Source organism: Vibrio sp. CB1-14 (assembly GCF_040412085.2).
Classification (GTDB): domain Bacteria; phylum Pseudomonadota; class Gammaproteobacteria; order Enterobacterales; family Vibrionaceae; genus Vibrio; species Vibrio chaetopteri.
On the sequence record NZ_CP115920.1, the window covers coordinates 2,364,529 to 2,479,871 of the forward strand.

Annotated in this window: 94 protein-coding genes, 1 tRNA gene, 1 pseudogene, 1 riboswitch and 1 other annotated feature (2 of these 98 only partly in view); of the genes and pseudogenes, 33 read left to right on the forward strand and 63 right to left on the reverse strand. The window is 45.5% G+C overall.

Features of this window, described 5'->3' with window-relative positions:
• A protein-coding gene (locus PG915_RS10700; protein ID WP_353496518.1) for a sulfite exporter TauE/SafE family protein crosses the window boundary here: on the reverse strand, positions 1-50 show its start. 766 nt of this gene lie to the left of the window's left edge; the window shows 50 of its 816 coding nt (coding positions 1-50); its start codon is at positions 48-50; the stop codon falls past the left edge of the window.
• A 152-nt stretch (positions 51-202) separates the two neighbouring features.
• On the opposite strand from PG915_RS10700, the gene PG915_RS10705 reads away from it, so the two are divergent.
• Both PG915_RS10705 and PG915_RS10710 read left to right on the forward strand, forming a co-directional pair.
• Entirely contained in the window at positions 203-820 is a 618-nt protein-coding gene (locus PG915_RS10705; protein ID WP_353496519.1) for a Crp/Fnr family transcriptional regulator, read from the forward strand.
• An 18-nt stretch (positions 821-838) separates the two neighbouring features.
• Entirely contained in the window at positions 839-2,149 is a 1,311-nt protein-coding gene (locus tag PG915_RS10710) for an anaerobic sulfatase maturase (RefSeq protein WP_353496520.1), read from the forward strand.
• 85 nt (positions 2,150-2,234) lie between these two features.
• Here the strand turns inward: PG915_RS10710 and PG915_RS10715 are convergent, their stop codons facing one another.
• The 9 genes from PG915_RS10715 to PG915_RS10755 are packed head-to-tail and all read right to left on the reverse strand — an operon-like array spanning position 2,235 to position 14,881.
• Complete coding sequence (locus PG915_RS10715) at positions 2,235-3,698, reverse strand: sulfatase-like hydrolase/transferase (protein WP_353496521.1); 1,464 nt, start codon at positions 3,696-3,698, stop codon at positions 2,235-2,237.
• 3 nt (positions 3,699-3,701) lie between these two features.
• Positions 3,702-5,879, reverse strand: a complete 2,178-nt coding sequence (locus tag PG915_RS10720) for a glycoside hydrolase family 3 N-terminal domain-containing protein (RefSeq protein WP_353496522.1) — start codon at positions 5,877-5,879, stop codon at positions 3,702-3,704.
• Positions 5,880-5,890: 11 nt separating this feature from the next.
• A complete protein-coding gene (locus PG915_RS10725; protein WP_353496523.1) occupies positions 5,891-6,352 on the reverse strand; it encodes a hypothetical protein in 462 nt (153 codons plus the stop codon).
• Between the two features lie 7 nt (positions 6,353-6,359).
• Positions 6,360-7,178, reverse strand: coding sequence for a carbohydrate ABC transporter permease (locus PG915_RS10730; protein ID WP_353496524.1), 819 nt, complete (start codon positions 7,176-7,178; stop codon positions 6,360-6,362).
• On the reverse strand, positions 7,175-8,062 hold the full coding sequence (locus tag PG915_RS10735) for a carbohydrate ABC transporter permease (protein WP_353496525.1): 888 nt from the start codon (positions 8,060-8,062) through the stop codon (positions 7,175-7,177). The genes PG915_RS10730 and PG915_RS10735 overlap by 4 nt, the downstream gene beginning before the upstream one ends.
• Positions 8,062-9,342 (reverse strand): extracellular solute-binding protein, encoded by a 1,281-nt coding sequence (locus PG915_RS10740; RefSeq protein WP_353496526.1) that lies wholly within the window; start codon positions 9,340-9,342, stop codon positions 8,062-8,064. Before PG915_RS10740 ends, PG915_RS10735 begins: the two co-directional genes overlap by 1 nt.
• A gap of 10 nt (positions 9,343-9,352) precedes the next feature.
• Positions 9,353-10,336, reverse strand: a complete 984-nt coding sequence (locus tag PG915_RS10745; RefSeq protein WP_353496527.1) for a LacI family DNA-binding transcriptional regulator — start codon at positions 10,334-10,336, stop codon at positions 9,353-9,355.
• Positions 10,337-10,376: 40 nt separating this feature from the next.
• Entirely contained in the window at positions 10,377-13,724 is a 3,348-nt protein-coding gene (locus tag PG915_RS10750) for a GH36-type glycosyl hydrolase domain-containing protein (protein WP_353496528.1), read from the reverse strand.
• Positions 13,725-13,726: 2 nt separating this feature from the next.
• Positions 13,727-14,881, reverse strand: coding sequence for an ABC transporter ATP-binding protein (locus tag PG915_RS10755; RefSeq protein WP_353496529.1), 1,155 nt, complete (start codon positions 14,879-14,881; stop codon positions 13,727-13,729).
• Positions 14,882-15,341: 460 nt separating this feature from the next.
• On the opposite strand from PG915_RS10755, the gene PG915_RS10760 reads away from it, so the two are divergent.
• The 3 genes from PG915_RS10760 (at position 15,342) to PG915_RS10770 (ending at position 19,380) form a co-directional block, all read left to right on the forward strand.
• The gene (locus tag PG915_RS10760; protein WP_353496530.1) at positions 15,342-16,436 is read left to right on the forward strand and encodes a porin; all 1,095 of its coding nucleotides are present in this window, start codon (positions 15,342-15,344) and stop codon (positions 16,434-16,436) included.
• Between the two features lie 239 nt (positions 16,437-16,675).
• Entirely contained in the window at positions 16,676-18,082 is a 1,407-nt protein-coding gene (locus PG915_RS10765; protein ID WP_353496531.1) for a sulfatase family protein, read from the forward strand.
• 92 nt (positions 18,083-18,174) lie between these two features.
• Positions 18,175-19,380 (forward strand): anaerobic sulfatase maturase, encoded by a 1,206-nt coding sequence (locus PG915_RS10770; RefSeq protein WP_353496532.1) that lies wholly within the window; start codon positions 18,175-18,177, stop codon positions 19,378-19,380.
• Between the two features lie 198 nt (positions 19,381-19,578).
• On the opposite strand, the pseudogene PG915_RS10775 reads toward PG915_RS10770, so the two are convergent.
• The 6 genes and pseudogenes from PG915_RS10775 to PG915_RS10800 all read right to left on the reverse strand — a co-directional run bounded on the left by PG915_RS10775 (position 19,579) and on the right by PG915_RS10800 (position 26,364).
• Positions 19,579-20,675: pseudogene (locus tag PG915_RS10775) on the reverse strand (ISAs1 family transposase).
• 362 nt (positions 20,676-21,037) lie between these two features.
• Complete coding sequence (locus PG915_RS10780; RefSeq protein ID WP_353496533.1) at positions 21,038-22,165, reverse strand: HNH endonuclease; 1,128 nt, start codon at positions 22,163-22,165, stop codon at positions 21,038-21,040.
• Positions 22,155-22,781, reverse strand: a complete 627-nt coding sequence (locus tag PG915_RS10785; RefSeq protein WP_353496534.1) for a class I SAM-dependent methyltransferase — start codon at positions 22,779-22,781, stop codon at positions 22,155-22,157. Before PG915_RS10785 ends, PG915_RS10780 begins: the two co-directional genes overlap by 11 nt.
• 281 nt (positions 22,782-23,062) lie before the next feature.
• Positions 23,063-23,150 (reverse strand) — tRNA-Ser (locus PG915_RS10790).
• A gap of 145 nt (positions 23,151-23,295) precedes the next feature.
• Positions 23,296-23,745, reverse strand: a complete 450-nt coding sequence (locus PG915_RS10795; RefSeq protein WP_042501949.1) for an L-alanine exporter AlaE — start codon at positions 23,743-23,745, stop codon at positions 23,296-23,298.
• A 396-nt stretch (positions 23,746-24,141) separates the two neighbouring features.
• Positions 24,142-26,364, reverse strand: coding sequence for a hybrid sensor histidine kinase/response regulator (locus PG915_RS10800; protein WP_353496535.1), 2,223 nt, complete (start codon positions 26,362-26,364; stop codon positions 24,142-24,144).
• Between the two features lie 165 nt (positions 26,365-26,529).
• On the opposite strand from PG915_RS10800, the gene PG915_RS10805 reads away from it, so the two are divergent.
• Positions 26,530-27,099: a UPF0149 family protein gene (locus PG915_RS10805; RefSeq protein WP_353496536.1), complete on the forward strand. Its 570-nt coding sequence runs from the start codon at positions 26,530-26,532 to the stop codon at positions 27,097-27,099.
• A gap of 91 nt (positions 27,100-27,190) precedes the next feature.
• On the opposite strand, the gene PG915_RS10810 is transcribed toward PG915_RS10805, so the two are convergent.
• From PG915_RS10810 to aspS, 20 genes are all read right to left on the reverse strand, one after another.
• Positions 27,191-28,591, reverse strand: a complete 1,401-nt coding sequence (locus PG915_RS10810; RefSeq protein WP_353496537.1) for a BamA/TamA family outer membrane protein — start codon at positions 28,589-28,591, stop codon at positions 27,191-27,193.
• Positions 28,592-28,706: 115 nt separating this feature from the next.
• Positions 28,707-29,696, reverse strand: a complete 990-nt coding sequence (locus PG915_RS10815; protein WP_420884621.1) for a potassium channel family protein — start codon at positions 29,694-29,696, stop codon at positions 28,707-28,709.
• A 133-nt stretch (positions 29,697-29,829) separates the two neighbouring features.
• Positions 29,830-30,891 (reverse strand): quinolinate synthase NadA, encoded by a 1,062-nt coding sequence (gene nadA / locus PG915_RS10820; RefSeq protein ID WP_353496539.1) that lies wholly within the window; start codon positions 30,889-30,891, stop codon positions 29,830-29,832.
• 364 nt (positions 30,892-31,255) lie between these two features.
• Positions 31,256-32,041, reverse strand: coding sequence for a tol-pal system protein YbgF (gene ybgF / locus PG915_RS10825; protein ID WP_353496540.1), 786 nt, complete (start codon positions 32,039-32,041; stop codon positions 31,256-31,258).
• 86 nt (positions 32,042-32,127) lie between these two features.
• The gene (pal, locus tag PG915_RS10830) at positions 32,128-32,655 is read right to left on the reverse strand and encodes a peptidoglycan-associated lipoprotein Pal (RefSeq protein WP_112460501.1); all 528 of its coding nucleotides are present in this window, start codon (positions 32,653-32,655) and stop codon (positions 32,128-32,130) included.
• Between the two features lie 31 nt (positions 32,656-32,686).
• Complete coding sequence (gene tolB / locus PG915_RS10835; protein WP_420884622.1) at positions 32,687-34,015, reverse strand: Tol-Pal system beta propeller repeat protein TolB; 1,329 nt, start codon at positions 34,013-34,015, stop codon at positions 32,687-32,689.
• Between the two features lie 34 nt (positions 34,016-34,049).
• The gene (gene tolA, locus PG915_RS10840; RefSeq protein WP_353496542.1) at positions 34,050-35,075 is read right to left on the reverse strand and encodes a cell envelope integrity protein TolA; all 1,026 of its coding nucleotides are present in this window, start codon (positions 35,073-35,075) and stop codon (positions 34,050-34,052) included.
• A gap of 13 nt (positions 35,076-35,088) precedes the next feature.
• A complete protein-coding gene (tolR, locus tag PG915_RS10845) occupies positions 35,089-35,532 on the reverse strand; it encodes a protein TolR (RefSeq protein WP_112460498.1) in 444 nt (147 codons plus the stop codon).
• The gene (gene tolQ, locus PG915_RS10850) at positions 35,532-36,218 is read right to left on the reverse strand and encodes a protein TolQ (RefSeq protein ID WP_353496543.1); all 687 of its coding nucleotides are present in this window, start codon (positions 36,216-36,218) and stop codon (positions 35,532-35,534) included. Before tolQ ends, tolR begins: the two co-directional genes overlap by 1 nt.
• Positions 36,208-36,627, reverse strand: coding sequence for a tol-pal system-associated acyl-CoA thioesterase (gene ybgC, locus PG915_RS10855; protein WP_042501935.1), 420 nt, complete (start codon positions 36,625-36,627; stop codon positions 36,208-36,210). Before ybgC ends, tolQ begins: the two co-directional genes overlap by 11 nt.
• 184 nt (positions 36,628-36,811) lie before the next feature.
• Positions 36,812-37,114 (reverse strand): cyd operon protein YbgE, encoded by a 303-nt coding sequence (gene ybgE / locus PG915_RS10860; RefSeq protein WP_353496544.1) that lies wholly within the window; start codon positions 37,112-37,114, stop codon positions 36,812-36,814.
• A complete protein-coding gene (gene cydX / locus PG915_RS10865; protein ID WP_006075291.1) occupies positions 37,107-37,214 on the reverse strand; it encodes a cytochrome bd-I oxidase subunit CydX in 108 nt (35 codons plus the stop codon). The genes ybgE and cydX overlap by 8 nt, the downstream gene beginning before the upstream one ends.
• A gap of 12 nt (positions 37,215-37,226) precedes the next feature.
• Positions 37,227-38,363, reverse strand: coding sequence for a cytochrome d ubiquinol oxidase subunit II (cydB, locus tag PG915_RS10870; RefSeq protein WP_353496545.1), 1,137 nt, complete (start codon positions 38,361-38,363; stop codon positions 37,227-37,229).
• Between the two features lie 15 nt (positions 38,364-38,378).
• A complete protein-coding gene (gene cydA / locus PG915_RS10875; RefSeq protein ID WP_353496546.1) occupies positions 38,379-39,965 on the reverse strand; it encodes a cytochrome ubiquinol oxidase subunit I in 1,587 nt (528 codons plus the stop codon).
• 551 nt (positions 39,966-40,516) lie between these two features.
• Positions 40,517-41,524, reverse strand: a complete 1,008-nt coding sequence (ruvB, locus tag PG915_RS10880) for a Holliday junction branch migration DNA helicase RuvB (protein WP_353496547.1) — start codon at positions 41,522-41,524, stop codon at positions 40,517-40,519.
• A gap of 32 nt (positions 41,525-41,556) precedes the next feature.
• Positions 41,557-42,174 carry a Holliday junction branch migration protein RuvA gene (gene ruvA, locus PG915_RS10885; protein WP_353496548.1) on the reverse strand — a complete coding sequence of 206 codons (618 nt, stop codon included), beginning with the start codon at positions 42,172-42,174 and terminating at the stop codon, positions 41,557-41,559.
• Positions 42,175-42,254: 80 nt separating this feature from the next.
• Entirely contained in the window at positions 42,255-43,682 is a 1,428-nt protein-coding gene (locus PG915_RS10890) for a methyl-accepting chemotaxis protein (RefSeq protein WP_353496549.1), read from the reverse strand.
• Between the two features lie 172 nt (positions 43,683-43,854).
• Positions 43,855-44,376 (reverse strand): crossover junction endodeoxyribonuclease RuvC, encoded by a 522-nt coding sequence (gene ruvC, locus PG915_RS10895; RefSeq protein ID WP_353496550.1) that lies wholly within the window; start codon positions 44,374-44,376, stop codon positions 43,855-43,857.
• 13 nt (positions 44,377-44,389) lie between these two features.
• On the reverse strand, positions 44,390-45,136 hold the full coding sequence (locus PG915_RS10900; protein WP_353496551.1) for a YebC/PmpR family DNA-binding transcriptional regulator: 747 nt from the start codon (positions 45,134-45,136) through the stop codon (positions 44,390-44,392).
• Positions 45,137-45,939: 803 nt separating this feature from the next.
• Positions 45,940-47,718: an aspartate--tRNA ligase gene (aspS, locus tag PG915_RS10905; protein ID WP_353496552.1), complete on the reverse strand. Its 1,779-nt coding sequence runs from the start codon at positions 47,716-47,718 to the stop codon at positions 45,940-45,942.
• A 268-nt stretch (positions 47,719-47,986) separates the two neighbouring features.
• Here aspS and PG915_RS10910 point away from each other — a divergent pair, with 268 nt between their 5' ends.
• The 8 genes from PG915_RS10910 to PG915_RS10945 all read left to right on the forward strand — a co-directional run bounded on the left by PG915_RS10910 (position 47,987) and on the right by PG915_RS10945 (position 59,041).
• Complete coding sequence (locus PG915_RS10910; RefSeq protein ID WP_353496553.1) at positions 47,987-48,865, forward strand: DUF72 domain-containing protein; 879 nt, start codon at positions 47,987-47,989, stop codon at positions 48,863-48,865.
• 118 nt (positions 48,866-48,983) lie between these two features.
• A complete protein-coding gene (gene cmoA, locus PG915_RS10915) occupies positions 48,984-49,712 on the forward strand; it encodes a carboxy-S-adenosyl-L-methionine synthase CmoA (RefSeq protein ID WP_353496554.1) in 729 nt (242 codons plus the stop codon).
• Between the two features lie 71 nt (positions 49,713-49,783).
• Positions 49,784-50,761 carry a tRNA 5-methoxyuridine(34)/uridine 5-oxyacetic acid(34) synthase CmoB gene (gene cmoB / locus PG915_RS10920; RefSeq protein WP_353496555.1) on the forward strand — a complete coding sequence of 326 codons (978 nt, stop codon included), beginning with the start codon at positions 49,784-49,786 and terminating at the stop codon, positions 50,759-50,761.
• A 156-nt stretch (positions 50,762-50,917) separates the two neighbouring features.
• Positions 50,918-51,652: an ATP-dependent zinc protease gene (locus PG915_RS10925; RefSeq protein WP_353496556.1), complete on the forward strand. Its 735-nt coding sequence runs from the start codon at positions 50,918-50,920 to the stop codon at positions 51,650-51,652.
• Between the two features lie 55 nt (positions 51,653-51,707).
• Positions 51,708-53,213, forward strand: a complete 1,506-nt coding sequence (locus PG915_RS10930) for an inactive transglutaminase family protein (protein ID WP_353496557.1) — start codon at positions 51,708-51,710, stop codon at positions 53,211-53,213.
• A gap of 3 nt (positions 53,214-53,216) precedes the next feature.
• The gene (locus tag PG915_RS10935; protein WP_353496558.1) at positions 53,217-54,191 is read left to right on the forward strand and encodes an alpha-L-glutamate ligase-like protein; all 975 of its coding nucleotides are present in this window, start codon (positions 53,217-53,219) and stop codon (positions 54,189-54,191) included.
• Positions 54,192-54,757: 566 nt separating this feature from the next.
• Positions 54,758-55,903, forward strand: a complete 1,146-nt coding sequence (locus PG915_RS10940) for an efflux RND transporter periplasmic adaptor subunit (RefSeq protein WP_353496559.1) — start codon at positions 54,758-54,760, stop codon at positions 55,901-55,903.
• Positions 55,904-55,906: 3 nt separating this feature from the next.
• On the forward strand, positions 55,907-59,041 hold the full coding sequence (locus PG915_RS10945) for an efflux RND transporter permease subunit (RefSeq protein WP_353496560.1): 3,135 nt from the start codon (positions 55,907-55,909) through the stop codon (positions 59,039-59,041).
• 101 nt (positions 59,042-59,142) lie between these two features.
• Here PG915_RS10945 and PG915_RS10950 read toward each other — a convergent pair whose 3' ends face one another.
• On the reverse strand, positions 59,143-61,260 hold the full coding sequence (locus PG915_RS10950) for a methyl-accepting chemotaxis protein (protein WP_353496561.1): 2,118 nt from the start codon (positions 61,258-61,260) through the stop codon (positions 59,143-59,145).
• A gap of 200 nt (positions 61,261-61,460) precedes the next feature.
• Here PG915_RS10950 and xthA point away from each other — a divergent pair, with 200 nt between their 5' ends.
• A complete protein-coding gene (gene xthA / locus PG915_RS10955) occupies positions 61,461-62,267 on the forward strand; it encodes an exodeoxyribonuclease III (RefSeq protein ID WP_353496562.1) in 807 nt (268 codons plus the stop codon).
• A gap of 99 nt (positions 62,268-62,366) precedes the next feature.
• Here xthA and PG915_RS10960 read toward each other — a convergent pair whose 3' ends face one another.
• The 5 genes from PG915_RS10960 to PG915_RS10980 all read right to left on the reverse strand — a co-directional run bounded on the left by PG915_RS10960 (position 62,367) and on the right by PG915_RS10980 (position 67,449).
• Positions 62,367-63,050, reverse strand: a complete 684-nt coding sequence (locus tag PG915_RS10960; protein WP_353496563.1) for an ABC transporter permease — start codon at positions 63,048-63,050, stop codon at positions 62,367-62,369.
• 3 nt (positions 63,051-63,053) lie between these two features.
• On the reverse strand, positions 63,054-63,794 hold the full coding sequence (locus tag PG915_RS10965) for an ABC transporter permease (RefSeq protein ID WP_353496564.1): 741 nt from the start codon (positions 63,792-63,794) through the stop codon (positions 63,054-63,056).
• A gap of 120 nt (positions 63,795-63,914) precedes the next feature.
• Positions 63,915-64,685 (reverse strand): ABC transporter substrate-binding protein, encoded by a 771-nt coding sequence (locus tag PG915_RS10970; protein WP_353496565.1) that lies wholly within the window; start codon positions 64,683-64,685, stop codon positions 63,915-63,917.
• 88 nt (positions 64,686-64,773) lie between these two features.
• Positions 64,774-65,544 (reverse strand): ABC transporter ATP-binding protein, encoded by a 771-nt coding sequence (locus PG915_RS10975; protein WP_353496566.1) that lies wholly within the window; start codon positions 65,542-65,544, stop codon positions 64,774-64,776.
• Positions 65,545-65,985: 441 nt separating this feature from the next.
• Positions 65,986-67,449, reverse strand: coding sequence for a flagellar sheath protein A (locus PG915_RS10980; RefSeq protein ID WP_353496567.1), 1,464 nt, complete (start codon positions 67,447-67,449; stop codon positions 65,986-65,988).
• Positions 67,450-67,877: 428 nt separating this feature from the next.
• Between PG915_RS10980 and PG915_RS10985 the strand changes: the two genes are divergently transcribed.
• The 3 genes from PG915_RS10985 to PG915_RS10995 all read left to right on the forward strand — a co-directional run bounded on the left by PG915_RS10985 (position 67,878) and on the right by PG915_RS10995 (position 73,170).
• On the forward strand, positions 67,878-69,425 hold the full coding sequence (locus PG915_RS10985) for a DUF3360 family protein (RefSeq protein WP_353496568.1): 1,548 nt from the start codon (positions 67,878-67,880) through the stop codon (positions 69,423-69,425).
• Between the two features lie 261 nt (positions 69,426-69,686).
• Positions 69,687-71,963, forward strand: coding sequence for a formate C-acetyltransferase (pflB, locus tag PG915_RS10990; protein WP_353496569.1), 2,277 nt, complete (start codon positions 69,687-69,689; stop codon positions 71,961-71,963).
• 226 nt (positions 71,964-72,189) lie between these two features.
• Positions 72,190-73,170, forward strand: a complete 981-nt coding sequence (locus PG915_RS10995) for a lipid A deacylase LpxR family protein (RefSeq protein WP_353496570.1) — start codon at positions 72,190-72,192, stop codon at positions 73,168-73,170.
• A 71-nt stretch (positions 73,171-73,241) separates the two neighbouring features.
• Here PG915_RS10995 and PG915_RS11000 read toward each other — a convergent pair whose 3' ends face one another.
• A complete protein-coding gene (locus tag PG915_RS11000) occupies positions 73,242-75,122 on the reverse strand; it encodes a methyl-accepting chemotaxis protein (RefSeq protein ID WP_353496571.1) in 1,881 nt (626 codons plus the stop codon).
• A 273-nt stretch (positions 75,123-75,395) separates the two neighbouring features.
• On the opposite strand from PG915_RS11000, the gene pflA reads away from it, so the two are divergent.
• The 6 genes from pflA to PG915_RS11030 all read left to right on the forward strand — a co-directional run bounded on the left by pflA (position 75,396) and on the right by PG915_RS11030 (position 82,490).
• Positions 75,396-76,136: a pyruvate formate lyase 1-activating protein gene (gene pflA, locus PG915_RS11005; protein WP_353496572.1), complete on the forward strand. Its 741-nt coding sequence runs from the start codon at positions 75,396-75,398 to the stop codon at positions 76,134-76,136.
• Between the two features lie 186 nt (positions 76,137-76,322).
• Positions 76,323-76,823 carry a YfbU family protein gene (locus PG915_RS11010; protein WP_353496573.1) on the forward strand — a complete coding sequence of 167 codons (501 nt, stop codon included), beginning with the start codon at positions 76,323-76,325 and terminating at the stop codon, positions 76,821-76,823.
• A gap of 285 nt (positions 76,824-77,108) precedes the next feature.
• Positions 77,109-79,043 (forward strand): PrkA family serine protein kinase, encoded by a 1,935-nt coding sequence (locus tag PG915_RS11015; protein WP_353496574.1) that lies wholly within the window; start codon positions 77,109-77,111, stop codon positions 79,041-79,043.
• A 77-nt stretch (positions 79,044-79,120) separates the two neighbouring features.
• Positions 79,121-80,392, forward strand: coding sequence for a YeaH/YhbH family protein (locus PG915_RS11020; protein WP_353496575.1), 1,272 nt, complete (start codon positions 79,121-79,123; stop codon positions 80,390-80,392).
• Between the two features lie 11 nt (positions 80,393-80,403).
• A complete protein-coding gene (locus tag PG915_RS11025; RefSeq protein ID WP_353496576.1) occupies positions 80,404-81,936 on the forward strand; it encodes a SpoVR family protein in 1,533 nt (510 codons plus the stop codon).
• Between the two features lie 152 nt (positions 81,937-82,088).
• Positions 82,089-82,490, forward strand: a complete 402-nt coding sequence (locus PG915_RS11030) for a hypothetical protein (RefSeq protein WP_353496577.1) — start codon at positions 82,089-82,091, stop codon at positions 82,488-82,490.
• A 125-nt stretch (positions 82,491-82,615) separates the two neighbouring features.
• Here the strand turns inward: PG915_RS11030 and sohB are convergent, their stop codons facing one another.
• Entirely contained in the window at positions 82,616-83,677 is a 1,062-nt protein-coding gene (gene sohB, locus PG915_RS11035; RefSeq protein ID WP_112477871.1) for a protease SohB, read from the reverse strand.
• A gap of 85 nt (positions 83,678-83,762) precedes the next feature.
• Here sohB and PG915_RS11040 point away from each other — a divergent pair, with 85 nt between their 5' ends.
• Positions 83,763-84,506 (forward strand): YciK family oxidoreductase, encoded by a 744-nt coding sequence (locus tag PG915_RS11040; RefSeq protein WP_353496578.1) that lies wholly within the window; start codon positions 83,763-83,765, stop codon positions 84,504-84,506.
• A gap of 119 nt (positions 84,507-84,625) precedes the next feature.
• On the opposite strand, the gene glpQ is transcribed toward PG915_RS11040, so the two are convergent.
• From glpQ to PG915_RS11055, 3 genes are all read right to left on the reverse strand, one after another.
• Entirely contained in the window at positions 84,626-85,684 is a 1,059-nt protein-coding gene (glpQ, locus tag PG915_RS11045) for a glycerophosphodiester phosphodiesterase (protein WP_353496579.1), read from the reverse strand.
• Between the two features lie 18 nt (positions 85,685-85,702).
• The gene (gene glpT, locus PG915_RS11050) at positions 85,703-87,097 is read right to left on the reverse strand and encodes a glycerol-3-phosphate transporter (RefSeq protein WP_353496580.1); all 1,395 of its coding nucleotides are present in this window, start codon (positions 87,095-87,097) and stop codon (positions 85,703-85,705) included.
• Between the two features lie 225 nt (positions 87,098-87,322).
• Positions 87,323-88,468, reverse strand: a complete 1,146-nt coding sequence (locus PG915_RS11055; protein ID WP_353496581.1) for a patatin-like phospholipase family protein — start codon at positions 88,466-88,468, stop codon at positions 87,323-87,325.
• Positions 88,469-88,706: 238 nt separating this feature from the next.
• Here PG915_RS11055 and imuA point away from each other — a divergent pair, with 238 nt between their 5' ends.
• The 3 genes from imuA to PG915_RS11070 are packed head-to-tail and all read left to right on the forward strand — an operon-like array spanning position 88,707 to position 93,967.
• Positions 88,707-89,402, forward strand: a complete 696-nt coding sequence (gene imuA, locus PG915_RS11060) for a translesion DNA synthesis-associated protein ImuA (RefSeq protein WP_353496582.1) — start codon at positions 88,707-88,709, stop codon at positions 89,400-89,402.
• Between the two features lie 6 nt (positions 89,403-89,408).
• Positions 89,409-90,851 (forward strand): Y-family DNA polymerase, encoded by a 1,443-nt coding sequence (locus PG915_RS11065; RefSeq protein WP_353498710.1) that lies wholly within the window; start codon positions 89,409-89,411, stop codon positions 90,849-90,851.
• 32 nt (positions 90,852-90,883) lie between these two features.
• Positions 90,884-93,967, forward strand: coding sequence for an error-prone DNA polymerase (locus PG915_RS11070; RefSeq protein ID WP_353496583.1), 3,084 nt, complete (start codon positions 90,884-90,886; stop codon positions 93,965-93,967).
• A 300-nt stretch (positions 93,968-94,267) separates the two neighbouring features.
• Here the strand turns inward: PG915_RS11070 and PG915_RS11075 are convergent, their stop codons facing one another.
• The 4 genes from PG915_RS11075 to PG915_RS11090 all read right to left on the reverse strand — a co-directional run bounded on the left by PG915_RS11075 (position 94,268) and on the right by PG915_RS11090 (position 98,092).
• Positions 94,268-95,206, reverse strand: coding sequence for a chemotaxis protein CheV (locus PG915_RS11075; protein ID WP_353496584.1), 939 nt, complete (start codon positions 95,204-95,206; stop codon positions 94,268-94,270).
• Positions 95,207-95,325: 119 nt separating this feature from the next.
• Entirely contained in the window at positions 95,326-96,543 is a 1,218-nt protein-coding gene (gene mlc, locus PG915_RS11080) for a sugar metabolism global transcriptional regulator Mlc (protein WP_353496585.1), read from the reverse strand.
• 260 nt (positions 96,544-96,803) lie between these two features.
• The gene (locus PG915_RS11085) at positions 96,804-97,991 is read right to left on the reverse strand and encodes a patatin-like phospholipase family protein (RefSeq protein WP_353496586.1); all 1,188 of its coding nucleotides are present in this window, start codon (positions 97,989-97,991) and stop codon (positions 96,804-96,806) included.
• Positions 97,992-97,999: 8 nt separating this feature from the next.
• Positions 98,000-98,092, reverse strand: a complete 93-nt coding sequence (locus PG915_RS11090) for a YnhF family membrane protein (RefSeq protein WP_353496587.1) — start codon at positions 98,090-98,092, stop codon at positions 98,000-98,002.
• A 155-nt stretch (positions 98,093-98,247) separates the two neighbouring features.
• On the opposite strand from PG915_RS11090, the gene PG915_RS11095 reads away from it, so the two are divergent.
• A complete protein-coding gene (locus PG915_RS11095; RefSeq protein WP_353496588.1) occupies positions 98,248-98,865 on the forward strand; it encodes an outer membrane protein in 618 nt (205 codons plus the stop codon).
• An 85-nt stretch (positions 98,866-98,950) separates the two neighbouring features.
• Here the strand turns inward: PG915_RS11095 and hisIE are convergent, their stop codons facing one another.
• The 9 genes from hisIE to PG915_RS11140 all read right to left on the reverse strand — a co-directional run bounded on the left by hisIE (position 98,951) and on the right by PG915_RS11140 (position 108,152).
• Complete coding sequence (gene hisIE, locus PG915_RS11100) at positions 98,951-99,577, reverse strand: bifunctional phosphoribosyl-AMP cyclohydrolase/phosphoribosyl-ATP diphosphatase HisIE (protein WP_353496589.1); 627 nt, start codon at positions 99,575-99,577, stop codon at positions 98,951-98,953.
• Positions 99,574-100,347 (reverse strand): imidazole glycerol phosphate synthase subunit HisF, encoded by a 774-nt coding sequence (hisF, locus tag PG915_RS11105; protein ID WP_042501863.1) that lies wholly within the window; start codon positions 100,345-100,347, stop codon positions 99,574-99,576. The genes hisIE and hisF overlap by 4 nt, the downstream gene beginning before the upstream one ends.
• Positions 100,329-101,066, reverse strand: a complete 738-nt coding sequence (gene hisA, locus PG915_RS11110) for a 1-(5-phosphoribosyl)-5-[(5-phosphoribosylamino)methylideneamino]imidazole-4-carboxamide isomerase (RefSeq protein WP_353496590.1) — start codon at positions 101,064-101,066, stop codon at positions 100,329-100,331. The genes hisF and hisA overlap by 19 nt, the downstream gene beginning before the upstream one ends.
• Before the next feature lie 86 nt (positions 101,067-101,152).
• Positions 101,153-101,770 carry an imidazole glycerol phosphate synthase subunit HisH gene (gene hisH, locus PG915_RS11115; protein ID WP_353496591.1) on the reverse strand — a complete coding sequence of 206 codons (618 nt, stop codon included), beginning with the start codon at positions 101,768-101,770 and terminating at the stop codon, positions 101,153-101,155.
• Positions 101,770-102,843, reverse strand: a complete 1,074-nt coding sequence (hisB, locus tag PG915_RS11120; RefSeq protein ID WP_353496592.1) for a bifunctional histidinol-phosphatase/imidazoleglycerol-phosphate dehydratase HisB — start codon at positions 102,841-102,843, stop codon at positions 101,770-101,772. Before hisB ends, hisH begins: the two co-directional genes overlap by 1 nt.
• A gap of 31 nt (positions 102,844-102,874) precedes the next feature.
• Positions 102,875-103,927, reverse strand: coding sequence for a histidinol-phosphate transaminase (hisC, locus tag PG915_RS11125; RefSeq protein ID WP_353498711.1), 1,053 nt, complete (start codon positions 103,925-103,927; stop codon positions 102,875-102,877).
• Between the two features lie 15 nt (positions 103,928-103,942).
• On the reverse strand, positions 103,943-105,241 hold the full coding sequence (hisD, locus tag PG915_RS11130; RefSeq protein WP_353496593.1) for a histidinol dehydrogenase: 1,299 nt from the start codon (positions 105,239-105,241) through the stop codon (positions 103,943-103,945).
• Between the two features lie 3 nt (positions 105,242-105,244).
• On the reverse strand, positions 105,245-106,141 hold the full coding sequence (hisG, locus tag PG915_RS11135) for an ATP phosphoribosyltransferase (protein ID WP_112477863.1): 897 nt from the start codon (positions 106,139-106,141) through the stop codon (positions 105,245-105,247).
• A gap of 41 nt (positions 106,142-106,182) precedes the next feature.
• Positions 106,183-106,319 (reverse strand) — a sequence feature (His leader region).
• Between the two features lie 231 nt (positions 106,320-106,550).
• Positions 106,551-108,152, reverse strand: coding sequence for a Na+/H+ antiporter NhaC family protein (locus PG915_RS11140; protein WP_353496594.1), 1,602 nt, complete (start codon positions 108,150-108,152; stop codon positions 106,551-106,553).
• Between the two features lie 118 nt (positions 108,153-108,270).
• Positions 108,271-108,454: riboswitch (Lysine riboswitch) on the reverse strand.
• A gap of 561 nt (positions 108,455-109,015) precedes the next feature.
• Here PG915_RS11140 and PG915_RS11145 point away from each other — a divergent pair.
• Complete coding sequence (locus PG915_RS11145) at positions 109,016-109,423, forward strand: H-NS family nucleoid-associated regulatory protein (RefSeq protein ID WP_353496595.1); 408 nt, start codon at positions 109,016-109,018, stop codon at positions 109,421-109,423.
• Between the two features lie 54 nt (positions 109,424-109,477).
• On the opposite strand, the gene PG915_RS11150 is transcribed toward PG915_RS11145, so the two are convergent.
• Complete coding sequence (locus PG915_RS11150; protein ID WP_112460465.1) at positions 109,478-110,782, reverse strand: inosine/guanosine kinase; 1,305 nt, start codon at positions 110,780-110,782, stop codon at positions 109,478-109,480.
• A 250-nt stretch (positions 110,783-111,032) separates the two neighbouring features.
• On the opposite strand from PG915_RS11150, the gene mnmA reads away from it, so the two are divergent.
• The 3 genes from mnmA to purB all read left to right on the forward strand — a co-directional run bounded on the left by mnmA (position 111,033) and on the right by purB (position 114,520).
• Positions 111,033-112,142: a tRNA 2-thiouridine(34) synthase MnmA gene (gene mnmA, locus PG915_RS11155; protein ID WP_353496596.1), complete on the forward strand. Its 1,110-nt coding sequence runs from the start codon at positions 111,033-111,035 to the stop codon at positions 112,140-112,142.
• Between the two features lie 35 nt (positions 112,143-112,177).
• Positions 112,178-112,795: a high frequency lysogenization protein HflD gene (gene hflD / locus PG915_RS11160; protein WP_353496597.1), complete on the forward strand. Its 618-nt coding sequence runs from the start codon at positions 112,178-112,180 to the stop codon at positions 112,793-112,795.
• A gap of 354 nt (positions 112,796-113,149) precedes the next feature.
• Entirely contained in the window at positions 113,150-114,520 is a 1,371-nt protein-coding gene (purB, locus tag PG915_RS11165; protein ID WP_353496598.1) for an adenylosuccinate lyase, read from the forward strand.
• Positions 114,521-114,651: 131 nt separating this feature from the next.
• Here the strand turns inward: purB and PG915_RS11170 are convergent, their stop codons facing one another.
• Together PG915_RS11170 and PG915_RS11175 are read right to left on the reverse strand one after the other, a co-directional pair.
• Positions 114,652-115,179, reverse strand: coding sequence for a DUF3833 domain-containing protein (locus PG915_RS11170; RefSeq protein ID WP_353498712.1), 528 nt, complete (start codon positions 115,177-115,179; stop codon positions 114,652-114,654).
• Positions 115,180-115,197: 18 nt separating this feature from the next.
• Positions 115,198-115,343: the end of a chalcone isomerase family protein gene (locus tag PG915_RS11175; protein ID WP_353496599.1), read on the reverse strand. The gene runs 409 nt beyond the window's last position; only the last 146 of its 555 coding nucleotides appear in the window; its start codon lies off the right edge, out of view — the gene reads right to left on this strand; it ends in the stop codon at positions 115,198-115,200.

Genomic DNA, 115,343 nt, shown 5'->3' on the forward strand with positions numbered 1-115,343 from the left:
ATCGAGGCTTCAGAGAACAACAATTCAAACAAAAAACCACTCAGTTCCACTACAACAACTCCAAAGTTAGCCATCCGTTTTACACGGTTTCATTTGGTATCACTTTATCCCCATTGTTTCTGAAAATTTTATGGCGATGGTCATATTTCAGCATTGAAATATCGAGTATCTTGAAGCCAGATTTTCATAATGGTTTACTCTCATGCTCATTGACCCAACGCTCACGGTGGAATCACAGGCCGCACTCACTAGTTACACTCGAAAACAAGTGGTTTACAGAAGCGGTAACTCTGCTAGAGGGCTTTATTGCGTTAAGAGTGGTCAGGTTGGCTTATATCAAGTCACTGAAAGCGGTAAGGAATCGCTACTCCGAATTTACGGACCAGGCAGTTACTTTGGGTATCGCTCACTGTTTACCAACCAAAACTATCCATCGACTGCACGAGCCATGTTGGATAGCGACATTATAAGAATTGACGTTAATGATTTTCAGTCTCTTGATGAATTGGCTCCAGACTTAGCACAGTACCTGATGAAAGAAGTCTGCACTGAGCTAGGTGAAGCAGAAAAAAGGCTGATGCAGTACAACGCTTTTAGCGCCAAAAAGCGCATCCTTGATACCCTCACTCACTTCTTTGAAATGTACCCAGATTACCCCTGGACATATCGGGAAATCGGCGAGTATAGCGGCACAGATATCACGACTGTTATCCGATACTGCAAAGCTCTAAAGGCATCTGGAGTGTTACTCAAAGAAAGCAGAAAACCTAGCCCAGTCGATTTGGACATTTTAGCGGACTTTAGAAAGTCTATTGTTTAGCACACACGATGAAACACTATGCAAAAGATAACCTCCTGCCATGTAATGGCCAAACCCTCGGGATCCGTTTGCAATATCGATTGCAAGTACTGCTTTTATCTTGAAAAAGACAAACTTTATCCAGAAAGGCAGCAAAACTGGCGGATGACTGATGAAACGTTAGAGCTGTTTATCCAACAACACATCGAGGCCCAACAAGGTGAGTTTGTTGACTTCGCATGGCAAGGAGGTGAACCGACTCTTCTAGGGCTAGAGTTCTACCAAAAAGTAGTAGCACTGTGTGACAAGTATGGTGAGGGCAAGTCGATTCGGCACGCGTTTCAAACTAATGGTTTGCAAATTAATGATGATTGGTGCCGTTTTTTTAAACAGCACAACTTTCTCATTGGCGTATCTATCGATGGCCCAGAAGATCTGCACGATCATTACCGCGTAACTCGTTCAAAACGCGGCACACATAGTAAAGTGATGGCAGCGATAACGTTACTCAATAAACACGCTGTAGAGTTCAACACACTCACTGTTATCAATGCTAAAAATGTACATGAGCCGCTTCGCGTCTATCAGTTTCTCAAAGACATTGGCTCAACATACATTCAATTCATTCCATTGGTTGAACGAGAAGTTAGTCGAAGCGAAGAAAGTCTAACACTCGCCAAACCGGGTGATACCTTTTCCCCTGTTACACCGTGGTCAGTGAATCCGAAAGCTTACGCTAAGTTTCTTAACACCATATTTGATTACTGGGTGCGACACGATGTCGGACAAACCTTTGTTCAAAGCTTTGATTCTATGCTGGCATCCTGGCTTGGAGAGCCGGCAGGCATATGCGTTTTTTCACCTCGCTGCGGGCACGCTTTTGCCCTAGAGGCCAACGGTGATCTCTACCAATGTGACCACTACGTTTATCCAGAATACAAACTGGGTAACATCCACGACTCCACCATATTTGCAATGAACAATTCACCCGCAGCAATTCAGTTTGGTAAAGACAAGTATGAAACATTGAATCAGAAATGCCTGAGCTGTCGTTACCGTTTTGCATGCAACGGAGGGTGCCCAAAGCATCGCTTTGAATTAGGTTCAAATGGAAAACCCGACCGCAACTATTTATGTCACGCCTACTACGAACATTTTAAGCATACTGAAAAATCGATGACTGCTATGGCTCACTTGCTAAGACAAGGCCGACCAGCATCCGATATTATGCGCTACTTCCGTCAGCGCACCGATACAAAGCCTGAAGCAGAAAGGAGAAGTATCGGCCGAAATAGCGAGTGTCCTTGTGGCAGTGGTAAAAAATACAAGCGATGTTGTGCCCGGCATTAAAACCCAATCTAAAGCATAAAAACAAAAATAGGGTAACGTTCGTTACCCTATTTTTTTACTTATCGCAGTAGTTCAGCGAGACAACTTATAGTGTTTTCGCAAACTCCGGCACCATGACATAGTCTTCATCATCTGAGCATTTAAAGTTCTGCTCTTTACCCCAGCGCGTTAATAGCTCATTGTCCGCCATTTTTTCCGTATGCAAGTCAACGGCACGCTCTAAGTCCCAACCTTGGTACATCAAGTCAAGCAACGCCTGCACTGTCGTTTCTGACACTTCTCCAATGATGTTGGTCAGCTCATAGGGGTCAGACTCTACATCGAAAAGTAAGTCTTGGGATTCCTTTCCATGGTAGCGAATTAATTTCAAAGGCCCTTTACGGATCATTCGCGCAATGATTGGCGTGCCATCACTTTCGTTATCGATAAGTTCGCTAATCACGTACCTTTCACTATCAACCTCTCCACGATAGATCTCTGAGACCAAACTCTGACCGTCTTGACGACTTGGAGGTTGCGCTCCTGCTAACTCACACAGCGTCGGACCAATGTCTATCAAACTGCTCGGTGACGTCACCTCTTTGGGAGTAATGTTGGTACCAGTGACAAGCATCGGGATCCTCGCCGAGCCTTCAAAGAAGGTATGCTTTCCATAGATTTCACGCTCGCCCATCTGGTCACCATGATCAGAGGTATAAATGAATACATTATCGCGGTCTTGACGCTCACAATAGGCTTCAAATGCGGATTTGACCATACCAACCTGAGTATCAATTTGTTCTACCATTCCACAATAAGCAGCGCGAATGTCGAGCACTTTGGACTCCTCAACCGTATTCTTAAAGTGGTCTGTCATATTCTTCAAATCATCAGGCTGATTATGGAAGCTATGCGGCAACTTAACGCGCGGACGGTATTTATCAAAAAGCGCTTCCGGACAGACGTAAGTACAGTGAGGACCATAGGTGCCGACAACAATCAGCTGGGGTTTTTCATGATCTTGCTGCATGTACTCGATGGCTGTTCTAACCACTTTTTTGTCATACTCAAGGATCGGTGATATGCCCCCTTTCGCCACTTCTAACGAACCTGGAATCGTCAATGAGTCTGCAAAGTCTCCAATCTCACTCTCTATCCAATCTTCACGCGACCACGCCCACATAGATGGAAGGAAATCGCCTAGAATTCTTTTCGTAAAACCGTGCCTTTGGTTATAGCCCAAAAAGTGCATTCTTCCACACAGAACGGTTTCATACCCCTCCGCTCCCAGTGAATGAGCGAATGTGGCCTGATCATCTGCAATCGTACAAAGATTGGTAAATGTCCCAGTTTGGCTTGAATGCTTGCCCGTCATCAATGATAGACGTGCAGGCACGCAAAGAGGATTTGGCGTATAGGCACTTGTGAAATTGACCCCTTCTTGCGCCATAGTGTCCAAAACAGGGGTCTCTACTCTCTCTTGCTCTACCTGAGGACTAGAGCCCAAGTACATACCGTTATGTTGGTCACTAAGAAATACCAGAATGTTAGGTTTTCGGTTTGTTGTCATCGTCTAGTTAACCTCAGTTTGGTAAAGTTGAGAGCTTGTACACTCTAGTGGTAATAAATCATCGGAATTCGGCCCAACCAAGAACGTGACCGCCGATTTTGGATTGACATAATCAGCGATGGTTTCAAAGTAGCCCAATCCATCAATATCCACTTCAAATTCAACATGACGGCTGCTGCACGCTTCGATATCAACACGTTCAAAACCAATCAGCTCTTTCTCTGGGCGAGTACAGCTTGAATATGCTCTAGAAAAATAGAGCTGGCAGATTTCCGTTGCCTTTATTGGTGATAAATTTGAAAGGGTAAAACCAATTTTCACTTTACCATCAGCAACAGACATCAGCTCTACATCGCTATAACGAAACTTCGCATAGCTTAAGCCATATCCAAATGGGTATAACGGTGCTCTATCAACATCCTTATAGCCGCGATAATCGGCAAAATCTCGCATTTTACCCAGTGGTTTCTTGTTGTAGTAAATAGGGATCTGACCCGTAGACTTAGGGAAAGTCATGGTTAACTTACCACTAGGACAAGCCCTACCAAAGAGAAGGTCAGCAACCGCCGCGCCTGTTTCAGTACCACATTGCCAAGCCATCAAATGCGCATCAGCATGGCGAGAGATCGCCTGTGAAGGCATCGGTCTACCGCCGCATTGCACGACAACGAATGGCTTGCCCGTGTTAGCAATGGCCTCAATTGCTTCTTCTTGGCCAGATGGTAGCTTCAACTCAGCAATGTTTCTCGCTTCACCCGAGCTACGATGGCTTTCACCAACACATAGCACCACAACGTCCGCACGATGAGCACTCTCCACCCACTCATCGGTAAGCGCACTGTATTCGGTCAACACGTTTTGCTCGCCGATAAGGTCTTTGATTCCTTGGTAAATGGACACCACATCATCAGACTTGCCGTCTAAACACCAAGAGCCTAAATGCTGTCGCTGAGTATGTGCATGAGGTCCAACGACAGCGACTTTGGTTTCATTTTGGACAAGCGGCAACAAGTTATCGCGGTTTTTCAACAGCACCATACTCTGTTGAGCAAGTTCCTTTGCTCTATTAGTATGTTCAGGTGCACGTTGACACAGCTGAGCTTTCTCTGCATCCACATAAGGATGCTCAAACAGACCAGCTTCAAATTTTACCGTCAAGACGCGACTAACCGCATCATCAATCTGCTGTATAGTCACCAAACCCGCCTCTAACGCTGTGTGCAGATGGTCTTGGTATGCTTCCGATGTCATGGCCATATCGACGCCAGCGTCCAGCGCCATTGCAGCCGCATGAACCTCATCCCTCGCCACGCGGAAATGATGTAAATCTGAAATAGAGCCCCAATCACTCACCACAAACCCGTCAAATCCATGATCTTTCTTTAGCCAACCGTTGATCAAGTCCTTAGATGATGTCACCGGAGTTCCACCTAAGTCATTGAATCCCGACATAAAGGTCTTTACGCCAGCATTAATAGCGGCTTTAAAAGGAGGAAGGTAAACATTAGCTAGGGTGTTTTCTGATATTTCAGTTGTATCGTAGTCGCACCCGCTTTCAGAAGCCCCATAACCAACAAAGTGTTTGGCACAGCTAACTAGGCTGCCAGGGGATGCCAAATCATCCCCTTGGAAGCCTTTAACAACAGCAGCGGCCATAGCACCATTCAAAAGTGGATCTTCACCAAAGCTTTCAATCACTCGGCCCCAGCGAGGGTCTCGTACAACATCCATCATCGGCGCAAAAGTCCAATTGATGCCAAGAGAAGAGGCTTCTAGAGCAACATCGCGGTATGCATCGGTTACCAACGATGCATTCCAAGAACAAGACTGAGCCAACGGAATAGGCAAAACGGTAGACTGACCATAGATAACATCACGGGCAAAGATAACCGGAATACCTAGACGGCTCTGCTCCACGGCAACTCTTTGGATCTCATTGATTTGCTCTGGGTCGACGGTTTCCCCTGGAGCGTTGCCAGCCCATGCTGTATCAGCAAGAATTCGCGATCCAACCAAACCACTGCGGACTTGGCTCAAATATTCTTGTTTCTTACTGTCATACTCCAGCATAGGCGATTGACAGAGTTGACCAATTTTCTCCTCCAGTGACATCAGAGAAAGTAACGAGCTAACACGCTCTTCAGTGGATAAATCAGGGTTGTTGTAATTTAGTGTCATCATCTTCTCAAATCTTACTTTAACTGATAGTCAAAGGCTTCTGTCAATAACTCAGCGGTACTTTCTGCAACAGAGGTGTCCGCTTTAGCAATGGCGCGGTTATATCTCAACTTTGCGGCTTCAAGAACATACTTGTTGTCTAACTCAAGATAAACATCGATAAAGCTATCAAGTTGTTCGTTGGTCATTTTGCCGATAATCTCTTTCGGCTTTGGCTGTGATTCATAATAAAAGCTAGGCTTAGGCTTCATGCCACTTTGTTCCCACGCTTCGATTACTTGCTGATAACCACCGACATAGTCTTCATCAATCCTCAGCTCGATTTTGTCTAGACCTTTTAATGCCTCAATATAATTGCCATCATGTTCTTGAGCTTGCGCATGATGAAAGTAATTAGCCGTCTGCTGGTACACTTTTGCATAAGCACTAATATAAGTAACGGCAACAAACAGAGTTAATAAAATGAGTTTCTTCATAATAAACCTACTTAATACCCACACCAGTAAATGCTTTTACAAAGTTCTTTTGTAAGAAGAAGAACACAATAACAACAGGCAACGCTATCATAGTGGTCATTGCCCACAATTGTTCCACGTTAGCCGCTGGCACCTCGGTTTGGAAGTTATATAAAGCAAGCTGTAACGTCATGAGCGAGTCGTCTCTTACGTAGAGTAGAGGGTTCATAAAGTCGTTCCAGGTATTCATAAAGGTCAGCACGCCAACAGTTGAAAGCGCCGGCTTAATCATAGGAAGAATAATTTTCCAGAAAATTCTAAATTCAGACGCACCGTCGATTCTTGCAGCCTCTAAGTATGCATTATCAATTTGCTTCATAAACTGCACCATAAGAAACACATTATATGCACTAATTGCGGATGGAATAATTAGCACTCGATAGGTATTTATCCAGCCCCAGTCATACATCATCATATAGGTTGGGATAGTAAATAGGATTGCTGGAATCATCATTGATGCCAAGATGATTTTCAGCCAGAACTCTCTACTTGGTAAGTTCGTTTTTACTATCGCAAAGGCAACCATCGCTGAAAACAGTGTGTTCATGATAGTTACAGTGACAGAGATAAAGATAGTATTAAAAAATATACGACCCAGATTCACAGACTTAATGACATCAATATACCCTGTCAATGAGATTGCCTTTGGCAAAGCCGTTGGGTAGTGAAGAATGTCACTTCCATCCTTAAATGAATTCATGATCATATAGAAAAATGGATAAAGCACGATAATACTAGCAAAGCTTAGCAAACCTAATATTAGAATTTGATTATTGTTTACTTTCATGAATTAGAGTCCTTAGTGGTAATCTTTAGTTGAAGCATTGTCAGCATGTAGATAATTGCCGCAAGTAATAGACCGATAGTAGAAGCCGCGCCCATTTCCATCTGTGCAAAACCCGTGTCATATAGATATACAACTGGCGTTAGTGCCGACTGATACGCTCCCCCTTTAAGGTCAAAGTTCATGAATATTTCTGTAAACATCTGAAGGCCATTAATAATATTAATAGTCATAACAAATATGATCTGATTCTTAATCATAGGAATCGTTATCTTGGTAACTTTTCTCCACCATGAAGCACCATCAATATCGGCGGCTTCATAAAGCGACTTATTGATGCTTGCAATGCCGCCTAGAAAAATAATCATTTGTACACCAAACCACTTCCATGAACTGAACACAGCAATGATTGGCATTGGTAGCCACTGGTCAAACTTCCAAAACACCGGCTCATCAATGACACCAAGCTGAGCCATCCCCGTTTGAACTGGGCCGGATGGGCCTGAGATAAAGTCAAAGGCGATCATCGCCACAGTGATCGAAGTAATTACTGGGATAAACATGACCGTGCGGAACAGTCCTCCTAGAAACTTCACTTCGTTAAGCAGTAGTGCTAGCGATAACGCGATAACAAAGCTCAAGGATACGAAAATCACTTGATTGAACAGAACATTCAATAACGACTTCCAAAACATCCAATCCAAAGCAATGTTTATCCAATTCCCAAACCCAATGAACTTCGTCTCTTCCGGGTTGAGAATATTGATACTCAGAAAGCTACTTTCAAAAGATAGAAATAGTGGGTATACCAAGAACACAACAAAAAACAGTAGCCAAGGCAATAAGAAAACGTAGCTCCAAAAATTGGTTCTCATATGATTGATCATTAGTTCTTCCCCTTACCCAATACTTGATTGGCATTTCTTACCGCACTCTCTAGCCCCTGCTCAGGCGTCATTTGGTTATTTAAAACAACCTTGGTGTAGGTATCTAAGATGACGCCCGCAACATCTCCAGCTTGCAAAAATGGTTCGCTAATTTTCGTGGTGTTCAGTTGCTCAACAAAAGGTTTCACGCCTGGGCTTTGATAGTAGGGCTTATCCACTAGTGTGGTTAAGACCGGAAGTTGACCAAGGTACATATTCGCTTTGTGGTTCATGTCATCTTCCATCAGCATTTGGACCATCTTCCAGGAATAGTCTTCTTGCATTCGCGTTCCTTTAAAAATCATCAAAGCTCTACCATCAAGTGTTGAATAGCTCGGCTCACCTTCCTTAAACGTTGGGATTGGTGCTAACGCCACGTCGTCTCCAACAACCATTGGCCTGCCCGCCGCTGAATCCAATAAGTTTTTCCAACCAAATCCGTACTGTGGCCACATACCAATTGAGCGAGAGAAAAAGTTTTTCTCCATTGTCACTGGCGAGTTCGCTTGGACATCCTTCATCATTGTCAAAAACAACTCGAAGTTAGCACCTTGCTTGTCAAACTCGATGGACGTGCCGTATTTATTAAGCAAACCATAATCACCAGAGTTAAAGTTGTAATAAAGCTGAGCTAACATTCCCCAGTACCAGTTCCCTGCGGAAAGCTGCTCATTCCACATGACCGAACCATAAACAGGTGTTCCGTCCTTTCTTCGCGGTAATTGAGAGATGGCTTGCGATGCTTCTATATACTCATCCCAAGTGGTAGGCGGAGAGTCTGGATCAAGACCCGCTTCAACAAATAACTCTTTGTTGTATATCATCAACTGAGTCGTTGCATTCCATGGAACATAGAAGTTTCGACCGAAGTTCTTTACTAGAAAGTTAGGCGCAATTTTGCTCTCCAGCTGCTTGAAATCGTCAAACGATTGATACGATACCAGTAGACCCAATTTCGCGAGTTTGGCAGGTTGGTATCCAAAAACCCCAGCATAAAGATTTGGCGTATCACCCGCTGCGATCCTCGTATCGATGTTCATATCGTTAGATACAACGACCTCGACATTAGGATAACGATGATTGAACTCTGGGATTGCTATTTCATTAAAGAAACTAATGTAGTCTCCTGCAGGCGGCACCATAATATCGATCTTGGTTCGCTCGTTTGTTGCTGTTGCTGTTGCTGTTGCTGTTGCTGTTAAACTAGCGAACATAAGTAGGGAGGTAAGCCACTTCGTCATAATATTCACCTTAAAATGTTTCTCGTCTAATTAGTTCCGCTTGTAACATTCGCATGCTATCTAACCCCTTTTCGCCATTGATGGCATCGAGAACAAGGGTTGCGGCCTGAACACCCATTTTGTATTTGTCGTGACATACGGTTGTAAGCCTTGGCACAATCAGGTTGGCCATTTGAATGTCATCAAATCCCACTAAACGCATATCTGTTGGAATCGAAATGTTGTGCTTATTTGCAGCTCTAATGATTCCAATTGCCATTTCATCGTTACTCGAAAAGATCGCTTTAGGTGTTGTCCTTTTAAAAAGTTGGTCTGCTTTCTCATAGGCTATTTCATCTTCAAATTCAGCATTAATAATGCACTCCTTTTTAATGCTAATATTGAAATACCCTAGAGCAGACAAACACCCTGCCAACCTCTTTTGACTATCGTAACTATTCTCTGGACCAGAGAAAAAATACACTTCACTTTCACCACTATTAATAAGCTCTTTAACCGCTAAGAAAGAACCCCCAAAGTTATCAATAAGCAGTGAGTAAACGTTGTCGGAATGAATTTCTCTATCGAGAACAACAAAGGGAAGTTGCTCCGATGCTTTATTGATTATTACTTCATCAGGTATTTCACTAGAGAGAATAATTGCACCATCGATATACTCATTGTTCAGGTATCGTTCTAATGTACCCGGTTCTTGGTTCGACAAGCTTAGTGCCATGACATCATAACCTTTAGCATGCAGTTGTTTCTCAATGCCTTTTACGACCTTACTGTAGACTGGGCCGTACCAAGAATTAAAAAATAGACCTACACACTTATTGTTATTGCTCTGTGTTAACTTCTTTACCCTTTCTGGGTAATAACCAAGTTCATTCGCGACATCAATTATTCTTGCTCGTGTATCCTTTCTAACTTTTTCGCCACCATTTAGAGCATACGACACAGTAGAGATAGATACGTTGGCATTCTTCGCGACATCTTTAATTGTAGCTTTCATTGCAAACCTCAAGTTGGGGCTTATTCAGCCCCAAATAAAACTAAAGAACTATGGTTAGTTGATTGCTAACATCAGAAAGCTTATCTTTGATAGCACTATCAATGATTGCCCCGCCCTTTCTGTATCTATTGCTTGTTAATGAAAACTCTACATCTGATCCGTTGAGTGTAATTCTTCTCGGTGTATGCTCCCCTCGCTCCGCCACGATCTTTATAGAAACAGGTTTGCCAAACAAATCGAACCGTATTGCAACGTTACCTAGGTCACGGCTGACCACCGGATCTAACACTAGGTTTCCATTCTCGTAGCGTATCCCCAATACATTTGAAATGATTTGGTTGATATAGATACCTGGCCCACTAGAATAGATTCTCCAACCGCCTTTTACGCCCACTTTGCCCGCTTTTAAATCTCCGTAACCTTCATAGGCTTCGTATCGATTATTGAAAGCAGCATCAGAACTGGAAAAATAGCTATTTGCTTGACGCAGCATCGCATTTTCCACTTCATCTTTAATCCCCATAGGAATTAACTTGAACACATTGTCATAAAGGTCTTTAGCATTACCAAGCTTGCACAAAGCTTCAATAAAACGGATATGCGCATGAACATAGTTAAGGCCGATCTCTCTACCTAAGTTTGCCGCCAACTCCGCTCGTTTAAAGTACGTTTGCTTACCACCTTCGTATTTCGCTAATTTATCCATCAAGCGAACACCATCTGGGTACAAGAGCTTTTCTTTGATAAGCTCTAGGTTATATTCGGCTTGTTCTTTAGAGAACAGCTCGGCAATAATAGAACGGTTAGCCGGTAGTAGCCGATACTCAATACCCGTTGTTTGGTCCGCAGGGTGAAGCAAGTAGTTTATTTTGTTCTCATTGAAATCTTCGACATGGATAAAGCCCGCAACGATGTCATCTTTTAGAAGGTATCGCTGATAGTCATCGTGCATTCCCGATGCTAGCTCATTGATTCTTTGGCAAAGCTCAGAGAACTCACCTTTCACAGCTTCATTAGAAACAAATGTCTTAAAGGTCTGTAATGTAAGAGGAATCGTCCAACCACTTACCATCTTTTCTCGCAAGCTTTGATTAGCAGGCTGTAAAGTATCATCCCAGTCACCATCGCCGTAACTTGATAAAAAGCTCCCTTCGATTAGGTTTGCTTCAATATGATCGATCTGCTTGACCACGTGATCGTAGAGAGTCGCATCACTTGCGATATAGCTGTGTCCAGCGGCTTCGGTACTGTAAGGCACCTTCATTGTTAAGATATCAACATCACCCGTCGCGGCAATATAGTCTGAAAGTGCTTTAAGTGGCCAAACAACAACATCTCCATGAGATTCATCATGCTGGATTGACTTAAACGCATCAAACATAAACCACTGTGGCCACGTGCCTGTTTCGAGATACTGATGAGCGTATATTTTGCAAAGCACACTCTTCGCCTTCTCGAATTTACCAAGACTCATGAAGAACTCGAACGGCCCCTGAGATGCATCACGCGTTCCCCACGCAGCACCAGAGTATTGCTCTAAACCATGAGGAGAGCTGTAGTGAACAAGCGCGTTATGAGTAAACCAATGCACTGCTTGATTTAGCTTCTTACTCTTCGCTTCTTCGTTTTCGATAAGAACATCGAAGTGATTTGTTAGATTGTCCAGAGCTTGCTCCGAACAGGCTGTTTCTGTCGCATGGAACAAGAAGTCTGCTGGCTCATCTAGAGGCTGGTTCGCTTCAATAAGCAAGCTTTCTTTTTGAGCTACACTACCTTGGTATATTAAGTACTCTTCACTCTGATTTTCGCTGTTAACCACAGTATCGACACAATTAAAGCCCGATGTTGCAGAGATCTTAAACGTCAAATTCGGGTTAATCTCATTCAGTAGTTCGTTATTGCCAGACACAACTGTCTGCAAATTGTCATTTTTGGCTACCGATACCACTGATTCTGATTCATGGTTTCCATGGACTAGGTGATGCGTAACTTCAATATCTAGAGCGTGGTCGAATCCATAAGCTTCGATGTCCAATTGAACCTTAGTGTCACTACTGCAAGCAAAAGAGCGAACGACAATCATCCCACCAACCACTTTATAGAACCAAGTAGCGCAAGTACGTGATACCGCAAACGCAGAACAAAGGTCTAAAACGTAACGCTGTCCATTGAGCTTCACTCGAATACGTTGACCGGTGTTTTTGTGGTAGTTCAGTGCGTTTCGGTTAACGCTCATCATTTTTTGGAAAGAAGTATTCCCAACACAAAGCTGAGAATTGAACACACCAAACATATAATTGGTCGAGCACATCACTTCTTTTGAATGATCAAAATCGCTGCCCGTCAATATAATGTGTCCAGTTGGACGCTCTTGTTTGGTCTCCTTGGCTTGCAATGTCACATAAGTACCGGAAGCTTCGAAGAACGACAGTAACTCTCCCGCTTCATATTCCTCAAGCTCACGAGAATCAAACCATTCGGCCAAATCCGCTTCTGTCATCTCCTCACCAACCAATGATGGTATGGTCTTCATGCACGAAGCCTGTAGAGCGTTGTTGTCTACGACGACAGGCGACTCTGCAAATGTAATCGGAGCAAGCTCAGAAGGCTGAGAACGATTCTGAACGGGCAAATCATCAACAAAACTAAAATAAAACTGAGTTTGTTTTCGCTGCTCAGCTTCTAGTGTGAAAGAAGGCGTTTGCAACGCAGCATAGGCCATCTCATATTGATACACTTCATTGGCAAGCTGCGGTTTCTCAAGTGCCACCGGAATACCAGTCTGCTTATACTCAGTGCCAAAAAACTGAAATGCATCGGTACTGAAGCTTTCAGCCTTGGAAGAACACCCCACCTGGATAGCAGGGTTCTTTCCTTTCTGACTGATGTTCTGACGACAACTGATCACCCACCCCAGCTCCGTCATGATCGGTTGCTGGTCTAAATATTGGCTGCAATATGCTTCGTTGGTTTTCACTTGCTCGGGGTCAGCAAGCCCAATATCTTGCCCATAAGTAATATCGCACTCAATCGAAGTGCCTGAACAATTGAAAAGCTCTACTGCAAAGAAACCCGTCGTAGTTTCACCGTCCAAGTTAAGCACAGTTTGGACTTGCAAACCTTCAAAGTCAGATACCCATACAAGTGATTCAGTCAAACGTGCAAACTTAGTCGAGGGATCATTGAACAAATCCAATAACTTGTAAGTTCCATCTTCATTTTTAATTCGTACGAAGATGCTGGTCAGTGATCTTTCACCATCTGGTGTATTAAATAACGACAGTTGAATATCACGAACGAAAATACTTTTAATTGTATTCTCACGATTTAGTTGAACGGAAACCTTGCCTTCTTCCAGACAAACATTATTCCTAATTGGCGCATTCATAATTAACTCTCTAGTAGATCTTTGTTTTGTTGGAAGTATAGGTTTTCGTTTTCAATGTCATCATTTTTAAATAAGTGGCTTTTTTCCACATCAAAATAAACAAACACTCTATCTTCCACATTGAACTCGTTTGTAGAGAATGGCATCTTACAAACAATTTCTTCTCCGAACACTTCAATGTGATAAAGCAACTCTGAACCTAGTCGTTCTATCGCTTTAATTTCTGCAGGGTATTGGTGCGTCTCAGATTTCGCTTCTGATAAATAGATATCTTCTGGTCTAATACCAAAAGCGACACCTTGATTACTATCTACTGCCGGTTGCAAAACGTTCTCAGCTCTTGCATCTAGCGCGATAGCATAACCACTATGAGTGAAGTAACATTTACTAGAGTCAAAGCTTAGTGCGCCTTCAATAACATTCATTGCCGGCGAGCCTATAAATTCGGCAACGAATCTATTCTTAGGGTTATGATAAAGTTTCATTGGGCTATCAATCTGCATCACTCGACCGCGATTTAAAATGCATACTCGATCACCCATCGTCATGGCTTCAACCTGATCATGTGTTACGTAGATCATCGTTGCTGGTCGGCCACTGTCTTTTAACTGTTGATGCAGCTTTGTAATCCTCATACGCATAGCGACACGAAGCTTAGCGTCTAAGTTAGATAGCGGCTCATCAAATAAGAACACTTCTGGCTTTCGAACCATAGCTCGGCCAACGGCAACGCGTTGACACTGCCCTCCCGACATTTGACTAGGCTTACGGTCTAAGAGCTCTGAGATTTCAAGAAGCTGAGCTGCCTCTTTTACTCGTCTTTCAATTTCATCCTTTGGCTTCCTCGCGGTCTCAAGACCAAATGCCATATTTTCATATGCCGTCATATGAGGGTACAAAGCATAGTTTTGGAATACCATGGCGATACCACGATCTTTTGGAGCGAGGTCATTACACACAGTACCACCAATAGAAAGGTTCCCATCGCTGATCTCCTCAAGCCCAGCAACCATTCTCAGCATCGTGGATTTAGCGCACCCAGATGGACCTACCAACACCATGAACTCACCATCTTCAATGTCGATGGATACGTCATGAATCGCGTGAAATCCATTCTCATAAACTTTATTAATTCTTTCTAGCGTTACACTGGCCATTTAGAAATCTCTCAGTTATGACTAATCTTACCGTCTGGGATTGTTATTCTTAGTTAGCTTTCACTCAATGTTGATGGCGCAATTGTACGGGGTAGAATCGAATAAATTCGTGATCGTTTCGACTTTTTCGATTTGCGATAATTAATACATCGATCAAGATCACATTCAAAGAGCAACTATATAAAACACACCCCGTCAATATATTTAAAACAATAAACCAGTGTTACAAAGCATTGCTGTTCGTTTCCAATTAATTCTTATATTGCATTTACCTAAAAAACTGCAGATTTAACCTCGACTTTTATCACATCAGTTTCAATTAAAATCGAAACAATCGAAAATGAAATAATATTTTCTCCTTATAAATCTTATTTCGATACATTGTGTATATCTAACACCAACCACATGTCATTAACCTTTAGTGCGAACATATCAACAACCATTAACGTACAGGTCGAGCATGAAACTGAAGTTCTTAAGCATTATTCCTATCTATCTTATTGTTTCTCCACTTACTATCGCAGAGGAGAACAATCAAACAAATGTTCCAATGACGCCAAGTGAAATCACATCTATAGAAGGCGACTTATCAGACCTGTCGTCCACAGCACCACTACCTAACAATTACTACCCTTTGCTAGACGAAGGTTTGGTCAAAGGTTCCGCCTATGCCAGTGCACGACTCGGCGGTGACCTCCTATTCAACGATGACATTGGTAATGTTGCCTGGTGGAACCTTTTTAAGATGGGTGCAGACTTCGAATTTATGTTGAGTGAGTACTTCTCATTTTTAATCGGTGGTGAAGCTAGATACGGTTGGGGGGGAGTTGATACGTTTGACGGACCTGCTTTTGGTAACTCAAACACCGACGTCGATCGCTTCCAATTTGGTGTTAGGTCGGATCTCGGTATCACTACCTATGGTAAACAATGTGGAACCGTCGACGCCTATATAGGATTTGGTGACATAGCAAAAGAGCATGGTCTAGAAGCCGAAATGGACGAATTGGCATGTAAAGAAAACATTTGGAACCATATGTATGCCTATGACAATTTTGATATTGGTGGTTCCTACGATAGAGAAACTAACTCTTGGGGTCTCGGAGGCTCAATCACACTTGGGCAATTTGTCTTTGGCGGTGCTTATGCTGATATACGCAAAACGAACTCATATGGTGAGGACGTCATCGTAGACTATGATGAGAATGACAAAAAAGCCGGCACCGTCGGTGTTATTTGGCGTGCGAACCAATTAACAACAGCAGCCAAGTATTCCATTGCTAAGCATCAAATAGATAACGTAGCAAAAGAGAGTTGCAAAACGGATGGATACGCGTTGGGTGTTGCTTATGACTTCACTCAAAACCTAAACGTTGCTACCACCTACAACGAAGTCAACACGAACAAAAGCACATGCCAAATACCAGAGAACGACAAATGGTTTACTCTTGGACTGGCATACCACTTAAACAAAAACATCGAGCTCGTTACTGAATACAAGGGTGCGGTAAACGATACCAATAAGTTATTTTTCCGTGCCAATGTGAACTTCTAACTAAATGCTTACCCTATTGATTATCTAGATACCTAATTAACTCTAATATATTAATATTTATTTCATTAATCGTTATTCATTAAAAATGAACTTTAGAGTCAATTGGAAAAGTTCAAACGACCAACCAGCAGTACCAAGCTAGAAACTTTGCACTAAAAGCAACAAACATAAACAATTCTGGGGAATTTAAACTAATGGAATATGGGAAACACAAATATTCAAAGCTAACAAAGTCTATAATGGGTGTAGTAGCAACACCACTACTTTTATCCACTATTTCTATGCCAGTCCAAGCAGAAGTAGCTGTCGAAAAACCCAATGTAGTACTAATTTTCGTTGATGATTTAGGTTGGGGAGATCCCGGTTTCCTTGGGGCTACTGACCTAAGAACACCAAACATGGACAAAATTGCTGCGAATGGGGTCAATTTCACTCAAGGCTATGTGACTTCTTCCATTTGTGGTCCGTCAAGAGCAGGACTCTTAACCGGAGTTTACCAACAGCGCTTAGGTAGTGCCGAGAATATTCCCGAAGACCACTACCCCACTAAAGAAGGCAACAGAGCCGGTATTCCACTTTCACAACCTATGCTCCAGGAAATTCTCAAAGAGCAAGGCTATCGCACCGGAGCAATCGGTAAATGGCATGTTGGCTTAGCGGAAGAAAAGCGCCCGAACAACCGAGGGTTCGATTATTTCTATGGTTTCCTTAATGGCTCACACTCCTACTACAAAAGTGGCTTTGAATTTGGTGACAACCATGAATACTGGCCAATCTTTAGAAACACGGAAATGGTTGAATTTGAAGGCTATACGACTGAAGTATTTAGCCAAGAAGCAGTGAACTTTATTGAAACAAGTAAAGATGACCAACCATTCTTCCTTTATGTTGCCTACAATGCCGTTCACTACCCTTGGGAAGTACCTCAACCTTATATCGATAAAATGGATCATATCGAGGAAGAAAATCGCAGAAAGTTTGGGGGGATGGTACTCGCTCTAGATGAGGGAATTGGCCAAATTGTTGATTCACTCGAAGAGCAAGGCAAACTAGAGAATACCGCTATATTTGTTATTAGCGATAATGGTTCCCCTCGTCCAAATCCAAAGGCATTAGAAAGAGACTCCAATTTATCGAACACAGGAGGCTTGCGAGGTTATAAAGGAACCAACTATGAAGGTGGTATTCGTGTACCGTATATCATGAGTTGGCCAAATGTTGTACCTGCCAATATAACCTACGATCTCCCGGTAAGTACGCTTGATGTAGCAAAAACGGTGACGACATATCTTGGTATTGAGAACCCACCTAAGGGTCATGAATTTGATGGTGTGGACCTTGTACCTTTTGTTAATGGCGAGCGAAATGGCGAGCGCCCCCACGACACAATGTACTGGCGCAGGGCTGACGATTACGCGATTCGAATCGGAGATTGGAAGCTTGCGTACAATACTTATGAGCAAACTGGGGAAGCGGAGTTATTCAATCTTTCCTCTGACATGTATGAACGCAGTGATCTCTCTGCTCGTTACCCAGAAAAGAAGGAAGAGTTACAAGCCAAGTTTGATGAGTGGGATCACAGCTTGCCCCAGTCACTTGCTAAGCCGGAACTTCCAACGAACAGAAATCATAACTTCGGCAAGTAATAAATCAATCAAATAAAAAACAGAGGGACTGATTTACGGATTGAGTCCCTCTTTATAGCAAATACTATCGTTAGCATTGAAGGTAAGAGTTTGTGAATAAAAATATACATATTATGGCAAAACCAAAAAGTCACATTTGCAATATATCTTGTGACTATTGTTTTTATTTACAAAAAGGTGAAACAACCCTATCTAATTGTAATAAATTGATGACCGACGAAACACTCAGGGTATATATAAAGAACTATATAGAACAAACTCCATCCAATACGGTCGAGTTTACTTGGCAAGGAGGAGAACCTACGCTCGCTGGACTAGAATTCTTTAAAAGAGTGATTGAGATACAGAATCAATACTCTGTCAATAAAGTGATTAGAAATAGTCTGCAAACAAATGGCCTAATAATTAATGAAAGCTGGGCAATGTTCCTTAAAGAATACAACTTCCTTGTTGGTTTATCTTGCGATGGGCCTGAACATATTCATGATAGATACCGTAAGAACAAGTCTGGTAGTTCAGGAACTCATAAGCAAGTCATTGCAACAATCCATCTTCTTAAAAAGTACGGTGTAGAATTTAATCTCTTGTGCGTGGTGACAGACTATTCGTGTAAATATGGTAATGAAATCTATCAATACTTCGTTGAAGATTTGAAGGTAAAACATCTTCAATTCATACCAATTGTAGAACACAAGCATGTGATGACTGGTGAGTTGATAGTACCCTGCTCAAAATCATTATCTGAAGTAACGAGCTGGTCAGTGCCGAGCAAGTGCTACGGGGAATTTTTGAAAGATGTTTTCAACTGCTGGATAAAACGGGATGTTGGTACAGTTTTCGTTCAGATCTTTGATAGCACTTTAGCAGCATGGGTTGGTGATGTACCCTCAATGTGTGTAATGCAACCAAGCTGCGGTGACTCTCTCATTATGGAAAGTAATGGTGATATCTACAATTGTGATCATTTTGTCTACCCCGAATATCGGCTTGGTTCTATCTCTAACTTAGAGACCTGCCTGGAATTAAATGAAAAGCGCATCGCTTTTAACAATTTAAAGCCTAACCTTGGTGAAAAGTGTCAAAAGTGCCTATATAAGTTTGCTTGCCAAGGGGGCTGTCCAAAACATCGAGTTCCAATGGGCAATGATCAGCATAACTTTCTATGTGAAGGTTACAAGGCATTTTTCGGCCATGTGGCGCCATATATGGACTTCATGTCTTCTTTAATTAAACGTCAATATAGTCCAAGTCTGATCATGGATTACCTTACTCATTTACCTCAATTGAGCGATCGTTGATAGAACATTCCGGATAAAGCTATAGAGGGTTAAGTTACATTGAGACGAATACTTAGCCCATCATCTTCGTTTGAACATGGTGATGGTTGGCGACGCGTTGTATGGTGAGAAAGCTGATCTATTGCATTTGCATACAGAGCAGTTAGAGCTTGATCATCCTAATACGAAAGCAGGGCGGGATTCCACTTTGAATAAATATTAGCCAAAGATTATTTTTGAGCGATATTCACCAGACCAACCTGACTTTCTACGTTTGGCAGCCAAGCTATCTTTGTCACTCTCATCCTGCTTTATCGTGTTCAACGCAGCACGATTAAATGCCGCTAAATGAGCAGCTCCATTTGGGTCTTTTACTTTTAGTTCATCTTCTCTGAATACCACATCAAGAACCCAATGAAGCTGGTTTTCAACCAACCAATGCTCTCTGATTGTCCGAGCAGCCAGTTCAACATCAACCTCTAATGAGCTAACATACCAACGTGAATCTCTTGTTCCTTTTCCATTGCAAGTGCGCTCACTTACCACTTCAATAAAGCTTTTTATATGAGGCCACTTTTCTTTCAACTCAGGTGGAAGATTCGCCTCTATCTGCATGATATTCCGCCATTCTTTGCGACCATGCCCTTCATTTTCTTGGATACATTCCGCCATGTTATCTGGTTGATTATAAACGGCTAAAAAAGCTTCTGTCACATGCTCAAAAAGTGTCGGCTGGTTCTTTTTGAGCTGGATTGTAAAGTCGCCTTTCTTTGCCTTGATTTGTGCCATCGTTGGCGCTAAGCAATGCAGCGAGTCTAAGGTGACTATTGCCTCTTTTAGGACTAAAGCATCTAGAACATCACGAGATAAACTGATTTCTTTACCTTTGCCATGAGTAGATTGTTGATAAAGCATTAGCCCACTTTCAACATCATACGCATTGACAACGTGTAACATGCTTTTAACCCATTTGTTTTAGTTCCACGTAAAGCTTTACCATCTATTGCTAAAACCGATTTTTCTGTTCGAGTTCGTTCAGAATTCAACCATTCAAACAAGGCTTCGAGTAAAGCATCACTATCTAATGCACTGATAATGTTAGCAATGCAGTGTCGTTTGGGAATACCATTTTCAAATCCTCGATATTGTCTCAACCAGTCAATTTGGCTTTCACCAAATTCTTGAATGGACTTCCATCCTGTAGCACCACTGAGCACAGCAGAAAATACTAGAAAAACGACATCAACTAAGTCGTGTTTAACGTTAATATCATTACGTGGATCAGGTATGCGGTTAAGGCGTTCAAGAAGTGTCATTTTGTAGGTCGAGTAATAAATAGATAATGGTCGAATCAACAAAATCAGGATTAGTTCAGTCGAAAATAAAGAATATTTAATCTTTTGATGCAAGTGAACATAAATTGACCACTCTGTTTGGTATTTAATCAATTAAACCCTATAAATCACGTGAGATCTCGCCCTGAATACGAAAGAGAGGTTGATGTTTCAAGTTGATAGTGAGTTTTAAGGTTGGGATTGCTGAAAATTAGCTATTTCGCAAGCGCTGCACACAGCAATGAATTCGCAAAGTGGGTAACTGTCAGATCAGGTATGAATTAGTACAAGTAAAGTAAGGCCACAAGTCTTAGTGGTCATACTTCATTACTAGTTTATTTACCTCAAAATCCTTTGAATAGTTCCTGACGATGGTAATCCAAATAGCGCTTATGTTGACCCACGATATCAAAAGCCATTGTTTCATCGAGGCCGATAACATCTGGCCGCTCTAAGTATTTAGAGATCATCACTTTTCCTTGGTTATCAAAGGATATAAACCCTAGATCGAATGCTTTATCTAAGTTCGCGAGCAACAATAATCCATTGTACTTATCTAGTCGCTCATCATTCGTAGAGTCCCTCCAAGGTTTAATATGAGACGCTAACAGCAACTGTGTATTCTTATAACCAGTCAGCACGCAGCCTCCCCACATCTGAATCAGTTGTGCTCGAAAGTGCCCCTGACCCACTCTCGTGTTAATCAGTATGCTCTTTTCAGTTTCAGTAAGCTTCTTATCCGACATAACCTGTCGTATATCTGCGTTCAAATCCACCTGAGCCAAATCAGCTAGAAAGTTATTGTAGTGACCCAATGCAGCGCTATACATGCCTTTCCCTTTACGGTCACGTAGCTTGAAAATATCTAGTGTCTTTGATCTTCGTTCCAGCAAAATGAAATCCTTATAAGATTTCACCTCAACCAAAGGCTCACGAATCTCATTGGCATCCATTAACCAGTTTGAGATGGAACCGCGGATCGCACCAAGGTAATTACTCGCCGTCTTTTCAGATTTACCAATATCCAGCAGCCACTGATAATACAGCGACCCCATATCTGCTAAGTTGGTGATCAAGGCATCCTTTAGTTCATTGGAAACGATATGACTCTGCATGTACTCAAAAAGCTCATCGTCTATATATGCGTACGATATCGCTTTCGATGAAAAGCGTTTAGTGTTTTGTTCTTCGAATCCTTCATTGTATTCAAGGTGCCAAAAACCCTCGCTTCGCAGGTGAAAGAAAGGATTCTCTGGGGTGTTTCTATCTTTGCCTTGCGCAAAGCTCTCGAAGTGGCGTGTGAACTGATCTCTGAGGGCTTGATTGAGTAATATCTTGTTGGATACGATACTTCCAACATGGATGAGATCCATTACTGCCAGAAGCATACAAACCTTGTGAGGACTCTTCTGTCCACCGGCGCTATTCATATTAAGGTTTCGAAACTTATCCAGATAAAGTTCAAGCGCCATACTTTGCCTCGTTCTCACAAGATATTTTCTTCTTAATTACTACAGTCTGCCAGCTAACGTCCTGACGATGCTGCTGATCTTTACCGTCAAACACATCTGCTACTTCCAGATTGAGTTCGCTCGCCAATCCGCTCAGTTCTATTGCCGACACAGGAAAAGCCTCACGGCCATCAATAAATGGGCCATGTCGCAACGTCACAACAAGCGTACCAGTATCTTTCATAACACCAGCGATTCTTTGCAGCGCATCTTTGCGATACTCTAACGGTAGGTGCATCCAGACGGCAGATATCAAAACAACATCAAAACACAGCTTTTGCTTCGCCACATTAGATAACTCGGGTAACTTATCGTCTAACCAGCGAACTCCCTCACCAGTTTGCTTCATACCAATCTCTCGAAGCTTATGGCAGGGCTCGCACGCGATGACGTTACACTCCCTGGTCTCAAACCAATGAGCATCTCTTCCAGAGCCTGCACCAATATCAAGAACTTCGGCTTCCTCAGTTGGCCAATATTGATGCCAAGTTTGATGCACTTCTGTTGGATCTAACGCATTGTATTGCTCTGCAAGTGTTTCTGCGTTTTCTTCATAAAAAGAGGATGTTATAGACATATTCCAAGCCCATTAGTGAACTGGATTAATGGTATCTCGCTTAGTTGCATAATACTAGAAAGTACTAGGATAGTATTAGAGGTTTTGAGTTAAATCACGGTTTAGTGTATTGGATGTGTTTTCGCTCCAGCGGAGGCAAATACGCAATCGGCCCAAACAAGCGGCACCCTAGTAACTCACTAAAGGAAATCCTCAGTTGCACGAATTGGGCGTCAAACAATTGTTCTGATAAAGATAGATACAACGAAAAAGCCCCAGCATTTCTGCTGGGGCTTCGAATGTGGCGGTGAGTGAGAGATTCGAACTCTCGATACGTTGCCGTATACACACTTTCCAGGCGTGCTCCTTCAGCCACTCGGACAACTCACCGTATTTTGATTTGGTTAGCACTCTTGGCTAACGGGTTGGTAATTTAATGATTCCGCCCCGCTTGGTCAACCCTAAAAGGGAAAAAAGCTGCGCTTTTTTAATTGTTTGCTTACTTTGTGATTAATTCGATCAAATGATCGGCAAATCATACGCTTTGGTAGTAGCCCGGAACTCGGAACCAGCGGCGACATAGATCTAGGAAGTAGCCGTATAGGACGCCCATTCCGCAAGACACAATCGCATTACTCGATACTGCGGTAATGATTTGGTCTGTTGATGCACCTACCGTAAACAAAATCGCTGCGTAGACTGGCGATTGGAACGCGACGTACGCGACCAGATCCGAGAACGCTTTCATAGGACCAGAAGGCGATACTTTCGCGCCTTGGCGTAGTGCCCAGTCACGGAACACGCCATATGGCCATGCGATGGCGATGTTCACAGGGATAGACAACAAACGTGATGCCAATGACTGTTCGAAGGTCATGCCTGAGACAAGCACTTCAATCAACATACCAGACACAAAACAGAACACGACCATTGCAAAGGTATCAGCGGCCGCGTTACGAATACAGAAAGGAGCTTTCGGTTTCACTTACAATCTCACAGGACAATAAACTAACATAAAATCGAATATCGACTCATATGACTGGATATTTACCACCACCCAGATAACAGCGCTATTAGAACACCAATTTGGTAGATTTACCTACCGTATCTCAAAGTCAAAGGTAAATTTATCACCAATTTTGGCGTTCAAAGTAGTCAAACTCGCTATTTGTTGTAGTTTAATTACAAACATAACGCTAAACCCCGTTTCATCAGGGAGTTAGCGTTATATTTTCGTAGGTTAATGACAGCAGAGGGACTGATATGTGAACGGTTTAGCGATCACTATCGCTACTTAGCGGGTAGATAAGGTTGAGAGTGGGTCTTTTCGCAATCCAGTCACCAGTTAGGCGACCGGTTAGGTGGGCTATTTAGAAGCGCCTTATTTGGAAACGCCTAGAGACGTCACATTGCTGCCTTTTCGGCCGCTGAACTGGAACAGTTTATTGGCGAACTGATAAAGCGCGTCGTCGAGAATCCGTTCATCAATAGGCTTGCCGACAATAAAGTCTGCGCCTGCACCCATCATGCGTTCACGAGTCTCTTTGAATACATCGGCGGTGCAGCCGAAGATAAGAGTGTCTTTTTCTTTGCCTGGCATATTGCGGATACCAGCGATGGCTTCCACACCGTCCATCACTGGCATGTGGTTATCCATTAAGATTAAGTCGTAGTTTTGGGTGGCAACAGCTTTTAACGCTTCTTCACCATTGACTACGGAATAAGTAATGAAGCCTTTCCGCTTCATAAAGGTTTCTATAATGATGGTGTTGGTGCGGTTGTCTTCAACAATCAGTGCTTTAAGGCCACGATAGTCGAGGTTGCGCTCTATGTGTACATCCAGCGGTTTTGGTTTACAGCTTGCGAGCCTCACCGTGACTTCAAACTCAGAGCCAATACCCTCTTGGCTGGTCAGTTTAATATCACCACCCATGACCAGCGCAATCTCTTTCACAATCGCAAGACCTAACCCTGTTCCGCCAAAACGGCGGGTAGTGCTCGACTCTGCTTGTTCAAAAGGTTTGAAAATACGTGCTTGCGCTTCTGGCGCAATGCCAATACCTGTGTCTTTTACCCGAATCGTTAGGGTGTTTTTCTCCGCTCCAATTTTCTCTGACAAGAACACTTCAATGTTGCCCTGAGAGGTAAACTTAACGGCATTATTAAGCAGGTTAAACAGGATCTGGCGCAGACGCGCTTTATCACCCTGGTACCAACGCTCATCCTCAATATCGGAATAGACACTGAACTTTAGGCCTTTCTCGTTACACAAGGTGTGGTAGACGCTGTGTATACTGCCAATAATGGAGTTGAGTGGGAACGGGTGGCTATCAAGCTCAATATGGCCTTGCTCAATTTTGGAGTAATCGAGGATCTCATTGAGTAGCGACATCATATGGTCGCCTGAATCATACAGGGTTTTGAGGTGCTTTCTTTGTTCTACCGAAAGATCGGTTTTAAGCAAGATCTGAGCGGTGCCGAGCACGCCATTCATTGGAGTTCGGATCTCGTGAGACAGTGTTGCAAGGAACGCGGTTTTGGCTTTGGTTGAGGCTTGCGCCTTCATACGCTCTTGGTCTAGGTACACCGTTTTTTGATTAAAACTGTCTATCAGATAACGGATCTCGTCTGGACTGCGATAATTAATATCGATACTGCCGCCATGGCGCGATTCATCCACCTCTTTAGCAATGATCGCAATCGGCTTGATGAGGTATTGGTTGATAAGGTAATAGCCAAACATTAAGCACAGCAGCATGACAGGAACAATACCCAACTCAACACTCTTAACGATGTCTGCCACTTCATCGGCCACCAGCCTTCTGGCGTTGACCACTTCCAGACTCCAGTTAAAGTCGCCGAAACTCAGCTGGCTAATGTAGATACCGCGCTCAACTCTAAAGTTGTGTTCAGTGATAACTTGCTGATTGGCATCTCGAACAATCACGCCGAGATCGTGCTCTCTCGCTTTACTTTTTACAAAGCCAATCAAATTTTCTAGCGAAAGATCCACGGTGGCGACACCAGCGAACACACCTTCAATATAATAAGGCGCGGAGGCGGTGATCATCTGAACGTGGGTATAAGGGTCAACGTACACTTCAGACCAACTGATGGTGTTACTCGGCGTGTCTTTTACCGAGGTATACCAAGGCTCTATATGGTACCCCGCAGTTTGAGGATTATTCCACAGATCGATTTTATCGACTTCGCCTGTGCTGGTACGGTTGTAAAACAAGCTGGAGAGCTTAACATCGGGGTCAACGGAATACGGCTCAGGCCATATACCGCCGCTCACGGCAATACCATCATTCAGTTTAAAGACTTGGCATAGGGCTTTGTCGAGTGATTGGCGATCACTAATGGTCTCACCCATGGCCACGATGCTTTTTAAAACGCCAAGGGAGCTATGAAGAGGAGCTGAGATCTCGGCGGCAAGGAATTCACTTCGAATATCAAGGTTTTGTTCTAGCTTGGCACGAACGGGCGACTCTACCACCCAATAAGTGATAGTGCCAAAGATGGCAATAAACACGGCCAGGTATACGGCGAGTGCAATAATGCTTTTCTTTTTAAGCGACTCTTTGATAACCGATTTTTGCAAAACCGACTCTTTGATAACCATAGCGAGAGAAGACTTCCTTTCTTCGTGTGCATGAACTGCATCTTCTTGAGATGTCTCGTTACTTTAGTATAGCTATAGGTAATTGAAGCCTAGCTTGATACTATACTCAAGATATTCATAATTCAGCCCTAACGGTAAAGCATTTTGGAACTAAAAGACATACTTTCCCTTCCTGAGCTAGAAGGAAAACTACTCAACAACGCGCAAACTCAAGGCTTCGTCACTTCTATGGCATCGGCTCCACACACCTTGCCACCAGAAGAATGGCTACCGTTTTTGTGGGGCGGTGAAGAAGTTGCACCCTTTACTTCGGGCGAGCAGCTAGAAGACTACGCTCAAGCGGTGATTACGCTTTGGAATCAATACCGTCCAGCGCTTTTAGATGGCGAATGGCAATGGCCAGAAGGTTGCGATTTGGATGAAGAAGAGATCGTTACTCAAGAAGCCAAAGACTTTTGTGAAGGTGTATTACAAGGCTGGCAACTGGCTCGTGATGACTGGGAAACGCTGATGCCGGAAAACAGTGAAGATAATGCACTACTTGGCGGCGTATTGCTTTCACTAAGCATGCTGTACGATCCAGAAACCTCGATTGCGACATTGCAAGCGCAAGGCATTGAAGGTCTCGAACAGTTCAATGAAATCTATGCAGCCATGCCAGTGATGCTATGTGGTATTACGCAAAAAGGCGCTGTTTTAGCAGAGAACCAGTAAGTAGCAGAAAATCAATAGTTGGTTAAACAGCTATGGTTAGCCAACAGTATTGCTAGTCAAACGCCCTCACGATAGTGAGGGCGTTTTTGTATCAGAAGGCTTCAGTAAAGTTGAAGTAGAACGCTGAGCCGTGTCGACCCATACCGAGATCGAGTCTGATGTTCATTCGAGGCTGGAGTTCATAACGATATCCTACCCCATAAGAGACGATGGCATGCCCAGTCAAGTCATCCATAGAATTGCCTACAGAGCCAACACCCGCCCACGCTGTCATACCATGGTTTGATAGTACGCCAGAGTCACGACGAAACGTATGGCGGTACTCCGCGGTGACTTCCGCCGTTACTTTGTCTCGATACTGTCCTTGGTAATAACCGCGCATTGAACTCGCACCACCGATTTCCGGCATGTCGTAATACGGCACATCACCAAATGCTTGCTGATAATGAGCAAGCAGTGCAATCACTCTACCTTCGGCGACGCTATGGAAAGTACGGTACTCCATATCGAGTTTTTGGTATTCCGCCTGACTGCCCAGTGCCTCACTGTATAGCAGCACTTCACTGCGAAACAGCGAGCCACTCCATGGGTTCACGGCCACGTCACGGCTGTCATATTGCAGACTCGCACCCAAACCCCAAGTAAATGGCTTGTCTTTAAAGGTGTTAAAGTTTTCATCCATAAAGGCCGCTTCAGGCTCTGAGGTTGGGCTGTAGTAGTTCAGTTTTACAGCAGGCCCTGCGAACCAGTTGCCGGTTAAGCGATAGATGAGGTTGCCTTTGTAGTTGTTCTCGATAGCTGAGTATTTTGTTACCTCACCGAACTCAAAGTCGTTCGCCGCGTCATAACCAATACCCCAATAGTGCTTGCTCTGAGAGCCAAGATTAAAGTTGCCTTTGAACTGAACATCGTTGTTGTTCCAATACAGCTCATGATGGCCACTTAGGCCATAGCCCACTTCGGAATCACCATAGTTGCCAATCAAGAACGCCGATAAACTCGAGCGCTGCAGCGCACTTTGCGCGCGATCAGTCTTGAACGAATACAATCCGCCCAAAGCGACCAATAGTCCTTGTTCTGGGGTATAAGCCGGACCGCCAAGAAAACTAAACATAGGCAGGCCATTAATTTCTTGATAGTACTTTTTAGCGTACTTCAAATCGCTCACGGCCTGTTTGTTGGAGACTTGGCTGTTGGCATCTTGTTTGGCTTGATCATCCCCATTGTCTTGGGACTTAAGATAGTCAATGGCATTTTGGTACTCATCGACTCGCGCATTGGCTTTATCGATATCGCTCTCGAACACCATGTCCTGTTTCTCGGTTGGCAGAGAGTGGGGAGCATTGGAAGTTTCTAGGTTAGCAGCATAAGCCGCTGAGCTGGACACTAGTGCAGCAACCAAAGAAACCGACAACAAACGAACGCGCATGGACAAGGACACCTTAATCAACAGAATGAATTCAGTGAATGAACGTTCATTCACTGAATTCATAAAACGCGCGCATAATATACAGTATGTATTTTCGTATCAATAAATATTTTGTATGGTATCGATTACGTTATCTTGTCGTAAGAATAAGCCTGCAAACAAAGCCTGTATTGGCGGGCTATCTCGACTCCCAATGGAAAGAATCAATTCGCTCATCGGCGATGTAAAAAAGTTTGGTACCCGGTTCAATATCCAAATCCAACTCGGGATTGAGGACTATCCCTTGCCCTACGTCCACAGCGATCAACGTGGCTTGGTATTCCGCTTTCATCCATTGGAACAGTGCGTTCACCTTAATTGCTTTGGCAGAGCTTGGGTAGCGGACGGAATATTGGGTCATCCCACGAGTGGAGCTCAGTAGCTCTTGATGAAGCGCACTCGAACCTGGGTCGACTGCGGCTTTGGCAAGCATTTCTGCGCCCACGGCAGGAATACACTCAGAGTTCGGACAGTGTTGGTGAAGTAGATCGCTCAGCGCTTCGTCTTTAAAATACACCAATAAATGCGCCTCTGGATTGCGGTTTGCACAATAGAGCGCGGCCGATAGGGTGATGTCGTCCTCTGGATTGTCGATAAGAATACAGCTCGCAGACTCAATGTTGGTCTTTTCCATCTCGCGGCCATCGGTATAGCTGTTTACTTTAACGAACGCAATTTCGCCCGGCAACGGATTTTCAATATCAGAGCGGCTACACAACACAATGGGTCTTCTACCCGTCTCTTCATGTTGTAGCATACGAATAAGGTGAATTGTTCGCTGACCATTCCAGCCTAACATCAAAATATGGTTATCCACTCTTACCTTCCTTTTTCCCAACTGACCTGCGCGCCAAGATTCCAAACCTAACGCTGCCATTCGGCCAAGCAGCGCTGCAAACAACATTAACCCACCAGGGATAATAAATAATATAGCAACCCATCGGCCGGCCTCAGTGGTTGGCGAGAGATCGCCATAGCCCACGGTCGATGCCGTCACGACAATAAAATAGATAAACTGTGATATCGGCGTTGTGAGCTCTGTTTCGCCGCTGAGTGACAACAGCGCCCAGGACGCGACAACATAAAGCAGCAACGCCATCATCAAAGTTCGAAATTTAAGTTCAAACAAATGGCTGTGTAACCACTTGCGAAGCTGGATCCAGATAACCACGTGATTCCTTGTGAACGTTTTGTAATAAGCATATACGAAAAAACCAGTCCGAAGACTGGTTTTTGATCATTAATGTGAATGAATCAGCGAGTTACGCGTTGCCTTTCACTTTAATTTGTAGCTGCTCAGCAAAATCAAGCATGCGGTTTAGCGGGATCAGTGATTTCACGCGAAGTGCTTCATCAACAAAGATTTCGTGCTCTTCACCACCATCACGTAGCGCTTTCTCAATCGCTTTAAGACCGTTCATTGCCATCCAAGGGCAGTGTGCACAGCTGCGACATGTCGCACCATTGCCTGCCGTTGGTGCTTCGATTAGCTCTTTTTCTGGCACTAACTGCTGCATCTTGAAGAAGATGCCTTTATCTGTGGCCACGATAAGCTGCTTATTCGGTAGCTCTTTCGCCGCTTTGATAAGTTGGCTGGTTGAGCCTACTGCATCAGCGAGGTCAACAACGCTTGCTGGCGATTCTGGGTGAACCAGAATGGCTGCATCTGGGTAAACCGATCTCATGTCTTTCAGTGCTTTTGATGAGAATTCGTCATGAACGATACACTCACCTTGCCACAGTAACATGTCGGCACCGGTTTGGTTCGCAATGTACGAACCTAGGTGGCGGTCTGGGCCCCAAATAATCGGTTTGTCTTCAGCATCTAGGCTTTCAACAATTTCAAGCGCGATACTTGATGTTACTACCCAATCAGCGCGTGCTTTCACCGCTGCCGATGTATTGGCATAAACCACAACTGTGTGGTCTGGGTGCGCGTCACAGAACTCTGAGAACTTGTCTGCAGGGCAGCCAAGATCAAGCGAGCACTCTGCTTCCAGTGTTGGCATTAGGATGCGCTTTTCTGGCGTTAAGATCTTCGCAGATTCACCCATGAAGCGAACGCCAGCAATGATCAGCGTTGATGCGTCGTGACGGTTACCGAATTTCGCCATTTCTAGCGAGTCACCCACAAATCCACCCGTCTCTTCTGCAAGAGCTTGGATCTCTGGATCGGTGTAATAGTGTGCAATCAGAACCGCGTCTTTTTGTTTTAGTAGCGATTTGATACTTGCGATGTACTGCTGCTTCTCGTTATCAGATAACGGAACAGGCTTAGGGGGAAACGGATATACCGTATCAATTGAGTCTAAGATGTGGCTCATAGCGGTTGCTCTATGCTACTTCCAAATAGTCCGAGCATTGTACACGGATATTATTGATAGAACAAAGGCACTAGGGCAGGAATCTACCAAAGTTGAATAGAAAGTGGCCTGAACAGGCTATCGAGGAGATAGTTTGCGCTTTTTGGGATTGTTGCTTGCCGAGAGTGGATTCTTGCCTGCGTAGGCGCACGGCCAGTGGAATAACGGCTTTTGGGTTGGGATTCGTGGTTAGGGTGGCTTTCAGTTCTGTTGAAATCACCTTTTAGCGACCTCTCATCCAAATAAGTCGTCACCCCTGCGCAGGCAGGGGTCTACTGAAAGCGTGTTGAGAGCTAAGCATATCGCCTAGCCTCACGAAATCGCTTTACTGTAAATTAGACTTAGCAACCTTGGCAGAAGAACTGCCTGGGTATTCGCTAATCACTTGTTCATAGTACTTCTTTGCTTCATCAGTTTTGTTGCCACGTTTGGCAATGTCACCCAACTTCACTAGAGCGTCCGCTCGTTTGTTGGATTTTGCAAAACCAATTACAGCCTTGAAGCTCTTTTCTGCTTCTGCGTCTTGGCGCTTAGCAAAATAGAGCTGGCCTAGCCAGTAGTGGCTGTTTGGCATGAAAGTCGATTCTGGGAAATCAGCCTGGAACTGTTTGAAGGCTGTGATTGCGCCTGTGTAGTCGCGCTTTTTCAAAATCAAGTCGACTGCATTTTGGTATGCCGTTTGTTCGTCGACATTGGTGGTGAACTTGCCTTCTGGGTTCGCCTTGTCTGTCGCGACAGGAACTGCGACGGCGGCTGCGCCTTGTTGTGAGCGAAGCTTGTCGATTTCAATAAACAGTTCACGTTGACGCTGAACCATCTGGTTCATGTCATAAGTATTGCGTTCTAGCTGGCCGCGAAGGGTAGCAATTTCTTGCGTCATTTCATCGAGCTGCTGCTGCATTTGCAGTTGCACTCGGTTGCGGTTTTGCAATAGGCGCTCTAGGCGCTGAACATCGGTTTCGTTAGCAGCAGATGCCGCTGTAATAGAGGCAGCAGTTGCCGAAGAAGATGTTGCGCTCAAGTCGGTAACCGGTGCTTTCGCAGCAAGCGCTGAGCTTGCCATTCCGGCTAGTAACGTAAGCGTAACAGCGCGCTTAATGTTACTTGTCATAAAGCTAGGATCCTTAATAGCCGAGCCCTAAAACGACAATGTTGCAGCGCGAACGCTGCAACATGTTCAATCTTGGGCAGATTGGATTAGTAAACTAGCACTGCGCGACGGTTTTTCGCGTACGCGTCTTCAGATTGACCTAGTACTAGTGGTTTCTCTTCACCGTAGCTAACGATAGAGATTTGGTCTGCTTGTACGCCAAGAGCTTGGATGTACTTAGCAACAGCTTGTGCACGACGCTCGCCTAGTGCGATGTTGTACTCAGGTGTACCGCGCTCATCTGCGTGACCTTCGATAGTCACTTGTAGTGATGCATCTTTGCTTAGGTATGCTGCGTGTGCTGCAAGCATATCTTCGTAGTCACCAGCGATAGTAGAGTTATCGAATGCAAAGTAAATCGTTTGGTTTTCACGAAGTGCTTTTTCTTTTAGCTCTTGTTCAGTTAGCTGTGCATTCTCATCAATTGGTGTCGCAACAGTTGTTGTTTCTTGTTGCGTTTGGTTGTTCGTCTCTGCACCTGTTGATGACGCAGCGTCGTCGCTTGAGCTACACGCCGTCATTGCAAGAACTGGCAGTGCGATTAGCAACCCCTTAAAAACTTTGTTTAATTGCATTGTTATTTCCTTAACCTAAAAAATTTAATTGCTATAAAAACGGTGACCATGCAGGAGCTCTTACGCGCCCGTTTGTAGCCGGTAATCTAGCTTTAAATCGCCCATCAATAGATACCATCGAAAGGACGTTAGTTTTGTTATAGATGGAACTGTATATCACCATGCCACCATTTGGTGCGATGCTTGGTGATTCATCAAGCAGTGTTTTGGTGAGGATCTGTACCGAGCCTGTTTCTAGATCTTGTTTTGCAAGATTGAATCCAGAGTTGGAACGATTCACCATCACGAGGTAACGACCATCAGGGGTGATCTGCCCACCGAGGTTTTGGCTACCCTGCCACGTGATACGATTGGTTTTACCATCAGACAAATTTACTTCATAAATCTGAGGGTTACCACCCCTATCCGACGTAAAAATAAGGGAATTACCGTCTGGTTTCCAGAACGGTTCTGTATTATTTGATCGGCCGCGGGTAATTTGGCGCAGTTTTCTGGTTTCCAGATTTAGCGTATATACATGCAGTTGCCCAGTCTTCGACAAGGTGATTGCGAGAGACTTCCCATCCGGAGAGAATCTTGGCGCACCATTGTGACGAGGGAATGACGTTACCTTCTCACGCTTACCTGTGTAGATATTCATGATGAAGATTTCTGCTTGGCCATTTTGGAAGCTAACGTAAGCCAATTGCTTACCATCTGGTGACCAAGCTGGAGACATCAACGGCTGCTTTGAGCGAAGTACCATCTTCTCGTTGTAGCCGTCGTAATCCGCGATACGCATTTGGTATGGGTACGCGTCTTTGTCGTTAACCACTACGTAAGCGATGCGAGTTAAAAACGCACCGCGCTCGCCTGTAAGCTCTTCGTAGACAAGATCCGAAATGCGGTGTGCATATTCACGAAGACGTGGACCAGGAACGGTCGCTTTCTTCTTGAATAGAATATGGTCGTTAGATAGCACTAATTGGCCATCGTCGCTCAGTGCTTTTGACTGTCCACCGGTGAGCTGACCACGAACTACATCAACGAGCTGATAGCTCACTTCGTAATTGCCTTCAGCATTTTTAACGATAGTGCCGGTAAGAAGTGAATCAACGCCAAGGCCAGTCCACGCTTCAAAATTAATTGCCGATGCATCATAAGGCGTTTGCGGCATTTTGCTGGTTGCAACAGGGCTAAATTTACCACTGCGCTGCAAGTCAGAAGCAATCACCGCCGAGACATCATGCGGTAATTTGCCCTCACCTTCCCATTTGAAAGGCACAATGGCAATCGGTCTTGCTGAGTCAATACCATCGGTGATAACAAGTTCTAATGCGGCGTTGGCAGTTTGAGTAGCAAAACTCATGACCATTGCCATTCCTAGTAATATTCGCTTAATCACAGGTTTTTCCTTATAACTGTGGCTTATATGTCAAGTTAATGTTCTTTAGCTGAGCATTAACTTCAGGAAATTCGGAGAGAGGAAACGAACGAACCTGTGAAATGGCACTTTTGGTGGCATTACACAAGCGAGCATCGCCCTCTAATACTTTTACTGTCCCTGCAATCGCACCGCTACCAGCGGGAATCAATTGCAGGTTTACACGGCATTCTTTACCGCGAAAGCTGGAGTCGGTGAGAATGTGCTGCTGGATAAGCTGCTTGTAGATCTCACCCATTTTGGCAAGTTCGATATCGACCTGACTGGAACGAGCCGCGGAGTTACTCGCGGCTTCACTTTCTAGTCCTGAAAAAATATCGTTCAGCGCCGCCTCTTGCTCTTTTCGATCGCGCTCTATTTGCTCAAGTCGCTCTTTCTCGATACGCGCTTTTTCGGCTGCTTCAGCCGCGGCTTTTTCCTGGGCTATACGTTCTTGCTCGGCACGCTCTGCGGCTTCACGTTCACGCTGAGCTTTTTCTTGCGCTTCTTTTACAGCTCGCTCTTGTTCTAGACGCTCCTGCGCGGCTAAAGCAATCGCGGCTTCTTCAGCTATGCGTTTTTTCTCAGCTATGCGAATCGCCTCTTCTTTGGCTTTACGCTCAGCTTCGGCTTTTTCGGCACGCTCTTTTTCTACCTTACGACGCTTTTCTGATTCGCGAGCGGCTTGAGCATCTTTCGCTTGCTGCTCTTTCAGCTTACGTATGCGCTCTTCCTCAGCTTTGCGGTTACGTTCTAGCTGTTCACTTTCACGACGCAATTTATCAAGACGGTCTTGCTCTTTTTTAGCTGCGGTTTCACGCTGCTTGCGGATTTCTGCCGCTTGCTGACGAACGCGCGCTGGATCGATCACCACGGCTTGCACCATTCCGGTTGGCTCCGCTTTATCCATGTTAAAGTCGGTACCCCACAGTAATGCGGCGACAAGCAATGCGTGAGCAAGCAAAGAGATCGCAATTGGCTTTCCGTAGCTGTTTTTAGTGTGCTTATTGCTTTTCATACGGCTGCGACAACTATTCCCTTAGATCCGTGAGTAGGCCAACCTTTGGAATACCGGCTTGGCTAAGCTCATCCAACAGTAAGACCACCTCTGCGTATGGCGTGGAAGCATCACCACCCACTGCGACTGGAGAGTTAGGATTAATCGAAAGCTCAGCTTTAACTCGTACAATAATGTCTTGCAGACTCAAACCTCGTTTCACGTCCTCATTGTTAACGCTTAGCCCTAAGTTCCCGTCACGGTCTACTTCAACAATGATAAAGCTCGCATCGGTATCACCAGCAAGTTCAGACGCTGGTTGTGCCGTTGAGGTCTTAGGTAGCTCAACATCCACCCCTTGAGTAACAAAAGGCGACGTCACCATGAAAATAATAAGTAACACCAGCATAACGTCGATATAAGGTACGACGTTAATCTCACAGGTCAGCTTGCGTTTTTTCGGTTGGTAGCCAGCCATTATTGCTCCCTAGCGGCCATCGCTTGACGGTGCAAAATGCTGTGGAACTCTTCAGAGAAGGTTGCGTAGTTGTGTTCTAGCTTGCTCACTTTGTTGCTAAGACGGTTAAACGCCATAACGGCAGGAATCGCCGCAAATAGACCCATTGCCGTTGCGATCAAGGCTTCTGCGATACCTGGCGCTACCATGGCAAGCGTGGCTTGTTTTACTTCGCCAAGCGCGATAAACGCGTGCATGATACCCCAAACGGTACCAAACAGACCGATGTAGGGGCTGATAGAGCCAACGGTCGCTAGGAATGGCAAGTTAGTTTCTAGCTCTTCCACTTCACGGGAAACAGCAACGCGCATTGAGCGACCAGTCCCTTCCATAATGAAAGCTGGAGAGTCGGCGTTTGATTTACGAAGGCGCAAAAACTCGGAAAAACCAGAGTAGAAAATCTCTTCTGTACCTGAAAGCTCATCTTTGCGCTTTTTCACATCTTGGTAGATGTGAGAAAGATCAGCGCCTGACCAAAAACGGTCTTCAAACGCCTCAGATTCTTTGGTGGCTTCTTTTAGCACTTTGCTGCGCTTGATGATCATCGCCCAAGATACGACTGACATGCCCATCAGAATCAGCATTACCAATTGAACAAGTAGGCTTGCCTCGAGTATGAGGTCTACAAATGAAATATCAGCCGTCACTGTGTTTTAACTCCACTAAGATAGACGAAGGAATAGCCTTCGGCTTCATTTTAACATTATCTATACACGCCACTTTAACCAGTGCTTTCGCTATTGTCACACCTTGTTGGTCGACAATTTCTTGAGCAAAGGTTAGCGACGCTTTCTTAAATTCTTCAATATAGGTTTTTACGGTGAGCTGGTCATCCAAGCGTGCACCACGGATAAAGTCGATATCCATATGACGAACCACAAAGCCAGTATGCTCTTCTAGCAACACACGCTGATTGACACCTTTGCTTCTAAGTAGCTCGGTGCGGGCACGTTCAAAGAAATTGAGGTAGTTCGAGTGGTAAACGACACCTCCCGCGTCCGTGTCTTCGTAATAAACGGTCACAGGAAATTCGAAATACGATGATAACTGAGACAAACTGATCACTTCCTAAATAAAACTACGCATTAATATAACGCAACTCATTGTGATTGTTATAAGTGCTGACAAGAATTTTTGATTAAAGTGCCAAAATTTACACTTAATTGATGAAGATATTAGCGATTACTCGCTTTTCATTGTTTCAAAAAGTAAAAAACCCGAGCAATGGCTCGGGTTTATTCTAAAAAACGTACATTAACGTTAAGTAACTCAACACAGTTAGTGACAAGTACGGGCTAAACACCAGTTGCCACAACCAAAACCTTGGTTTGAAGCCGATACCGTAGACCATACTTGAACAGAGAGACAATACAAACGCCAGTCCTAACCATGGTGCAAAGCCACCGATGGCTGCGTCGTAGCCCTCTGGACTCCACATGAACAGACCTGCGTTGGCAAAACCAAGCACCAGTGATAAGGCGCGAAGTAGCACCTTATCCATAGGCTTGTGAATCTGCTCCAACTGTTGGTTAAGCTTACTCACTGTCTTCGTCCATCATCTCACTGTGTTCAAGCCAAAGTGCATTGATGATACCGAACGCACAAGCCAATAGAACACCTAAAATCCAAGCGAAATACCACATGTTAAATGCTCCTTAGTAAAGTGAATTCTTGTTTTCTTCGATGAACTTGTCATCAAGACGACCAAACATTTTGTAGTAAGTCCAAGCTGTGTAGCTAAGAATTACTGGAACCATAACAAACGCTACCGCTGTCATTAGGTTCAAAGTCAATTCACTTGACGTCGCATCCCACATAGTCAAGCTGTGGTTTGGATTCAGGCTGCTTGGCATTACGAATGGGAACATTGCAAAACCAGCAGTAAAGATGATGCCACCGTTCGCCAGAGAAGAAGCAATAAATGAAATTGCACACTTCTCAAGACGAGACGCTAGAACCGCTAGTAGAGGCATAACCACACCTAGTGCTGGAGCAATCCATAGTAGTGGGTACTTCTCGAAGTTCGTCATCCACGCACCGGCTTCGCGAACCACTTCTTTAACTAGTGGGTTTGAAGCCGCGTTGCCATCGATACTGCTTACTACTAGGTAACCATCGATACCTTGGATCCAGAAACCTGCACCTACAAATGCCACTACTGTGAGTAGACCCATGATTTGCGCTGTGTTGCGAGCGCGAGTATGGATATCACCTGTAGTCTTCATTTGTAGCCATGTTGAACCTTGAAGCAGGATCATGAACAGGCTTACCAGACCACACAATAGTGCGAATGGGTTAAGCAGGCCGAAGAATGAACCGTGGTAAGTCGGCATCATAAAGTCGCTTAACTGGAATGGTACACCTTGTAGTAGGTTACCAAACGCCACACCAAAGATAAGTGGTGGTACGAAACCACTGATTGAGATACCGATATCCCAAGCGTTACGCCACTGTTTGTCTTCTAGCTTAGAGCGGTAATCTAGACCGATTGGACGTAGCCAAAGCGCTGCTAGAGTAAGGATCATTGCTAGGTAGAAACCCGAGAACGACGTCGCGTACACTAGCGGCCAAGCAGCAAATAACGCACCACCGGCGGTGATTAGCCAAACCTGGTTACCGTCCCAGTGTGGAGCGATAGAGTTAATCATTACACGGCGCTGAGTGTCCGTTTTACCTAGGATAGGTACAAGTGCACCTACCCCCATATCAAAACCATCGGTGATAGCGAAACCAGCAAACAGTACGCCGATCAGTATCCACCAGATGAATCGTAAGACTTCGTAATCAAACATTCTTTTTCTCCTTGCTTACGCTTCTACTTGACGACTAACTTTGTTCTCTACCGTTTCGACGTTTTGTTCGAAGTGGTAGCGACCTGTCTTCAAGCTACTCGGGCCTTTGCGTGCAAATTTCACCATTAGGTAAACTTCTGCAATTAGGAACACCGTGTATAGAGCGATGATTGCGAATAGTGATGTCCAGATCTGACTTGCTGTCAGTGCTGATGCTGCCACGTGTACAGGCAGGATTTCACCTACGGCCCATGGCTGACGACCAAATTCAGCAACAAACCAACCGGCTTCTACTGCAATCCATGGTAGTGGAATGCTAAATAGTGCCGCTTTAAGGATCCATTTTTTCTGTTCAATTTTCTGACGACATGTCTGAATAAATGCCGCACCGAAGACGAATAGCATGATGAAGCCACACGCAACCATGATACGGAACGACCAGAATAGTGGCCAAACTGTTGGGATAGAGTCATCCGCAGCCGCTTGGATTTGATCTTCTGTCGCATCAACAACTTTGTCGGTGTAACGTTTAAGCAGTAGACCGTAACCAAGGTCTTGCTTCACATCATCAAACGCTTCTATGTTTGCGTCTGTACGTTCACCTGCACGCAGTTTTTCTAGAAGTTCGTAAGCGTACATACCGTTACGGATACGATCCACGTGCTCTTCACGTAGGTCACGAAGACCTTGAACTGGTGTATCGATAGAACGTGTTGCGATGATACCCATTACGTATGGGATCTTAAGCGCAAAGTCGGTTTCCATCTTGTCTTGGTTTGGTAGACCAAACACAGTGAACGCTGCTGGAGCTGGCTCTGTATGCCACTCTGCTTCGATAGCCGCAAGTTTCACTTTCTGTACGTCACCAAGCTCGTAACCAGATTCGTCACCAAGAACGATAACAGAAAGGATAGAAGCCATACCGAACGACGCTGCAATCGCGAATGAACGACGAGCAAACGCCACATCACGGCCTTTCAGTAGGTAGTAAGCACTGATACCCAGCACGAACATCGCACCTGTGGTATAGCCTGACGCTACTGTGTGAACAAACTTAACTTGAGCAACTGGGTTGAGCACCACTTCTGCGAAACTAACCATTTCCATACGCATGGTTTCGAAGTTGAACTCTGCGCCCACTGGGTGCTGCATCCAACCGTTCGCAACTAGGATCCAAAGTGCTGAGAAGTTAGAACCAAGTGCAACCAACCAGGTAACGGCTAAGTGTTGACGTTTTGAAAGCCTATCCCATCCGAAGAAGAAGAGTCCGACAAAGGTGGATTCGAGGAAGAAGGCAACGAGGGCTTCGATCGCCAGCGGCGCACCGAAAATATCACCCACGTAATGGGAATAGTAGGACCAGTTCGTACCAAACTGGAATTCCATGGTAAGGCCGGTAGCCACACCTAGGGCGAAGTTAATACCAAATAGCTTACCCCAGAACTTGGTCATGTCCTTGTAGATTTGCTTGTTGGTCATTACGTAGAGGGACTCCATGATGGCAAGTAAGAATGCCATACCTAGAGTCAATGGAACGAACAAGAAGTGATACATTGCCGTAATTGCGAATTGCAATCTCGACAGATCAACAACGTCTATCATGATAACTCCTTTTGTGTCGGCTGAACGACACGTTCTACATTATGCGCCGAGGATACTTGTTTAATGGAAATTAAACTTGTTGAGCAAATCAGCATCCTTGTTGCAAAAATGTACCTCAATGGTTAGTTAATTGTTAAGCTTGCGCTAATATAGCTTGAGCTAATATTACTGGGAAATTGAATCGGTTTCAAAAGGTTTATTCAGGAAAATGCTTTGATGTAAGTCAATAAATAGAAGAAGTGAATTGTACGATCTTTAATCACACTGATTCAGATCAAATTTACTTGGAAAGAGAGTTTGATGTGGTGAGCAAAAAAAGAAAATTAGCAGCCGCTAATACCCCTTTATTGGCAAGGGATTATAAACAATGTGCGTAACCGTGTGAACAAAAATCACGAAATTGATAGATTCTAGTGATAGGACATGTAAATAAAAGAAAGCCGCATATTCGCAATATTACTTTACAAATATGCAGCTCAATAATTGGTCTGACAAATTTCATTTCTGTGATGTAGAACATGAGTTGCGTATCACAGTCTTACATCGCGGCTTTAAACTTTATCGATTCCAAAGTGTAAGTAGGCTCTATCTGAGGCAATACGCCCACGCGGGGTTCGTTGCAGATAGCCTTGCTGAATCAAGTAAGGTTCAATGACATCTTCGATAGTGTCTTTCTCTTCACCTATCGCTGCTGCTAGGTTATCTAACCCGACAGGGCTACCAGAGAACTTCTCCATGATGGAGAGCAGCAGTTTTCTATCCATGTAATCGAAACCTTGGTTATCGACATCAAGCATGTTCAGAGCTTTGTCTGCAATGTCAGCACAGATATGCCCGTTACCTTTCACCTCTGCATAGTCACGCACACGGCGTAGCAGTCGGTTAGCAATACGAGGTGTACCACGAGCTCGACGGGCAATTTCTAACGCCCCTTCTGGATCCATCGACAAGCCCAAGCAACGAGCACTGCGCTGCACGATATTTTGAAGGTCGGCAATCTTGTAGTACTCAAGACGCTGAACGATGCCAAATCGGTCACGAAGCGGTGACGTCAATGAGCCCGCGCGCGTCGTTGCACCAATGAGCGTAAACGGCGGCAAGTCAATCTTGATTGAGCGAGCCGCAGGCCCTTCACCAATCATGATATCCAGCTGGTAATCTTCCATCGCCGGATACAGCACCTCTTCCACCATTGGGCTTAAACGGTGGATCTCATCGATGAACAGTACATCGTTTTCTTCAAGATTGGTCAACAGCGCAGCAAGGTCGCCGGCTTTTTCAAGCACTGGGCCAGAAGTGGTACGGATGTTTACTTCCATCTCGTTGGCAACGATATTCGCCAACGTGGTCTTACCCAAACCAGGAGGTCCGAATATCAATAAATGATCGAGCGCTTCGTTACGTAGCTGTGCGGCCTTGATGAAAATTTCCATCTGGTCACTAACGTGATCCTGACCTTCATAGTCAGCCAACTTCTTAGGACGAATAGCTCTATCGATGACGTCTTCATCACGGAAAACTGGGTTTTCTGGGGCGATTAAGCGATCGGCTTCAATCATCTAACTGTCTCTCTAAAAATACCGCTTGGTCATTAAACCATAGTACGCAGTGCTTCACGGATCAGCGCTTCACTGGTCATGTCTGGCTTCGCTACTTGAGAAACCACTTTCGATGCTTGCGTTGGTTTGTAACCCAGTGCAAGCAGCGCGCTTACCGCTTCTTCTTCGGCACTTTCGCTAGACATCGCACCAGCACTGTCCATCGGCGCAGCGTCCGTCGCTGGCGTAAACAGGTCACCAGCGCCCCAACCTTTAAGGCGATCCTTCATTTCAACGACGAGACGTTCAGCGGTTTTCTTACCCACACCAGGCAGTTTAACAAGGGTGGAGATATCTTCGCGCTCAACGCACGAGACAAATTGGCTGGCAGACATACCAGATAGGATACCCAACCCCAACTTAGGACCGACACCGTTGGCTTTGATCACTTCGCGGAACAGAGCGCGCTCTCGCACGGTATTGAATCCGTAAAGAAGCTGTGCGTCTTCACGAACGACAAAATGGGTGTAAATAATGGCTTCTTGACCAATTTCTGGCAGCTCGTAAAAACAGCTCATTGGCATTTGAACTTCGTACCCTACGCCACCAACTTCAATCAGTAGTTCAGGAGGTTGTTTTTCGATTAGCGTGCCACGCAGTCGTCCTATCACAGTCTATGTCTCATTGTTCGTTGCAATAGGGCTTAGGATATAGAATAACTGGATGGGTATCCAGTTATTCTCTTCACATTTTAGCTCATAGCCGAGCGCAGTCGCTCGGAGAGCTCAGTGCCTTCTGCTATCTGTTGATTGAGCTCGTCACTGATGGTTTGAATATCCTCAGCAATTGCTTTGCTCCCTGTTACCGAGCGTGCCACATCGCTACTCGCTTGATCTAGCTCCCCTATCGCTTGGTTTTGCTGGGTAACTAAGTGACTGAGGTCGGTGATTTCAGTTGAAATGACTTGGACTTGCTCAATCATCTGGCTGAGCTCTTTCACCGTGGTCTGGATTGTCTGTTGCCCTGAGTCAATCTGCTGCTGACTGTTGCTGATTAAGGTGCGAATTTCCTCAACTGAGTTACTGGTTTTCGAAGAGAGCTCCCTCACCTGCTCAGCAACGACCGCAAAGCCGCGGCCATGGTCACCCGCTCGCGCAGCTTCAATGGCTGCATTGAGTGCCAGCAAATTGGTTTGTTCAGCCACTGAGGTGATTAGCTCAATGACAGACACGACTTTTTGGTTACTACTATCGATATTGGCAATCGCCTCAGTGGACGCACTAAGCATTTCCGAGCTGCTTTCTGCTTGCTGCTTGATCGCGTCGGTTTGACCAATAACTTGCTCCATGAAGTTCACAGACTCTTGAGTAAACGAAGACAACTGTTCTAGTTGCTGGCTCATTTCTTCTGCAGCGCTCGCCTGTGAAGCACTGTTCATGCCAAGCGACTGTACGTTTGAGTTTAGCTGCGATGATTGCGTATTTACCTGATGTATCACTTCATCAAGCTCTTTCACACTGGCGTTTACGGTCACTAACATGCCATCCATGCGCTTTTCACCTTGCGAGGCTTTTTCGGCTTGCAGTTTGCTCTCTTTCATCGCTTTTTCTGCACGATGAATTGCACTCTCTTTTTGCTTCGCGGTAAAGCTCTGGGCAAAACAAATCACGCAAAGTGGCAGCAGCATGCCAGACCAAATTTCTACATTTTGCTTAGAGGCCGATAGTGAAATCGTTGGGAATGAAAAGCCACTAGTGTGAAGGTAAGTCATAACGCCCGCGACCAGCAGAATACCGACACTCCAAGTCAGCGCCATCGCTCTAGAAGCCGAGAGGTAGAAAGCGACAATGAGCAAAGGTGCCCAAAATGCCTGAGTAGAATCTACGATGCCGCCGCTTTGATAAATGATGTTCACTGCATGAACAACCATCCCAAGGAAGCCGATATTGAGCGCTAGCGTGATTTGCTTGGTAAATCGCAACACCACCAAGCCAATAACTTCGATTGCAATAAGCAGTACCGACGTTAAAAACAGTAATGCATGTCCGTTAGATTGCCACTTAATAGCGCTGTACAGACCAACGATCAGCGCGACAACAGTAAATACAGCGGTGATTTCAGCTTTGCGAAGAGTATTACGGGAGAGACTTTGAGCGTTATTTATTAAGTTGTGCCACATGCCTTTGTTTTCCTTATTATTGGTCCTTTGACTCACTCATCAGACCAATCTTAGAAAGTTAACAAATGATTAACAAGGCGCACTAGGTAAAAAGCTCTAAAACTGTGGGCTGGTTATCGTTAAAACTATCGGTATCCAAGACGGTAACGCCTTAAAGAGACGATCCTCAAGATTAACGATAGCGCCCTTTCTTTGCACCACTCGCTTTACCAGCAAGCGCGACGAGCGTTTTGTTGGTGTTGGCATGACAGATAGCAACGCCGAGCGCATCGGCTGCGTCTGCTTGTGGCTTAGAAGGCAACTTCAACATCGCCATCACCATGTGCTGAACCTGAGCTTTGTCTGCGGCGCCGGTACCCACGACGGCCTGCTTAATAAGCCTTGCCGCATACTCGTAAACGGGTAAATCGTGGTTGACCGCAGCGACGATCGCACTGCCTCTTGCTTGACCTAACTTCAGCGCTGAGTCGGCATTTTTGGCCATGAAGACCTGCTCAATGGCGAACACATCCGGTTGAAACTGAGTAATGATTTCACTGACACCAGCGTAAATCTGTTTTAGTCGACCGGGTAATTCTTTTTCTGAGGTCCGGATACAGCCGCTCCCCAAATACTGCAAATGTCGACCCTGCTGACGAATCACGCCGTAGCCTGTGATTCGTGAGCCTGGGTCAATTCCTAAAATAATAGACATTGTTTCTCGCTATTTACTCTAACGTCGCTGCAACTTCATCAGAGATATCACCGTTGTGGTATACCTCTTGGACGTCATCGAGATCTTCCAATGCGTCAATAAGTCGCAACAATTTTGGTGCTGTAGACTCATCTAGATCTGCTTTCGTTGAAGGCACTAGGGTTACTTCCGCGTTTGACGCGTCAAACCCAGCTTCGTCCAGTGCGTCTTTAACCGAGCCAAATTCGGTAGGATCGGTGTATACATCGATCGCGCCATCTTCACCGGTTTCGATATCATCGGCACCGCCTTCGAGAGCGACTTCCATAACCTCGTCTTCATCTAGACCCGGCGCGTATGAGATAACCCCTTTCTTATCGAACAGATAGTTAACACTGCCATCAGTACCTAGGTTACCACCCGCTTTTGAGAACGCGTGACGAACACCAGAAACGGTACGATTGCGGTTGTCCGTCATACACTCCACCATCACAGCTGTGCCACCAGGCCCGTAACCTTCGTAGATGACGGTCTCCATGTTGTCATCACCTTCACCACCAGCACCACGAGACACCGCGCGGTTTACTGTGTCGCGAGTCATGTTGTTTGACAGTGCTTTATCGATTGCGGCGCGAAGTCTTGGATTGTTGTCAATCTCGCCTCCACCCTCTTTTGCGGCAACGACGATTTCGCGAATTAGCTTAGTGAAGATTTTGCCACGCTTAGCGTCCTGCGCGGCTTTACGATGACGAATGTTCGCCCATTTACTGTGACCTGCCATGGTTAATCCTTTGAGTTCTATGAATTTGGACTTTTATAGGGTGGTATAACTATACAGAATTTAGAAACAAAAACTCCCGCGAATGCGGGAGTTTTTGTTGTGTGTTGGGCTTTGCGATGTTACGCAGTAACGAGCCTGTTGTTCTCCCCCTTAATAAGGGGGAGTTAGAGGGGGTGCTTTTGGCTTTTTCGCTTTATTTCAATCAATTAAGAAAGAAAAGAGCACCCCTCCCAGCCTCCCCTTATAAAGGGGAGGAGCTAAAAGCTCGCTGCGCGTCGCTTGGCGATATTACGTAGTAATTAGCCTGATGTTCTCCCCCTTTATAAGGGGGAGTTAGAGGGGGTGCTTTTGGCTTTCTCGCTTTATTTCAATTGATTAAGCAAGAAAAGAGCACCCCTCCCAGCCTCCCCTTATAAAGGGGAGGAGCTAAAAGCTCGCTGCGCGTCGCTTGGCGATATTACGTAGTAATTAGCCTGATGTTCTCCCCCTTTATAAGGGGGAGTTAGAGGGGTGCTTTTGGCTTTCTCGCTTTATTTCAATTGATTAAGCAAGACAAGAGCACCCCTCCCAGCCTCCCCTTATAAAGGGGAGGAGCTAAAGGCTCGCTACGCATCGCCTGGCGATGTTACGCAGTAACGAGCCTGTTGTTCTCCCCCTTAATAAGGGGGAGTTAGAGGGGGTGCTCTTGATCTTACTGCTTTATTTCAATCAATAAGCAAGAAAAGAGCACCCCTCCCAGCCTCCCCTTATAAAAGGGAGGAGTTAAAGGCTCGCTGCGGATCGCCGCAACACACTGAGAAAGATTAAGCGTCTTTCTTCTCTTTCGCTGCCGTTACTGCAATCGCTAGCTCTTCAAGTGCTGCTGGGTTTGCTGCGCTTGGTGCGTCTGTTAGTAGACATGCTGCTGCGGTTGTTTTCGGGAATGCGATAACGTCACGGATGTTCTCTGTACCACAAAGTAGCATCACTAGACGGTCAAGGCCAAATGCTAGACCTGCATGCGGTGGTGTACCGAACTTCAGTGCGTCTAGTAGGAATCCGAACTTCTCACGTTGCTCTTCTGCATCGATACCAAGAATCTCGAATACCGCTGCTTGCATTTCTGCGTTGTGGATACGAACGCTGCCGCCGCCGACTTCATAGCCGTTTAGAACCATGTCGTATGCGTTAGAGTTTGCAGCTGCTGGATTCGCTTTTAGCTCTTCCGCCGTCATGCCAAGAGGAGACGTGAATGGGTGGTGCATTGCGTGCAGGTTACCCTCGCCATCTTCTTCGAACATTGGGAAGTCAACAACCCATAGTGGAGCCCACATAGACTCGTCCGTAAGCTCAAGATCTTTACCAATCTTAAGACGTAGCGCGCCCATTGCTTCTGCAACTGTGTTTGCTTTGTCTGCACCGAATAGGATGATGTCGCCAGATTCTGCGTCCGTACGCTCAAGAATACCGTTGATCACATCGATGTTTAGGAACTTAGCGACTGGAGATTGGATACCTTCCATGCCAGCAGCACGGTCGTTAACCTTCATCCATGCTAGACCTTTCGCGCCGTAGATACCTACGTACTCAGCATAGCTGTCGATTTGCTTACGAGTCAGTTTAGCGCCGCCTGGTACACGGATAACCGCTACGCGACCTTTCTCGTCGTTTGCTGGACCAGAGAACACTTTGAACTCAACGTCTTTCAACAGATCAGCAACGTCCACTAGCTCTAGTGGGTTACGTAGATCTGGCTTGTCGCTACCGAAACGACGAATCGCTTCAGAGAATGGCATCACTGGGAACTGACCTAGGTCTACGTTCAGCAGCTCTTGCCACATGTCGCGAACCATTTTTTCAGTCACTTCACGTACTTGGTCAGCCGACATGAATGATGTTTCGATATCGATCTGAGTGAATTCTGGTTGACGGTCAGCACGCAAGTCTTCATCACGGAAACACTTTACGATTTGGTAGTAGCGATCAAAGCCAGACATCATCAGCAGCTGTTTGAATAGCTGTGGAGACTGTGGAAGTGCGTAGAACGAACCTTTGTGCACGCGGCTTGGTACTAGGTAGTCACGAGCACCTTCTGGCGTCGCTTTCGTTAGTACTGGCGTTTCGATGTCTAGGAAGCCGTTGTCATCTAGGAAACGACGAACAAAGCTTGATGCTTTAGCGCGCAGTTTAATACGATCGCTCATCTCTGGGCGACGTAGATCGATATAACGGTACTTCAGACGTTGCTCTTCAGTGTTCGTTTGGTTGAAGTCTAGAGGTAGCACGTCGCTACGGTTGATGATTTCAAGACCTTTTGCAAGGATCTCAACTTCACCTGTTGCCATGTCTTTGTTTACTTGGCTCTCTGGGCGTACACGAACTTCACCAGTTAGCTTGATGCAGAATTCGTTACGAAGTTGGTTCGCTACTTCATAAGCATCCGCCATATCTGGATCAACAACAACCTGAACGATACCTTCACGATCTCGCATATCGATAAAGATAAGACCGCCTAAATCACGACGACGGTTTACCCAGCCGCACAGTTCTACAGTTTGTCCTGCAAGGGACTTGTTCAGGTGACCACAGTAATGGCTACGCATAATGAATTTCCCAATTTCCGATTGTTTATATGAAAACGTTTATATGAAATCTATATTGTGGGTGATGGCATGAAAAGTCGCCAATACTAAATCCACCCACAAAATCAAAGGTTCATTTATACTCGGAAAATCGTCTAAAATCGACCTAATTTGATAGAATTGTTGTGTTTAATTGCCTGTTGCTAAGCTAGAACACTTGAAACGGACAAAATATCAACAAATCCTATTCCTTATTGGCTTTTGTTGACTTGCATTGAAAGGATGAGAAATGAGTGAACCGACATTGCGACTTGGATTAACCATGTGGTCTCACAATGACTGGCAGCACTCTTTCTACGGAAAAGGTACTAAACCTGGGGAACGCTTAGAGCGCTACGCGTCTGTATTTGATACGGTCGAAGGCAACACAACGTTTTACGCCACACCAAGCGCGAAGACTGTCACCAGTTGGAATGATTCTACCTCTGATGATTTCCGCTTTACCTTTAAACTTCCTAAATCGATTACTCATGAACGAATGCTCAACCAATGCCAAGATGAGCTTACTGCGTTCTTGCAGGTCATGGCACCTTTGCACCACAAAGTGGGTATGTGGACCATACAACTGCCAAGTAAGTTTTCACCTGCCGATCTCCCTGCCCTGCAAGCGTTCTGCACCAAGTTTCCATCTGAGATGAAGCTTGGGGTTGAAGTGAGGCATTTAGGCTTTTTCAATAAATCCGAACAAGAGCGAGTCTTCAACCAATGGCTCATGGAGCATCACATCGACCGCATTATTATGGACTCTCGCCCCGTTTTTGCCGCGGCGCCTACCACCGCAGCGGTTATTGATGCTCACGACAAAAAGCCCAAAGTACCAGTGCATGCCATTGCCACAGCGGATCATCCAATGATCCGCTTTATTGGCCACCCTGATATGGAAGCTAACTTGGCGTTTTTTAAACCCTGGGAGAAGAAACTGGAACAATGGATTGAACAAGGTAAGCAGCCCTATTTGATGATCCACACGCCTGACAATGTGGAAGCACCGGAACTGGCAATCAAGCTATATAAAGAGCTCAAAGCGTCACTAGCCGGCAACATTACTTTAAGCGATAAACCGACCTTTCCTTGTCTTCGAGATGACCATCAAATCTCCATGTTTTAGTCGCTCAAAAACCCTACGACACTGCCTGTAAAAGCAATAATGACATTTCAGGTTAAATGACGTAAAATGCGCGCCTTTTTTATTGCGTCCGTCCGAATCGGCAATGGGGAATCTTAACATGCAGAATAAAGATACTATTTTCTCTGCTCCTATCGACAGAATTGGTGATTTCACCTTTGATGAGCGAGTAGCAGAAGTCTTTCCAGATATGATCCAGCGTAGCGTACCTGGCTACAGCAACATTATTTCTGCAATTGGTATGTTGGCAGAGCGCTTTGCTAAGCCACACTCTACTATTTACGATTTGGGTTGTTCACTTGGCGCGGCAACGCTATCCATGCGCCGTAATATCAGCCAAGAAGGCTGCCAGATCATTGCCGTTGATAACTCATCAGCGATGGTTGAGCGCTGTAAGTTGCACGTCAACGCCTATCGCTCAGACACGCCAGTTGCTGTTGTCGAGGCAGACATTCGCGATATTGAAATTAAAGATGCCTCTGTTGTGGTACTTAACTTTACCCTACAGTTTCTATCGCCAGACGATCGCCGGACGCTGCTTGAAAAAATCTACGCCGGTCTGCGCCCGGGCGGCATTTTAATTCTGTCTGAGAAGTATGTGTTTGAAGATGAGAACTCAAACGAGCTCCTTATCGACCTGCATCATGACTTCAAACGCGCTAACGGCTACAGCGAACTGGAAATCAGTCAAAAGCGCAGTGCGATTGAAAATGTGATGCGTCCTGATTCAATCACAATGCACAAAGAGCGCTTTAAAGAGATCGGTTTCACCAGCTACGAAGTCTGGTTCCAATGCTTTAACTTCGGATCTATGTTCGCCATTAAGTAGTCTGCAATCTATAAATAACCTGCATACTATTTTTACCCTAGCTATTGTCACCCATTATTGTTGAGAGTTTCATGTTTAACTTTGCTAACTTTTATCAGCTCATCGCTCAAGATACCAAACTTCAGCCTTGGCTTAACATCCTGCCACAGCAACTCACCGACTGGCAGAATGCCGAGCACGGTGATTTTGACCGCTGGTTGCGTGCGCTCGCGAAGATTCCAACCGGTCAACCTGATAATGTTGAACTGAAATCGGAAGTGTCACTCGCGAACAATGAACCGCTTGCGATGGGTGAAATGAAGAAGCTAGAGAACCTGCTGCGCACCTTCCACCCGTGGCGTAAAGGCCCATATCGCGTTCACGATATTCATATCGACACCGAGTGGCGCTCTGACTGGAAGTGGGATCGCGTATTGCCGCACATTTCCCCACTTAAAAACCGTTCAGTATTGGATGTGGGCTGCGGCAATGGTTACCACATGTGGCGCATGCTAGGTGAAGGCGCGCGTCTTTGTGTGGGTATCGACCCTTCACATCTATTCCTAGTGCAGTTTGAAGCAATTCGTAAGCTGATGGGCGACGACCAGCGCACGCACCTTTTACCATTAGGTATCGAGCAGCTTCCGGAACTTCGAGCATTTGATACGGTATTTAGCATGGGTGTTTTGTACCACCGCCGCTCTCCTCTTGATCATCTGATCCAATTGAAGAACCAGTTGGTCGCGGGCGGTGAGCTCGTATTAGAGACCTTAGTTATCGACGGTGATGAAAATGCCGTGCTTGTCCCCGTCGATCGCTACGCGCAAATGCGTAATGTGTACTTCTTCCCATCTGCGCGCGCGCTAAAAGTATGGTTAGAAAAAGTTGGCTTTGTGAATGTTCGTATTGTAGATGAAAACGTTACCTCTACAGAGGAGCAGCGTACCACAGGTTGGATGACACATAATTCACTCCCTGAATACTTAGATCCTAACGACCCAAGCAAAACTGTCGAAGGGTATCCAGCACCTAGACGCGCTGTGTTAGTCGCTGAAAACCCAAACAAATAGTCTCAATCTTTGAGAAATTGTTGCCAAATACAGCAACTTTGACCGAGCTTTTATAAGTCTGACGCAGCTCTGACAATAGGGAGTATCGCACTCCCTATTGGTTACGATAAAATCCCTAGCCTTCCAGTTCCATTTTATTGTTTTTTAGGGTTTAAGATGTATAAACGCTTGGCATCTCTTGTCGCCATCGGCCTACTTTCGGGTTGTTCTACAGTCAATCACCAAGAACTTCATCAAAACACCATCAGCGCAATTCAAGAATCTGAAGCGCGCCTCGACAACAAACTGACTAACCTTACACTGCAGTTAAGCAACAACGCTGACTACATTGATAGCTTAGAAACCGAAGTCATCGCACTCACTAAAGAAGTCGAAGCTTTGAAGCAGGCACAACTTGGCGAAGAACAAGCTGAAAAGCAAAATAAGCCACTGCCAATTATCGCTCCTAAATCCTCCTCTTCTACTCCTGTTGTTTTAGGCTCCGTCGAACAAGTCCACCTCGATATACTCGACCGCAGTTTTGATGCGCGTGTGGATACCGGCGCGGTGACTTCTTCACTCAGTGCATCGGATATTCAAGGATTCGAAAGAGATGGTAAGCAGTGGGTAAAATTCAAACTTCTTGATGATAAGTCCCGCAAAGAAAATGATCGCTGGATAGAAGCGCCAGTAATTCGATATGTGAAAATTCGTCAGTCAACCAGTGAAAAAATGGAACGTAGAGCGGTGGTTGAACTTTGGATCCGTGTTGGAAAAATCCATGAAAAAGCTCAATTTACACTGGCAGATCGCTCACAAATGACCCACCCTATATTACTAGGAAGAGAATTTATCAAAGATATTGCTTTAGTTGATGTAAGTCAGCAATATATACTTTCATCTAACAAGTAGTTTTCTTTAAAATAACACCTCCTTCAGGGAAGCAATTACAATAATAAGGTTGTTTATGACTTCACGTATTCCATTTTTCCTATCTGTAGGATTACTCATTGCAGCGGGTATCGCGCTGAGTGTCATCAGACACGATACCTACGGCGTACCATGGACTCCAGGCGAAACTCGCCAAGTATGGGACATTGAGGCTCGTGTCGAGTTTAATGCAATTGGTAAACCGGCCAAGGTTTCACTCGCAGCACCATACACTCAAGAAGGATTCACACTTATTGGCGAATCAGCCTCTTCTCCAGGTTACGGTGTCTCATATGTCGATTCTGATGCAGGTCGCCGTGCAGAGTGGTCAATCCGCGAGGCACAAGGTCCGCAAACCATCTACTACAAAACCCAATTTCTTGTGGACGACCAAGCGCTGGCAAGCTCTACTCCTCCAGCGGAAGACGTGATTAAGCCAACCTTTGATGGCCCAGAAGAAGCCGCAGCTGTTGCCCTGATGGATCGCGCTCAATCTCGCTCCTCTGACAACATCACCTTCACACGCGAGCTTATCAAAGCACTGAACGATGGTGATAGCCAAAACTCTGCACTTATTCTTAACAACATGACCAAACTTCAAGCCGCTGCAAAACTGCTGGCGTTTGCTGAAGTACCAAGCAAGGTTGTGGGCGTTATCGAACTGGAAGATGGTCGTCGACGTCAATCTATTCAACAAATGTTGAGTGTGTGGGACGGTGCTAAGTGGCAAATCTTCTCTCCAGAATCCACAGAAGGTAAAAAACAAGCCAATCTGCTTGTTTGGGACGAATCTAACGTATCGCTACTTGATGTTGTTGGCGGTAAAGACAGTAAAGTTCACTTCACTATGATCGCTCAAGAGGTATCTCCTCAAGAAGCAACGAACAGTAAAGTGGATTCTGACGGTCTGTTGAACTTCTCAATTCATAGCCTGCCTCTTGAAGAGCAAGCCATGTTTAAAACCATCATGCTGATTCCAATCGGCGCGCTGATTGTCGTGTTCCTACGTATTCTGATTGGTCTAAAGACCTCTGGTACCTTCATGCCGGTACTGATTGCGGTGGCGTTCGTACAAACTCAGCTAGTAACCGGTATTGTTGGTTTCCTATTGATTGTCGGTACGGGTCTGGTAATTCGTAGCTATCTATCCAAGCTCAATCTGTTGCTCGTCGCTCGGATATCCGCGGTAATCATTACCGTAATCTTGATTATCTCTGTCTTTACGGTTGTCGCATTTAAGATTGGTCTGACAGAAGGTCTATCCATTACCTTCTTCCCAATGATTATCCTTTCTTGGACAATCGAACGTATGTCTATCCTTTGGGAAGAAGAGGGAGCGAAGGAAGTTGTGTTGCAAGGTGGTGGTTCGCTACTCACCGCGGTACTTGTCTACCTAGCGATGACCAACCCTTACATTCAGCACCTAACGTTTAACTTTATCGGTCTGCAGCTGGTTATCCTTGGCGGTATCTTGCTACTAGGTACTTACACAGGTTACCGACTCACTGAACTGCGTCGCTTTAAACCACTGACGGAGGACTAATCTATGCTTGGAAAGCTAACCAGTCCTTTTAAGCTTCGTGATCGCGGCATCATGGGTATGAACCAACGTAACCATGGTTATATCGGTAAATACAACGACCGCTCAAAGTATCCACTTGTGGATGACAAGCTAAAAACCAAAATCATTGCAGAGAAAGCTGGCGCGACAACGCCAGCTCTAATCGGCGTCGTTAACAACCAAGCGGAAGCAAAACACATCCATGCTATGGTTAAAGATTGGCCCGGCTTTGTGATTAAGCCAGCGCAAGGCAGTGGTGGTAAAGGCATTTTGGTGATAGTGAGCCACAAGGATGGCGTTTACACTAAGCCCTCTGGTGCGACAATTAACAAAGAAGATGTTGAGCGTCACATCAGTAACACTCTTGCAGGTCTGTTCTCACTTGGTGGTAAGAACGATGTTGCCGTGGTTGAAAACCTGATTAAGTTTGACGACTGCTTTGATGGCTTTAGTTATGAAGGTGTGCCAGACGTTCGTATTATTGTATTCCAGGGCTACCCTGTTATGGCGATGATGCGTTTGTCTACTTCAGCCTCTGACGGCAAAGCGAACCTTCACCAAGGCGCTGTCGGTGTAGGTATCGACATTGCGACCGGCAAAGCAGTGCGTGCGGTACAGTTTGACCGCCCTGTCACCCTTCACCCTGATACAGGCAAAGAGCTTGCAACACTCGCCGTTCCTCATTGGAAACGACTGCTCACGCTTGCCTCTAGCGCGTATGAAATGACAGGCCTAGGTTACATGGGAACGGACATGGTTCTCGATAAAGAAGAAGGTCCAATGGTACTTGAGCTTAACGCGCGTCCAGGACTTGCGATTCAAATTGCTAACGGCTGTGGTATTTTACCAAGGCTACAGCACATCGAGTCATTGGGTACGCCAAATCCCTTTGAATATCCTAGTCCAGAAGAACGTGTCGAGTACGCAGCGAAAATGTTCGGTCACGCCGAAGACGCTTAAATGAACTCGTCAATCTGCTCGTCAATCTGAAAGCATCTACAAAGCGCTCCTCACCCTGAGCGCTTTGTTTTTTCTATAAAGTGCTCTCAAAAACCTTGTCCTAAAACATTAGCCACTTCTAAACCCTGGCGATCAAGCTCACACTTTCCATTCGCCCCCTCAAAACTATTCCAAACGATTCAAATAGAAATATAAATCAATTAATTCAGTTGGTTAGCCAAATTAAGTCAAAAATACCAAAACCATTCACATTCACCACTTCAATTCCAGCTTTTATAAAACCTCTCATCGCAACGACATTACCACGACAATTCAGACACTTAACTAACAATTAGACTGTTTTAGTACTGCGTATCTCCTTAACATCCGTGTCGTGACGTTTTTTCGATATAAATTGATATTTGTATCATTTCACTCAGTGGTTTAGGTCTTTGCGTCTAGGATGCTCGCGCCTAAATGATGCAATAGAACCATCACTGTTTCGCAAACTTCGGGGGCTATAGCCAAAAGCGGTGCTCATCAATCGCCCACTTTTACTGCCCCGGGTTTGCACGTCGGAGATCTTTATGACCAAAACCGCAATAAGCACCGCCCTCTCGCTTTCACTTCTTTTTCTTTCTGGATGTGGTGCTGAACAAAATACCGATTTACTGCCGTCTTCTGTTGAAGTCAGCACCGTCGCTGTCACTCAAAGCGATGTGTTTCCAACGACTGAATATGTTGGCCGAACTCGTGCTCCTGAAGATGTACAAATTCGCCCATTGGTTTCTGGTCGATTGATCACCAAAGCGGTCGCGGAAGGTGCGGACGTGAAAAAAGGTGAGCTTTTATACGAACTCGACCCACAGCCATTTCAAGTACGTTTAAATGCCGCCAAAGCCGAGCTTGCTAAAACAAAAGCGAAAATGCTCCAGGCGCAGCGCACACTGCAGCGCGCCGTCAAGCTTTATAAAGAAGGCTCTCTTTCTCCTCTTGAGTTCGAAGAAGTCGAGCTAGAAGAAACCACTTCCATTGCTGCATTTGAGATCGCTAAATCTGAGTTCGATAACGCGCAGCTTGAACTGAACTGGACCAAGATCTACAGCCCTATCGATGGCCGTGTCAGCAATTCTGTTTACAGCATCGGTGACATTGTGACACCAGAAGGCCAACCACTGACGACAGTGGTTAAGCTCGATACCACTTGGGTGAATATCGCAGTAAACGAAACCTCGGGTCTTGCTGAGTTTCAAGAAGCCATGCTACTTGATGAAAAACACGCTAGCGACTTTGAAGTGCACTTGAAACTCGCGAACGGTGCAACCTATCCATACCTTGGCCAAGTCGGCTTCGTCGATAACCGTGTGGACGTTGAAACCGGCACCATCACGGTTCGCCTTAATTTCCCGAACCCGGACTTACTGCTACTGCCAGGCCAATACGTCACTGTTGAAGTCGTCGATGACTCACTCACGCCACTGTCTGTACCAAGCGAATCGGTTCAGTTCGACCAAGGAGGTCACTTTGTCTATGTTGTCGATAGCAAAAACCTTATCGAAAAGCGCTATATCAAGTGGTACCAGCAACTAGACGCAGTTTTCCTTGTAGAATCTGGTGTCGAAGCGGGAGAGCAGGTTGTAAGCGAAGGTTTGCAAAAAATAAAACCTGGCTCAAGCGTATCTACCAACATTACTGATAGCTCGACTGTAGCTAGCGCAACAACTGAGGGCTAACGCATGGTTGAGTATTTCATTCGTCGCCCTAAGTTTGCCATTGTACTGAGCATCATCATGACCATTATTGGTCTAATTGCGCTGCTCAAGGCACCGGTCGAACAGTACCCTAACGTTGCCCCACCGGAGATCGAAGTCTCCACCGAATTTACCGGAGCAAACGCCGAAGTACTGCGTGACACGGTTGCAACTGAAATTGAGAAAGAAGTCAACGGTGTAGAGGGCATGATATACATGCGCTCTAAATCTGCCAGTGATGGAAACTACATTCTCACAGTTGCGTTCGAAGTGGGCTTTGATGCTGACAAAGCGCAAATTCTAGTTCAGAACCGCGTTAACCGCGCTATGGCAAAACTTCCGGAGGAAGTGAAACGCTCTGGTGTTAAAGTTGAAAAGACCGCGTCTAACATCATGATGGCTGTGATGGTGCACTCACCTGACCAATCCAAAGATGGCCTGTTCCTCAACAACTACGCCAACATGAACATCAAAGACGAGCTGGCACGTGTTAATGGCGTGTCTAAGGTTCGCAATATTGGTGACATGGAATACGCAATGCGTATTTGGCTCGATCCACTGAAGATGGCAAGTCTTGGCATTGTGCCAGAAGACGTCGCTAGTGCGATTGGTGAGCAAAACGTGATTCGCCCTGCAGGTAGCGTTGGCGCAGCGCCTTACGCCACTGAAACTTCACCGTTCCAAATGGTGGTGCGCACAGAAGGCCGCCTTCGCCATGAACAGCAATTTGAAGACATTGTCGTCAAAGCCGATACCTCAGGTAAGCTGGTTCGCATCTCCGACCTTGGACGCGTAGAGCTTGGCTCACAACAGTACATTGTAAAAGCGATGTACGACCAATCGGATGCTGCCTTACTCGCCATCTATCAAGCGCCTGGCGCCAACGCACTAGAGATATCGGAAGGCATTTACGCCAAGATGGAAGAGCTCAAATCGCGCTTCCCCCAAGGTATTGATTACCAAATTCCATATAACCAAACCGAGTTTGTTAAAGTATCCATCGCCGAAGTTATGGAAACGCTTGTGATTGCCATTATCTTGGTGACCGCAGTGACTTACATTTTTCTACAAGATTGGCGTACGACTATCATCCCTGTGATTGCCATTCCTGTTTCGGTTATTGCGACATTTGCGGTTATGCAAGCGATGGGCATGTCAATGAACATGCTAACACTGCTGGGCTTGGTACTTTCTATTGGTGCAGTGGTGGATGCTGCGATCATCGTCGTGGAAAACGTTGAGCGCTTGATGGCAGAAGAAGATCTTTCTGCCATGGATGCCACTATCAAAGCGATGCAAGAAGTCACAGGGCCTATCCTGGCCTCTGCCTTAGTGCTGTTCGCGGTATTTGGTCCCGTGACTATGATGCCAGGACTGACTGGTCAGCTTTATCAGCAGTTTGGTATTACGCTTTCGGTCTCGATTGCGATTTCTACTGTCAACGCTCTTACGTTGACGCCTGCACTTGCCGCAATTTTGATGCGTCCGGGCGGTCCCAAACCGGGCAAATGGTTGCAAGCCTTCAACAAATATTTAGATAAGGCAACGGCAGGGCTTGGTAACACCGTCACGCTGATGATTAAGCGACTCACACTTAGCATGATTGGCTTTGGCGTAATGATCATTGCCATTGTGCTTATGGGCTATAAGATGCCAAGCGGCTTCTTACCCGATGAGGACTCCGGCAACTTCTTTGTCAATATTGAGCTGCCTCAAGCAGCTTCACTGGCGCGTACCGAGCAGATCACCCGTGATGCCATTGAGATGGTTCTTCAAGAACAAGGCGTAGCAAGCGTGGTATCTGCGCCGGGCTTTAGCTTGCTTGGCAACGCAGCGGCGTCGAACTCTGCAATGATGATCGTTAATCTCGACCACTGGTCTGAGCGTACCGATGCCAACTTGCACATGAAAGCCATCATGGGACGAGTACAGGACAAGCTCAACCAAATCAAAAATGCCGATATCATTAGCTTCTTCGCGCCGCCAATTCCCGCGCTTGGTATGAATTCTGGCTTCGAAATGCGCCTTGAAGATACCTTGGGACGCTCTCCTGCAGAGCTTGCCGCTGTAGGCGATGAATTAATGGCGAAAGCGATGGCACATCCAGCTATTGATTTTACTTACACCATGTTCCGCGCTAACACGCCACAAGTTGAGGTAAAGCTGAAACGAGATAAAATCAAATCGACCAATGTGGATTTGCAATCAGTCTACATGACGCTTCAAACCTACCTTGGTGGTTTGTATGTGAACGATTTCACTGAGTTTGGTCGTAACTATAAGGTGTTCTTGCAGTCGGAAGCACAAAGCCGCTCAGACAGCAGTGACATCTCGAGCTACTACGTGCGCTCAAACGATGGAAAAATGGTGCCGCTCAACTCGCTTATCGAGATCAGCAATGTGCTAGGTGCTGAAGCGGTAGAGCGTTTCAACCTCTACAGTTCATTGATGATTAATGGTGTCGCAGCACCAGGATACAGCTCAGGTCAGGCAGTGGCGGCAATGGCAAGTATTGCGGATAGCTCCTTACCTAGTGGTTACAAGTACGATTGGTCCGGCTTAACCTATCAAGAGCAAAAAGCAGGCAACGCAGCACCGATTATGTTTGGTATGGCGATGCTGTTTACCTTCCTGTTCTTGGTGGCGCAATATGAGTCATGGGTGACGCCACTGGCGATTATTCTTTGCGTGCCGACCGCCGTTTTTGGCGCTCTGTTCCACACTTGGATTATGGGCGGTGACATCAATATCTACACCCAAGTAGGCTTGGTACTCATGGTTGGTATGGCAAGTCGAAATGCGATATTGATTGTCGAATTTGCCAAAGAGCTACGTGAAACTCAGGGTGTGTCGATTGTCGATGCTGCCGTCTCTGCGACTAAACTGCGTTTTCGTGCGGTGTTGATGACGGCCTTCTCATTCATTCTAGGCGTTGTGCCTTTGGTGATTGCGACCGGTGCCGGTGACGGTGCTCGCCGCGCGGTGGGCTACAGTACTTTTGGCGGCATGCTGGCTGCAACAGTACTGGGCTGCTTGGTTGTGCCTGTTGTGTGGGTCATGCTTCAGCGCATGCGAGAGCGATTTGGCAAAGTGAACATCGCAGCCGAGAAAGTCGCCTAACCAAAAGAGCTGATTGAAGATTCCCCTACTTTCAATCACGAAAAAGGCGCACTCTTGAGAAGTGCGCCTTTTGTGTTTTGATTGTCCCGCTCTGAGTTGTTTTACACTTTGAACTGATTCATCAGTGATTGCTGCGTATCCGACAGCGTATTGATCTCTTGCCCCACCTTTTCGGCTTCACCGGCGTTTTCAAGGATCTTCGCGCTCAAATCACGAATGTTACTCACGTTCTGGTTCACTTCACTCGATACGGATTGTTGCTCTTCTGCTGCGCGAACAATTTGTGAGTTCATGTCGTTGATAGCAGAGATCGACTCAAAAATGCGGCTCAGTGCGGATACCGCTTGCTGAACATGATTTGATGTTGAGTCCGCAAGGTTAGAGCTCTCTTGCATAGCCGCAACCACATCTGCCGTGCCTTTTTGAACGCGTTCGATGACTTGCTGAATTTCACCTACCGAGTCTTGTGTACGACTCGCAAGGCTACGAACCTCATCAGCAACAACAGCAAAACCACGACCCTGCTCACCAGCACGCGCAGCTTCGATAGCAGCATTAAGTGCAAGTAGGTTGGTTTGTTCAGAAATGCCTTCAATCACCGCCAAAATCTCGGTGATATTGGCGTTATTTTTGGCAAGCTCTTCCACTACTGGCACAGTCACTTTCATCTGCTCAACCAAGCGAACCATTTCACTCGCTGATAGCTCCGCCACTTCTTGACCTTGACTTGCCGATTCATTGGCTGTTGATGCCGCTTCTACCGCCACTTCCGCATTTTGAACCACCAACGCGGCTGTTTGCGTCATCTCTTCTGATGCGGTTGCGACTAGGTCTACTTCGCGAAACTGCGCTTCACTGCTCTCTCTTGTTGCGATTGCGGTTTGGTTCGCTGATTCAGCAGTGCCACTGATTTTCTCCGTGGTCACGGCCACTTGCTGGATTGTGATTTGCAGTTTGGCTAGAAACGCATTGAATTGTTTCGCTAGTTGGCCAATTTCGTCTTGTGATTTCACATCCAAACGTTGGGTAAGATCGCCTTCACCGCTGGCAATATCCTCTAGGCGGACAACCACTTCACGAATTGGCTTCACCAGACGCGATGACATTACGCTAATAATGATTAAGCCAACGAGAACGAAACCTGTCCCGACGATGACCTCAAATACAATACCATCACTTAACTGCTGAGAAATAATGCTATCTAGAGTAATCGCATCGTGAAGGACGCTATCACGTGGCATATCAAAGAATACACCCCAAGTTTGGTTGGCAATACTTACTGGGCTAAACACAGTTAACCATTGATTGTCAGCACTCCATAGTGTCTCAGCTTGCTCACCAAACATTAGGTCAGTAATTTGGTCTGCGCTTAGTACCTGACTTTGGTAACGAGAGCCTGCCGCGATATCTGTATTGTCACTGGCAATGACGCTTTCATCTAAGCTGATAATGTTGACGTGACCGCTGCCATTAAACAGACTGGAATCCGAATCAAGCACCGTTTTCGCCAGCTGAGTTAGCTGTAAATCAATACCTAAAAAGCCAATCACTTGGTTATCAACGTCAATAGGCAGTGACAAAGAAGAAGTCAGATGCTGGGCTTCACCAACTTGGGTAAGCCTAGGTGTGCTCACACACGCAGCGCCACTTGCTAATGGGCAGTAAAAACGCTCGGCATTTTCCATCGCGTTTTGAATCTGTTTAGTTAGCACCGTACGGACTGCGTTTTCACCCGTTGCAGCAATTTGCCAATACGTCGCAAACTGACCGATTTCGTTGGAACCTACGTAATCGGCTCCCTCATAGTTGCTGTCCTCGCCGTCGAGTTGATTTGGCTTAAATACCAAGTACGCGCCTTGTATGGAGGGAAACTGAATCACGGCCTGACGTACCATCTCATCCAGTGCCACTCGCAAGTCTTCACTTGGCAAGAAGTTCTCTTCGGCGTTGAACTTTTGAAACTTGGCGTTCGCAATCAGCATTTCGGCTCGGTAGACCGCTTCATCGAAGTAGGCTTTTACTTCGCGAGCGTTGATCTCAGCTTGCGCTTCTAACAGTGCCTGAGATTTCTCAGAAACTGACTGTGAGCTCATAGCTTGAATCGACTGCTGGCTATTAACGGCGTTATAAAGTGAAAAGCCAATTAAGGCGATAGAGGTGAACAGCAAGCATAAGCCTGCTAGTACCGTGATTTTCCACTGCACGGAGAGAGTTCGCATAGTACATCCTTTTTGCAAACGGGGAGCATGTATTGTTTTTGTATCGACCGAGGGTCTTATTTATTGAGCGTTTTATTACAGCATTTTTACATCTTTAGCTCAACCTAGATATTGCTGTCTTTAAAGTAATTCGATGGATGTGTTTGAGCCAGAATGCTAGTATTTTGCTTTCGATTCAAAAATCACAGGATTAGTGAGAAATGAAAGTCATCAGCTTTAATATCAATGGTCTGCGCGCAAGACTGCATCAACTGCAAGCCCTAATTGACAAGCATCAGCCAGATGTCATCGGTCTTCAAGAAATCAAAGTTCACGATGAAGCCTTCCCAGTCGAAGCCGTTGAAGAGATGGGCTACAAAGTTTACTTTCACGGTCAAAAAGCACACTACGGTGTGGCTATGCTTTGCAAGAAAGAGCCTATTTCGGTGCAAAAAGGTTTTCCAACCGATAACGAAGACCATCAGAAGCGTATGATCATGGCGACGTTTGAGGATGAGAATGGAGAGAAAGTCACGGTACTTAACGGTTACTTCCCTCAAGGTGACAACATCGCACACGAGACGAAATACCCGTACAAGCGTGAGTTCTACCAAGATTTGATGACTTACCTTAACGGGTACCACAACAATGACGAGCAAGTCATCGTGATGGGTGACATTAACATCAGCCCAATCGATCTTGATATTGGTATCGGTGAGCCTAACCGTAAGCGTTGGCTGAAAACAGGCAAGTGTTCATTCCAACCGGAAGAGCGTAAGTGGCTAAAAACGCTACTTGATTGGGGCTTCGTGGACACCTTCCGTCAACTTCACCCAGATGCTGACGACAAGTTCTCATGGTTTGATTACCGCTCTCGCGGATTTGATGACAATCGCGGTCTTCGCATTGATGTAGTTTTAGCAACACCAAGCCTCGCAGCAAAGTGTGTGGAAGCGGACATCGATTACGAGCTACGCGGCATTGAAAAGCCGTCTGATCACGCGCCGATTTGGTCTACCTTCTCGTAATTTGCCGTTTAGCCGAATAAAGAAAGTATAAAGGGGGCGATATCCAATGATATCGCCCCCTTTCTTTTGTCTTAACGCTGACTCTTTTTGGCTTAAGTGCTACTGAGAGCCAAGCGGCCTCATATACGCCAAGAAACGTTTTTCAGCCTTCTTAAAGCACCACAGAATAATAAACGTCAGTGCCATATAGAACATACCCGCCGCCAAGAACGACTCAAATGGCGCGTAGTAACGAGAGTTCACCAAACGAGCAGCCCCCGTTAGATCCATAATGGTCACGATACCAGCCACGGCGGATCCGTGAAGCATAAAGATCACTTCGTTACTGTAAGCAGGAAGTGCACGTCTTAATGCCGATGGCAAAATGATACGGCAATATGTTTTCCAAGTGCTCATGCCATATGCCTTTGCCGCTTCAACTTCACCACGTGGCAAGCCGTTGATGGCACCACGGATAATTTCCGCGGTATAAGCAGAAGTATTAAGCACAAATGCCACCAGCGCGCAGAACCAGGCATGCTCCCAAAGGGTATCTTTCACTGGGAAAAATTGATCCATACCGTAATAAATCAGGTAAAGCTGAACCAGCAGCGGTGTGCCACGGAAGAAGTAGATAAAGCCCCATGAAGGCAAACTTAACAAGTAATTGTCGCTGTTACGTGCTATCGCAAGTGGGATGGCAACACACAAGCCAATGACAAGTGCTGATAGCACCAGCCAAACTGTGGTCCAAAGGCCATCAAAATAGATAGGCAAGCTGTCGATAATCAGAGAAAAGTCCATAGCCTACCTCACGTGAATACTAAATTTGCGCTCAACCAATTTGAGAAATCCGGTAGAGACACTTGTGAAGATTAAGAAGATGATGGCAACGGCCATGTAGAACGTAAACGGCATCTTCGTGGTACCGGCCGCGAGCGAACTCACACGCACCATGTCTTCAAGACCAATGATCGAGACTAGCGCCGTGGTTTTAAGTAGTACCAGCCAGTTGTTACCAAAACCTGGTAAGGCATGGCGAATCATCTGCGGTAGTAGAATGCGTCGAAAAGCCAGTGTGGAGCTCATGCCATAGGCTTTTGCTGCTTCCAGTTCACCTTTGTCCACAGCCATGATCGCACCGCGGAAGGTTTCTGCCATGTAGGCGCCAAAAATGAAGCCAATAGTCAGAACGCCGGCGATGAAAGGCGACACATCAATATAATCTGGAAGATACGATGTCCACTCATGGTTAGGGTCGCTTGAAGCAAACCACTCATTCAACCACTCGTTTGTCGCATACAAACTGTTGTTGAGAAGAATTTGTCCGCCGAAGAAAATCAGCATCATAAGTACGAGGTCTGGAATGCCTCGGATGATAGTCGTGTAAAGGGTCGCAATCGCACGCGCCCATTTGTAAGGTGCCATCTTAGCAAGCGCACCTAACATACCCAGCACCATAGCGAGAATCAGTGACAATAATGCCACTTCTATGGTGAGTACGGCCCCTTTTAGTATTGAGGCTTCATATCCTTGTAAATCGAGCATAGTTCCTTCCAACAGCACAGCAAAATTGTTGGTCAGTCTTACCAAAAGGCCTGTGACTCGCCCTTTAGTAAAAAGGGCTTGAGACTAGCTCAAGCCCTCGTCTTTTGTTAAACAGTCTGATTATTGACCGTAAACATCGTAGTTGAAGTACTTAGATGCAATCTCGTCGTACTTACCGCTAGCGCGTAGAGAAGTGATTGCAGCGTCAAGTTGCTTCGTTAGGTCTTTGTCTTGCTTACGTACCGCAATACCCATACCTTCACCGAACCACTTAGCGTCAGTTAGAGATGGACCTACGAACTCATAAGCTTCACCGCCATCTTTGTTGATCACGCCTTCTTCTAGAGCAGAGGCGTCACCCAGTACCGCGACGATACGACCGTTAGCAAGGTCTAGGTAAGCTTCGTCAAATGAACCGTAACGTACGATTTCTACTTGATCGCCATAGTTGTCTGTTAGGTACTTGTCGTGCGTTGTTGCACGTTGTACACCAATTTTCGCGCCGCTAAGGTTGTCGAAGTTAAGACCTGCGCCTTTTTTAGCAATGAATTTGTTCGGGATTTGAGCGTATTTACCAGTGAAGTCAATTTTCTTCTTACGCTCTTCAGTAATAGACATCGCAGCAATGATTGCGTCGTATTTACGAGCAAGTAGTGAAGGAATGATGCCATCCCAATCTTGAGGAACGATAACACACTTCGCTTTTAGCTCTTCACAAAGCGCGTTAGCCATATCAACGTCGAAACCTTTTAAAGAACCATCGGCTTCAGTCCAGCTAAATGGAGGATACGCACCTTCGATACCAAAGCGCACAGTTTTCCATTCCTTAGCTTGTGCTACTCCAGTTGCAGCTGTCGCAGCCAGTGCTGCTACCATTAACCACTTTTTCATTTCCATACTCCTGTGATTGAAATTTTTGTTTTTGTGTTGTGTTTTTATCGAGTTTTCTGGGTCTTAGCCCAGAAGGCCATCTTCTATATTAGTAGATAGATGAAATAAATTGTTGTAGACGTTCTGATTCTGGGTTGGTGAACAGTTTTGCAGGGTCGCCCTGCTCTTCTACTCGGCCTTGGTGCAAGAACATCACGTGGTTAGATACGTCACGAGCAAACGCCATTTCGTGTGTTACTACGAGCATGGTTCTGCCTTCTTCCGCCAGATCTTGCATAACGCCTAAGACTTCACCGACCAATTCAGGGTCAAGAGCCGAGGTTGGCTCATCGAACAGCATTACCTCTGGCTCTACCGCCAATGCACGCGCAATCGCTGCACGTTGCTGCTGACCACCAGAAAGGTGTCCTGGATAGTAATCACGGCGCTCATAAAGCCCTACTTTCTTCAGAAGTAGTTCTGCATTTTCGATAGCTAGCGCTTTTGGTACACCCAAAACGTGGATTGGCGCTTCAATGATGTTCTCAAGAACGGTCATGTGCGACCAAAGATTGAAACCCTGAAAAACCATCGCCAAGCGAGAACGGATTCGCTGAACTTGTTTTTCATTAGCAGGAAGTGACTCGCCCTGACGGTTTTTCTTCATTTGGATCAATTCACCATTAACCCAAATTTCACCCTCTGTTGGCGTTTCCAGTAGGTTGATACAACGTAGAAAGGTGCTCTTCCCGGAGCCTGATGAGCCAATAATTGAGATGACATCACCTTTATGTGCAGCAAGGGAAATCCCTTTTAAAACTTCATTTTGACCAAAGGTCTTGTGCAGTTCTTTTATGTCCAGCGCGGGTACTTCATTCATGCGCTTGTGCTCCCTGTATATTATTGACTGCTAAGCCTATTTGCTAGGCAAAGGTACTCCGACCTTTTATTTATTCGATACAAGCTAGCACTAGAAAGTATAACTTGCAACAAACTATTAACCTGTATTTGTTGACTACGCAGGCATTGTATCTGACAAATTATGCAAATTGAAGTTTTTATCGCTGGAAAATGTGAATAAAGTTTACTGAATGCTGCACATTTAGTCATTGGTGATTTTTTGTTCTTTTGTGCATTTTATTGCATCTTTGTTACAAGGGTGAGCTAGATTTTAGTTAAATCCTCTAATTGAAAGTTATTTAATAGTGAATAAGACCAACTTATAGGTCATTAGTAAATAGAATGAGCTAGTTGAGTTTTTTGATAGTTAGATCAAAAAAGCCCTCTCATGGTGAGAGGGCTTAAAAAACACTGCTAACTATTAGTTGTCGTAACGATGTAGATAGTACGATCTTGTTTGCGCTATATTGTTCAACGTGTATCTCATGTCTTGTAATGATTTCACAATGCTCATATTGTCATTGTCTACATTACCATCACCACCATGTCTAAATGCCGTCATAAAGTCTGAAAGAGCCATGTCCTTATCGTTTTCAGTAAACAAATAAGACTGTGAGATCTTAGATGAGGAAGTAATTCTCAGACTATCTGCCACACTACTGCTGAATTCACTTAGGTCAAGCTGAGGAATTTTAACTGTTGGAGATACGTGAGTATAAACAGCATGCTTAACTAGATAACCACCTTGACCTTGCTCATAGGCAATACGTTGAAGACCTTTTTCTGTATCTACTGCAATACTGGTTCGTACATCTACAGTTTCATTCGAAACTGTTGGTTTCGCGTCGTTAGCATTGTTAGACATAAACAGTCCTTCGTCATCGATAGAGATCGACCACGTTGTGCTAATGACATCCTGGTAGCTTGCTTCCCAGCCTGCAGCAGCAATGGAGCCACTCATACTATAAGCCCACGTTTCGCCAAGCCTTTCATCGGGATGATAATAAACAGCTTGGTTACCACTCACTGGCAGTTCAGCAAGTTCATACATAAAGTTATTGTAAATGGCGTTCAAGTCTATCACGGGTGTTGTACTAACAATCTGTGACTTAGATGTATCCACAGTACCAAGATTACCAGTGAACTTCATGCTATTCCCATTCCAACCATCAAAGCCATATTGGAACAGCTGGCTACGATCAGTAGTACGATACTGACTGATCATCGTGCTTTCATTTCTAACGCCTTCAATCGAGTCCAACGTATTATTGGTGCTCGTAATAGTCTCTAACTGTGAATCAAAGTAAAGCTGGATGTTTGGATTACCTGTTGCGGCCTCATCATTGGTATAAGCAAGGTTGGTAACTGTCGTTGGGGTGTCATTGCCTCCTGTCAAACATGAACCTTGTGAAGCAGGATTACGAACTGATAAATAAGTGCTTCTCATACTCGAATCAGAACTAAGCACTTCTTTTGAAAACGACTGTGCAAATACTTGATTGCCATATTGCTCTTGTAGGGTCACGTAACCATCGTCAGGAATACTTTCCAATGCAACCTTGAGCTTGCCATTTGTAGCTGAAACTTCAGAACCAATCTGATTTCCTTCTGCATCTGAGTAAACAGCCTTAAGGAATGCATCCAACGAACTGCCAATAGCGTAGTAGTTCAATGCCTTATTCTCGCCATTGTCTTCGCGAAGATCGTAAACCGTACAACTTGAAGAAGGGTTATAAACAACTTCTGCTGATTTATAAAAGCTAAATGTATAATAGGTATAACTTGGCCCTGGTGGTGTTGAACTACCACCACCACCGCCACCACCACAGCCAACCATGACTCCTGAAATTGCTGCGACGAGTGGCAACATTATTGCTTTTTTCATAGTTACATTCCTAATTCATATCCTGGCGGCAAAGTGTTGCCACTCTCTCTCATATGCTGTCAGTGTCGCAAACTCTGTGCCAAGTTTTTCTAGCGGCGATAAAACGTGCAATTCACTTTATGAATGTAATTGGAATGTAGGGAAAGTTACTGAAAGTCAGTTACGGAGATTGTTAATAAAGTGCGCCAATTCAAACAACTGTTGTAGTTTTCTTTCACATTTTTTCTTAAAGTGATCAAGATCAATCAAGGCGTTAGTGTTGCTTGTTAGACTCGGCAGCATTGATATAGCACGAATTATTCACCCGACTTTTAGAATGTTGTCTATCCTTAGCACGTTAACCACGTGTACCTCCTAGCCGAGGCGAACGGTGAATTGAGTTCGCATATCAAGCCAAACGACTAACTTTATATATAAATGAGGAATCTATGTCAGACGCAGTTAACAAAGCGCATTCTGATTCGGATATCGAGACTAAGAGCTATCAAGAGCTTCACCGTCCAGCATCTGAGTTTGCCAGCCGCTCTGAATACCTAGACCACGAACTTCAAATCATGAAACCGCGCCGCTTTGGTCTTAACCTACCAGGCCGCGACTTCCGCTTTGAACTCGAAGATTTGGTACCTGCTCTAGCTGGTACTATCGGCATTATCGCAATGTACTCAGCGGTAATGATGTCATGGGCAGACGGTCTAACCGCCGCTTGGGATCACGTAAACCTTGGCAAAGAATTTGCCATCGAGGTAGCTCGTGTTGAAATGCTGATCCCAGCGTTATTGTTCTGTATTCTCGCATCAGGTTTCATCAACCCACGTGCCAACCTTGCAGGTAACCATGGCCCGATGATTCCGCTTATCGGTTCTATCGCGCTTGCCGGTGCTCACCCTCTTGCTCTTGCTATTCTTCTTGGTGTGTTCGGTCTGCTACTTAGCTACTTTAAAGGTGGTTCTAAGCTGGTTAACCTCACCTCTCAAGGTACTGCAGGTGGCCTCTTAATCTTCCTAGGCTTTACCGGTACTATGAGCCAAATCGGTTCAATCCAAGAGTGGGCTGTAAGTCTTCAGTCTGCGGACATTGAAGCTGGCAGCATGGGTTACATTGGTCTAATCGTATTAGGCATCAACATTGCTGTTTACGCATACCTTGCAAAAATCAACATGCGTTGGTTGGCAATTCCAGTATGTGCGGTAACGGGTCTACTTCTTGCGCTTGGTCTAGGTGCAGGCTTCGACTTAACGTTTGAAACGGAAATGGGCCTACCTAACCTTAACCCAGTTTACTGGTGGGGCAGCACAGAAGAGGGTTGGATGCTAGGTCTTCCTAACCTACAACACTTCATTGCCTCTCTACCGTTTGCGATTCTTGCTGTAGCGATGTGGTCTCCTGACTTCCTAGGTCACCGTATCTTCCAAGAGCTGAACTACCCACGTAAAACTGAAAAAGTTCTTATGGACGTTGATGACACTATGACTATGTGTTCTGTGCGTCAGATGGTTGGTACGGCAGTGGGTGGTGGTAACATCACGTCTTCTTGGGGTACTTACATGATCCCAGCTGCTATCGCTAAGCGTCCTATTCCAGGCGGTGCGATCCTTCTTGGTTCACTATGTATCATCGTGGCAATCCTTGGTTTCCCAATGGACGTTGCGGTATGGCCACCAGTAATGCGTATTGCTCTTCTGGTAGGTGTATTCCTTCCGCTACTAGAAGCGGGCATGCAGATGGTTAAAGAGACTAAAGATTCTCAAGCTGCGGGTATCTGTATCTTTGCATCGGTAGTTGCAAACCCAGTACTAGCATGGGCTCTGACCATGTTCCTAGATAATAATGGCCTGATCGGTGACAAAGAGCGTGCTTCTCGTCTATCTTTTGTAGATAAGATTGTCATCCCAGTCGGTGTATTTGTAATCTGTCTAGTAGCAATGCTTGCTGTAGGTATGCTAGAAGGCCAGTACGGTATTCCAGCTTTCCTATAATATCTAGTTGATTATTTGGGCAGTGACATTCACTGCCCAAATTTTTATCACAGTTTTTTAAGATTTATTGATTTAGTTTAAGTTTTACAATTTATTTTTAGTGTAGGCTTGATTTTAGCGTCAGGAATGACAATATCTATAACCATACTAACCATAAGTGGTTATACGATATTTTTATTCAATGGTACTGGCTCTTCCTCTGAAGGGCATGCGTATAAAACGCACAGTACGTGTTTTTTCTACTAAAAAGGTAGGTATGTCATGGCAGAGCAATTTGCTAAAGCTTGGGAAGGTTTTGCTGCAGGTGACTGGCAAAACGAAGTAAACGTACGTGACTTCATTCAGAAGAACTACGCTCCTTATGAAGGCGACGAGTCTTTCCTAGTTTCTGAAGGTACTGAAGCGACTAACACGCTTTGGGCTAAAGTAATGGAAGGTATCAAGCAGGAAAACAGCACTCACGCTCCTGTTGATTTTGATACTTCTGTTATCTCTACCATCACTTCACATGATGCGGGCTACATCAGCAAAGACCTAGAAACAATCGTTGGTCTACAAACTGAAGCGCCTCTTAAGCGTGCAATCATGCCTAACGGCGGCGTGCGCATGATCGAAGGTTCTTGTAAAGCATACGGTCGTACGCTTGACCCACAAGTATCTAAAATCTACTCAGAGTACCGTAAAACACACAACCAAGGTGTTTTCGATGTTTACTCTCCTGACATCCTAAAATGTCGTAAGTCTGGTGTTTTGACTGGTCTTCCAGATGCATACGGCCGTGGTCGTATCATCGGTGACTACCGTCGTGTAGCACTGTACGGCGTAGACTTCCTAATGAAGGACAAAGTTGCTCAGTTCCACTCTACTCAAGAGAAACTAGAAGCTGGCGACGATCTACAAATGACTATGCAGTTGCGTGAAGAGCTTCAAGAGCAACACCGCGCGCTAGGTCAACTAAAAGAAATGGCAGCTTCTTACGGCTTCGACATTTCTGGTCCTGCGACGACTGCACAAGAAGCAATCCAGTGGACTTACTTCGGTTACCTAGCTGCTGTTAAATCTCAAAACGGCGCGGCAATGTCTCTAGGTCGTACTTCGACTTTCCTAGACGTTTACGTTGAGCGTGATATCGCTGCAGGTCTTATCACTGAAGAACAAGCTCAGGAAATGATCGACCACTTCGTAATGAAGCTACGTATGGTTCGCTTCCTGCGTACTCCTGAGTACGATGAGCTATTCTCTGGCGACCCAATCTGGGCAACAGAATCTATGGGTGGTATGGGTGTTGACGGTCGTACGCTTGTTACGCGTACAAACTTCCGTTTCCTAAACACGCTATACACTATGGGTCCTTCTCCAGAGCCAAACATCACTGTACTTTGGTCTGAGCAGCTGCCTGTTGGCTTCAAGAAGTTCTGTGCGAAGGTATCTATCGATACTTCTTCTATCCAGTACGAGAACGATGACCTAATGCGTCCAGATTTCGACAACGATGACTACGCTATCGCTTGTTGTGTATCGCCAATGGTTATCGGTAAGCACATGCAGTTCTTCGGCGCTCGTGCAAACCTAGCTAAAACTCTTCTATACGTTATCAACGGCGGTGTAGATGAGAAGCTTAAGATCCAAGTTGGTCCTAAGACTGAAGCAATGACTGACGAAGTTCTAGACTTCGACAAAGTTTGGGCTGGTCTAGACAACTTCATGGATTGGCTAGCAACACAATACGTGACTGCGCTGAACGCTATCCACTACTCACACGACAAGTACAGCTACGAAGCAGCTCTAATGGCACTTCATGACCGTGACGTACGTCGTACTATGGCATGTGGTATTGCTGGTCTATCTGTTGCAGCTGACTCTCTATCTGCTATCAAATACGGCCAAGTTAAGCCTATCCGTGACGAAGACGGTATCGCAATCGACTTCGACATCTCTGGCGACTACCCTAAATTTGGTAACAACGACGCACGTGTTGATGACATGGCTTGTGAGCTAGTAACTAGCTTCATGAACAAGATCCGTAAGCTTAAGACTTACCGTGACGCAGTACCTACACAGTCTATCCTTACTATCACTTCAAACGTGGTTTATGGTAAGAAAACTGGTACTACTCCAGACGGTCGTAAAGCAGGCGCTCCATTCGCTCCAGGTGCAAACCCAATGCACGGTCGCGACGAGAAAGGTGCTGTAGCTTCTCTTACTTCTGTAGGTAAACTACCGTTTGCTGACGCTAAAGATGGTATCTCGTACACCTTCTCTATCGTTCCAAACGCACTAGGTAAAGAAGAAGATTCACAACGTTCTAACCTTGCTGGTCTAATGGATGGTTACTTCCACCACGAAACTGGCGTTGAAGGTGGTCAACACCTAAACGTGAACGTTCTTAACCGTGAAACTCTAGAAGACGCAGTTAAGCACCCTGAGAAGTACCCTCAGCTAACAATCCGTGTATCTGGTTACGCTGTACGCTTTAACTCTCTAACTGCAGAGCAGCAAGCTGACGTAATCGCACGTACGTTCACTGAATCTCTATAATCTCCGATTATACTGATTGAGATAAAAACCTCGCTTCGGCGAGGTTTTTTTATGCCCCTCGTATATCATTTACATCCATTCTTACCCACTAAGAATTAGTTACAAATAATCGACGTTGTTAGACCTTTATGACTCATAGATCACTGACGTCTCATTTCTAAACGTGTCACAATTACTTTACATAACTACATCTCTACTAGCCGTATTTGAAGAGAGTCGACACATCATGAAAATCTTAATCGCTTTGCCTGTGCTTCTCGCCAGCAGCTGTGTGCTTGCTTCTGAGCGCTCTACCCTTTCATTTTCTCTAGACAACGATGGAATTTGGGGTACCGACGAAGACTACACCAACGGAATTTTCCTTTCCTATACCAGTGCTGCCATCAAGCCCTGGTCGATTTTTAAGCCCCTAAGTCTCTCCTATTGGGGGGCTACTTCACTTGATAAAGTTGAATTCCAGCTTGGTCACAAGATGTGGACACCTTCCGATATAGAATCAGAGGTTCCAATCGCTAACGACCGCCCTTACGCCGGCTATTTTCATGGTGAGTTAAATTACATTAGCTTGCACCCGCAGCAGGCACAGCGATTTAACGTGACTTTAGGTAGTACTGGCGAAGGCTCTTTTGCAGGAAGAGCTCAGCAGTTAGTCCACTCCCTTGTAGGCTCGAAGGAGCCGAAAGGTTGGGCATATCAAATTGAAGATAAAGTCGTTGGCAGTGTTGGTTATCTAACACACCTAAACTTAAAGCGAGAGCCTTTGTTTGGTAATACTAACTGGGAAGTCTCGAATGTCACCGAAGCCAACTTGGGTAATTTTAGAAGCGATGTTTCAACTGGGATGATGGTTCGATTTGGTTCAGAGCTTGGTGGCAACTTCGGTGCGGCAAACATCGGTACAGAAAACCCATTTAAAGCCGGTATGATCGGTGCTTCGAACCGGGGGTGGTTTACTTACTTCGGCGTGAAAGCCCGTTATCGATTTAATGATATTACTATAGAGGGTGACCGCCCTGGTATACCAGAACCAAGTGATGCCTATGACGTGACACTTCAACCTGTTCAAGGTGAAGCAGTATTAGGCGCGACTTGGTACAACACCTACGTAGGTATCAACGTCTTTGCCGGAACGAAATCGGCAGAATACAAAGAGGCCACGAAATCGATATATGGTAATGGTGGTATCTCACTGTTTGCCTTCTTTTAAAAACAAAACAGACACTCAAGAGTGTCTGTTTTGTTTTCTAGCTGTTTACATTGTCCAAGCAAATCAGAAAACTACGCTGTTTTAAACCTTTCACATTCCTGATACAGCTCCGTCGATCGCTTATCAACACCATCACTGGTTTGTTTTAGGCTTTGGCTACTTGTCTCCAGCTCACCCATAGACTCATTGATTTGAGACATGTTGCTCGCCATCGATTGAGATGTAGTCGCTAACTCTTTCACTGAGAAAAAAATCACTTCCGTCTGAGCGCTCGCTTCTTGCGCTTTGTTCATGATCTCTTCAAGCGCAGCTTTCGCTTGGTTGCCTTGCTCTCTTCCTGATTGCATCGAGGAATCGGATTGAGCAATGAACTGTATCACCTGCGTGCTCTCTTGCTTCATAGTATCTATGGTGCCAGATATCTCTTCCACCGCTTGAACCGTTCTTACAGCAAGACTTCGCACTTCATCCGCAACAACGGCAAAACCACGTCCTTGCTCCCCAGCCCTTGCCGCTTCTATCGCCGCATTCAGCGCCAGCAAGTTGGTTTGCTCTGCAATGCCATTAATGATTTCCATTACTGAGTCAATCTTTTGCGACGCTTGTTCTAGCTGTTCAATATGAGTGGCCGCATCTTCTAAAATGGCGCCTACTTGCTCAAAGGAGGCAATCGTATCCACGATAATCTCGCCACCAGCCTGAGCGGACTCAGCCGACGTTTTACTGATGCTTGCCACGTATTCTAATGACCCCGAGATCTCTTGCGTAGTAACACTGACCTCTTCGGTTGCAGAAGCAAGCAATTGAGTTTGCTCAATAACTTGGCTTTGATGCTGGCGCAATAGATTGAGGGCAGTATCCAGCTCTCCCGAGTTGTTAGACAATTGCTGACTGTTGACTTTCACCCCATCGACCAAGGTACCGAGATTTTCGCAGCTAACGTTAATGGCTTTCTTCAGTTGATTAAACTCATCGCGACTATTACTGCTGACCGGGAGTCGCGTTGATAGGTCGCCCTTCTCTACCTTCTTGAGCGCATTCAACGTCTGCTTTAAAGAGCGAGCTAAAGATACATTCATCGTTAAAAAGATCGCTGTAGTAAATAGTGCTAGGAGCGCGCAGGCAATACCCACCGAGATTTGGGTCATGCTTGAAACCTGGTTCGCCTCTTGGTTTAACGTCTGAGCTTGTTGATTGAGCGCTAATGCGGCACTGTCAAATGCAGCTAACGTCGTAGCTTGTGCTTGATCGAGCTTAGTTTCAAGGCCAACTAAAGTACCCGAGAGTTCAACAACTCGAGTAAAGCCAAGCTCTAAGGCTTTGACTTCTCTCTCGTACAACTCAAGCATGGCATAGGTATTTGAAGCGTTAACAAACCCTGCCAATGCACGCTTAAAACCTTTCTCATTCTGCTCATTTGGGTCGATTAGATACTCTTGCAAACTGGTGACGACTTTTTGAAAGTCCGACGTCAATGTCACCATGCCCGTCTCTTTAATCGCCGCATCGATTTTGACATTGTTTTGCTGAAGCTGTTCCAACAAGCCATCATTAACCGAAAAACCTAACTCAGACTTCAAGGTTAACCAAGGGCTCAAGTTGAAGATAAACGACTCGAGCGAACTAGAGATCGTATCACTTTCCGCTTGTAAGCCCGCGCTTTGCAACACAGCTAAATCTTGCTCCGCACTCGTTTCTAGCTCATCCATACTGTTCTCAAACGCGTCCATTCCTTCAGCAGATAGGGTCGTGCGGCGATTGACCGTATCCATGAGTAGAACTTGAGTCGAAGCAAGATGTGCACTGGCTCTATTCATTCCACTACTGGTGGTAAATTTGTCATTTAAACTGGCGAGCGAGTTAAAGATAAACAGCACCAAAATGATGAACCCTGACCACAGAGTGAGCATCGAGAATAAGGTTTTTTGCTTTTGTGATAAAGCAACTTCCATGTGTACCCCTTATAGCGACAAGCGTGTTGGCCTAGCGACCAAAACAAACGGCGGCATTCACAACCAATCAAATTGGTCTAGACTAAGCAAACTAGCAATCTATGTACCACTTATTAATAATATAATTAACAACGCTATAACATTATCACTCCATGAGCAACAGAAGCCGTTTATTGATCGATACAGACTATGAATGGGAGTCCACTTTTCCTGTTGTAGGGTGTGGTTTTGTAATAAAATGACGGGTAAAAATAAGTTAGTAGAGAAGAGCATATGTCAACAACAGGTCGCATTCACTCATTCGAATCCTGTGGTACTGTCGATGGACCGGGTATTCGTTTTATTGTCTTTATGCAAGGCTGTCTTATGCGCTGCAAGTATTGCCATAACCGTGATACTTGGGATACGCATGACGGCAAAGAAATCAACGTCGATGAGCTAATCAAAGAGGCGAAATCTTACCGCCACTTTATGAATGCATCTGGCGGTGGTGTGACTTGCTCTGGTGGTGAGGCTATGCTTCAACCAGAATTTGTTCGTGACTTTTTTAGAGCTGCGCAAGCAGAAGGTATTCATACCTGTCTCGATACTAACGGCTATATCCGCAAACACACCGATGTCGTAGACGAAGTCCTTGAAGCGACCGATCTTGTGATGCTTGACCTAAAACACATGAAAGATGAAATCCACCAAGATTTCATTGGCGTATCAAACCGCCGCGTATTGGACTTTGCTCGCTACCTTCACAAAATTGGTCAAAAAACGTGGATCCGTTATGTTGTTGTACCTGGCTACACCGACGATCCTGAAGCGGCTCACATGCTGGGTGAATTCATCAAAGACATGGACAACATCGAGAAGGTTGAGCTTTTGCCGTACCATAAACTCGGTGCGCACAAGTGGGAAGCGCTTGGTTTTGATTACCCATTGGAAGGTGTACAGCCACCGAAAAAAGAAGTGATGGATGAAATTCAAAGTATCCTGCTTCAGTACACAGATACCGTCAAATACTAATCTGAACCCAAACGCGCCACGCGTTTACCTGTAAGGCTTTGACACGAAAAAAACGCGCTAGAAGGCGCGTTTTTTGTCATAAATATGTGTTGAGATCATGTTATAAGTCATACATATACTGTTAATCTGTCGATAATTCGTATTCATACATAAACTTATTAGAAAGTATTTAGTGAGGCTCTCAACATGGAAATGACAAACGCTCAACGTCTAATCCTATCTAACCAATACTACCTGATGGCGAAACTAACGCCTGAGAATGCGGTGAAGTACCATCGCCTTCAAACCATTGTAGAACGTGGCTATGAGCTGCAAATGCGCGAGATGAACAAAGAGTTCGGCTGCCTTGTTGAAGATGAGTGTCGTGAAGTTATCGACATCATGGAAATGTACCACGCGATGCAAGAATCAAACAAAATGCTTTCTGAAGAAGACCGTAAAGATGTAGACCAGCGTCGTCTGCAGTTCTTAGGCTTCGATATCGCAACAGAAGCACAACTAGTGAACTATGTTCGATTCCTAGTTGACTCTGAAGGCCTGTACCCTCAGTTCGACAAGGGTGACCACCACTTTAACAGCCATGTTCCTATGCTCGACAAATACCGTCGTATGCTGGTTACGTGGAGAAACTGCCCACGTCAATATCACCTATCAAGCGCAGAATTCCGTCAGATTTTTAACGCTTAAGACGTTTTTGAAGCGACTTAAGTCGTATTTTATGAAAAATACCCGCCATTATGAGCGGGTATTTTTTTGAGATTTTTTTTCTAATCACACGGTCATCTCCCATAGTTAGGACTTACGTACTATTAGTGAGACTGGGGTTATTTTTCCTGCAATTACCAAGGGACTTTGTAAATAAATGCATAATTGTTAAGCATTAATCTTAAAACCCTACTAGTCTTTAAATTGACATGGAGTCGCATTGTATATGTGTTGACAGTCAGCTTTGCAGGTTAAGGGGAATCAGCTATGAGTATTTTCGATCATTATCAAACGCGTTATGAAGCCGCAAAAGATGAAGAGTTATCAATTCAGGAATTCTTAGCTCTATGTAAAGACGATAAAAGTGCTTATGCCAACGCTGCCGAACGTCTTCTGCTCGCTATCGGCGAGCCTGAAGTCATCGACACGGCACAAGATCCACGCTTAAGTCGTATCTTCTCAAATCGTATTATCTCTCGTTACAAAACCTTTGAAGACTTTTATGGCATGGAAGACGCCATTGAGCAAATTGTGTCGTATTTAAAACACGCTGCGCAAGGTCTTGAAGAACGCAAACAAATTCTATACTTACTCGGCCCTGTAGGTGGTGGTAAATCATCACTCGCCGAGAAACTTAAAGCGCTCATGCAGAAGATGCCAATCTACGTACTTTCTGCAAACGGCGAACGCAGTCCAGTCAGTGACCACCCATTCTGTCTATTCGATGTAAACGAAGACGGTGACCTGCTGAAAAGCGAGTATGGCATCGAGAAGCGCTACTTGCGCTCTATCATGTCGCCGTGGGCAGCAAAACGTCTACATGAATTCGGTGGTGACATTACTAAGTTTAAAGTAGTAAAAGTACGACCATCAATTCTAGACCAAGTCGCCATAGCCAAAACTGAGCCGGGCGATGAAAACAACCAAGATATCTCAGCATTAGTTGGTAAAGTCGATATTCGCCAACTAGAGCACTACTCTCAAGACGATCCAGACGCCTACAGTTATTCCGGAGCACTTTGTCGAGCCAACCAAGGCTTGATGGAATTCGTTGAGATGTTCAAAGCACCAATCAAAGTATTACACCCGCTTCTAACCGCGACTCAAGAAGGCAACTACAACGGTACCGAAGGTCTATCTGCCCTACCATTTGATGGCATGATCCTCGCTCACTCGAATGAGTCCGAGTGGCAGACGTTCCGTAACAACAAAAACAACGAGGCGTTTTTAGACCGTGTTTACATCGTTAAAGTACCTTATTGTTTGCGAGTCTCAGAAGAAGTCAAAATCTACCAAAAACTCCTTGAAAACAGTGAGCTATCTAAAGCACCTTGCTCACCAAGTACTTTAGAGTTACTTGGTCAGTTCAGTGTCCTTTCTCGCTTGAAAGAGCCAGAAAACTCATCATTATTCTCGAAAATGCGCGTTTATGATGGTGAAACGCTGAAAGATACCGATCCGAAAGCGAAAAGCTATCAAGAGTACCGCGACTATGCGGGTGTGGATGAAGGTATGTCCGGTCTCTCTACCCGTTTCGCATTTAAGATCTTGTCTCGCGTCTTCAACTTCGATCAAACAGAAGTTGCCGCAAACCCGGTTCACCTGTTCTATGTCGTTGAGCAACAAATCGAACGCGAACAGTTCCCACAAGAAGTGGGTGAGAAATACCTTGAGTTCTTGAAAGGTTACTTAGTACCTCGCTATGTTGAGTTCATCGGTAAAGAAATTCAGACCGCTTACTTAGAGTCATACTCTGAGTACGGCCAAAACATCTTTGATCGCTACGTCACCTACGCTGACTTCTGGATCCAAGACCAAGAGTATCGAGATCCAGAAACAGGCCAGCTATTTGATCGTGCTTCTCTTAACGAAGAGCTAGAGAAGATCGAGAAGACAGCAGGGATCAGTAACCCGAAAGATTTCCGTAATGAGATTGTGAACTTCGTGCTACGTGCGCGTGCGAATAACAATGGCTCTAACCCGGTTTGGACGAGCTATGAGAAGCTACGCACCGTTATCGAGAAGAAAATGTTCTCGAACACTGAAGAGCTGCTTCCTGTCATCTCGTTCAACGCGAAAACGTCTTCAGAAGACCAGCGCAAACACGATGATTTCGTCAATCGCATGATGGAAAAAGGCTACACCGAGAAGCAAGTCAGATTGCTGTCTGAGTGGTACTTGAGAGTTCGTAAATCCTCATAGCCCCACCTGACTGATAAGTTGCAGCCCCGAGCGCGTGCTCGGGTGCTGTATGGTGAGGGGAAGACAGGGAGTTACTCATGGCACAATTTATTGATAGACGCTTAAACGGCAAGAACAAAAGCGCCGTTAACAGACAGCGTTTTCTGCGCAGACATAAGCAGAAAATCAAAGAGTCCGTGACCGATGCCGTCAATCGTCGCTCGATCACGAACACGGAAACGGGTGAAGACGTTTCTATTCCAAGCAAAGACCTCAACGAGCCTATTTTTCATCAAGGGCAAGGAGGCGTAAAAGAGCGCGTCCATCCTGGTAACGACCAATTTATTACCGGTGATAAAATTGAACGTCCACCTAAAGGCGGTCAAGGAGGTGGTGCGGGTCAAGGCGAAGCCAGTCCTGATGGTGAGGGTGAAGACGAATTTGTATTCCAGATTTCGAAAGACGAATATCTCGATATTTTGTTCGAAGATCTCGCTCTGCCTAATCTAAAGAAAAACCAAATCAACAAAATCAAAGAGTGGAAAACTCATCGCGCTGGTTACCAAACAGCGGGTATGCCCTCTAATATCGCTATTGTGCGCTCACTACAGCAATCACTCGCGCGTCGAACGGCGATGACTGCTGGTAAGCGTAAGATGCTTGATGAGCTCAACAGGCAGCTTGATGAGATCAAGATCAGCGAGCCTGCTCAACCCATGGAAGAGAAGCGACTCAAAGAAGAGATCGCATCGCTTCGCAAAAAAATCGACAGCGTGCCGTTTATCGACACCTTCGACCTACGCTTCAAAAACTACGAAAAACGTCCTGTCCCATCCAGCCAAGCAGTTATGTTCTGTTTGATGGATGTATCAGGCTCTATGGATCAAGCAACAAAAGACATCGCTAAACGCTTCTATGTCTTGCTGTACTTGTTCTTAACACGAACCTATGAAAACGTCGAAGTGGTGTTCATTCGCCACCATACTCAAGCCAAAGAAGTCGACGAACATGAGTTTTTCTATTCCCAAGAAACCGGTGGCACCATCGTTTCTAGCGCATTAAAACTCATGAAAGAAATCGTAGAAGACCGCTACCCAACCGGAGAGTGGAACATCTATGCTGCGCAGGCATCCGATGGCGATAACTGGGCCGACGATTCACCGCGTTGTCGCGACTTACTGGTCAACAAACTGCTGCCAGCTTGTCAGTACTATTCATACATCGAGATCACTCGTCGAACTCACCAAACGTTATGGCATGAGTACGAGAAGCTCGAAAATGATTTTGACAACTTTGCGATGAAGAATATTCGTTCGGTAGACGACATATTCCCTGTGTTTAGGGAGTTGTTTCAAAAAGAGACAGCATAGGGAGACGTGCTATGACCACAGAGACTAAGACAAATTCTAAGGTGCTGCCCGATGGTCCAGATTGGACCTTTGATATGCTTGAGCGTTATCACGTTGAGATCAAACGTGTTGCTAAGCATTACAGATTGGACACCTATCCAAATCAAATCGAGGTTATCACCTCGGAGCAAATGATGGATGCCTATTCCAGCATAGGCATGCCCATTAACTACAATCACTGGTCGTTTGGTAAGAAGTTTATCCAAACCGAACAAGGCTACAAACACGGTCAAATGGGTCTGGCGTATGAAATCGTCATTAACTCAGACCCTTGTATAGCCTACCTAATGGAAGAAAACTCGGTCACTATGCAAGCGCTCGTTATGGCACACGCTTGTTATGGGCATAACTCATTCTTTAAAGGCAATTACTTGTTCCAAACCTGGACAGATGCCAGTTCGATCATCGACTACTTGCTGTTTGCCAAAAAGTACATTGCAGATTGCGAGCAAAAGTATGGCGTTGAAGAGGTAGAACAGACTCTCGATTCTTGTCACGCTCTGATGAATTTTGGCGTGGATCGTTATAAGCGACCTGAGAAGATCTCCATCGCGGAAGAGAAAGCCCGTCAAGAAGAGCGAGAATCCTACTTGCAATCTCAGGTCAATCAGCTTTGGAAAACCGTACCTAAAAATCGCACCAAAGAGGAAACACAGAAGGTACGCTTCCCTTCAGAGCCTCAAGAAAACATTCTCTATTTCATTGAAAAAAATGCACCGTTACTGGAGTCTTGGCAACGAGAAATCGTACGCATTGTGCGTAAGGTAAGCCAATACTTCTATCCGCAAAAGCAGACCCAAGTGATGAACGAAGGCTGGGCGACATTCTGGCATTACACCATTTTGAATCATCTCTACGATGAAGGTTTGGTTTCGGATAAGTTCATCCTAGAGTTTCTGCATAGCCACACAAGTGTTGTCGCACAACCTGCGTACAACAGTCCATACTTTAGCGGTATTAACCCTTATGCGCTTGGCTTTGCCATGTTCCAGGACATTAAACGTATTTGTGAAGATCCGACTGACGAAGACAAAGAGTGGTTCCCAGAGCTCGCAGGAAGCGACTGGTTAGAGGCGGTGCACTTTGCGATGCACAACTTCAAAGACGAGAGTTTTATTAGCCAGTACCTATCACCTCGTTTGATGCGTGAGTTTAAGTTCTTCTCGATACTTGATGATGATCGTAAAAACTTCGTTGAAGTGTCCGCGATTCATGACGAAATGGGCTATCGACAGATTCGAGAAAAACTCGCTGCACAATACAACTTAAGCAACTTAGAGCCGAACATCCAAGTTTACAATGTCGATGTTCGAGGCGACCGTTCTCTCACTTTACAGCACGTTCCACATAACCGCATTCCTCTCGATAAGGGGCACGAAGAGGTGTTGAAACACTTATACCGTTTGTGGGGCTTTGACGTAATTTTGGAAGAAGTGAAAGATTCAGGCCGACGAGAAATATTGGCGACATGCCCTAAACGGGAGCCATATAACGCCAGTATTTAACGAATCAGGTAACCCCTTATTCCCCTTAGGACGTGACCTGAGCCTAAGCGGATTACTGCCTTGCAGTAATCCGCTTAATTTTTCGGCCTGAGCTTAAGTATACGTGATATAAAGGCGAAGGTAACAACTAGGTTCACTCATTTACGATTAGTATGAAGAAAATATTTTTATCTGTGACAGCACTACTTGCTGCTCTTATCGCCCTACTCGCCTGGGTTTTCATTCCTAACCATGAACGTCTTGGTCCTCAAACCAATATCGTTACACTCAGTGAAGAGTTTACGGTTCAGGCTTATCGTGTGTTATCCACCGATCCTGATGCCAACAGCAAGTTCGCCTACTTCATTGTCGCCGGAGAGCACCCTGTTGATGAGAAAGCGCCGTTCTTGGTCACTTCAGATCAATTTGCTAAAGTCACGGTCACTGGCGGTCAAACAATCCATATTTCACTGCGTGGTCGTGTTCATCAATTTCATAATGATGTATGGGCAGATAAAGGCAATGGACAGCTAGCTCGGTGGTTTATTAGCTTAGAAGCCAATTACACGCGATAACCGCATTAGACAGAATAGCTTCAGAATACAAACAAAAACAGCGACGTCATCGTCGCTGTTTTTCATCACCGCTTTCAATAAGCAGCCAATGATGCGCTTGCACCCTGTTTAAACAATCACCTTGATTAAACAATCGGGCGTTGACCTCTGTTAATCAGCTTCATCAGCACGTTATCCGCCGCGTCACCAGCTACACCAGACAGCTTATCGGTCAGCTTTTTCTTTTGAACATAGGAAATCGCCAACACGGTTTTGTCTTTGCACGCTTCGATAACGATGTCATCAGAGGCTTTGATCTCATCAACAAGGCCAAGCTCTTTAGCTTGAGTACCGAACCAGTGTTCGCCAGTCGCCACTTTATCAAGATCAAGTTCAGGTCTGTGCTCACGAATGAAGTCTTTGAACAGACCGTGAGTCTCTTCCAGCTCTTGCTTAAATTTATCTCGCGCCTTATCGGTGTTTTCACCAAACATAGTCAGTGTACGCTTGTACTCACCTGCGGTTAGCTGTTCAAACTCAATATCATTCTTTTTCAGAAGCTTATTAAAGTTTGGTAGTTGAGCAATCACGCCAATAGAACCAACAACCGCAAACGGTGCTGAGACAATTTTATCGGCAATACAAGCCATCATATAACCGCCACTCGCCGCCACTTTATCCACCGCAATAGTCAGTGGCAGGTTCGCCGCTTTAATACGATCTAACTGAGAAGATGCCAAACCGTAGGCATGCACCATACCGCCGCCAGACTCAAGGCGCACCAGTACTTCATCACCCTCTTTAGCAACCGCCAAAATAGCACTCACTTCTTCACGTAGCGAGGCCACTTCTTTGGCATCAATACTGCCGACAAAGTCCAGTACAAACAGATGCGGTTCGCGTTGGCTTTCAAGCGCGCCGTCTTTAGCGGCTTTCTTCACCTCTTTCTCGCGCTGCTTGTCTTTCTCTTTTTGCGCTTTCTTTTCCGCTTTGTTGCGTGCTTTAAGGAACGCGTCATCGTGAAGGTGATGCTCTAGATGTTCAACGGTGTGTTTACGCTGCTCGGTAAGGTTAGTAACCTCAAGCTCGCCCTTCGCGGCGCCTGAACGCCCACCCACTGATTTGGCAACAATGATTAATGCCACAATCGCGACGACCACTGTCACGATCTTGGCTAAAAATAATCCGTAGTCTAATAAAAATTCCAATGTCTTATCCCCTGTACGACGAATTAGTGTATTGTAACCAACTTGTCACGATTACCAACAAGAATTATACCCAAGGAAGTGTCACGTGGAATATTCAACCGCTCCTAACGCTTTGCAAGGCAAAGTGATTTTGGTTACCGGCGCGGGTGCCGGTATTGGTCGCCAGGCCGCATTAAGCTATGCAGAACATGGCGCCACGGTAATTTTGCTAGGCCGAAACGTTAACAACCTAGAGTTGGTTTACGATGAAATCGAGAAGCGTGGCTGCCCTCAACCCGCTATCATCCCGCTCGATTTAAAAGGCGCAACCAAACAAAACTATGTCGATATGGCAGAAACGATTGAAAGCCAGTTCGGTCAACTCGATGGCGTTCTGCACAACGCTGGCGTACTTGGCACGCTGAGCCCATTCGACCAAATCGATGAAGAGACGTTTGATGACGTTATGCAAATCAACGTCAAGGCGGAATTTCTGATGATGCAGGCTTTGCTACCAATTCTGAAAAAAGCAGACGCGGCTCGCATCGTCTTTACCTCTTCAACCGTTGGCCATTCAGGCCGTGCGTTCTGGGGTACCTATGCAATCTCCAAGTTCGCGGTCGAAGGTATGATGCAAATCCTGGCTGACGAACTAAGCGATACCGCTGTTCGCGTCAATGCGATTAACCCTGGTGCGACACGTACCCGTATGCGTGAAAAAGCCTACCCTGGCGAGGATGCCAACACACTGAAAACGCCACTGGATATTATGCCGCTTTATCTGCACCTTATGGATCCAAGCGTAACGAATGTCAACGGTCAGTGTATTGACGCACAGCCTAAGCGCTAACTCCCAATAGCCAAGACCAATATAAACTGAAAAAGCGGTGCACCTCATAGTTATCTCTAGTAAGAGACATCGGGTGCACCGCTTTTTTATCATCATTTGATCTTACATTTCCAACTCACTCAATGGCGGTTTAGAAACTCTACCGCTTTATCAGGAAAGTCGGTAAACAAACCATCGACTTTCACTTGATGGTAGAAAATGTCCATCATGTCATTAAAGTCTTTTGCATAGGCGGGAATACGTCCTTTATCGGCTCGAAAGGTATAGGGATGCACCTCTAAGCCGGCCTTTTTCGCACTCGCCATCAATGGCTTAACAATGATGTTATCGCGTGTTGATGACGAGTCCACCAGCATAGGCTTCCAAGGGCCAATCCCATCAGCATAAATGGCTACCTGCTCCATCCCATCGGGTTCGAACATCCAATCATAGCTATAGGGCTGCTTCACATCACCTTGATAAACCATGGTTTCGTTCCAGTTGGTGTAAGCAATGAGCTGCACCAGTTTCAGGTCCATGTTCATCTTCGGAAGTAATTGATCATTGATACGTTTAAGCTCTAACGCATCAAAGCACTGCAAGTACACCTTGTCGTCGACTGAGTCATAACCGTATTGCTTGAGTACATTGAGCACCGCTATTGAGATATCTTTACCCTCATAGCGATGAAACCAAGGTGCTTTGATCTCAGGATAGATGCCAATGTCGTAGCCCAAGGTTTTATTGAGCCCTTGAATCAGCTCAATTTCTTCTTCAAGCGTTGGCACGGTAAAGTCTGACTTCCACATTGGAAATCGATCCGGATAACCCGCAACTTTGTTACCTTGCTCATCAATCTTAAAACCTTCCGTAACCCGCAAGGTTTTGATCTCGGCCAGAGTAAAGTCTATCGCGTAATAGCGCCCATCACTTCTTGCCCGATCCGGAAAACGAGTGGCCACATCGGTGACACGATCTAAATAGTGATCATGCAATACCACTAAACGATCATCCTTGGTCATCACGACGTCTTGTTCGATATAGTCCGGTTTCATCGCATAAGCGAGCGCCTTGGCTTCTAACGTATGCTCGGGCAAATAGCCTGATGCGCCTCGATGGGCGATCACCAAGGGTTTCGCCACCGCGCTTATCGAGAAACAAAGCGCAGCGGCAGAGACAATAAACGTATTGGTTTTCATCAAAACTCCTTTTTAGTCTTATGACAGCGCCTGTTTTTCTTCCAGTTTTGCATTCTGTTGCTGCGACTCCTTAAGCTTAGCCTCATGGTGCGCTTTTTCGCCCAATAATGCGTACGTTAAGCAGATGATGGAAACAACGCACGAGCCAATCAGCAAGATGAAACCACCATCCCACCCGAAGTGATCCACGGTATAACCAAGCACGGCATTGGCTGCCACTGCACCACCTAGATAACCGAATAGCCCTGTCAGGCCTGCCGCCGTGCCTGCTGCCTTTTTAGGTGCCAGTTCTAGAGCATAAAGGCCAATGAGCATTACTGGGCCATAAATCAAAAATCCAATCGCAACAAGCGCCATCATATCTACCGCTGGATTTCCTGCTGGGTTAAACCAGTAAACCATGACTGCAACGGTGACGAGTGCCATGAATAAGATGCCTGCTGGAGCACGTCGGCCTTTAAATAGTTTATCCGATATCCAACCACACAAAAGTGTTCCTGGGATACCCGCCCACTCATACAAAAAATACGCCCAAGATGATTTGTCCACCGAGAAGTCTTTGGCTTCTTTCAGGTAAACCGGAGCCCAGTCGAGCACTCCGTAGCGAATCAAATAGACAAAGGCGTTGGCAATCGCTATCGACCACAAAAGCTTGTTAGAAAATACATATTTAAAGAAGATTTCTTTCGCCGTCATCTCCTTCTCGTGTGAATTGTCATAGTCATCCGGGTAGTCTTGCTTGTACTCTTCAATAGGCGGCAAGCCACATGACTGCGGCGTATCACGCAAGGTAAACCAGATAAAGACAGCAACGAGAGCGGCAAAAAAAGCAGGAACATAAAAAGCGGTGCGCCAGTCATCGTTAAACGCCCATAGGCCAAGAATAAACAGTGGGCCAATTAATCCACCGCCTACATTATGCGCCACATTCCACACCGAGACGATTTCACCCCGCTCTTTGCGTGACCACCAGTGCACCATAGTACGCCCGCAAGCAGGCCACCCCATGCCTTGAAACCAGCCATTGAGGAACAACAGAATAAACATGGCAGTGATGCTGCCCGTCGCCCAGGGCATAAAGCCGAAACAGAACATCACGATCGCCGACATCAACAAGCCAGCACTCAAGAAATATCTCGGATTTGAGCGATCTGATACGCTGCCCATAAGAAACTTAGAAAGTCCGTAGGCAATCGATACGGCCGCCAACGCCACACCAAGATCACCACGGCTATACCCTTGGTCGATCAAATATGGCATGGCCAAGCTAAAGTTTTTACGGACTAGGTAGTAACCGGCGTAACCAACAAATATACCGAGAAACAACTGCCATCTTAGACGTGAATAGGTGCGGTCGACTTGGGCGCCCGCTAAACGTTCGATATGTGCCTTGGGCTTAAATATTCCGAACATAGCTACCTCATTATTGAGCGATATAACAACAACGCTCGAACGAGCAAATTAATGCTCGTTCGAAATTTATCGCGAGTGTATGAGAAGCGAAAAAGAATATCTGTGACCCAAGCCGCAGCAAACAAATACTCAACTAAAATCATATGAGTAACGTTAAGTATTTGGATCGCCGTTCAATTTTCACTAGTTTTGGTTACTATCCAATTCAACGGCGGCCTGAGTTCGTTATGAGCGAGTGAAATGATGCTGTGCTAAAAAGTCGGCAGCAACAGCACTGCCGTGTTCGTAGTCTTCCAATATTTGGTCTTTTTGGCTCAACAGCCCTTTCGAAGAGAGTTCGTGTTTTGGTTGAATGTGCCAAAGATTGACATCTTCCGGCGGGGATAATAAAAACTGCTCGACTTCAGCATGGTTAGCATAGTGTGAAACCAACATATCAAGGTGACTAGTACTACTGCGACTAAACGGGGTGCGTTTGTTCTGAATATCGATCAACTGAGCCAGTTTTTCGTTATCTTGGATCCACTGCTTTAGATTCAGTTTTTCCCCTGCCATCAATTGATATTGCTCTCGATAAGACGCCAGTCGAGACTCGGTTAGGCGCTGATAGTCGGCTTTCATATTGGTAACCTTATCCGAAAACTGCTTTTGAAAGTCAGTCAGCTTCTCCTTGGTGCCAGACACTTTAAGATGGCGAATATGCGTCTCAAGACCAGCTTCTAGCTCTTTTTTCCACTTTTCCAGTGATTCGCGTACCGGTGACATGGATGTGACGGGCTGTTTTGGCTCTGGAATGGTGCTGATCACGACCATATTATTAATGCCACGACGATAGGACTCTTCTACTGGAATCGTCGCCGATACGCCGCCATCCACCCACTTTTTACCATCAAATTCAATATCATGATAATAGAGCATTGGGATCGCACAGGTTGCGCGCAGCACATCAAACCAATTGTCAGCAAAAATGGGATAGTAGTAATCTTTAAGCTCTTCCACATCGGTAATACAAGCAAGTGCAACACGCTCATCACCTAGATTTTGCTTTCCTCTTTCCAAATCGAGAGGAAACTCGCCGCTATTAACGAATTCAAATGCCCAATCCAAGTCCATCGGCTGCTGCTTTTGCAAGAACTTGTTCATATCGAAAAAGCGCTCACGGGTGGTGTAGTTGAGGATAAAATCCAGGCCTATTCCGCGCTGTTTCGCAACAAACGAAGAGACATTCAATGCCCCTGCCGAGGTGCCAATGTAGAGTGAGAATGGATCGAAATCGGCATCGATAAACTTATCTAGGACACCAGAGGCAAATGCACCTTTCTGTCCGCCACCTTGTACTATCAGCGAGTATTTTTTTTGTTGATTGAACACGCCAGCTTTCTCCACGTTCTACTTCTCCGCTACATTCGGCCATAAACGGTCGCCATAGGTTGAGATTAAAATATTTGCTCTACTGTTTACACTGTTTTTTTGTTCACTCTTATTTCTTATTTGTCACTAACCTTTTGTTTCTGCTCGCTCTGTAATCAAACAGTGTCATTGTCTCTTCATCAAGGCTTGCGGCGACGATGAATTCTTATATACTGTATGTATATACAGGTATTTTATTATGCATGAATTGATTAGTGATTTACAAAGCAAGCAACTGATTTGGAAAGGAAATCGAGTTGACTCTCCCGGTGAGTATCAAGCAACCGGCTTTCCCGAACTCGACCAACGCCTTGGTGGGGGCTTTCCTACTTCTGGCGTTATTGATATCCAATCACAGCAAGGTATTGGCGAGCTTAGATTATTGATGCCTTACGTACAAAAACACGCGGCACAACGACTGTTCGTACTGATTAATCCACCGGGCTATTTGTGTGCCGAGTATCTTTATGCTCAGGGCATCGCTCCGTCGCAAGTACTTTTGATCTATCCAGACTCTCCTCAACACGCGCTTTGGGCTGCAGAGCAATGCTTAAAAAGTGGCGCATGTTGCGGCGTTTGTCTATGGCATAGCGGGATTGAAATCCATCAAGCGAAGCGTCTTCAAGTGGCAAGTGATATTGGCCACAGTCTGCAGTTTCTGTTTAAGCCGGAACTCAATCAAGGTGACTCACAGGTATTTTCTTTACCCGTATCGCTCAGTCTGACTCTCGCACCTCACGATATGGGACTGTCGGTCTCCATTACGAAGCGTAAGGGCGGATTTGTACGCGACCAATTCGTGATTAATATGCACGACCGCTGGCCAGAACTTACTCGTACTCATCAATCTAGCTCCTCAACTGTGGTCGCGTTCCCAATGCGTCAGCAAGGATAATCGATGTTGTTGTGGTTATACCTACATTTTCCGACCTTGCAGCTCGATACCTTGTTCGCGTCATTTAAACAGGCGCAGCCTGATGCGACGGATAAACAACAAGAAGCGCTCGCCGTCGCTATTGTCGATGGTCGTCGGCATAGTGTTGTACAAGCCAATACGCACGCATTGGAACAAGGCGTTACATTAGGGATGGGGCTTGGTAGCGCCGCTGCGCTTTGCCAAGATCTACAAGTGCACCCTTATGACAGCGATGTTGAAGCTCGCCGCCTGCAAGACATTGCGCAGTGGCTCTATATGATCACCTCAGATATCTGTCTGTGTCCTCCCAATGGGCTTCTGCTTAAAGTCACCAATATGCTGTCACTTTACGACGGTATTGAGAACTATTGGAACGCTCTACAGACGCACCTCGCGCATTTAGAGGTACAAACGCACTACTCAACCGGCGTTTCGCCCTATGCGGCGATGCTCATGGCAAAACAAGGCCGAAACTGGATAGAATCCAACCGAGATAAGCTCAATGAGTCGCTCGCACGCTATCCACTGACCTGCTCTGAGCTGCCAACCAAGCAAGTCGAAAAATTGCAGCGCGTAGGAATCCAAACCATCCAAGATCTACTCGGGCTGCCACTCCCTGACATTGCCAAGCGCTTTGATATCGACTTAGTCAATTATACCGGCAGACTTACTGGGCAATTTAAACATCCCGTTGATTTCTATCATCCGCCAGAACATTTTCGTCAGTACTTGGAGCTGTTGTTTGATATCGAGAACATCGACTGGTTGCAGAAACCCTTAACACGCTTGTTCCGGCAATTGGAAGTGTTTCTTAAGCTAAGAGACAAGGTCGCATTTGAACTGTCACTGACGCTGCATCAACGTGATCACGGTGATAAATCGGTGAGCTTTCACTCGGCGCAAGGGGACTATCTTGCCGAAAAATGGCAGGCCTTATCAGCTCTTACTTTAGAAAGTATTCAATTAGACGGTGCGGTGAGTGGGTTAACTCTGAGCATAGTACGTGCCGATGAAGTGCAAGTGCATGAACACGATCTGTTTAGCGGAGTAAAAGGTCGTCAAACGGCGCTAGAGCTTATCTCCACACTACAAGCAAAGCTTGGGCAACACAGTGTCACCTCATTGAAGCTCACCGACGATCCAAGACCTGAATACGCAACCCAACCGAGCGCCCCAACCGCGACGGACTCGCCTAAGGTAAATGCTCACTTACCTATTAAGCTGCGTCCAAGTCTGCTGTTTAGCTCGCCAATGCCACTGGAGCAAAAAGTCAGTATCGTCGTTGGCCCTGAGCGTATTGTCAGCGGCTGGTGGGATGGCAACCCAGTAAAGCGTGATTACTATGTGGCACGCAGCGAGCAAGACCAATGGCTGTGGGTGTTTCGCACCGAAGACAAACAGTGGTTCATCCACGGGCAATTTAGTTAATCCTTAATTCGTTGATCAGTAGACCGTTAACCATGAAGTACGCTGAGCTTTTTTGTCAGAGCAATTTTTCCTTTCTTACCGGCGCCTCCCATGCTGAGGAGCTGGTGCTTCAGGCCGATTTTTTACAATACAGCGCCATCGCAATAACCGATGAATGCTCAGTTGCCGGAGTGGTGCGCGCTCACACAGCCATTAAGCAGCACGACTTATCGATTAAGCAGATTGTCGGCAGCATGTTTAGGCTCAATAGTGAGTGCCAATTTCTATTGCTATGCCCAAGTCGCGAGGCATACGCTGAGCTGTGCCGTATCATTACTAACGCAAGGCGTCGCTGTGAGAAAGGCGACTACCAACTCTCGGAATGGGACGTAATGTCGCTGCGTCACTGTCTGGTCATTTGGCTGCCTTGTGGTGATGAGTGCGACCTCAGATGGGGACGCTGGCTTGAGCAATACCACGCCCATAGGCTTTGGATTGGTGTACAGCGTCACCTTAATTCTCATGAGCATAAATACCTTACCCATTGTGAATCACTGGCCGTAGAACTGCAGCGCCCTATCACTGCCTGTGGTGGTGTATTGATGCACACCGCAACACGCTTGCCACTACAGCACACCTTAACCGCTATTAAGCTCAACACGTCTATCGATAAAGTATGTGGTCACTTACTGGTAAATACTGAGCGCAGCTTACGTCCTAAGGCCAAGCTGATTAAGCTGTATCGTGAAGAATGGCTAGAAGAGAGCATCTATATTGCCAGCCTATGTAAGTTCAACTTAAAAGAGCTCCAATATGAATACCCTAGCGAGCTGATCCCCAATGGCAAAACACCAATGGACTATTTAAGAGAGCTGGTCGAGCACGGTAAACGACTGCGCTTCCCTGAAGGGGTGTCTGCAGAGGTTGAGCAAACGATCGAGAAAGAGTTATTTCTTATTGAGGATCTTAAGTACCCTTTCTATTTTTTGACCATTCATGACATCGTCATGTTCGCTAAGCGACAAGGGATCCTTTATCAAGGTCGTGGCTCTGCGGCTAACTCGGTGGTCTGTTATTGTCTCGAAATTACCTCTGTCGATCCAAGACAGATCTCGGTACTTTTTGAGCGCTTTATTAGTAAAGAGCGTAATGAACCGCCTGATATTGATGTCGACTTTGAACACGAACGTCGCGAAGAAGTGATTCAATATATCTATCAAAAATATGGTCGTGAACGCGCAGCGCTAGCGGCTACGGTGATCTCTTACCGCTTTAAAAGTGCGGTACGCGATGTGGGTAAAGCGTTAGGCGTTAGTGAGACTCAGCTTGATTACTTTATCAAAAACATCAACCGCCGCGACCGCACACAAGGGTGGCAAGCGCAATTGGTCGAACTCGGACTAAAGCCGGACTCCCTAAAAGGGCAGCAATTTATTGAGCTCGTCAACGACATCACAGGCTTCCCTAGACATTTATCTCAACATGTCGGTGGCTTTGTGATTGCCTCAGGCCCTTTGTACGAGCTTGTGCCGGTAGAGAACGCTGCAATGGCTGAGCGCACCGTCATTCAGTGGGATAAAGATGACTTGGAAAGCTTAGGGCTACTTAAAGTCGATGTGCTCGCTTTAGGGATGCTCACAGCGATTCGTAAATGTTTTCAATTGGTTGAAAAGCATTATGGGCGAAAGCTGAGCATCGCCGACATTACGCGACTTCAAGACGACCCTAACGTCTACGGCATGCTTCAACGTGCTGATACTGTGGGCGTGTTTCAGATTGAATCTCGCGCGCAAATGAGCATGTTGCCACGTCTAAAACCGGCAACCTATTACGATCTTGTCATTCAAATTGCCATCGTTAGGCCGGGTCCCATTCAGGGTGATATGGTGCATCCGTTTCTTAAACGTCGTAATGGTGAAGAGCCCGTCTCTTATCCCTCAGAAGAAGTAAAAGCCGTACTCTCACGCACATTAGGCGTGCCGATTTTCCAAGAGCAAGTCATCAAACTGGCGATGGTCGCAGCAGGGTTTACCGGTGGTGAGGCTGATAAGCTGCGCCGCGCGATGGCAGCCTGGAAGAAGAATGGCAACTTGGCCAAATTTCGCCATAAATTAATCGACGGCATGCAGAAAAACGGCTATCAAATCGACTTTGCCGAGCGGTTGTTTGATCAGATCTGTGGCTTTGGTGAGTATGGCTTTCCAGAAAGTCATTCTGCGTCATTTGCAGTGCTGGCCTACTGCAGTGCTTGGCTGAAGTATTACTATCCTGAGGCCTTTTACACCTCACTGCTGAATAGCCTTCCTATGGGCTTCTATAGCGCTTCACAATTGATTCAAGACGCTAAACGACATCAGGTCGATATCGCGCCTGTCTGTGTCAATCGCTCGACGTATCATCACTATCTAAGAAAAAATGCCAAAGGGCTAACACTTCAGTTGGGGTTTAGGCAGGTCAATGGATTAAGTGAGCAGAGCATTCAAAAGCTTCTGCAGCATAGGCCACCAGAGGGCTTTCGAACCCCAACGCAAATCAAGCAACTAGGGCTCAATCGACGTGAACTGGAAACTCTGGCCTCAGCCAATGCTCTCCAGTGTATTTCAGGAGATCGCTACGCCACACGCTGGGCAATGATGGACAACTTAGATGATTTGCCACTCTTTCAGCACAGTGCTCAAGCACCATCAGCAGCTGCGGATCCGTTACCTTACAAGCCTTCTGCCATTGAAGATATGCTTGAAGATTTTTCATCCATGAATGTATCACTTAACAAGCACCCTATTGCCCTGCTCGATGAAGCAGGCAAACTTGGTCGCTTCACCCGAATGACAGAGTTGATAACCAAAGAGCATCAATCCCTGGTCACGGTAGTGGGTATGGTCACAGGTAAGCAATCTCCGGGAACGGCAGCTGGAGTCACCTTCTTCACATTAGAAGACGACACTGGGAATATTAACGTCGTAGTATGGCAAGCCACCGCTAGGGCACAAAAGCAAGCTTATCTCACCTCAAAGATCCTCAAGGTGAAAGGCATATTAGAACGTGAAGGCGAGGTAACGCATGTCATTGCAGGTCGGCTTATTGACATGACAGAGCAGTTAAGTGAGCTGAAAGTACAGTCTCGTGAGTTTCACTAATCCTGCACTTTTTACTGAAAGCAAAAATACAAAAGCGGGAACCGACGTTCCCGCTTTTTTAAATCGCTTGGATTATACATCCATTTTTACTGCCGCTTCCGTACGTCTTTTCTTCCATTCCTTGTAGATGAGTAAACTCAAAGTCATTAAGACCTTCGACGTTAACCATATCATTCTGATGGAACAACCTTTAGCTGGTAGTAAATTATATTGCGCGTATCTAAGAGTAACTCTCATTAGATATCGTCTAATTATAGACCAAACCTTACCGTATGTCGTGCTCTATTTTACAACGCAAAATTATAAATCGCGACGAATACGCTGCTGAACCACATCTACCAACAAGTCAGGCTGAAATTTAGAAATGAAACGATCGCACCCAACTTTCTCTACCATTGCATCGTTGAAGCTACCACTGAGAGAAGTATTTAAGGTGATAAACAGATCTTTCATACGCGGATCGCTTCTCACTTCATGTGTGAGTTTGTAGCCATCCATTTCTGGCATTTCGGCGTCGGTGATCATCATCAGAAGTTCGCTGCACACATCAATACCTTCATCACTCCACTGCTTGAGCAAGTTCAGTGCCATTAAACCATCAAAACACTCGATGATTTCCACACCAAGCTGAGCAAGCGTCGCTTTGACCTGATGACGAGCCGTTGATGAGTCATCAACAATCAATATTTTCTTACCAGCCAAGTGAGGCAATAGAGCGCGATCTAAGGTTTCTTCGGAAATGGCAATGTCGTAGTCGATGATCTCAGCCAAAACTTTTTCAACATCAATGATTTCAACCAGACTCACGCCATCCGCTTCTTCAACTTTAGTGATAGCGGTGAGGTAATTAGAACGTCCGACAGTGCGTGGCGGCGGTTGGATCTCAGTCCAAGCGGTATTAACGATATTCTTCACTTCACCGACTAGGAAGCCCTGAACGGTGCGATTGTATTCGGTGATAATAAGGTTTTGTACGGCTTCTTCCTGCAAGGTAGGAAAACCAATGGCACGACGCAGATCAATGACCGGCAGGGATTCACCACGAAGGGAGGCGACACCACGGATGCTGGGATGTGAACCAGGAAGCTGAGTTAAAGGAGGCAACTTAAGCACCTCTTTAACCTTAAAAACATTGATAGCAAAAGTCTGGCGACTGTTCAGCGTGAACATCAACAGCTCAAGTCTATTTTCACCCACCAATTGGGTACGCTGGTCAACAGAACTCAATACACTCGACATGAGGCTTCCTTGGCAAAAAACTATAACAATTTCTTATCTCATGTTATCGGCAGGGAGCACAAGAAGTTTACTGTCTGAACAAGCAAAAATATGACCGTCAGCAAAGAGTGTGAAAAGCGTTATCCTTCAATAACTTTCATTAACAACAGGCCATCATATAGGGCTTGTTTGACCAAGGCTGCACCTGGCATCGTCGCTTGCTTATAAAAGCGTGACTCGACCAATTTAAGATCTTCGGTATAAACCGGCAAACTTTGACTGGCAATACAGCGCTCGATCGCAGGATAAAGTATGTCTTTGGCTTGGTTGATGACGCCACCAATCAGTACCTTCTCTGGGTTGAACAGGTTAATCACAATCGCAATCGCACTGCCAAGGTGCTCGCCAAGCTTTTCAATCACATTGATAGCAAGAGCATCACCTTTTACTGCCGCTTCGCAAATCGCTTCTACCGATATCTCTTCGCATTCGGATAGTATCGATGCTTCACCTTTTGCCAGTCGCTGAGTGACTTCGTCGCGGATTGCCTGAGAGCTCGCGACCGTCTCAAGGCACCCAGTATTGCCACAATGACAATCCTTGCCTTGGCGATTGATCTGGATATGGCCTAGTTCGCCAATGTTACCGTGGCGCCCTTGCAATACTCGACCATCTAGGATGATACCCGCACCAAGACCATGGTGAATGGAAATCAGTACAGAGTTATCACAGTCCTGAGAATGCCCAAATAAGTTCTCAGCCAGGGCCCAAGCTCGGGTGTCGTTCGCCACAAAGACTGGCAATCCAGTTACTTTGAATATTTCTTCAGCAACATTAAGGTTCTTAACATTGTAATGAGGCATCTGCAGAACGATGCCCTTGTCAGAGTTCACTAACCCCGGAAGCGTAAGCGCGATGCTGGTGACACGATCGAGCTGCTCGCTGTAGCTTTCGAAAAAGTCTTCAATCTCATACAACAAACGAGCGAGCACGTCTTCTTGATCCATTTCATGAATTTCAATTTTGGTATCAATAAGAACATCGCCACCAAGCTCGTGCAGCGCAATAGATAGGTAACCACGACCTAGACGCATAGAGAGAAATTGCCAACCTTGATTATTGGTCTGTAAACCAACCGCAGGGCGGCCTCGGCTGGTTGCTTCTTGAACCGCCGTCTCATGAATTAGATGTGCTTGAATGAGTTCTCGCGTAATTTTTGTGATACTAGCAGGTGCTAAATCACTTAATTTAGATAGGTCGATACGCGAAATAGGCCCAAATTGGTCTATCAGTTTATACACACGACCAGCATTGATCTGCTTGATATGATCAATGTGCCCGGGTTGAGCCATGTACATTTTGAACTCCAAAAAACAACAACCTGTTAATTTTTTTACTTTGCGAAGTAATTGTGAAGCAGTTTATAAGATTGCCGTGACAAATATCACGCATATAGATGGATCTTTGGGGCACGTATCAAGTTACGCTCATAGGGTCTGTCACAGTTTGCGGTATAACTGTTCGATTATTAACCACCTGTTTTTAATGACTTGTTACGTTATATGGCACTTATTTAGCACCAATTAATAACTTGCGAATTTGTCAATACTCTAAGAGGTTAGCTGGCTTGGTGGGGTTGCCAGAGATCGGTATTGCTACTAAATAGTGCTTTGTGTCGTTTTGCAAAATTATAGCTTTCAACAAAACGGAAACCGGCGTCTAAACCAACTTGATAGTCGTGTAAAATGTCGTCGACATCACTAAGTAGCGACGATGTCTTAAGTGGCTGATCAGGCGCTATTTGCCAAATGAAACAATCATCCGGTGGAGTCTTTAAAAATTCACTGGTCAGCGAATACGTCTGATAGTGCACCATTAACATGTCGGCAAGTCCAGAATCAAAACGTTCTCCAAATAAGTGACTAAGGCGATAGATATCTCCAGCGCCAAACAGCCACCGTCCACCATTGATCAGCTTAAGGTGCTCAGCGTGCTTTAATGTGTCAGCCTTTGCCTGACGACTTTCAAAAAAAGAGCCCCAGTCATTTGACCACTGCTCGACTTTATCTTGCCATTGCAACTGCAAGTTGTTTAACGAATCTCTTAGCCAAGTGGGTGATTCTGTCGCGACGGGTTCATCCTCTACAAGCTTGGGTTCTTCGGTAACATACTGCTCGGTTCGAATAACGATAATACTCCGACACTCTTGTCGCCACGCTTGCTGAACAGGGATGGAAGCCGAGACTCCTCCATCAATAAACTCATTTCCTTGATGGGCAACGGTGCCTTCAAACAATGTAGGGATGGCGCTAGTGGCCATCAATACTTGATACCAATCCTCTTGCAGCATAGGCAGGTAATGATCTTTTAACGTATTCACGTCGGTGGTCGCCGCAAAAGCGCGCCGATGCCCCACTACTCGTCGCCCCATATCGATATCGAGTTTGTATGGATAATCACAAATCTTATCCAGCGCCCATTTAAGGTTGAGATATTGCTTGCGACGCATAAAGCGAAATAAATGAAAAAACTCAGGATCCGTAGTTAAATCTAGGATAAATGACTTACCAAGCTCAGCTTGACGGGAAAGGAATGCGCAAATGTTCAAGGCCCCTGCTGATGTGCCGTAAAACTCATCAAAGGGGTCGAAATTAGACAATAAAAAGGCGTCGAGCACACCTGATGTGAAGATGCCACGTTGACCTCCACCTTGTGCCACTAACGCCGTTTTCCCGTCTACATATTTACCAAATTGTTGATAGTCGATGACGGTGCGGGCATTGGTTACTAAGCCTGCGTTCGCCATATCGTTGTCTAAACTGACAAGATAGCGATAGCACCAAACGTAATAATCGTACTAAACGCAATAGTTGTGATTGTGAGTGCTAACTTTAAATCGTACTCCATAACCTCTCCTTTTGTAACATTTCAGTTACCATTGTGACACACATTTACAATCTTAAAATAACCACCTAAAAATTATGGCGTTATAGTCACACTATGATTAAAACTAGTAGAAGAAATGTGATTTGAAAAACAGATATTCTGTTTAGGAGTAAGAAATGCGTTCATACCCTACTACTGGAGCCACCAAAACACTGACTCGTGTGATTGCCATCACCACAGCGGTTTTTATTAGCGTTCACTGCAATGCAACCATCATAGTGACCCCATTTATTGGTTACTCTTTGGGTGGCGGAGCTGAGACCGCAGACGGTACCAACTATGATATTTCTCCTTCCGCAAATTTGGCATTGGCTATCGAATTCCCGTTTCGAAATGGAAGAATGGGTGCTTTTTATTCAAGACAAGACTCCTCTCTCGATAACCTAAACCTTGATACTACAATCCAATACCTTCAGTTTCAGAGCAGTGCCGAGTATCAAATCGGAGAAAGTACTCAGACTTATATCGGTGCAGGATTAGGCGCCTCTCATACGTCAGGCCAGTGGACGAAATCTCACACCGGCTTTGCCGCCAGCATTTTTGGTGGGGTTGAATATTACCTCACCAAGAATCTAGCAATCAACGGACAGCTCCGCTGGCAAGGTACTGTTGTAAGTAACGATTCCGTTTCCATCTGTAATCTTCCTACTGAAGATCAGAGCTGCTTCATTGCCTTTAATACGAATTGGATGAATCAGGTGCAAACGAATCTAGGTTTGAGTGTCAAATTTTGAAGAGCTACAATCATCGCTAGTAAGCCGTTGTAAAAAAGCCTGCTTGATAGACCATACCAAGCAGGCTTTTTGCAGCGATGAATCGTTACTTATGACGCTCTTTGAGCTTGTTCACTACATCATTCATCGATAAGCCTTGGTCTTGCAACAGCACCATCAAGTGATAGATAAGATCGGCAGATTCACAAACTAGTTCATCCTTGTCACCCGACGTTGCCGCAAGCGCGACTTCAACACCTTCTTCGCCCACTTTTTGCGATATACGTTTGGTGCCGCGGGCGTAGAGGCTCGCGGTATAAGAAGATTCCGGATCCGCATCTTTTCGAGCGGCAAGAAGTTGCTCAAGCTGATGAAGCCACACCATTTGCGACTCCTCTTGAGGATCGCCATCAAAGCACGTTGTTGTACCGGTGTGACACGTAGGACCGATTGGATCGACCTTAACAAGTAAGGTGTCATTGTCACAATCCAAAGAGATGTTCTTAAGCTGAAGGACATTTCCTGACGTTTCACCTTTAGTCCAAAGGCGAGATTTGGTACGTGAAAAGAAAGTGACTTGTTCGGTATCTAACGTTTTTTCAAGCGCGGCAGGGTTCATGTACCCCATCATCAATACTTGGCTAGATTGAAAGTCTTGGACGATCGCTGGAACCATACCGTCTACTTTTTCCCAGTCGATACGCTGTGTTAAATCGGCGGCTGTTTGGCTCATAATCTGATCTCCACACCTTGTTGTTTCAAATACTGCTTTAGCTCACCAATATTGATGATCTGCTTGTGGAATACCGATGCCGCGAGTGCGCCATCAACGTTAGTTTTCTGGTAGGCTTCGGCAAAGTGCTCCATAGCACCCGCACCACCTGATGCGATAAGCGGTACGTTACACACTTCGCGCACCATATTGAGCTGCTCAATATCGTAGCCATTGCGGACGCCATCTTGGTTCATCATATTCAGAACGATTTCACCTGCACCGCGCTTTTGCACTTCCTGCACCCAATCACGGGTTTCCCATTTGGTCGCTTTAGTGCGCGCTTCATCGCCCGTAAACTGGTAAACCTGATACTTACCCGTCTCTTTGTCAAAGTACGAGTCGATACCCACAACGATACACTGCACGCCAAACTTATCCGCCAGATCGGTGATAAGCTCAGGGTTGGCAAGCGCAGGTGAGTTGATAGACACTTTATCTGCACCAAACTCAAGAATGCGCGCCGCGTCTTCTGCTGATTTAATACCACCAGCAACGCAGAAAGGGATATCAATCACTTCTGCAACACGCGCGACCCAGCTTTTATCAACAACACGGCCATCACTGGATGCAGTGATGTCATAAAAGACCAGCTCATCAGCACCCTCTTCCGCATAGCGAGCGGCTAAAGGTACGATGTCACCAATGATCTCGTGGTTGCGAAATTGAACACCTTTAACCACTTGTCCATCACGGACATCCAAACAAGGAATTATTCGCTTTGCCAGCATTGGAATGCCTCCTCTGCGGTAAATTTACCATCCAATAATGCACGGCCAACAATCACGCCAGACACGCCAGTGCCTTTCAGCGCTTCAATATCCGCTAGACTGCCAATGCCACCCGATGATTGGAATTGAACCTGTGGGTATTGCTTACATAGGTCAACATACAGCTCAACATTGCTGCCTGCTAGCGTGCCATCTCGAGAAATATCCGTGCACAATACGTGCTTAAGACCCACTGTTAGGTAATCATCAATCAATGCTTCGATGGTGACGCCAGAGTCTTCTTGCCAACCAGAAATCGCTACTTTTCGAGTGCCGTTCTCATCGATATTAATATCCAGCGCAAGCACAATACGCTCAGCGCCGTATTTTTCCATCCAGCCTTTTACTAACTCAGGCTGCTTAACGGCCGTAGAGCCAACCACGACACGCTGTGCACCCGCTTCTAGCAGGTCTACTACATCTTGTTCACTGCGAACGCCGCCGCCAATTTGAATGTTAGCCGGCGTACCCGCGAGCAATTTAGCGATAAGATCGAGCTGGCGTGCCGTCGTATCTTTAGCCCCTGTCAGATCAACAAGGTGCAGCCAGTTTGCACCAGCTTGGTGGTACAAGTTGAACTGATCAACAGGATCCACTTTGTACTCGGTCACTTGACCATAGTCGCCTTGGTAAAGACGTACTACTTGTCCTTCAATAAAGTCTAATGCAGGAATAATCACGTTTCAATCCTTCTGCCCCACTACCTTGTGAGGCGATAATGTGTCTGTTCTATTTAGTGCCAAGCTCGAGCTTGGCAAAACGGCGGTTATACCAGTTCTAAGAAGTTCTGAATCAGCTTTGAACCCGCTTTCGAAGAGCGCTCCGGGTGGAACTGCACGCCATAGTAATTACCGCTTTGAATTGCTGCGCTAAACGGGTTCCCGTAGTCACACTCTGCAATTGTGTAGTCGCCCACTGGCATACCGAAGCTGTGTACAAAATAGAAGTACTCACCCTCTTCAATTCCGGCAAAAAGTGGATTGCCTGGAGCCGCTTTCACGGTATTCCAGCCCATATGAGGTAGTGGCAAATCACCCGTTTCTAAACGTCTTACTTCACCTTCACATAGACCTAGACACTCAACAAGCTCATCTGCCTTTTGGCCTTTCTCTTGAGAAAGCTTACCAAGTAGCTGCATCCCAAGACAGATCCCAAGCACGGGCTTTTCAACCTGTTTTACTAACTCGATGAGGTTCCGCTCTTCAAGGTTTTTCATTGCTTCACTAGCCGTGCCAACACCTGGTAGAAACAGTTTGTCTGCGGCTAAAACCACTTCTGGCTCTTTAGAGATAACCACTTGATAGCCAAGACGCTCAATCGCGAACTTCACCGAAGAAACGTTAGCGCAGCCTGTATCGATAATGACAACATTTTGGGTGGTCATTACAAGACTCCTTTACTGCTTGGTAGCTCATTGCCTTCCACTTTAATTGCTTGGCGAAGTGTGCGACCAAACGCTTTAAAGAGGCTTTCAATTATGTGGTGATCATTGTCACCAGAAGAAGATAGGTGCAGCGTACACGCTAGCGTATCTGTCAGTGAACGGAAGAAGTGCACCACCATTTCTGTCGACAGGTCACCCACTTGCTCACGAGAGAACTGGGCATCAAACTTAAGGTAAGGGCGGCCTGAAAGATCCAAACCACATTGCGCAAGACACTCATCCATTGGCAGGCTGAAACCAAAGCGGCCAATACCGCGTTTATCACCAAGCGCCTCTTTTAGCGCTTGACCTAGTGCCAGTGCCGTATCTTCAATGGTGTGGTGATCATCAATGTGCAAATCGCCTTTAACGAGACACTTCATCTGGAAGCCACCGTGCGTTGCGATTTGATCCAGCATGTGATCAAAGAAGCCCATACCGGTAGAAATTTCGTTGCCGCCTGCTTCATCGAGGTTTACGAAAACTTTAATGTCGGTTTCTTTCGTGGTTCTTACCACTTCAGCTGTGCGCGCTTTCACCGTGAGATCTTTTAAGATCTGCTTCCAACCCATAGTTTCCGGGTTGTACTGAATACCGCGAATCGCCATGTTTTCAGCAAGTTGTAGATCGGTGTGACGATCGCCAATCACTGCTGAGGTTTTAAAGTCCACTTTGCCGCTTTGTAGGTACTCTTTCACAAGACCCAGTTTAGGCTTGCGGCACGAGCAGTTGTCTTCGTCAAAGTGAGGGCAAATCAGCACATCATCAAACTTTACGCCCTGAGACTCAAAGATCTCCATCATCATGTTATGCGGGGCATCAAAGTCGGCTTGCGGGTAGCTGTCAGTGCCTAGGCCATCTTGGTTCGTCACCATCACTAGGCGGTAGCCTGCATCTTGCAGTGCTAGCAGGCTTGGGATGACGTATGGTTCAAGCTTCAGCTTATCCAGACGGTCAACTTGAAAGTCCACTGGCGGCTCGACAATTAACGTACCGTCGCGGTCAATAAATAAAATTTTCTGTTGGTTGCTCACTCTATAAATCCTTTTTCTATTGCACCAGTGCTTATGCGGCACTTTGTTCTAATTGGTTGCGGATGAATGCCAAAGTTTTTTCACACTCGTCGCGATTCCCCACACTGATGCGCACACAATTTTCGATGGGTGAATTACGCAAAATAATGCCGGTGTCCCATGCTGCTTTAAATAACGCATCACCATTTTCAAATTTGACCAGCAAGTAGTTGCCCCAGCCCTCAAATACCGTCACGCCCGGAATCGTTGATAGACCTGCCTGCAAATACGCGCGATTGGCATTGAGATCTAAAACTTGGAACTTAGCGCGGGCTAGGCCTTGTTCAGAGAGCGCTTGCTGGGCAATTTCCGCGACAGGAATTGGCACTGGGTAAGGTGCAATTACTTTAAGAAGCACGTTGATGAGCTCTTCATTTGCCAAAGTAAAACCGCAACGAAGACCCGCTAGCGCAAACGCTTTAGACAGTGTGCGCAGAATCGCAAGATTTGGATATTGAGCCAAAAGGTCAACCGTAGACGCTTCAGGACAAAAATCAATATACGCTTCGTCCATAACCACGATGGCTTTGTCTTTTGTCATCTCAAGAAGAGACACAATATCTTCTCGGTTAACTAAGTTGCCGGTCGGGTTATTTGGGCTACAAACGAACACCAACTTAACGCTATCTAACTTGGCTTCTATCTCTGGAAGATTAAGCTGCCAATCTGCGGTTAACGGTACGGTTTTACGCTCTACACCAATCGTTTCTGCACTGATGGCATACATGCCATAGGTTGGCGGACAATAGAGAATGCTGTCTTCACCTGGCTCACAGAAAGCGCGAATCAGCAATTCAATACCTTCATCGGCGCCACGTGATGTTAACGTTTGTTCTGGCTTAACACCTGCATAATTGGCATAGGCTTCAATAAGCTGCTTTGGCTGACATTCGCTGTAGCGATTAAGGCGAGCAAAGTCGGTTTTGTATTCATTATTGAATGGTGATTCATTGGCATTTAGCCAAATATCACCGCTACCACCGATTCGACGCGCAGACAAATAAGGCGTCAGTTGTTGAACTTGCTTACGAGCTAATTTTTCCATCATTCACTCTCCCATCTACGCTTTTTGTGCGTTGAGCTTCTCTACACGAATCGTCACAGCACGTTTGTGGGCGTCTAGGCCTTCAGCTTCCGCCATAGTCACAACGGTAGGTGCCAAACCTAATAAGCCATCTGCCGTTAACTCTTGAACCGTCATGCGCTTTGAAAAGTCCGCCAAACCTAGACTTGAATAAGTGCGAGTGTAACCATAGGTCGGCAAAACGTGGTTGGTACCTGATGCGTAATCCCCCGCTGACTCAGGTGACCAATCACCCAAGAAAATAGATCCTGCATTATCGAACAAAGGCAGAAGTTCACGTGGGCTCTTAGTCTGAACAATCAGGTGCTCTGGGCCATAGTAGTTGGAAATCGAAACGCATTGCTTCAACGACTCAGCAATAATAATTAAACTAGAGCCCAACGCTTTTTCAGCAATATCAGCACGAGATAGCTGTTTCAGTTGGCGCTTCACTGCTTCTGTTACCTGATCGGCAATGATTGGTGATGGTGTCACCAGTACCACTTGAGAATCTGGCCCGTGCTCAGCTTGACTCAGTAGATCCGATGCTACGAAATCTGCATCTGCCGTTTCATCGGCAATAACAAGAACTTCAGAAGGGCCAGCCGGCATGTCAATCGCCGCACCACGGAAATCTTTACTCACTTGGCGCTTCGCTTCAGTTACGTATGCGTTACCAGGGCCAAAGATCTTATCTACTTTAGATACAGTTTCTGTACCGTATGCCATAGCTGCGACCGCTTGGCCACCACCAACGTTATATACTTCATCGATTTTACACAGCTTCGCAACGTACAAAATCTCATCAGCAATGGGCGGAGGCGAACAAAGTACCACTTTGCGACATCCTGCAATCTGCGCTGGTACACCAAGCATCAAAACGGTAGATGGAAGCGGTGCACTGCCACCTGGAATATACAGACCGACTTTATTGATAGGTCGCGTTACCTGCTCACAAACCACACCAGGTTGTGTTTCCACTCGCAGAGCTTCAGGACGCTGCGCTTTGTGAAACTTAGCAATATTGGAATACGCTTGCTCAAGTGCTTGCTTCATTTTTTCAGACAAGCGACCAGAAGCAGCTTCAATCTCATCAGCAGAAACGCGAATCGATTCAGGGCGTACACGATCAAACTTCTCGGTTAAGTCAAGAAGACCCTTGTCACCTTCACTGCGAACTTGATTTATAACCTCAGTCACTGCTGCCGTAATGTTTGCGCCTTCAGTAATTGCCGGGCGCTCAAGTACGGATTCTTGCTGAGATTGACTTAAGTGTTGCCAAACTACCGTTCTCATCGATTACCCCATCATCTTCTCAATTGGAAGGACAAGAATCGAGCTTGCACCCAGTTCTTTAAGCTGTTCCATCGTTTCCCAGAATAGGTTCTCAGTGCTCACTAGGTGAACCGCTACACGCTCTTTGTCTGTCGATAGTGGCAATACGGTTGGGTCTTCTGCACCGGGAAGCAATGATTTAATTTGCTCTAGTTTCTCAACTGGTGCGTGCAGCATGATGTATTTAGATTCTTTCGCCTGTTGAACACCTTGCATGCGAGTAAGAAGCTTGTCGATAAGTGCAAGTTTGTCGGCATCAAACTCACCCATACGTTGAATAAGCGTCGCTTTCGAGCGGAAAATGACTTCAGCTTCTTTTAGACCATTCGCTTCAAGCGTCGCACCTGTTGAAACTAAGTCTGCGATTGCGTCAGCAAGACCTGCACGCGGTGCAACCTCAACAGAGCCAGTTAGCATACATGCGCTAAAGTCGACACCTTGCTCATCCATGTACGCTTTAAGAAGTTGTGGGTAGGTGGTCGCGATACGTTTACCGGCAAGATCTTGAGGGCCGTTGTATGTTTCGTCTTTATCAATGGCGATAGACAGACGGCAACCACCAAAATCTAGACGACGAAGCGTTTTGAACTCGTTTGCCTCACCCAGTGCTTTACGGTCAAGGCGCACTTCTTCCAGCTCGTTCTCACCAATGAAGCCAAGATCGACAACACCATCCATAATCAAGCCAGGGATGTCATCATCTCGAACAAGCAGAAGATCGATTGGCATATTTAGTGAGTGTACAACAAGACGCTCACCCATTACGTTGAACTTAACACCACACTTTTTCAGTAGGTCTTGGCTCTCTTTACTTAGGCGACCCTTTTTCTGAATCGCAATTCTTAGGCGTTGTGTTTGCATTGCTGTATCCCTGTGCAAATTATTGATTTTGAAATTATAAAACGAAAAAACCCTCGGGAGCTTTGGTCTCCCGAGGGTTTCATTCTTTAAATCTTAAATCGAACCTCCGAGAGTTTTACCTAGCTCTCGGGTATGCAGACATCTCCCGAAAGACTAAGCTGGGTGATGGTAATGATGATGAATGTTCATATCAAAATTTTGCATACTTATTACTGGGTTCCTTTGTATCTGTACCCTCACACTAACTAAGCTCATGCCGATTTTCAACCCCTATTTTACAGATCGGGCTAATTTTTTTTCGTACTAGCTAATTAGTATGGAAATAACTGCACTTACTAGTTGCTCCTTTAGCAACAAACAAAAAAAAGGAGCCCATTTCATGGGCTCCTCGATAAATCAAATGATTTATTTATACACTCGCTTCCTTGGCCATTCTAGCCTTAGAAAGTGCGGACAGTACGAAACACACTGCGATAAACGTCACTGTAGCCGCCGCAAAAGAAATCGCGACTGAAGTTGTCATACCAAGCGTAATAAAGCCAACACAAGACACCAACGCAACAGAAAGCGCATATGGCAACTGCGTAGAGACGTGGTCAATGTGATTACAACGTGCACCTGTAGAAGAGAGAATCGTCGTATCTGAAATTGGAGAGCAGTGGTCACCGAACACTGAACCCGCTAGAACTGCGCCTAGCATTGGCAGCATCATAGCAATATCCGTTGCACCCGCCATGTCACCTGCGATTGGTAGCATGATGCCAAACGTACCCCAAGATGTACCAGTAGAGAACGCCATTAGGCCTGACAGCAGGAACAAGATGACTGGTAGCCAATGTACATTAATGTTGCCTTGAACGGTTGAAGAAAGGTAAGCACCCGTCTTCATGTCTCCGATAACAGAGCCGATGGACCATGCAAAAAATAGAATAAGAATGGCGCCGAACATAGATTTCGCACCAATCCACATCGTCGTTGCGATATCAGCTGCAGACAGCTTTTGTTTAACAACTGTAAATACTGCCGTTAGAAGGCCTGCAGAGCCACCGTAAATAAGCGAAGTGCCTACATCAGTATTTTCAAACGCGCCAAGTAGGTTAAATGCAATATCATCCGCAGCCAGAGCTTGACCACCGGTGTAAATCATCGCAGCAATCATAGCGCCGATAAGGACTAAGATAGGAAGCACTAGGTCGGAAACAGAACCAAAATCGCTTTCTTTAATATCCAACTCTTCATTCAGCTCATGCGCTTCTTTTGCGTCGTTCTCTTTGTCTTTATCGAAGCCTAGACCTTGTTTCGCGTTCAGCTCATGCTTGCGCATTGGACCCACATCAAGTTGGAACCAGGCAACGGCAAACACCATCAAGAGTGCAAATACAGCGTAGAAGTTCATTGGAATAAGGCGAACGTAAGCACCAATTGCAGAGTATTCTGTAATGCCATGAGCAACCAAGATACCGCTAACGATAGTCATGATGTATGCACCCCAGCTTGATGCTGGCATTAGCACACACATTGGCGCAGCGGTAGAGTCAAGAATATAGGCTAGTTTCGCGCGTGATACGTAGAAACGGTCAGTAACAGGACGAGAGATCGCACCGACTGCTAGGCTGTTAAAGTAATCATCAACGAAAATAAATACGCCTAGAAATGCTGCCAGTAGCTTTGAACCACGCTTGCTTTTCACTCGAGCCTGCGCCCATTCAGCAAAAGCTTTGGTGCCGCCAGACAGCGTCAGCAACGCAGTCATCATGCCCAACAGCAACAAGAAGCCAACAATACTCATGTTCCAAGTATTTAGGCCGCCATCTTCAATAACCACACCCGAAACGGTGTCGAACACGTAACCTGCGGCGTTTACTGCAGAATAATCATTAAGTAAGAAGGCACCTAAAACGATACCAACACCCAGCGATAGTAAAACGCGACGGGTAATAATAGCCAGAGTCAATGCTACGATCGGCGGTAGCAGTGATAATGGTGATGTAGCAAAATCGATTAAATTCATGATCTTCAAAAACCAGTTTTTATTATGGTCAGAGATCTACTGCAGACATGCGTCAATAAACGAGAAGTCCAGACGCAAACGTTGAACTAAGCGAAAGGGAAGCGAACACTTCACCCAACCCTACAGTAGCGCTCCATAGTTTAACAATATAATAGACTATGGCAGTGTTGTTCCTTTCGAAGACAACCCCAGCGAGGAAGATTGATGGTCTTTTCTCACTTCGGCGACAATGCCTTTCATCATCGTTCATAGGTATCACCCCAACGATGGTTACTGATCATTATCGCGCCTCTACATCAAGAGAAATCATTCACTAGCCAGAGCGGCCAAAATAAAAGAATGTGCTTTCTCTTGCATTAGGTGCGAGCCATTGTACTTATGAAATCGTCAATTGCAACATGAATGATGTTGCAACTTGGTAAAGAATTGACTCACCTTGTAAACATCATAGTCTCAAAGCTATCTCGACGCTTTTTAGTAAAGAAAATCACATTTTTAGCGATTTATGCGACGTATTCCATATTGTTTTATAAACTCTTTCACGACATTGCGGTTATAAATACATCAATAGTAATTTGAATAATTACTTTATCTCTATTGATTTGCTCTACAAAACAGGCTCCTAGTACAATATGCAACAAAATCCAAAATTGTAGCGTCTTTTATGAAGAAAGATTCACAATTGAATCAATATTGCGTCAATCTTTCCTGAGCGTCAGGTTTTGAGCACGTTTATCATCTTCAATTATCAAGTTTTTGTAAGAATTCTTATTTTTATTGTTTTCACCCAATGAAAATATTGTCAATTTTAAATTTGATGTTTATTATTAATCGAAACCAAATAAATAACTCATGGGAATGTCATGTCTGAATTAACTAAAACTCTACTTAATATTCGTAGCCTGCGTGCATTTGCTCGTGAACTTACTCTTGAGCAACTGGAAGAAGCACTAGAAAAACTAACAACTGTTGTTGGTGAAAGACAAGAAGCAGAAGCAGAAGAGCGTGAAGCGAAACAAGCTCGTGAAGCTAAGCTAACTGAATATGCGCAGATGATCGCTCAAGACGGCATTGACGTTGAAGACCTTATTGCTGCGCTTTCTGGTGAATCTAAAGGTAAAGCAAAGGCTAAGCGCGCTCCACGTCCTGCAAAATACAAATATGTAGATGCAACTGGCGCAGAAAAAACTTGGACAGGTCAAGGTCGTACACCTTCTGTTATCCAAGCAGCACTAGACGCAGGCAAATCTCTAGAAGAGTTTGAAATTTAATTCAAACTCCTTTAGTCATTTATAAAGAAAGCGCCAATAACTGGCGCTTTCTTTTTATCTTTCCCAATAAGCCTCTTCAAGGCTATCTTCTCTTTCAGGTAAACCTCTAGAAAGACGAGGTGAATGCTGAACCAATACCTCATAACTTGCTCGGTTCGAGTACTTACACACTTGTGAGAATGATGAATACGTCAAGAAAGTATGCTGGTGTTTGCTTGAGTTAGGTACATTTTCTTTATGGTATTTATTTGCCGCCATATCATGTAACAACGCAGACAACGCCGCATCACCCGCGCCATTGGTATTCTTAATCTTTTCTGGGCCGCCCATATAAGGCGCAATATGTGAATAGACTTTAATAGGATTATCACAGGCGTCTTTTACCGCTGGTCGACTAAATTCAAAACGATTGAATTCAGCAATACAACCAGGTAATAGAGGTAAACTCGTTTCACGTTTAGACGCATCTTCTGTATAACCCGCCATGTACAAACCGACAGGGCCAGCAGTACAAAGCACCAAATCAACCCAATCAAGCGCTTTATCTGAAGCTGCTAATGGATCTTTTTCTCCAGTGAGTGCTTCCGCTTCATCTTCATTCATTGCAACAACAGAAACATGCTGTTTCAAGAAGTCGCGCCAATATTCAGGGTCGTCCTGAATAACGAAGCGCGTACCGAGTGTTAATACAACTGGAACATTATATTTCTTGGCGTATTCGATTGCTTGCATTGTTGCTTCTGGCATTGGGTCGCCATCTTTACAACGCACCAAATACGCGGTTAAAACCAAAGCCGACGCTTTTTTGAAGATTTTTTCAGGAATACTATCCGCACGAAGTTGGTTCATCTGCCCTTCACTGATTGCGAAAGTTCGCTCACCATCTTCGGTAATCAAGGTAAAGCAGCGGCCAATTGCACCTTCTACACCTTGAAGATAATTAAGATCCATTCGGCTAGACGTATTACACAGATAGCGGTAACCATAGCTACCAATCTTAATATCAGCACTCATAACACCAAGCAGAACCGATTTATCGTCCGCTAATACAGAGTAGTTGTGCAACGTATTACCAATCGTGCCACCAGCGTATTCATTGGTGATCAGCTCTTTATCCTTCAACTCGTTATATAAAGCTTCCGCCGCTTGGTCATCAATAACCAACGAGTGCCCTTTACTTAGGCCAAACTTATCGATCACACTGCTGTCAACTTTTGCTTCAATGTCCACCAAGGTTTGGTCAATACCAATGATGTGCGTACGTGACATCTTCTTGCTGATTTGCGATTGGCTAACGAGCAGGTCTCGCTCATGAACAGGGAAGTAGTGCTTTGACTTTCTTTGGCCTGGGAATTTCATACGGTTGTCTTCGTCATAAGTAAATAAGAAGGGTTAAGGGCGGCGATTCTACCTCTGTATAGATTACCTCGGCAACATACGCAATTTTAGCAAACGTTTACGTATCAATTTTTTTGTTATAAGCCTTGTTTTTCTCCCTATTAGGACGCATTTGAGGGGGTTAGAAAAGTGTGATTCATCTCGCGGAACTGTATTGCTGGTTTGGTTTCTGCTAGAATCGGCGTCCAATTTAATTAGGTGGTATTTATACATGTCTGATAACAGCCAAAAGAAAGTGATTGTCGGGATGTCCGGCGGTGTAGACTCCTCTGTTTCTGCCTATCTTCTGAAACAGCAAGGCTACCAAGTAGAAGGCCTGTTCATGAAGAACTGGGAAGAAGATGATAACGAGGAATACTGCACAGCAGCGGAAGATCTTGCCGACGCACAAGCGGTTTGTGACAAGCTAGGTATCCACCTGCATACGATCAACTTTGCGGCTGAGTACTGGGACAATGTTTTCGAATACTTCCTTGCAGAATACAAAGCAGGTCGTACGCCAAACCCAGACATTCTTTGTAACAAAGAAATCAAGTTTAAAGCGTTCTTAGAGTTTGCAGATGAAGTGCTAGATGCTGATTATATTGCCATGGGGCACTATGTAAGCCGCACTTTCCCTGAGAACGGTGAAGCGCCACAAATGTTACGTGGCCTAGACAGCAATAAAGACCAAAGCTACTTCCTTTATACGTTAAGCCACGACCAAGTTGCGCGCAGCTTGTTCCCTGTGGGTGAACTTGAGAAGCCAGAAGTACGACGCATTGCTGAAGAGCAAGGTCTGATTACGGCCAAGAAAAAAGACTCAACAGGTATTTGTTTTATCGGTGAGCGCAAATTTACAGACTTCTTGTCTCGCTATTTGCCAGCACAACCGGGTAAAATTGAGACGCCTGAAGGCAAAGAAATCGGTGAACACCAAGGTCTTATGTACCACACGCTCGGTCAACGTAAAGGTCTGCATATTGGCGGCCAAAAAGGCGGTGGTGGCAACGAAGACCCTTGGTACGTTGCAGAGAAAGATCTGAAACGCAATGTCCTTATCGCGGTACAAGGTGCTGACCACCCACTGCTAAAATCTAATGGACTTCGCGCTTCGCAACTGCACTGGGTTGATCGCCAAGCGATCACGCAGCCGTTACAATGCACAGTGAAAACCCGTTATCGTCAACAGGATATCCCTTGTACTATCATTCCTATCGACGATGAAAACATTAAAGTGATCTTTGATGAGCCACAAGTCGCAGTCACCCCAGGTCAATCTGCGGTATTCTACAGCGGCAATGTTTGTCTTGGTGGCGGCATCATCGAAGAGCGCATCTAAACACAATTCGCAGATTATTTTCTTAGGAGAACTACGTGGCTAATACACTTTATGACCGTACTATAGCGTTTGCAGGGATTTGCCAAGCCGTTGCCCTCGTTCAACGTGTTGCTAAAGACGGTTACTGTGATTCAGACGCGTTTGAAACCTCAATCAAAGCGATCACTAACATGAACCCGTCGAATACACTTGACGTGTTCGGTATCGAGTCTGATCTAAGAATCGGACTCGAGTGCCTAGTGAATGGGATCGACAGCACCCCTACGGGTAGCGAAATCACCCGCTATATCATTAGCTTGATGGCTCTAGAACGTAAACTAAACTCTCGCAATGACGCTATGGCGCAGCTTGGTGACCGCTTGCAAATGGTTGAGCGTCAACTTGATCACTATGAGCTACTCGATGAGCAAATGATCAGCAACCTCGCTAGCGTTTACTTAGACGTCATCAGCCCAATTGGACCTCGCATTCAAGTGACGGGGACTCCAGCAGTACTTCAGCAAACCTCTACGCAGCAGAAAGTACGCGCTCTGCTACTGTCTGGTATTCGTAGTGCTGTTTTATGGCGACAAGTAGGTGGTAAGCGTAGACACTTAGTTTTCGGACGCAAGAAAATGATTGAACAAGCACAGATTCTGCTTGCTCGAATGTAATTCAACAATGCGTTGCCATTAAGCTTCTAGGAGCTTTTACTACGTAGATTCGCATCAATTCAGAACAAGTATTCGCTTTAAGTAGACCCCTGCCTTCGCAGGGGTGACGACTGATTGGGGTTAGTAAAACTCTAGACTACGGTCATTCCTGCGCAGGCAGGAATCTGCTCAAGGCTTGGTGCACGCTTTAAGGATGCTCTGCTAGAGGCATCGAATACAAACTCGCACCCTGTGCGAGTTTACTTTTTCTACCAAAACACATCTAGCGCAAACGTTTGCGCAATGTTCGTGACAAATGCCGCAGTTATTGGTATAAAGCTCACGAAATTTAGAAACCCAATTCAGGAGAACATCATGGAACTGTCAGCATTGACTGCTGTTTCACCAGTAGACGGCCGTTACGGTAGTAAGACAACTGCACTTCGCAGCATCTTTAGTGAGTTTGGCCTACTAAAGTACCGCTCTATCGTTGAAATTCGTTGGTTGCAAAAACTATCAGCTACGGATGCAATCAAAGAAGTTCCAGCATTCAGTGCAGAAGCGAACCAGTTTCTTGATGAACTAGCGGCTAACTTCAGCGAAGAAGACGCGGCTCGCATTAAAGAAATCGAACGTACAACTAACCACGACGTTAAAGCGGTTGAGTACTTCCTAAAAGAAAAAGTAGCGGGTGTACCAGAGCTTCACGCTGTAAACGAGTTCATCCACTTCGCTTGTACTTCTGAAGACATCAACAACACGTCTCACGCGTTAATGCTTAAAGAAGCTCGTGACACGGTTGTTCTTCCTGAAATCCGTAACATCATCGACGCTATCAGCAAACTGGCTGAAGAGTACCGTGATATTCCACTACTTTCTCGTACGCACGGCCAGCCAGCTTCCCCTACTACAATGGGTAAAGAGATGGCGAACGTTGCTTACCGTATGGAACGTCAATACAAGCAAATCGAGTCTGTAGAAATCCTAGGTAAGATCAACGGCGCAGTAGGTAACTACAACGCTCACCTTTCTGCATACCCTGAGCTAGACTGGCACAAGTTCAGCGAAGAGTTCATCACTGAATCTCTTGGCGTAACTTGGAACCCATACACAACTCAGATCGAACCACACGACTACATTGCTGAGCTATTCGATGCGATTGCACGTTTCAACACCATTCTGATCGACTTCGATCGCGACGTTTGGGGTTACATTGCTCTTGGTCACTTCAAGCAGAAGACAATCGCTGGCGAAATCGGCTCTTCAACTATGCCTCACAAAGTTAACCCAATCGACTTTGAAAACTCAGAAGGTAACCTAGGTCTAGCAAACGCAGTTTTCGCTCACCTAGCACAAAAACTGCCTGTTTCTCGCTGGCAGCGTGACCTTACTGACTCAACAGTACTTCGTAACCTAGGTGTTGGCTGTGGCTACGCGATCATCGCTTACACGTCTACGCTTAAAGGTATCAGCAAGCTAGAAGTAAACCGTGAAGCGCTTCTTGCTGAACTAGACAAAAACTGGGAAGTATTGGCAGAGCCTGTACAAACAGTAATGCGTCGTTACGGCATCGAGAAGCCATACGAGAAGCTAAAAGAGCTGACTCGTGGTAAGCGTGTTGACGGTGAAGCGATGCGTAACTTCATCGACGGCCTAGAGCTTCCAGAAGACGAAAAAGAGCGTCTAAAACAAATGACACCAGCGAACTACATCGGTCAAGCTATCGAGCTAACTGATAAGCTGTAAGGCTGGACGACTCTACTTAGCGATAGCGCTAGTTTGAGTGCAAAATAAAACGGCGGCGATAATGATATCGCCGCCGTTTTTACGTCTGTGTACCAAGTCCTTGTAGCGGCAGAGATGCTGCTTTGGGAACCCTACTGCTTTTGAAAAAACAGGGTAATTGTTCCAACTTCCATACCGAACTTGCGGATGCTAGTTAGGTTGAACAGATGTTTGTCATCCTGCCGGTACATCCAATCATCAAACGCTACCGTGTACGTTGAACCGTCGACTTCCAATTCAAAGTCATACTGCCAACGAAGCGCGTTACCAACCACCTCGCCTTTGGCTTCACCGATGATATCGTCAGCTCGGCCTTGGTATGTTCCATCAGCCAGTCGCTCTATTGTCCAAATACGCTGATCCAATTCGCCATCGTCGAACACGAAGTCTTCAACCAGTGTGATCTGATCTCCCTGTACAGTGCCAACAATAATGACTTCAAAGCGACGGGTTTGTTTGTCGGTGTAATCTTGCACCATGCCCCAAGCCTTTGTTTCGCCTTCAAAGTACTCAAATAAATTAAACTCGGGATTAGAACCTTGATAGTCCTTCAAATCAGCACTGCAAGCACTGAGCAGTAGGACGAGAGGAAGCACCAAGAATGAAGCCAACCACCGCATACGTTTCATTATTATTCCTTATTGTCGATTCATGCCTATCAGCTGAGCGCGTAGCTTAGGGTACTGAGTATTATTGCCCAACCAAATCGACAGAAAACCGTCATTGAGAGACTCATCTTCAATACGGCCCACGTTCTGCATCGGTTTGTCGCGGTTTAAATAGT

Excerpts from the sequence above, each read along its gene's own strand:
- PG915_RS10810 (WP_353496537.1), bottom strand. The coding sequence starts at position 28,591 with ATGAATTCAGTGAATGAACGTTCATTCACTGAATTCATTCTGTTGATT.
- cmoB (WP_353496555.1), top strand. The coding sequence starts at position 49,784 with ATGTTTAACTTTGCTAACTTTTATCAGCTCATCGCTCAAGATACCAAA.
- PG915_RS10935 (WP_353496558.1), top strand. The coding sequence starts at position 53,217 with ATGCTTGGAAAGCTAACCAGTCCTTTTAAGCTTCGTGATCGCGGCATC.
- PG915_RS11075 (WP_353496584.1), bottom strand. The coding sequence starts at position 95,206 with ATGTCGAGTGTATTGAGTTCTGTTGACCAGCGTACCCAATTGGTGGGT.
- PG915_RS10785 (WP_353496534.1), bottom strand. The coding sequence starts at position 22,781 with ATGTCTATAACATCCTCTTTTTATGAAGAAAACGCAGAAACACTTGCA.
- xthA (WP_353496562.1), top strand. The coding sequence starts at position 61,461 with ATGAAAGTCATCAGCTTTAATATCAATGGTCTGCGCGCAAGACTGCAT.
- PG915_RS11070 (WP_353496583.1), top strand. The coding sequence starts at position 90,884 with ATGAAGTACGCTGAGCTTTTTTGTCAGAGCAATTTTTCCTTTCTTACC.
- PG915_RS10890 (WP_353496549.1), bottom strand. The coding sequence starts at position 43,682 with ATGTGGCACAACTTAATAAATAACGCTCAAAGTCTCTCCCGTAATACT.
- glpT (WP_353496580.1), bottom strand. The coding sequence starts at position 87,097 with ATGTTCGGAATATTTAAGCCCAAGGCACATATCGAACGTTTAGCGGGC.
- PG915_RS11170 (WP_353498712.1), bottom strand. The coding sequence starts at position 115,179 with ATGCGGTGGTTGGCTTCATTCTTGGTGCTTCCTCTCGTCCTACTGCTC.
- imuA (WP_353496582.1), top strand. The coding sequence starts at position 88,707 with ATGCATGAATTGATTAGTGATTTACAAAGCAAGCAACTGATTTGGAAA.
- PG915_RS10710 (WP_353496520.1), top strand. The coding sequence starts at position 839 with ATGCAAAAGATAACCTCCTGCCATGTAATGGCCAAACCCTCGGGATCC.
- PG915_RS11015 (WP_353496574.1), top strand. The coding sequence starts at position 77,109 with ATGAGTATTTTCGATCATTATCAAACGCGTTATGAAGCCGCAAAAGAT.
- hisIE (WP_353496589.1), bottom strand. The coding sequence starts at position 99,577 with ATGAGCCAAACAGCCGCCGATTTAACACAGCGTATCGACTGGGAAAAA.
- PG915_RS10715 (WP_353496521.1), bottom strand. The coding sequence starts at position 3,698 with ATGACAACAAACCGAAAACCTAACATTCTGGTATTTCTTAGTGACCAA.
- PG915_RS10995 (WP_353496570.1), top strand. The coding sequence starts at position 72,190 with ATGAAAATCTTAATCGCTTTGCCTGTGCTTCTCGCCAGCAGCTGTGTG.
- ruvB (WP_353496547.1), bottom strand. The coding sequence starts at position 41,524 with ATGATTGAAGCCGATCGCTTAATCGCCCCAGAAAACCCAGTTTTCCGT.
- hisD (WP_353496593.1), bottom strand. The coding sequence starts at position 105,241 with ATGAGAACGGTAGTTTGGCAACACTTAAGTCAATCTCAGCAAGAATCC.
- aspS (WP_353496552.1), bottom strand. The coding sequence starts at position 47,718 with ATGCGTAGCCATTACTGTGGTCACCTGAACAAGTCCCTTGCAGGACAA.
- pflB (WP_353496569.1), top strand. The coding sequence starts at position 69,687 with ATGGCAGAGCAATTTGCTAAAGCTTGGGAAGGTTTTGCTGCAGGTGAC.
- PG915_RS11150 (WP_112460465.1), bottom strand. The coding sequence starts at position 110,782 with ATGAAATTCCCAGGCCAAAGAAAGTCAAAGCACTACTTCCCTGTTCAT.
- pflA (WP_353496572.1), top strand. The coding sequence starts at position 75,396 with ATGTCAACAACAGGTCGCATTCACTCATTCGAATCCTGTGGTACTGTC.
- PG915_RS10735 (WP_353496525.1), bottom strand. The coding sequence starts at position 8,062 with ATGATCAATCATATGAGAACCAATTTTTGGAGCTACGTTTTCTTATTG.
- PG915_RS11090 (WP_353496587.1), bottom strand. The coding sequence starts at position 98,092 with ATGGAGTACGATTTAAAGTTAGCACTCACAATCACAACTATTGCGTTT.
- purB (WP_353496598.1), top strand. The coding sequence starts at position 113,150 with ATGGAACTGTCAGCATTGACTGCTGTTTCACCAGTAGACGGCCGTTAC.
- cydA (WP_353496546.1), bottom strand. The coding sequence starts at position 39,965 with ATGATAGACGTTGTTGATCTGTCGAGATTGCAATTCGCAATTACGGCA.
- PG915_RS11010 (WP_353496573.1), top strand. The coding sequence starts at position 76,323 with ATGGAAATGACAAACGCTCAACGTCTAATCCTATCTAACCAATACTAC.
- hisF (WP_042501863.1), bottom strand. The coding sequence starts at position 100,347 with ATGCTGGCAAAGCGAATAATTCCTTGTTTGGATGTCCGTGATGGACAA.
- cydX (WP_006075291.1), bottom strand. The coding sequence starts at position 37,214 with ATGTGGTATTTCGCTTGGATTTTAGGTGTTCTATTGGCTTGTGCGTTC.
- PG915_RS11095 (WP_353496588.1), top strand. The coding sequence starts at position 98,248 with ATGCGTTCATACCCTACTACTGGAGCCACCAAAACACTGACTCGTGTG.
- PG915_RS10975 (WP_353496566.1), bottom strand. The coding sequence starts at position 65,544 with ATGAATGAAGTACCCGCGCTGGACATAAAAGAACTGCACAAGACCTTT.
- tolA (WP_353496542.1), bottom strand. The coding sequence starts at position 35,075 with ATGAAAAGCAATAAGCACACTAAAAACAGCTACGGAAAGCCAATTGCG.
- PG915_RS10750 (WP_353496528.1), bottom strand. The coding sequence starts at position 13,724 with ATGAATGCGCCAATTAGGAATAATGTTTGTCTGGAAGAAGGCAAGGTT.
- PG915_RS10730 (WP_353496524.1), bottom strand. The coding sequence starts at position 7,178 with ATGAAAGTAAACAATAATCAAATTCTAATATTAGGTTTGCTAAGCTTT.
- PG915_RS10765 (WP_353496531.1), top strand. The coding sequence starts at position 16,676 with ATGGGTGTAGTAGCAACACCACTACTTTTATCCACTATTTCTATGCCA.
- PG915_RS10965 (WP_353496564.1), bottom strand. The coding sequence starts at position 63,794 with ATGCTCGATTTACAAGGATATGAAGCCTCAATACTAAAAGGGGCCGTA.
- PG915_RS11025 (WP_353496576.1), top strand. The coding sequence starts at position 80,404 with ATGACCACAGAGACTAAGACAAATTCTAAGGTGCTGCCCGATGGTCCA.
- nadA (WP_353496539.1), bottom strand. The coding sequence starts at position 30,891 with ATGAGCCACATCTTAGACTCAATTGATACGGTATATCCGTTTCCCCCT.
- PG915_RS11085 (WP_353496586.1), bottom strand. The coding sequence starts at position 97,991 with ATGGCGAACGCAGGCTTAGTAACCAATGCCCGCACCGTCATCGACTAT.
- PG915_RS10760 (WP_353496530.1), top strand. The coding sequence starts at position 15,342 with ATGAAACTGAAGTTCTTAAGCATTATTCCTATCTATCTTATTGTTTCT.
- tolR (WP_112460498.1), bottom strand. The coding sequence starts at position 35,532 with ATGGCTGGCTACCAACCGAAAAAACGCAAGCTGACCTGTGAGATTAAC.
- PG915_RS10720 (WP_353496522.1), bottom strand. The coding sequence starts at position 5,879 with ATGATGACACTAAATTACAACAACCCTGATTTATCCACTGAAGAGCGT.
- hisC (WP_353498711.1), bottom strand. The coding sequence starts at position 103,927 with ATGGAAAAATTAGCTCGTAAGCAAGTTCAACAACTGACGCCTTATTTG.
- PG915_RS10755 (WP_353496529.1), bottom strand. The coding sequence starts at position 14,881 with ATGGCCAGTGTAACGCTAGAAAGAATTAATAAAGTTTATGAGAATGGA.
- tolB (WP_420884622.1), bottom strand. The coding sequence starts at position 34,015 with ATGGCAATGGTCATGAGTTTTGCTACTCAAACTGCCAACGCCGCATTA.
- ybgF (WP_353496540.1), bottom strand. The coding sequence starts at position 32,041 with ATGACAAGTAACATTAAGCGCGCTGTTACGCTTACGTTACTAGCCGGA.
- PG915_RS10930 (WP_353496557.1), top strand. The coding sequence starts at position 51,708 with ATGACTTCACGTATTCCATTTTTCCTATCTGTAGGATTACTCATTGCA.
- PG915_RS10945 (WP_353496560.1), top strand. The coding sequence starts at position 55,907 with ATGGTTGAGTATTTCATTCGTCGCCCTAAGTTTGCCATTGTACTGAGC.
- ruvC (WP_353496550.1), bottom strand. The coding sequence starts at position 44,376 with ATGTCTATTATTTTAGGAATTGACCCAGGCTCACGAATCACAGGCTAC.
- PG915_RS10740 (WP_353496526.1), bottom strand. The coding sequence starts at position 9,342 with ATGACGAAGTGGCTTACCTCCCTACTTATGTTCGCTAGTTTAACAGCA.
- PG915_RS11020 (WP_353496575.1), top strand. The coding sequence starts at position 79,121 with ATGGCACAATTTATTGATAGACGCTTAAACGGCAAGAACAAAAGCGCC.
- PG915_RS11140 (WP_353496594.1), bottom strand. The coding sequence starts at position 108,152 with ATGAATTTAATCGATTTTGCTACATCACCATTATCACTGCTACCGCCG.
- hisG (WP_112477863.1), bottom strand. The coding sequence starts at position 106,141 with ATGCAAACACAACGCCTAAGAATTGCGATTCAGAAAAAGGGTCGCCTA.
- PG915_RS10925 (WP_353496556.1), top strand. The coding sequence starts at position 50,918 with ATGTATAAACGCTTGGCATCTCTTGTCGCCATCGGCCTACTTTCGGGT.
- PG915_RS11000 (WP_353496571.1), bottom strand. The coding sequence starts at position 75,122 with ATGGAAGTTGCTTTATCACAAAAGCAAAAAACCTTATTCTCGATGCTC.
- PG915_RS10970 (WP_353496565.1), bottom strand. The coding sequence starts at position 64,685 with ATGAAAAAGTGGTTAATGGTAGCAGCACTGGCTGCGACAGCTGCAACT.
- hisH (WP_353496591.1), bottom strand. The coding sequence starts at position 101,770 with ATGACCACCCAAAATGTTGTCATTATCGATACAGGCTGCGCTAACGTT.
- PG915_RS11145 (WP_353496595.1), top strand. The coding sequence starts at position 109,016 with ATGTCTGAATTAACTAAAACTCTACTTAATATTCGTAGCCTGCGTGCA.
- PG915_RS10780 (WP_353496533.1), bottom strand. The coding sequence starts at position 22,165 with ATGGCGCTTGAACTTTATCTGGATAAGTTTCGAAACCTTAATATGAAT.
- pal (WP_112460501.1), bottom strand. The coding sequence starts at position 32,655 with ATGCAATTAAACAAAGTTTTTAAGGGGTTGCTAATCGCACTGCCAGTT.
- cmoA (WP_353496554.1), top strand. The coding sequence starts at position 48,984 with ATGCAGAATAAAGATACTATTTTCTCTGCTCCTATCGACAGAATTGGT.
- PG915_RS10705 (WP_353496519.1), top strand. The coding sequence starts at position 203 with ATGCTCATTGACCCAACGCTCACGGTGGAATCACAGGCCGCACTCACT.
- PG915_RS10910 (WP_353496553.1), top strand. The coding sequence starts at position 47,987 with ATGAGTGAACCGACATTGCGACTTGGATTAACCATGTGGTCTCACAAT.
- glpQ (WP_353496579.1), bottom strand. The coding sequence starts at position 85,684 with ATGAAAACCAATACGTTTATTGTCTCTGCCGCTGCGCTTTGTTTCTCG.
- mnmA (WP_353496596.1), top strand. The coding sequence starts at position 111,033 with ATGTCTGATAACAGCCAAAAGAAAGTGATTGTCGGGATGTCCGGCGGT.
- PG915_RS10940 (WP_353496559.1), top strand. The coding sequence starts at position 54,758 with ATGACCAAAACCGCAATAAGCACCGCCCTCTCGCTTTCACTTCTTTTT.
- PG915_RS10745 (WP_353496527.1), bottom strand. The coding sequence starts at position 10,336 with ATGAAAGCTACAATTAAAGATGTCGCGAAGAATGCCAACGTATCTATC.
- mlc (WP_353496585.1), bottom strand. The coding sequence starts at position 96,543 with ATGTACATGGCTCAACCCGGGCACATTGATCATATCAAGCAGATCAAT.
- PG915_RS10960 (WP_353496563.1), bottom strand. The coding sequence starts at position 63,050 with ATGGACTTTTCTCTGATTATCGACAGCTTGCCTATCTATTTTGATGGC.
- PG915_RS10725 (WP_353496523.1), bottom strand. The coding sequence starts at position 6,352 with ATGAAGAAACTCATTTTATTAACTCTGTTTGTTGCCGTTACTTATATT.
- PG915_RS11030 (WP_353496577.1), top strand. The coding sequence starts at position 82,089 with ATGAAGAAAATATTTTTATCTGTGACAGCACTACTTGCTGCTCTTATC.
- PG915_RS10900 (WP_353496551.1), bottom strand. The coding sequence starts at position 45,136 with ATGGCAGGTCACAGTAAATGGGCGAACATTCGTCATCGTAAAGCCGCG.
- PG915_RS10980 (WP_353496567.1), bottom strand. The coding sequence starts at position 67,449 with ATGAAAAAAGCAATAATGTTGCCACTCGTCGCAGCAATTTCAGGAGTC.
- PG915_RS10950 (WP_353496561.1), bottom strand. The coding sequence starts at position 61,260 with ATGCGAACTCTCTCCGTGCAGTGGAAAATCACGGTACTAGCAGGCTTA.
- PG915_RS10985 (WP_353496568.1), top strand. The coding sequence starts at position 67,878 with ATGTCAGACGCAGTTAACAAAGCGCATTCTGATTCGGATATCGAGACT.
- cydB (WP_353496545.1), bottom strand. The coding sequence starts at position 38,363 with ATGTTTGATTACGAAGTCTTACGATTCATCTGGTGGATACTGATCGGC.